The organism is Croceicoccus sp. Ery15 (genome assembly GCF_020985305.1).
Taxonomy (GTDB): domain Bacteria; phylum Pseudomonadota; class Alphaproteobacteria; order Sphingomonadales; family Sphingomonadaceae; genus Croceicoccus.
Map to the genome: position 1 here is coordinate 1,019,897 of NZ_CP087588.1, position 112,325 is coordinate 1,132,221.

Here is a 112,325-nt window from a genome sequence, read left to right on the forward strand (position 1 = left end):
CGCCTATGCCGCATCGCACGGTTCAATCACATAGGTGACAAGCGCGCAAGAAGCCGCTAGCGGCGTTTCGCGTAAGGACAGGTGGCCGAGTGGTTTAAGGCAGCGGTCTTGAAAACCGCCGTGGGTTCACGCTCACCGTGGGTTCGAATCCCACCCTGTCCGCCATCGGTGCCCGCCTCGGGCGGGTGGGATGGCGGATACTGGTGCGGTGGACGGAGCCTCCGGGTTCGGAGCCGCAGCGCAGCGTAGGCGTGCGAAGCACAATCCCACCCTGTCCGCCAGAACCCTCAGTAAAACGCCAGAAACAGACCGAATGCCGCGATGGCCGCACCGATATAGCGTGCGACGGGCATATGCGTCGTCGCACCCCAAATCGAGCCGATACACAACAGTGCGAATCCGATCAGTGAAAGCATGGTGCAATTATCGCTTCGAATTGGCCTGATGGCGAATTCGAAATGACTTGAAGAATCGCGTGTAGAGCAACCGGATTCGCCAGACCGGATCAGATCATATCTTCGGCCCTGACGATCCGGTCGAAGGTCCGCCCGTCAACCAGTTGCAGTTCGAGCGCTGCCTCCTTCAGGCTTTGCCCGGTTTCATGAGCGTGTTTGGCGATCTTGGCCGCATTATCGTAACCGACTTCGGGTGCCAGCGCGGTGACCAGCATCAGCGAGCGGCCCACCAGATCGGCTATACGCGCCCGATCAGGTTGCAGCCCTTCGACGCAGCGCTCGGCAAAGCTGGTCATGCTGACGGCCAGCAAATCGATAGAGCGCAAGATACCCGCGCCGATGAGCGGTTTGAACACGTTCAGTTCGAACGCGCCCTGCATGCCGCCCACGGTTACCGCCTGATGATTGCCGATGACTTGCGCGGCCACCATGGTCAGCATCTCGGCCTGTGTGGGATTGACCTTTCCCGGCATGATTGAGCTTCCAGGCTCGTTCGCGGGCAATTGCAGTTCGCCAAGGCCTGAACGGGGCCCCGAGCCCAGCCAGCGTATATCGTTTGCGATCTTGGTCAGCGATACGGCAATCGTCGACAGGCTGCCCGACATTTGCACCAGAGGATCGTTGGAAGAAAGCGCCTCGAAACTGTTGTCGGCGGGGCGAAACTCGCTGTCCGCAATGCGTGAGATTTCGCGCGCCATGTCTGCCGCAAAACCCGTGGGCGCATTCAGGCCGGTGCCGACCGCCGTGCCGCCCTGCGCCAGCGCGCGCAGATCGGGCAGCGCCTGTTCGATACGCGCGCGCCCTGCCCTGAGCTGGCGGACATAGGCGGAAAACTCCTGCCCCAGTGTCAACGGGGTCGCATCTTGCAAATGGGTCCGGCCGATCTTTACGATATCACTCCATTCCTGCGCCTTGGTATCGAGCGCATCGGTCAGCAGGCCCAGTGCGGGCAGCAACTCCCGTTCCGTCGCCAACACGGCTGCCACATGAAGCGCAGTGGGAAAGCTGTCATTCGACGACTGGCCTTTGTTGACGTGATCGTTGGGATGAACTGGCGCCTTCCCGCCGCGCTGGCCGGTCAGGATTTCGTTCGCACGGCCGGCGATCACCTCGTTCACATTCATATTGGTCTGCGTGCCGCTGCCCGTTTGCCAGATGACCAGGGGGAACTGATTGTCATGCTTGCCCGCGATCACTTCCTGTGCGGCTTGTTCGATGGCGTCAGACAGATCGTCGGGCAAGCCATGGGCGCGATTGACGCGCGCGGCCGCCAGCTTGACCATTGCAAGGGCATGGACGATGGCCAGCGGCATTTGTTCACGCGCGGGGAACGGAAAATTGTCGATGCTGCGCTGCGTCTGCGCGCCCCAATAGGCGCTGGCAGGCACCGCAATGGAGCCGATGCTGTCGCTTTCCTGGCGCGTCGAATCGCTGTTCACTATCCCTGCTCCTGCTGTGACCGGTGGTCCTCAGCCGAGATAGGGGCGAATCTTGCGTATGAAATGGCCCCCAAGGTTAAATGGAGGGGGTGCCAGCGAGAACTTTGCCGCGAGCCATGCGGTCCCCTTGTCGCCGTCGCGGCGACGGATGTAATCGATCGCGCGTTTCGCATCGGATAGCTGGAAACCGGTGACCAATGCGCTCGTGCCGTCGTTCAGAGCCTCTTCCGATTTGCGGATTGAGTCCTTGATGCTTCGCAGCGATTCCCGTGTGGGATTCTCGAAATACTCGTCAGTAAGCGCGCGGAACGCCTCTGCACAGCATTCGGAGCGAGTGAAGCCGTGCATGAAATGCGGCCCCCACTCCTTTGCAAAGCGCAGGATTTCGTCGCCGATCGCCTGTTTGAAGTCTACTTCGGCATCGTCCATATCCTGCAAAACCGGCACAGCTTCACCCTCAGCATCAAAGCGGAACCCTTTGCATGTGCCTTCGGGCGCCATGCCGAAGAGATGTTCTGCGACTGTCGAATGGTGCCAGAGAGACGGACGCAAGGTGATCCGCGGGTGCGCGACATTCAACTCTATCATGGCCTCCGCATGCCCTGCCTCGACAGCGCTTCTCCGCGTTTCGCTAAGATAGAGGTAAAGGCCCCGCATAGGGCTTTCAGGCAGAAGCGATTGCAGCGCAGACTGAATGTTCAGATGCCAACCGATATCGACGATCGCGGATGGCGGGCCGTCGATCAGCCCCTCTTGCTGGAAGTAGGCGCGCGCGGCTGCCCTCATTTGTTCCGCGGTGTCCGATACTTGTGATCCGCAACTGCTGTTCGCCAAAACAGTCACAAATTCGTCGATCCCCTCGTCATCGAGAGGTGCATTTTCGGGATAACGGTCTACGAAAGCTTTCAATTCCGGGCACAGCTTGGCGGGATCGAGTTGCAGATATCGCAAAAGCTTTCCGCAACTCAGTTCGCCCTTTTGATCGAAAATCCACTGCAAATCCGTCTGAACGTCCCGAATGGACGAAAAATAGAGCGAATAGCGCGACGCATAGAGATAGCGCGGTACAATGCGGGTAAAGCCGGCGTCGTGCAGGCTTTTGGCGGATAGCCAGGGAAGGAACCCGTCTCGCGCCATAAAGAACAGGCGCTCGGTCCCGCTTTCTTCCGCCCGTCTGATGGCCCAAATGGCCCATAACAGCGATGCCGGACCCAGAAAATCGGTGACCAGCCTGCTTGACCGCTGACCATGCCTGCTGCGGCCGCTGCGCACAGATCCGACCAATATGGAGCGCGGGAATTGCCGCAAACCCGGGATATTCTTCAAACGTTTTTCATAGTTTGAAAGGCGATGCCCCGTGTAACGCCTTGCCTTTAGTCCCAGCGAACGGGGCATGCGGAAATCTGAATGTCGATTATCGCCGGTCATGCGGAAACGGGCGGGTTCGCCGCCCAGTTCGTCGATGACATGCCGGAACAAATCTCCGCCATGTTTAGTTTTGCGATGTGTCGAGGAGACGAAAATCCGGTCATCCGCCTGCATGATTCCGTGCACAGTCAACACGGATTGCAGGAAGGATTCGGGCATATACATGTCGGAAATGAAGACGATCCGATCACCCTTCGCGCGACGGGCGGCGATGTCGCGGCAAATTTCGTCATTGGGGAACAATACGTCCCGCTCGGTCTCCAGCTCGATGCGGGCTGCTTCGTCGCGCTCCTCATCGATCAGCCAGGACATCTCGTCCCAGATTTCCGATAATGTCGTTTCCTGCCGGCCCTCGCGCGCGCGCACTTCGGCAAGATGGCGTGCCGATACAAAGGCATCCTCTCCCACCGATGCCAATTGCGCGGGAAAGCGTTCCCGCAGCTTGCCGTGGAGCAAGCGGAATACATCGGTTGGATCGAGTACGCGCCGAAACAGCACCGTGTCGAACACATCGTAGCATGCATAGCGCGCAGCTGTGGCCGATACGTCGCGCCCGCGTGGCGACGCCTTATCTTCTGGCTCCAACACCATATTCGGGACGACGCTTGTCACCAAAAATGCACTTTCGGTCTTTGCTGCTACTGATTCTGATCCAGCCAGGTGCCGGGATTTCGTTGGTCGAAAACTCCGGTGCCTTTGTCCTGAATTGAAACAGACATTAGCATAGCGGTTCGGGCTGCCAATTGGCCAAAAGAACCAGCTTTCATGAGCGAATGGGGGAAGCGGGGGCCTGACCGGAATTTCCCGAATGCGTGACTATCCCGCCCGAACGAGGTTCCGGGATGGTGACAAATGTACCGGAACAAGCGTAAGGTTGCATTTGTAACCGGATTTTCCCCCTCAGAAATCGGAGTCCCCCCATGCGCTTTGCGCCGTCCGCTTTTGTGGCAATTGCACCTCTATCTCTTGGCCTTGCCGCCTGTTCCACTGCCGATACACCGGCGGAAACGACCGTCTCTCCCATCCTCACGACCGAGGATGCGAAGGATACTTCCACCTATGCCCGGCCCGAAATTGCGCGGGTGACGCATGTCGCGCTCGACCTTGCGCTCGACTTCGATGCGAAGGACGTGTTCGGCACGGCCACACTCGACATCATGGCGGCGGACGGCGCGGATGAAATCGTGCTCGACAGCGACGGGTTGCGCATTTCGGGCATCACTGATGCCCATGGCGCAGCGCTCGACTTTACGATTGGCGAGCATGACGAAAAGCTGGGCGAACCTGTCACCGTCGCCATTGGCGACGCCCGCCGGATCACCGTCACCTATCGCGCAGCGCCCGATGCTGAAGCACTGCAATGGCTTAACCCCGAGCAGACTGCCGGGCGCAAGCAGCCTTTCCTGTTCAGCCAGGGGCAGGCGATCCTCAATCGCAGCTGGATCCCGACGCAGGACAGCCCCGGTATCCGCCAGACATGGGAAGCGCGCATCACTGCGCCCAAGCCTCTCACCGTGGTGATGTCAGGCCTGAAGGGCAGCGAACCAGAAGAGCTGGCAGACGGACGCCGGGTGTTCGGCTTTACAATGGACAAGCCGGTTCCGCCCTATCTGATCGCGCTGGCGGCAGGCGATATCGCCTTTCGCGAACTCGGTCCGCGCACGGGCGTCTGGGCCGAACCGGTCATGCTGGACCGCGCCGCGAACGAGCTGGTCGATACCGAGGCCATGGTGACCGCAGCCGAGAAGCTGTACGGCCCCTATCGCTGGGGCCGTTATGACATGATCGTGCTTCCCCCCGCCTTTCCCTATGGCGGAATGGAAAATCCGGTGATGACGTTCCTCACTCCCACTTTCATCGCTGGCGACCGCAGCCTGACCGGCCTTGTCGCGCACGAGCTGGCCCATAGCTGGTCGGGAAATCTGGTGACCAACTCCAACTGGCGCGACAGCTGGCTGAACGAAGGCGTCACATCCTATTTCGAAGGCCGCATTACCGAAGAAATATACGGTAAGGAACGTGCCGCGCAGGAAGCCGCGCTAAGCTTTGCGACGGTCGAGAATGTGCTGGCCGAAGTCGGCATGGACGATCCCGGCACGGCGCTGCACCAGCCCGACGGCGTGGAAAGCGCGGGCAGCGAAATCGTTTACGACAAGGGGGCGGCCTTCTTGCGAACTGTCGAACATATCGCGGGGCGCGACCGTTTCGATGTTTGGCTGCGCCAATGGTTCGACAATCACGCGTTCCAGCCCGCCACCTCGAAAATGATGCTGGAAGACATGGAAAGGAACCTAGTCGCGGGCGATGCCGAACTGGGCGAGCGGCTGAAGCTGCGCGAATGGATTTTCGAGCCGGGTCTGCCCGACAATGTGTTGCTCCCCGATGCGAATGCCTTTGTCGCGGTCGATAGGGCTGCGGCGGAATATGCCGCAACGCGCACGCCCGATGCCGCAGCATGGCAGGGCTGGAACACCGCGGAACGGCTGCGCTTCCTGTCGACGCTTCCGGCTACATTGCCTAAGGAGCAACTGGCCGCGCTCGACCGCGCATTCGGATTGTCGGACAGCGGCAATAATGAGGTGCTGTTCGCATGGCTTAAAACCGCCTTGTCGAACCGTTACGATCCTGCCGTTCCTGTGGCCGAGACTTTTCTTGCCAGTGTCGGCCGTACCAAGTTCGTCCGCCCGCTGTTCGCCGCGTTGATGGATCAGGACGAATGGGGCCAGTCAATCGCCCGGCGCATATATGGCAAGACCCGTTCGACTTACCATGCCGTCACACGCGGATCGGTGGACGCCGTGGTAATGCCAACGAACTGATCCGGACACGGAATTTCCGGTCGGGGACGCGCCCAACCCGTTCCTGACCGAGATCCGCCACCATTCATCGCATCGCGGTGCGATCTTAGGACGATCTTAATCCTCGCAGACATATCTGCCGCCCGTAAAAAAGGGGAACGGTTTTGATCGTCGCACGGCTTTATACCGATGATACGCTTCGCAGCTGGCGTTCGAAACCGCGCCGGACGCTGCGGCTGGACGTAAACGCCATCGCGGGTGAGGCTGGCGTGTCCGCGACCATCCGCAATTTGTCGGAAACCGGCCTGCTGCTCGAAACCGATCCGCCGCTGGCGGTGGGCGATATCTTCCAGATCGACTTGCCCCTGGTTGGCGAACAACCGGCAGAGGTTATGTGGATCGACGAGCGCCGCCATGGCTGCCGTTTTCTCGACCCTATTCCCAAATCCGCTGTCAGCGCGGCCGCACTATTGGCGCCCTTCGATGAAGAGCAGCAAGAACAGATCTATAAAGGCGGAGTGATCGACGAGTTTCTCGACAATACGCTGCCCAAGCCAGGTGACAAGATCTGGTATGCGGTCAATGTCGCCATATTTCTTTTGGTTCTTGCAGTCGTTGCCTTCGTCGCCGGCTTGGTGCTTTCGACGACCGGTTAAGGAAAATGGTGCGCGGCTAGAGTCCGAACACTTTTAAACCAGCATCGATCATGCCTTCCAGCCCCTTGCCTGCCTTTCCGGCCCGCATGGACAGGGGCGCTTCTTCGATCACCAGAATGCCGCTGCCCGCCTCCACCTTATCCTTCAGCAACGGTTCCAGCCCGAAGAGATAGGGCGCAAATGTTTCTGCCCGCGTCACGGAATAGGCCAGGTCGGCGCTGAAGCCGACCAGTTGCTCCTGCGCGAAAATGCGGCCTCGTTCGGCGCGCTCGACGCGAATGCCGCGTCCGCCTTTTACGATGAGCCGCCCCGGACCGTGGAAAGAGAAAAAGCGCAATTGCATCGTGAGCCATGCATTGACACTGAAAAGTCGCCAATGGCTGCGGATCGCGATGGGTTGCCCGACAGGCTGCACCACGCCGACCAATGCGCGCGGATGTAGCACACAGGCTGCGCCCGTTGGCAGGTCGATCGCCGCAAGTTCTGCAAATCCGTCACGGGTTGCTGATACAGTCGTCGCCTCGCCCGCGCCGCGGATGCGCGTTAGAAACGACAGTCCCGCAGCAAGGCTGGAAAAGGGATGCAGATAATCGAACAGCCAGCGTGTGGATTTCACTCCTGCGGCGGACGAGCTTTGCAGATAGCCTTGTCGCACCAGCAATTCTTCACCCGCGTCAAGCCGCACCGGAATAGAAACACGTGAGGGTTCGGGCAAAGGGATTGCCACCCCCGATCCGCCGAGCGCAGGCATACGGATCGAAGGGCGCATGGCGGCCAGCGGCGCGAGAACGAAATAAAGGACTATGCGGATCAGAAACGGCATCGCGATTATCGCCATCAGGGCAAGCGCTGCCTTGGTTGCGATATCGACGATCATGTCGCGCCTTGCGGGCGCGCGTACGGTTTCCAGCGCTTCGCGCGCCGCTCGCTCTTGTTCCTGCAGCCTGCGCTGCGCAGAAGCAATTTGCCGGTCTAGCGTTTCGGCCATGGCAAGTGCGGTCGTTCGACGCTTTCGCAATTCAACTGCTTGGGCGCAAATCCGATGTGCGTTGGTGGTCAGGACCTGTGCATCGTTTCGGCCAATCCGGTTACGCGCCCAACGCTCTTGCAGGGAGAGTCGGTTGAAATCTTGTACAGCTTCTCTGGCGACATCGCAGGATGCCTCGGCCTCGCGTACTGCCTGCTCAGCCGGAGCCTCGATCCCAGTTCCCCGTTCAAATGCGTCGAGTTCGATATGCCGCCGAAGGACGGCAATCTCCTGTTCGATAATCGTGCGTTCGATCCGCAGGCGCTGCCGTTCGACGACCCGCGCGGGCAGATACTGATCAAAGATGCCCGGCTTCTCGCGCATTTGTCTGTCGATTTCGTCGAGGCGATCCTCCCGCGCTTTCAGTTCCGAGCGACGGCGGTGTTCTGTCCAATTGCCAAACGACTTCAGATTTTTGTTCAGCCGCTCGCGTGATTGTTCGACAATTGCGTAGAATTTCTGGGTGATATCGTCGGCGTCCGAGCGAATATCGACATCAGCAGCAAGACAGTCATTCGTGCAACGCAGCCCAAAAGCACCCGACTGGAATATCGCGATCGCAATCGCCAGCAGCAAGAAGAGGATGATCTGCCTGCCTATCCATCCGGTCAGCGCTTTCACCCTCCCCCTCCCCCGCAGGCTGATTTTGGGTGCCCATATGAATGTGCTGCGATGCGGCAACAACGAAATCTAGGCCCCAGAAATCCAGTTCAATCAATAAGAAAATTACTGAATTGTGAACCTTAACAAAAGATCAGATGGCAGAGCAATATTGATAAGCCCTTGATTATAAACATTTTAAAGATGGCTTAATGCGAGTGCAAAACATAACGCGCGGTGTTATCTTCCGCCCCGGCCAAAATTCACCGTTCCGGCCGGAAAACTTCGCCACGACGAAGGGGGAAGATCATGAGGAATACAATTATCGGATTGACGCTTGCATCGACGGTCCTGTCGACGCCAGCGCTTGCTCGCGACGACACCTGGTACATTGGTGTCGATGGCGGTGCTATGCTTGTCGAGGATTCTGATGTTGACGTTGATGGCGTCGACGATCAGGCAACCTTCGACTGGGACTATGGTTACGACTTCGACGTCGTGGCCGGTTATGATTTCGGCGGCTTCCGCCTCGAAACCGAAGCGGCCTACAAGGGCGCCGGCGACGACGGCATCACGCTATTCGGCGAAAGCTATGACGACAGCGAAGTGAACCATGAGTTCAACACGCTGAGCTTCATGGTCAACGGCCTGATCGACTTTGGCGACGACGATGGCCTGCAGGGCTTCATCGGCGGCGGTGCCGGTGTCGCTCGCAGCGAGTTCGAAGAGCCTGTGCTGATCGACGATTCGGACACCGGCTTTGCCTGGCAGGCGATCGCGGGTATCCGCGCTCCGCTGTCGGACAACTGGGACGTCGGCCTGAAGTACCGTTTCTTCAACCACGACAATATCGACCTCGTGGCGCCGACCGGCGAAGCGATCGAGACGAGCATCCGTTCGCACTCGCTGCTGGGCTCGCTGACCTATAATTTCTGGTCGCCTGCTCCGCCCCCGCCGCCTCCGCCGCCGCCGCCGCCTCCCCCGCCGCCGCCGCCGCCGCCGGCTCCGGAAGTGGTGTGCAACACCGGCCCCTATATCGTGTTCTTCGACTGGGATTCGTCGGAAATCACGCCCGAAGCAGCCAGCATCCTGGACAGCGCCATCGCTTCCTATGCCGACTGCAACTCGGTGCCGATCATGGTGGCCGGTTACACCGATACGTCGGGCTCGAAGACCTACAACGTGGGCCTGTCGGAACGTCGTGCGGAATCGGTGCGCTCGTACCTCACGGCACGCAGCATCCCCGATACGGCGATCACCACCGAAGGCTTCGGCGAAGAGAACCCGCGCGTTCCCACCGCCGACGGTGTCCGCGAACTGCAGAACCGCCGGGTGGAAATCACCTACGGTCCGGGCTCGGGCATGTAAGCCAGAGATCGCAAGATCGACAAACGAAAGGGGCCGGTGTCTACCGGCCCCTTTTTTGTGTCGGGGAGCCTTGCGATCGTCCCGTAAACAATATCGGCATGCCGGTGATTGGAGGTGCACTGCGCCTCGGGCCAAGGCCCCTGTTCATTTGCGGGCTTTCCCTATGGGCAGATCGCGACAGGGCCCTATGAATAGGGCCACATTCTCGCTGGAGATACGGTTTGACACTAAAATCTGCCTTCACCCTCCCGATCAAAAATTTCCGCTTCGCCATGCTCGTCGTTATCGGCGTGATGTTTGCGTTGGCCCTCATGGAATCTTCGGCGCTGCACGCTTCGGATGGATCAAGTGGAGAAGCCGAAAACAAGGAAGTGATCGATCCGTTCAAGCGGGAGTCCCCGCGATCGATGCAGATCGGGCTGTTCAACGTGCTGGGGTCGAGCAATGCGCAGGATGTCGCCCCCTTCATCGAGGGAGCCGATGCGGGGGCGGAAGAATCGCTGCGGCGCATCAGGGCATTCGTCGCCGCGCTCGACCGGCGTGGATCGTTGACCCAGCGGATCAGCCTGTCGATCGAACCGGAAGGCAATCTGGCTGACGGGCTCGCTCCCGATCTTGAGGAAATCGGAACATTGGCTTTGGACGAGGGCGATGCGCCCATCCTTATCCGGCGAACCCAGCCGGACGAAGGACCCGCGATCTGGCAAGTGGCAGCCGAAACGGTCGATCAGGTCGCGCTTGAGGAATATGAAGAAGAGGCGGAAACGGTCGACGAAGAAGCGGTCGGCACAACCATGGTCTTGGGCGCGCCGTTATCGACCTGGCTTCTGATCACCGGCCTCGGCCTGTCTGCCTTTGCGGTCATCGTTCTGAGTTTCAAGATAATCTGCCGAAAGCTGGGGGTGGATGACCGGACGGGACATCGTCCGCTCGGCTCGATCCTGCTGGCGGCCTTTCCTCCTTTGACCCTGATGGGCGTTTATGCAGCGGTCGAGCGACTGGCCGAACCGTTAGGCGCCAGCCTGGTCGAACGGACCGCGATCGCGCGCTATTCGGGGCTGGCGATCGGCTTTGCCGCGATCTGGCTCGCCTGGCGGCTGGCCGGAGTGATCAACCGGTGGATGGTGCATTGGCTGCGCAGCGTGGACCAGCCTGCGTGGATCGGCCTTACCAATTTTGTAACGCGTCTGGTCCGTCTGGCGCTGATTGTGGTCGCCATCGGCACATTTCTGGCCACTTTCGCCATCGATGTGACCACGGGACTGGCGGCATTGGGCATCGGCGGTGTTGCACTGGCACTGGGCGCGCGCAAGGCGGTGGAGGATATTGTCGGCAGCGTGATGATCCTTGCCGACAAACCCGTGCGCATCGGCGACCGCTGCAAGGTCGACGGGGTCGAAGGCGAAGTGCTCGACATCGGGATGCGTTCGACGCGCATCCAGACCTATGACCGCACAATCACGACCATTCCGAACAATGTCCTCGCCAGCCAGAACATCGAGAATATGACATTGCGCGACCGATACCAGATCGACCAGCGGTTCCTGCTCGCTTACGATACGCCGCCGGAGCTGCTCGCTCAGGCGCTGCAGGAGACGCGCAACATTGTCGAAGCGCAGGAGGATTACATCCATTCGACCTGCCCCGTGCGGTTCGAGGGGTTCACGCCTGCGGGCTTCGAATTAAGGATAAAATGCTATCTGGCGGCGGAATCCTATTCGCTGGGGCATTTGCGCAAGGAGAAAGTGCTGATCGCCCTTTTGCAGCGCTTTGGCGAAATCGGGGTCAGCATCGTGCCGTCGGCACAGCGCATCGAATTGTCGGGTGGCACCCCGCGCTAGATCAGGTTCCCTCGCTAAATCCCATGGCTGCGGGTTTCTCCCGATGCGAGGCAGGGACAATCCTGATAAGATGCATCGGTGCAGGCGGTTAAACCGCGTCAGACCCGCCAAGCGGGCCATGGAACGGACCGCCGGATCGGCCCGGATCATCCGCGCCGACGGAGTACGGGGAGCGAAATATGTCGCATATGCAATCCACTCGCCATCTTGCCGCGATTGGCGGCGGCATACTCGTCCTGGCGGCGGCGCCGACAGGACACGCGCAAAGCCTCGACAATGACTACTGGATCAATGTTCAGGCCTATTATCCGAAGGTCGACACCAATGTTCGCGTGACGGCAGAAACCGCGAATGAGGTCGGGACCGATATCGATCTTGAAAAGGATCTGGACCTCGACAATCGGGATTTCCTGCCTGCCGTCTCGATCGGTTCACGGTTCGGCAAGGTCGTGGTGGGCTTCGATTTCTTCAAGCTGAAGCGGAATGGAGAGAAATCGCTGGAGCGCGAAATCGAATTCGATGACGTGACCTATCCGGTCAATGCCGGCGTGCGCAGCGGTTTCGACAGCGATGTCTATCGCCTGACGGTCGGCTATTCCTTTGTCCAGCAGCCCGATCTGGAAATCGGCGCGGCACTGGGCGTGCATGCCACCGACTTTACCGTATCGATCGAGGGTGAAGTGGGCGCGGGCGAATTGGATGCGCAATCCGAAGCCCGCCGCCGCAGCGTGCTGGCGCCGCTACCGACGGTCGGGCTCTATGGCACTTGGCGCGTGGCCGATCGTCTGGAGGCGAATGGCAGGATCGATTATCTTTCGCTCTCCATCGACGATTACGATGGCAAGCTGATCAATGCGCAGGCGGGATTGAACTATTCGATTACCGATAATGTCGCGTTAGGTGTCGCCTATCGCTATGTCGAATACCGTTTGGGTGTCGATAAGGACAATTGGAACGGGCGTATCCGTTATCGCCTGTCAGGCCCTGCCGTGATCGCGCAAGCCAGCTTTTAATCCGCAAGGCATCAGGCAGCGCTGGCCGCCTGATTCTTGCCGATCTTGCGCATGAACGGCACACAGACCACCATCGATACCAGCAACGACAGCAGGATCGCGGCCGGTGCAAGCTCGTTATCCGGGAAAACATGCGCTGCAATCGCCAGTGCAACACCGGGATGGCGGGTTGAGGTCGCCAGCCCCAGTGTCGCCCTGTCGCCCGCATCGGGCCCGCCAAGGAAATAGCCAGCGGCCAGTCCGACAGCGGCCATCACTGCCAGAGCGACCAGCGTGCCGTGCCCGATGACTTCCAGCATTCGCGGGAAGATCATGATCAGCAGTCCGATGGCCGATACGGCCAGCAAGATCACGCCTAGCTTGTTGGCGATATTGCTGACCCTGGGCAATAACCCCTCGCCCAGCAAGGGCGCGATGGCGACGCCAAGCACCAGCGGCAGAAGGATCGTCAGGATCAGCGGCATGGCGATGGCGCCAAATCCGACCTGCGCTTCTATTCCGAAAATCTGCGAAAACAGATAGACGCCCAGCGGCGCCACAAGGATCGAGACGATGGTCGCGCCGAACAGAAGGCCGGTGATGTAACAGGCCCTGCCGCCCGCCTTCAGCTGCTTGTTGGGCAGGATCGGCGGAATAGGGGACAGGGCAATCGTGACCAGCGCAATTTCGACCGCGGCGTTCAGATTGAAGAAATAGGCAATCGCGACCGCAACCGCCGGAACGATCACGAACATGGCGACCAATGCGCCAAGGCCCAGCCGCCAATGGGTGACCATATAGCCCAGATCGGCGACCCGCGCCCGAAGCGACAGGGCGAACAGCATAAGAATTACGCTGATCACCACCATCAGCTTGAGCGCGAGTGCCACGGTCATGAAATCTCTCCGGTCGTATTGGGGCGGATCAGCGCGGCGGGTTCACCACCACATATTGCACCGACGAGCCGTAATATTGCGGCTGATACCAGGTGTTCCCGCATTGCGAGTAGCTGATCCCGTTGACGATGACGGTGCTGCAATCGGGCGGAATGCTGGCAACGATGCTGCCGATGACAGCCGCGGTCATCGTTATGGCGGCTGCCGTCGCGACCGGATGCCAATCGTCGTCCCAATCGTCCCAATGGTCGTGGTGATGGTGATCGTCGTAATGGTTGTAATGATCATTGTGACTGTTGTTCACATTGATATTGACGTCATTGCCGCTGATATTGGTGTTACGGTTGTTGCTGCGATTACGATTGCTCGTATTCGTATTGCGGTTCCGGTCACCATTGTGGTTCACGCTTGGCTTCGACGTGCTGCGCGCTGGCGGCTTGGCGCGCGACGGAGCCTTGCGATTGCCCGCATTCGCCTGACGCGTACGCTGTTGTAGTGCAAATATCGATGCGGTTTCGGTCGCTCCAACGGTCACGATATGCGACGCATCGAAACTTTCGCCCGTTACCGAACGCTGTTCGATGGCACTGGCGGGGGCGAGCGCCATGCCGCCCGCCGCCAGCAATGCGATACAATTGGCCAGAATCATTGTTCTTCTCCGACAACGGCCTCGACATCCGCCATGGTGATGCGATGCGCTTCGGCGGGCGGGGCAAAGGCCAGCGATTCCGCCGGAACCGGCGTAGTCAGGTCCCAATGCAGGACCGACACATATTGCGGCATCGATGGATCGTCCTTGGACGTAATCACGATCTTGCACGGAAGCGGCTTGTCACCCTCTTCCAGCCAAAGCTGCCAGTCGACCATTTCCTGACGGAACGCATAATGGATGCATGTCCGGTCGCCGATCTTCTCGGGCAGGATCACCATGGCTTCCTGCACGCGTGAGCGCACCGTCTGGTCGGTTCCCCAAGTGAACAGATCGGCCAGCGGCACTTCGATATCATACTTGGTACGCGCGGTATCCAGCGTCTGTCCTATGGTCGGCGGCGCATCGAAGCTGGCGTAATAGCCAAGGCGCGGGGCATAGATGGTAAAGGCCTTGCCATCGTAATACATCTCGCGCGTGCGGGTATCGGCGGCCGACACGACCTTGAAAGCGTTGGGCCGGTGCACGGCCAGATCGATTGTGCCGCCGAACTGGATCTTCTGTCCGCCTTCCAGCACCACTTCGGTCGTCGCGTCGGATGTTACGCGGAACGAGACCAGCGTCTGCAGATAGGCCGCCATTTCGTCGAGGGCGGCGATGGCCACCGGATCGATGGGATCGACCTCTTCGGCAGCAGAGGCATCCTGCGCGGCGGCTTGATTGGCAGTTGCGGGGGCCATGGCGACCAGGCATGCGATGCCTGCGGCCAGGCCTATTTCCTTGAAGCTCGGGATTTTTGGCTCGATCGGCATTGAACACTCCCTTTATTGCACCGGTTCGGTCGGAACTTCGGCAAGGACTATCGGACTGCGCGGCGATGCCCCCCATCGGGGAAACTGCTGAGAGGCACCGCTGCCGACCCGCCTATCCGCGATTGAGTGCCCCTATTTCGGGAACAGCAGCGTGGCGACGAAGCGCGTCCCCCATTCGGCCCCGCCCGACGGGCTTTCGGCATAGTAACGCCCGCCGACCGCAAGGCTGACGGGCTGCTTGCCAAAGCGCACCACATGGCTGACGGTCGCGTTGATCGGCACGTTCCACGTCTTGCGTTCCCAATCGCGCGTGGCTTCGACATTCAGGCCGAAACTGGTCGTATCGGGCAGCGTCTTGGTGATGAACGGCTGGATAAAGGTGGCGCTGACATCCGATGCGGCATCCTTGCCTGCAAAGGACCAGATGTGGTTGGCAAGCAGGCCATAGGTCATCCCCCCGCCCTGCTTCAGCACGACAACCGTAGGGCCCGCGCCCCATTTCTCGGCCGAGAAGCTGGATTTGCCGGTGGGATACAGGAAAACCGGACCGACACCCCAGACCAGACCGTTCCTAGCCTCTTTGGGGGACAGGAAAAAGCTTTGCACCACATCGCCAAGGCCGGTGTCGCCGCCTGCGCCCTGCACCGTTTCGCTGGCGCTGATGACGGGCAGGATGGTGCGGGTGATCAGGTTCCAGTCCTCTCCGACCGAAACGGGGATGACGGGCTGGATGTTCAGCGTGAAACGGTCACCGTCGTCGGGGCCATAACAGCAATCGTAATTGGCCTGAAACGGGACCGAGATCAGATCGGCAACCGGATTGGCAAGCTGTTCGGCGAGATTGGGGCCGGCCGCTGCGGGAGCCTCTGCAATATCGGCGTCGCCTGCGACCACGGTGCCCTCTCCCACCGCCGTATCCTGTGCCCAAGCCGTAACCGGCATCATGGCCGCGACCACGCCGGGCAAGAGCATTTTCGTTAACGTCATCGACCTGACCCCTCATGATTTGCGACGCATTATCGCGCTGCACTGCAACGCCGCGCCATCGGGACTTTCCCTAGGGGTCGCGCCCCATGACCCGACGCTCCGTAATTTCCGCAGGGGTGATCGGGGGTTGGCCCTATTGCCGGACCCCGTATGCACGGCGCTAATGGCGCGTATGTGCAGTATGGAGTAGCTTTGCATGAGTGAGCCCACCCCGCCGGTACCCCGTTCGGTCAGCGATCCGGTTCCCGATCTTCCCGTGATTGCAGAGGATCAGAAGGGCGAAGCCTCGACGATTTATTCGCATTACCGCAGCGGCCTCTCGCGTCACCGGACGCAGATGTCGGACCACCGGACCGATTTGTCGGAAAACCGGACCGAGATGTCGATGCGCCGCACCGGCATGTCGATCCACCGGACCCGCATGTCGGCGGACCGGACCATGATGTCGGAAATCCGCACCGCCCTGTCGCTGATCGGCTTCGGCTTTACCTTGTACGAGGCATTTCGCAGCCTCGACAAAAGCGGCATGCTGGAAAACAGCCCCTCGCCCCGCAATTTCGGATTGATCCTGATCCTGCTGGGCGTCGCGATCCTGCTGGGCGGCATCTGGCGGCATGTCCAGTTCGCACAGGAACTGCGGCGGACACGCAAGACAATGATGGCCGAGGGGCTGGTACACGGCGAAAGCACCTATCCCATTTCAATCAGCCTGGTCGTTTCCATCGGGCTGATGCTGGTGGGCATGGCGGCCGCCGCCAATATCATCTTCGGGATCAGCCTATTCGGCTGATCCTTCCTCCGCGCCTTCCTTTTCCGGCTTCAATTCCTCGATATCGCGTTCGAGGAAGAAGCTGAGGAAGGTGCGGATCGCCGCAATGGCGGCCAGCTTGCCCACATCGTCCCATGTCGGCGCGATGGCCGTGCGGATGATGTCGGCCCCCAGCGCGAATTCCAGCGCAAGGATGATCCACTGGGCAAAGCGCATCCAGATCATCCGGCGCGTCTGATGACTGAATGTGGCAAAACCGCCCTTGATCAGGTTGAACACAGCCTCGAGCGCGCCATACATCACCAGCAAGGCGACGATCGCTTCAAGGATCAGGGCCGAGAACGACGCCAGTTCGGTAAGCATTTCTTCCATAAGCATTTCGATACCCCTTGCGCGAACTCTGCGCCATCATCCGGACGGCAAATGATAGATCGCGCATGCGACAGGCGAATCGGGATTTACCCCGATTGTCGGTGGCCGCTTCCCCGTTTCGCGATCAGAATGCTTCGCCAATACCAAGGTAAAACGCAGGTCCATCCTGTCCGAACGCCAGATCGGCGCGCAGATTGGCCTTGTTCCGGTCGGACATGCCATAGCGCATGCCGAAACCGGCGGAAGACAGCACATGGCTGTGTTTCCAGATGTCGCCGCTGCTGTCGGCTATGCCGCCGGCCCCGACAAAGGCCACGCCGCCCAGCCTGCCCGACAGATGCTGCCGCAGTTCCAGATGCAGCGCCCAGTTGGCCCCGTCGCGATATCGCCCGATTTCGTAGCCGCGCAGGTCGCCATGTTCGCCGAACAGGCACAAATCATAGAACGGCGCGTCGCCGCTGATTGCGCAGGCCGTCTTGCGCACGGCCAGCACCGATCCTTCGTCCAGGGTGAAGTAGGCGGTCGACAGGATTTCCAACTTGCGATGGCTGTAATCGCTGCCCAGCCCTTTCAGCCCGAACATCCAGTTGCCGGTGACATCCACCCCCTTGGCCGGCGCAAAGGGATCGTCGCGAGTCTGGAATGCAAAGGCCAGCCCTGCCGAAACGATATCGCTGTCTGAATTGCCGATCAGGGGCTGCGGCAAGGGGCTAGCCATATCGCGGGGCGAGTTCCGCGAATTGAGATAGCGCAGACGCGGTCCGGCATGGACATGCGACAGCAGGCCGTGGTCGAAAAAGCGCATCTGCGCATCTGCCGTCGCGCTGAAATCCTTGCTGCGCAGGGCCACAGGCTGGCGGCCGTCCCCCTCGTCCGCGCCGATACCGTAATAATCGATCCGCGCATCGGCATAGCCTGCTTTTGCGGTCAGGCGCAGCCGGTCGTCGCCCAGCGACATGCGATGCGACAGGCCGATGGCCCATGAATTGCTGCTGGTATAAACTGCTCCCAGATCGGTGACCCACGGGCGCGGCCCGGTTTCGGGGCCACTGTTCAAGGAAACGATTGCGCCGCCGCCCGTCCCGAACGCCGGATCGGAAAATGGCAGCGATGCGATGTCGACCCCGTTGTCAGCCTCGCCATCATGGGCAGGCAAAGGTTCCAGAAACTCGCCCTGTCGCTCGATCTCGTGCAGAAGCGGGGCCGATTGGGCATGGGCGCCAGCCCCGTAACTGGCGATCCCGATCGTGCATGCGTGGAACAATATGTCGGGACGCCAGCGCATCGACCGCCTTTCGCCAATTCTCATGCGCTAGCCTATGGACAGCTGGTAAGCAGACGATATCGGGGCTTTCCCTGAGAGCTTTGCGGAGCGCCATGGACCGGCCCGTCAGATGTTCATTCCGCCTTTTGCGGCGCGGGCGGGCTAATACCGATACGCACGTTGTCCTTGGGCTGGCATGGAGCCGACATGACGATGCGCGCCATTTTCGCTCTTTCCTGTGCCTGCCTTGCCCTGATGCCGCATATGGCGCGCGCACAGGCCGGACCATTGGACGGTGGTGACACCGGTGCATGCTCCGAAAACGCCAGCGAAACCGGCCCGCAAGCACCTTGCCCGCCCGCTGCGACGGAGGCTGTGGAACCGGAGGTTGTCGATGGGGACGATCTGCGTCCCAACAACCGCTTTTTTCCCATTGGCGGACGGCGCGCGATCGAACGTGGCTATCGCATTCCCGAACCTTGGGGCATCGGCGCGATGTATGTGAAAAACCATACGAATTTCAATTCGCAGGACTTGTCCGTCGCGGTCAGCAAGGGCACCGCCCCGCCCGAGGATGTGCCGCTGATCCCCCTCCCCTCTGTCACGACGCGGCGGATCGAATCCGATACGGAAATGGCGGGGTTCAAGGCCGATCTGTGGCTGTTCCCGCCCGTCAATGTGTTCATCGCCATCGGCAAGGTGAAAGGCGTCAACGAGATCGACGTCGATGTCGATCTGGACGAGCTGGTCCCCGCCCCTTTCTGCCGGCCGGCCAAGCCGTGCGGCACAATCAACCTGCCGTTCGAGGCAGAGGTCGATAATGCCACCATCACATTGGGCACCATCCTCGTCTATGGCAGCGAGGACTGGTTCATATCGGGCTCGGCAGCCAAGACATTGTCGGTCTCGTCCAAAGAGCGTTCGGATGTCGAATCGACCAATTTCGCCTTTCGCGGCGGTCCGCGATTTCAGGTGGGGGAGGACAGCTATGTCACCCCCTATATGGGCGCGAATTATTTCGACCTGCAAACGCGCGTGCGCGGCGTAGTGTCGACCGGACCTTTTTTCGAAGACGGCGATCCGGTCAATCTGCGCTATGACGTGGAGCTTGAAGCCAGCCACCCATGGGCCCTGCTTGTCGGCATGAATGTCGAACTGACCCGTCACATCAACCTGCAAGGCGAAGTTCAGGCGGGCGAGCGTTCCACCCGCGGGCTGACCACGGTATCATTGCGTTTCTAGGTGTTTACCCGCAGCATTGATTGCGGACATTACTGATGGAAGATGGCGTCCGTTGGGCCGAGAGTGCCCGCCGCGCCAGATTTGAATGACCGGCCCGATTTCCGGCAAATGCTCAGGAGCTTTCCCTATGGCCCAAACGGCCGCCAATTCCGCACCGCAACCGCAAGCGCTGACCGATGGAATGATCTATCTGGAAGGCGGAAGCTTTTGGATGGGCTCGGACGACCATTACCAAGAGGAAAAGCCTGCCCACAAGGTTAAGGTCGACCCGTTCTGGATCGATCCCACCCCAGTCACGACGCGCGATTTCGCTGCTTTTGTCGAGGCGACCGGACATATCACCACCGCCGAAGTCGCGCCCGATCCGGCCGATTATCCGGGGGCACTGCCCGAAATGCTCTACGCCGCATCGCTGGTCTTCCAACCTCCGGGCCGTCCGGTATCGCTGCACGATTTCTCGCAATGGTGGGATTACCGCGCCGATGCCAACTGGCGCCAGCCACTGGGTTCCGGCACATCGGTCGAGGGGCTGGAGGATCATCCGGTTACCCATGTCTCGTTCTTCGATGTGCAGGCCTATGCCCAATGGGCGGGCAAGGAATTGCCGACCGAGGCTGAATGGGAATTCGCAGCACGCGGCGGTCTGGACCGGACCGAGTATGCGTGGGGCGAGGAACTGATGCCGGGCGGCAAAGCCATGGCCAACACATGGCAGGGCGCGTTTCCGAACGAAAATACGCTGGACGATGGTTTTATGCGCACATCGCCGGTCCGTAACTATGACGCCAACGGTTATGGTATTTTCGACATGATCGGCAATGTGTGGGAATGGACGGGCGATTATTTCGCCGCGGGCCATTCGGTCACCAAGGGTAGTTCCTGCTGCGGTCCGCGCAATCCGCGAGGCGCTGCGCTGGAGGAAAGCTATGACCCGGCCATGCCCGAAGTGCGCATCGCACGGCGCGTTCTGAAAGGCGGATCGCATCTGTGCGCGCCCAATTACTGCCGCCGTTACCGCCCCGCCGCACGCCATGCCCAGCCGGAGGATACATCAACCAGCCATGTCGGTTTCCGCCTGATCGTGCGTGCGCCAACGGCAGAGTGAATCACATGCTGGTAACCGGTGGCATAAAATTCTTAACGCGCAACTCTATTTTGTTTGACAAAGCGACCCACATAGCGGAACCTATCGATCCATCCCCCTATATTATTTAATATTTCTGGAGGTCTGCCAGATTATCGACTGCGTTAACTAGTCTTAAAATAGACATGTTTGCGGCTTAGCAATGGAACACCTCGTTGTTCGGGAATTGGCAGAGTGTTCGGGTAAAAACTCCCGCCTCGCAGGAATTCCGAAGAGGGAAATGCATGAACGCTTCGGGGGAACACACATGCGTTCGAATAATACGGGCTTCGCAACCGGCAACGGCTTGCGATTCAGGACGAGCGGGAAAGTAGACGACGGAACGGCAGAGGATGCCCGTCTGCGCCTTTTGGAAGCGCGCGAAGACGAGCGTCGACAGATCGCCCGCGACTTGCACGATGTAACCGCCCAGCTTTTGCTGGAGTTGGAATTCGCGCTCAACACGATCGACAGCGATGACGAGCCGCTGAAGAACCGCGCACGGGTCAGTGCGCATGATGCGATTTCGCGGCTTCAGTCGCAGGTTCGCTGCGTCAGCTATTTGCTGCATCCCCCCGAACTGGCGCGCTATGGTCTCGAGCAGACCCTCGAAACGCTCGCCCTGAGGATGGGCGAGCGCTGCGGGATCGACATCCGCTTTCGATCGCGCGGCTATCGCACCGATATTCCCGACGAAACGCAGATGACCATGCTGCGGATCGCGCAGGAAGCATTGATGAACATCTTCAAACACAGCCAGTCGAAACGGGCGGAATTCCACCTGTATTGCAATCCGCAATGGATGTGCATGCGGATCCGCGATTTCGGCATCGGCTACCGCGCGCGCAATGCGATCGAGTGTGGCAAGGGCGTCGGCCTGAACAGTATGCGCGAACGGATGGAGGCTTTGGGCGGCACGCTCAATATTCGCGCGCTCGACGGGGGAACCGTTGTCACTGCCGTTACGCGGGTTGCGAAAACCAAGGCAAAAGAACTGCTTTCGCCCTCAAACACTCATGCAATGACGGAGCGTTTGATCAGGGTTCAATGATATGGTTGCGCACGGCGTAGCGGACGAGGTCGGCTGAACTTTTGAGGTCCAGTTTGTGCATCGCCGCTGCGCGGTGGGTTTCGACCGTCTTGATCGACAGGTCGAGAATGGCGGCGATTTCCTTGTTGAGCCGTCCCTCAGCGATCAGCTGAACAATCTCACGCTCGCGCGGGGTCAGCGCGGTGACGGTTGAATCCCGCGATGCCATTTCGATAAATCGGTCGAGCAGGGTCTGCGAGACATTGCCCGAGAAATAGGGGCGCTTTACCGCCAGTGCCTCTACTGCCGAGACGAGATGCTTGCTGGCATCCGATTTCAACAGATAGCCGCGCGCGCCCGCCATCAGGACTTCGGCCAGAATATCCTCACGATCATGCATGGTGAAGATCAGGATCTCCGTTCTCGGAAGCTCCTTTTTGATCGCGCGGGTCAGTTCCAGCCCGTTCATCATCGGCAGCGAATAATCCAGCACTGCGATATCGGGCTGTAACGAGCGGATCAGCTCCAGCGCGTCGCGACCGTTCGACGCTTCCCCAACGACACGCCAGTCCGGATGGACCGACAACGCCGAGCGCACGCCAAGCCGTATCGTTTCGTGATCGTCGGCCAGTACGATCCGTCTGATTGGACTGCTCATCACCGCATCCCCCAAGTCAGCCAGTCGAAGTTTGCGACAGAAAACATGCCCCCCATCATCCAATATGCGGCATGATCGGCACATCAGGGTTTACCCTGAGAGTTTCGATGGCCCGCCCCGATATATTGTTTCCGATCATGATCGCTGTCCAGCCGGTTAATCTTGGCGGTCCGCAATTGACCGTAAACCGCCGCATCTCAGGGCAAATCCCATAGTTTCTGGGCGCAATTCCCCATATCACCGGACTGTCACGCCTGACATTGGAGCCGGGGGTCGGAAGGATCGAAGCCACATACCAGAGCTTTCCGGCCCAAACCCGATCCATCGTCAACGCGGAACCGACAGGCCGGTCGCCATGGGCGTGAAGGCCCCCGCTTCCGGGCTAGGACGGGCGGGATCAGGAAGCGGGGGCAAACGAGACCGGACCGGCATCCGCCATATCCGATCGCGTTCAGCTTTGGCGCCCCAGCGCCGGACAGGCATCGTCCGACTGGGGTGCAATTACCATGGCGGGAAATCGGCGTTTCCCATCTGGACGATGCATCGTCCGACCGTGGCTGCATTGTACGATTCCCGGCCTGCCGCCCCAATCGGGGATTCCCCTTGGCTGAAGCGGAGCGCCCCCGAAGTCGCACGATGAAAACAGGCAGGGAAGTATAGGAAATCACCCTTGCCGCTTGCTGACTGTCAACGGCGGCGTAAAAGTCGTCCATTGGGCGGAGCAAAACCAGGCCACTTGATCCGGGTGTTGGCGAGCGCCGGGAGGGCGTAGCCCGAGCGGGGGTCGCCAACACCCGGATTGCCGTTTCTGTCAGGGGTTGGGACGTGCTTTGCGTGCCTGGCTCTGGGCCAGGCGATAGCTCTCGCCGTTCATCTCGAGGATGCTGACGTGGTGGGTGAGCCGGTCGAGGAGCGCGCCTGTCAGGCGCTCGGAACCGAACGTCTCGGTCCATTCGTCGAACGGCAGGTTGCTGGTGATCAGCGTCGAGCCGCGTTCGTAGCGCTGTGAGATCAGCTCGAACAGCAGTTCCGCGCCGGTTTTGGAGAGGGGCACGAACCCCAGCTCATCGATGATGAGAAGCTTATAGCCGGTCATCTGCTTGTGTAAGCGCAGTAGGCGGCGTTCGTCGCGTGCCTCCATCATCTCGCTGACCAGCGCGGAAGCAGTGATGAACCCGACCGTCAGGCCCTTCTGGCAGGCCGCCAGGCCAAGACCGATCGCGACATGGGTCTTGCCGGTCCCCGACGGGCCAAGGGCGATGACGTTCTCGCGACGGGTAATCCAGTCACAACGCGCCAGTTCGAGCACCTGCATCTTGTTGAGCTTCGGAATGGCGGCAAAGTCGAAGCTGTCGAGGCTCTTGGCGGCCGGGAACCGCGCGGCCTTGATCCGGCGCTCGACCATCCGGCGTTCCCGGTCGATCAGTTCCAGTTCGACAAGCCGAGCAAGGTAGCGGACATGATCTACGCCCTCTGCTGCGCATTGCCGGGCCAGCTTGTCATGCTCGCGCAGGAAGGTTGGCAGCTTGAGCGTCTTGAGGTGGCTGGCGAGCAGCAGTTCGGGAGCTTGGCTGCTCATGCCGCTGCTCCGCCGGTCAACAGCCGCATGTACGAGCGCGCCGATGTTGTCTCCACTCTGGCCCTGGGCAGGTAGGGATAGATCGCCATGTCCAGTCGGGGCGGGCGGCGCTCCACCCGGCATAACAGGAGATGCTTCACCGCATCGAAGCCGATCGCGCCCATATCAAGGGCCTGCTTCACCGCGCCATGCAGATCGGCCAGAGCGAAGCTCTCCAGCAGGCGCAGTACCTGCACATATTCGCGCCGGCCATGCTTGCCCATGCGCGTCTCCATCAGCCGGCGCAGCGTTGTAAATACCTCGGGCAGGTCCCAGCCCTGCAATGGTGCGGCCTGATCGAGGGCATTGATCTTCTGTTCGATCAGGGGAAGGTAATGGATCGGATCGAAGATCACATCCTCGCGCTCGTAGCTGCGCACATGGCGGGCAATGATCTCGCCCCGGCAACCGATCACCACCTCGTCGACATAGCCCCTGATCCACACCTCCTGGTGGCCGAAGCGCACCGGCACCGAGTAATCGTTGGTCCGGTAACGCACCAGCGCCTGCGATGAGACCTGGCCGCTGGTCTGGTCACAGGCCTCGAAGGGGGAAGCCGGCAGTTCCTGCATCGCCGCCAGATCGCGCCGCAGCCTCTCGCCAATCGTCTCACTCTCGCCCCGCAGCCGGTCGTTCTGCCGTTTGCGGCATTGCTCCTCGAGCCACAGGTTGAACGCCTCCCATGTCGGGAACCGGGGGATCGGCACCATGAAGTTGCGCCGGCAATAGCCGACAAGGCCTTCAACGCCGCCCTTATCGTTACCCTTGCCGGGGCGGCCGTAACGATCACGGATCAGGTAGTGCGACAGGAAGGCGCTGAACAGCCTCGCGCGCAGCCGCGTCCCGTCAGGCAGGATCTTCGAGACCAGGCAGCGGTCGTTGTCGTAGACGATCGACAGCGGCACCGCGCCGAAGAACGCAAAGGCGTGGACATGGCCGTCCATCCAGGCCTCGGCAACGGCAGCCGGATAGGCGCGTACGTAGCAGGCGTCGCTGTGCGGCAGATCGAGCACGAAGAAGTGCGCCTTCTGCTCCACCCCGCCGATCTCGACCAGAGCTTCTCCAAAATCTGCCTGCCCATGGCCGGGTGCGTGTGCCAGCGGCACGAACATCTCCCGGCTGCGCTGATCCCGATCCCGGATGTAATCCTTGATGATCGTGTAGCCTCCGGTGAAGCCATGCTCTTCGCGAAGGCGATCGAACACACGCTTCGCCGTATGGCGCTGCTTGCGCGGGACCGACCGGTCCCCATCCAGCCAGCCGTCGATGATCGGTATGAACGCTTCCAGCTTCGGTCGCCGCACCGGGGCGCTGCGACGGTAACCGGGCGGCTCGGAATACGACAGCATCTTGCGGACCGTGTCGCGCGATATGTTGAAATGCTTCGCTGCCGCCCGGGCGCTCATGCCGCCCGCGCAGGCAAGACGAACCTTCAGGTAAAGTTCCACGGTGTAAATCCCTCATCCCTCCTCGCCAGCATCGCGAAAAGGGAAAAAGTGGACGACTTTTACGCCGCCCGCAGCAGCACTTCGCCGCCGCTACCGTGGTCTAATTTTGCACCGCCGTTCTCATGCTGACACAAAGGTAATTTGAACGCTGCTACAGGGGAGGAAATCGACATGACTTCGACAGCGAAACGAACGCAGGCGGGAATTGTGTTTGCCATCTTGTGGGCCGGAATGACGACTGCCGCGTGTTCGCCGATAGCGGAAGCCGATGCCCGAACGGCTGATGATCCGGTTGCGCTGGGGCACGAGTTTGCAGTCACCCGGTGCGCATCGTGCCATGCCGTCGAATTGACCGGCCTTTCGCCCAATCCGCAATCACCGCGTTTCGAAGCGGTGGTGAACCGGCCAGGCGTCACGCAGGAAACGCTGGTTCCGTGGCTCGATAATTCGCATAATTTCCCGCAGGACATGAACTTCGAAATCGCGCCAGAGGATATCGACCACCTCGCCGCCTATATGATGACGCTGCAGCATGCCGATTTCCGCCCGATCCCGCAGTGATCGCCCCCGGTCTGGCTAAAAGCGGATGCCCATGGCCAGTCCGCCCAGCCAATAGCAGAACAGCGTGATCAGCAGCACGCCGACCAGGTTCAGCACGAAACCGCCGCGTGCCATCTCGGCGATCGAAACGCGGCCGGTGCTGAACACGATGGCATTGGGCGGAGTACCGACGGGCAGCATAAAGGCGCAGGTCGCCGCGAAAGCCGCCGGCACCAGCAATGACATCGGATCGGCATTCATACCCAGCGCCACCGCACCCAGAATGGGGATGAAGGTTGCCGCCGTTGCCGTATTGCTCGTCACTTCGGTCAGGAAAATGACCAGTGCGACAACCGCGGCAACCAGCAGCAAAGCGGGTAATGCGGCCAGTCCGGCGACCAGCGATCCCAGCCAGCCGTCCAGCCCCGTCGCCGCGACCCCCATCGCAAGGCTGAGCCCGCCGCCGAACAACAGCAACACGCCCCACGGCAGGCCTTCCTCCGCGTCCTTCCATGTCAGCACCATTTCCGAATTGCCCCGCGCGGGAAGGATGAACAGGGCCACTCCTGCTGCAATGGCAATCGCCGCGTCGTCCAGCGCGCTCATGCAGGCAGGCAGATCGACCAGCCCCGCCAGTATGCCCGGCGCAATCCACAGAAGTGCAGCGCAACAGAATACGCCCAGGACCATTTTCTCGCCCTGACTGACCGGGCCAAGGCTGGCATATTGATGGTCGATCATCGCCTTGCCGCCCGAGATTTCCCCAATGTCAAAGCGATAAAGCAGGCGCGTCATCAGGAACCAGCCGATCAGGATAAAGGCAAAGGCGGTCGGCACGCCGATCACCATCCAGTCGACGAATCCGATCCGGATGCCCAGTTCGGTCGCCGCGTAACCCGCTATAATCGCATTGGGCGGGCTGCCCAGTAATGTGCCCAGCCCGCCCATACTGGCCGACCATGCGATCGCCAGCATCATGCAAAGGCCGAAAAGGTGAATGCTGTCCGTGTCTTCAACGCTGTGGCCATTATCATCCGCGACCAGCGCGATAACCGATATGCCGATGGGCAACATCATCAGCGTGGTGGCGGTGTTCGATACCCACATCGACAGGAAACCGGTTGCCAGCATCATGCCAAGCACGATCTGGCGCGGGCGCGTGCCGACCAGACGCAAGGTAAGCAGCGCGACACGGCGGTGCAGGTTCCATTTTTCCAGCGCAATGGCGATCAGAAATCCGCCAAGGAAAAGAAAGACGATCGGACTGGCATAGGGGGCCGTAGCCTCGGCCACGGTCAGCGGAGTGAAAACGGGCAAAAGGACGATCGGTAAAAGCGCGGTCGCGGCCAGCGGAATGGCCTCTGTCATCCACCAAAGCGCCATCAATGTCGCAATAGCAGCCACAAAACGTGCATCTTCAGGCAAACCTTGCGCGCCCGAAAGGCCGATCCAGACGAGCAATGCGCACAGCGGACCCAATACGCGGACCGACCAGATAAACAGGTTCGTGCGCTCCTCCGCTGCCATGATCCGCCCCGCCTCGCCCTGTCCACTTCTTTCCTCCCCCCGGCGTTAGCGACATTCCCGGGCGCCCCGCAAGTGTGCTCGATTTCGCAGACGGGAACCTGTTCTTAACCCCAACTTGCTAGAATTGCGGAGCGAAACACTATGGGACCACAAGATGTCGCGCCGAGAGCACGAACGCCTCAACTCTGACCGGCCGGTCGAATGCCGTATCGATGGCCGTCATTTCATGGCGGTTCTTTACAATGTATCGATCTCGGGCTGCATGATCGAAGTGCCGCTGAACCGCGTCATCGATGGCGATCGCGTGCACCTGAAGGACGGGAATATCCGCATGTCGGGCGTCGTCGTCTGGCATGACGAACGCAATGCGGGCCTGCGTTTCGACCAGCCTTTGCACGAGGCGGTGGTACGCTTTCTCGGCTATGATCCTGCGAAGGGAGAGCCACTGATGCCGACCGACCGTTTCGGGCGCGCCTTGCCCCGCCTGCCGCGCAGCGATCGTTTCGTTTCGGACAATCGCTGATCGATCTGGCGCTGATCCACCCGCTAGGGCCTAGCGGCGTTGACGTTCCATCAGTTCCACCAGCTCGTTGAACTTGGCTTTTTGCTCTGTCGCGTCACCCGATGCGATAGCTTCGGCCACACAGCAGGCCGCGTGGTCCTTCAAAATCTCGCTCTCCGCCTTGGCAAGCGCGGAGCGGACGGCCTGAAGCTGCGTCAGTATATCGATGCAATAGCGATCCTCCTCGACCATGCGGGCAAGGCCTTGCACCTGACCGGCGATGCGGTTCAGCCGGTTGATCTTGCGCTTCTTTGCCTCGCCCATTGCACGCCCGCCAATTGCCTCTTGAGATACCCCTAAGGGGTATATAGATGAGGCGAGGAGGAGTAAAGCGTGAGCACATCGCCAACACCACCATCCCGCAAGGCAATCGCCAGCTTCGACCGGCGCACGGCGCTGCGCGGCGGTCTGACCGCCATCGGGGCCAGCACCCTCCCCTTGCCCGCATGGGGTGCGGGACAGGGCCTGCACAATGCGGCCAAAGGTTTCGGAACACTCTCGGGCGAGGTGATCGATCTTTCCATCGATCGCGCCCATTTCACAACGGGCGGACGCAGCGGCCATGCGGTGGCCGTGAATGGCACGATCCCCGGCCCGCTGATCCGGCTGCGCGAAGGGCAGGATGTGACGATCAATGTCGCCAACCGTCTGGACGAGGATAGCTCGATCCACTGGCACGGCATGCTCGTCCCCTTCCAGTTCGATGGTGTGCCCGGCGTCAGCTTCCCCGGCATCGGCCCGCGCGACAGCTTTACCTATCGCTTTCCAGTGCGGCAGGCGGGCACCTATTGGTGGCACAGCCATTCCGGATTGCAGGAACAGATTGGCCATTATGGCCCGCTTATCATCGACCCCGCGGCTGCGGATCCGCATGAATACGACCGCGAATTCGTATTGATCCTGTCCGAATTCACGCCGCATCACCCACATACGATCATGCGCAATCTGAAAGTGGGCGAGCATTATTACAACCGCCAGATGATGACGCTGAACGAAGGCGGCATGACTTTGGGGGATCGGTTGACATGGGGCCGCATGCGCATGAATCCGCGCGACATTTCGGATGTTACCGGCGCGGAATATGCCTATCTGATCAACGGCCACGGCCCGGCGGACGATCTGGAACTGCTTTTTCAGGCAGGAGAGCGCGTGCGCCTGCGCATCATCAACGGCAGCGCGATGACTTTCTTCAACATCCGGATCCCGGGCACCGAGATGACCGTCGTTCAGGCCGACGGGCAGGACGTCGCGCCCGTTGCAATTGACGAGTTCCAGATCGGCGTCGCGGAAACCTATGATGTGATCGTCAGTCCCAAGGCGGGCGCGCATGTCATCGTGGCAGAGGCGATCGACCGTTCGGGAATGGGCATCGCCAGCCTGACCAGCATGGCAGGCCACCGGACAGAGCCCCCTGCCCTGCGCGAACCGGTGACACTGACCATGGCTGACATGGGCATGATGGCGGAACACGCCGACATGGATCATTCGATGCGCGACAAATCTGCGGTCCCCGAAACGGTCAATGTCGGCGCGGGGGTCGATATGATCGCGCCCATGCCGATGGACCGGATGGATTTTCCCGGCCTCGGCCTCGACAAAACCGGTCACCGCGTGCTGCGCTATACCGATCTGAAAGCCTTGCGGCCCAATCCGGTCCGCCCGCCCGAGCGGCAGATGGAAATCCATCTGACCGGCAATATGGAACGCTATATGTGGTCCTTCGACGGGCAGAAGCTGAATGCCGTCAGCGACCATCCCATACGGTTCGCTTTCGACGAGCGGGTGCGCGTGAAGCTGGTCAACGATACGATGATGGCGCATCCGATCCATCTTCACGGCCATTTCTTCGAGCTGGTAAACGGCGCAGACGATGCGCATCAACCGCTGAAGCACACGCTTATCGTGCAACCGGGCGGCACGGCCACTTTCGACCTGACTGCGAACGAGCCGGGTGATTGGGCCTTTCACTGCCATTTACTGTATCACATGCATTCGGGAATGTTTCAGGTTGTCACCGTGCGTCCGCTGGATGGCGCGCGATGAAGCGCTTTCTTCTCCTGCTCGTTGCAGGCTTGCCCGCGCAAGCCATCGCGCAATCGCATGACATGCATGGCGATCATTCCGGTCACCAGATGTCGCCGGAATCCCAGCCTGATACCGTCGCGGAAGATCCGCCGGAGCATGATCACGCGCCGATGGACCATTCCCGGATAGACCATGCGGCGATGGGGCACGCCATGCGAGGCGACGCGGTGCAGTCCGAAACGCCAGCCCTGCCCAACCGCTACCCCGCCAGCAGCCTTTTCAGGGCCCGTGCGGGCCGCCGATACGATCTGGGGTTCAGATGCAATGCGCGACAGCCGCACCGAATTTTACCGCGAAAACGGCGGCATGCGCTTTGGCCAGTTTCTGGCAGAAAGGCTGGAAGCGCGTCTGGGCGATGAGGATGGCTATCTTTGGGATATTCAGGGCTTTTATGGCAGCGATCTCGACCGGCTGACAATTAAGTCGGAAGGCGAAAGCCCTTTCCAAGGCGACATAGAGGATGCCGAGATACAGGCTCTGTGGTCGCATGCCATCGGGCCGTGGTTCGATGTGCAGGCCGGTATAAAACAGGATCTGCAATCGGGCGGACGCACCCATGGTGTGCTTGGCGTGCAGGGACTTGCGCCCTATAATATCGAAACCGATGCCGCGCTCTTCCTGTCCGACAAGGGGGAACTGACGGCTCGGATCGAAGCTGAATACGACCAGAAGATCACGCAAGACCTGATCCTCCAGCCTCGGACGGAACTGGCGCTTTCTGCTCAGGACATTCCCGAACAGCAGCTTGGATCGGGAGTGACGGGGATAGAGGCGGGGCTGCGCTTGCGTTACCGGATCGCGCCTGAATTTGCGCCCTATATCGGGTATGATTTCAGTTGGAAATTCGGAGATACCAAGCGTTTCACCCATGCATCGGGAGGGGACGCGTCGACGGGCGCCTTGGTAATCGGCATCCGCACATGGTTCTAGGCGCCTAGTTCTCGCAAACGCGGCGCAGCATATCGAACAGCAATTCGCGCTCTTCCGGCGACAGGCCCTCCGCCATGCGGTTCTGCACATCGACGGCAATTGCCATGCATTGCCGCGTCAGTTCCCGCCCCTCATCGGTAAGGACCAGCGTGATGACCCGCTTGTCATCGCGCGAACGCGTGCGTTTCAACAAGCCGCGCTGCTCCAAGCGGTCAAGCGTATAGGTAATCGCCGCTCCGTTCTGGAACCGCAGCCGCGCCACTTCGCTGGGAGTAGAGGCGCGCCCGAAATAGATTGTCGTCATCACACCGAACTGGTGCGAGCTAAGTGCAAAGTCCGACAGGGCGGAATCGACTTCATCGGTGACTTTGTTGAAACTGCGGCGAAGGTTGAACGCAATCGACCGCTCGAAAAAATGCTCTTCGATCGGTCTATCTTCGGGCCTTTCGGCAGTTTTATCTTGTTGTTCCATGGCTTGGTGATCACGAAAACGAGTCACTCGTTTCAATTCTCTTCAAAATTTAAGAATTATTGGCGCGGGTTCAAGTCTGCGCACTTTGCCGATCATCGCACGAGATTTTCGTTCTGCGAAAATCCCATATGCGAGTGGCCTAACCCGAGTGTGCACCTCAACGCAACCGAAGAGGGGAATGAGACTTACGTTTCCCAAAAAAATGCTGAAATTTTCAATAGATAAGATCAAGTCAAAGAATCAAGAGTCCAATTTGCAGCATTTCCTGATCACGCCGTCATGCCCTGACAATTTGAAACCTCGAAGATGTTAGAAATCCCCCGGGAAAATACATCGTTCCAGAAGATTGGCACATTATAAAAAGCATACGCCTGCAGACACCGGGCTGTATAACCCGTTTGAGTGGGAAGTTCGCGTGGACCGAGCCTGATTATCACTTGCAGTATTCTCAAGTGACCGGGTACACATTGCGTTATGCGTAATTCGCACCGTTGCCATGGCAGAGCGTTTATCGGATCAGGCCCGGAAAATGACCCATCTATCTGACACCCAGTTTTACGCAATTCCGCGCGGCGGCCAGATAGTCCGGCAGTCGCACGTTTACGTGTGCATATTGCATTTCAATGTTGCAACCCACGTGCCACCATCGCCCTTGTGAGCCCCGATCCTGACGTTTCTTTAGACACAGGCCCGATAGCCGCCAGACCCTCCATGTCGGGGGAAATTTCAAGATTTGATGATGATTTTTCAGACTGATAGTTGCTGCAGTGCGATAAACGTTTGAAACCAACATGGATAAAACTGTATTAAGTCACTATAGCTTTAGCTGCTTTTATTGATTTGAGATGGCGCAAAGGGGGCAAGCGCGGTCTTGTTGCAAGGGCAGCATACTGATGCCGTTCGATTTTTCGATTGTCACGGAGGTCGCTTGACGTGGCTTTGAAACGCAAGAACTTCGCACCTCTCACCCTATCCCACCCTTCCATTGGGACGGTGAAATATATGCGGTTGCGCCATGGGTAATGCCGCCTTCGACTTTGCGACCGAAACACAATCGGCGCTGGTCGCAATCGTCATTCCGACCCTGAATGAAGAGGCATATATATGGGCAACGTTGGAATCGCTCGCCAATCAGTCGCTCGGATGCTGCAATGAAATCATCGTTGTCGACGGCGGCAGCAGTGACGCGACCTGTGATCTGGTCCGGTCATTTGCGCGTAAAGACGAAAGGGTCCGACTGATCCACAATGCCGATCGGTTGCAATCATCGGGCATCAACCTTGCTGTGGCAGAAATCGATCACGATACGCGCTATTTCATCAGAGCTGATGCGCATTCGTTATACCCCGAAGACTTCGTGGAAAATCTGCTCGGTGCGGCTGTTACATCAGGTGCACAAAGCGTGGTCACCCGGCTGAAAGCGGAAGGCCAGACCTGTTTTCAACGTGCAGTCGGCATGGTGTCGAACAGCGTCATCGGTACAGGTGGTGCCATTCATCGGGTCGGCGGCGATTCCCGCTTTGTCGATCATGGCCATCATGCTCTGTTCGACCGGCATTATTTCGCCACCATCGGCGGTTATGACGAAAGCTTTGCAACGAACGAAGATGCCGAGTTTGACGTGCGGCTGTGCGCGGCGGGTGGGAAAATCTGGTTCAGCAGCGATTCCACAATCACCTATTTACCCCGCGCTACGCCCAAGGCTTTGGCCACTCAGTATTTTGCCTATGGGGCAGGTCGGGCGCGCAATCTTATGAAGCATCGCAACGGGCTGCGGCTTCGCCAACTTCTGCCGCCCCTTACGGTTCTATCGGTGGGCTTGTGCATGGTGTTGTCACTATTCTCGCCGTGGTTTCTGGTCTTGCCGGTTCTTTACATGACTTGTGTCGTGGTCGCGACATTGCACATCTATCGCAAGCTACGCGCCCGTTGCGCGCTGGCCGGTGTGGTCGCAGCCCCTATCATGCATTTTTCATGGGGCGTCGGGTTTATCACGGCGTTCCTTTCCCCCCGACGGCAAGCTCGACGTAAAGCGCGTTCGCATTGAACGGACGTTTCGTTCAACAGCATCAGCAGGCCTCTTCCGGTCCCGGATCGCTGGCCGTCATCGTCGCCCGCAGCCTGTCGAGCGCCTGCGCTTTCAACTGGTGGACGCGCGGTATGCTGACCCCCAGCACGGCCGCGATCTCTGCCAGATTCAATTCCTCTACAAAGTAAAGCTGGGTGATCATCTGCAACCTTTCGGGCAAGGCGGCGATCGCGGCGGCCAGTAAGGCGCCCTGCTCCGCATCTTGCATGGCAGACAAGCCATCGGGGGTGTCACCGGCAAAGGCAGCGTTGCTGTCGGAGTAGCACCGGTCGATCGGATCAAACCGCAAAGGCTCGCTAAACGCGCGCAGCGACGATATTTCGCGCGGGTTCACTTCCATCGCCGCTGCCAGTTCGCCATCGCTGGGATTGCGTCCCAGTTGCTGTGCCAGCCGATGCGCCGCCGCTTCGATCTCGCGCCGTTTACGGGCGGCGGTTCGGGTCGTGGGTGCCTCTCGCCGGATCAGGTCGAACATCGCACCGCGCACGCGCATCTTGGCATAGGCGGCAAAGGCGTGCTCGCTCCCCTGCTCCCCCTCGCCCATTTCGGACCGCCCCCGATGACGCTGCGCACATTCAGCCAGCGCCATCAGCCCGACCTGGATCAGATCCTCGATCTCTATGCCGGGCCTTCCGCTGCCATGGGCATGCCATGCCAGCCTTTTGACCATGGGCATAAAGTCCCTGATCCGTTCCTCCGCGCTGCCGGAATAGGCATTGCGGGCGGTCTGCCGCGTCCTGCCAAATGCCGTCTGGTTATGCATCATGCCGCCATCTCCATATTGTCGGCTGCTGCAATCGGGGCGCTGGCACCGATCACCTCGATCACTTCGATGGGCTGGCTGGCAGGCAGTTCGCCAATCGAGATTACGATGACTTCAGGGGTCCGCTGGCGAACCAGCGATGCGATGGCGCGCCGCGATTGGGGCTGAACCACCAGCGCTGGTGGAATGGCCGCAGGCCCGCGCTCGTCCACGATCTGCTTCACGCGGCGGGCAATGGTAGTTGCCAGATCGGGCTCGATCACCGGCCAGCCTGTCACCGGATCGCGCAGCCCCTGCAGGATCGCGCTTTCCAGCCCGCCATCCAGTGTGACCACGGGCAGCGATCGGGTCGGCGGGCAGATCCGCCCCACAATGGTCGCGCCCAGATCGCTGCGCACGCGGTCGACTAATGCCTCGTGATCCTGGGTCACCTGCACCACACGCGAGAGACTTGCGAAGATCGGCACCGGATGGGTGATCGCGATGCCATCCTCCAGCAGGCTGCGCAGCACGCGGGTCACGGCGGCCAGAGACAGCGGCTGCGGATGGATGGTCTCGATCAGGCTGGCCGAATGGGCCTTGGTCGCCTCGATCAGGTCGCGCACCTCGTCCGGCCCCAGCAAATCATGCGCCCGCTCTCCCAGTAACTGGTTCAGATGGGTGGCGATGACCGTGCCCGGATCGACGACGAGAAAACCGGCTGCCGTGGCATGGTCGCGGTTGCCCTTGTCTATCCACAAGGCAGGGCAATTGAAGCTGGGGTCGCGGGTTTCATCCCCCTTCAGGTGATGATTGCGGCTGGCCTCTCCCGTATCGATGGCCAGCACACGGCCCGGCTGCACCGCCGCGCCGCCCAGCATTACCCCGCCCAACATGATGCGATAGTCATAGGGCGCCATGTCCAGCGCATCGCGCAGCCGGAATTGCGGGACAACGAAGCCGAAATTGCGCGACAATTGCTTGCGCACGCCAGTGATGCGGGCCAGCAATGGCGAGCCCTTTTTCTCATCCACCAAGGGGACGAGACCATAGCCAAACTCTATGCTGACGAGCGCCATGTCGGTCACCTGATCCAGATCGATGCGATGCGGATCGACGGGCGCTGATATGGCCGCGACCGTTGCAGGCCGTGCGGCGCGTTTCTTCAGCCTATGCGCCAGCCAGAACGCCCCTGTCGCTGCGGGCAGGAAGATCGACTGCGGCATGGCGGGGATCATCCCCACGGCAGCCAGCACCACGCCCACCGGCAGCCAGCTGCGCGGATCGGCAAATTGCCCGCCGATCTGCCCTGCCAGATCGCGCGCGTCGGATACGCGGGTGACGATCACCGCTGCCGCGATCGACAGCAGCAACGAGGGCACTTGCGCGACCAGAGCATCACCGATGGCGAGCTGCATATAGGTCTCGGCCGCTTCGGCCGCGGACAGGCCGTGGGTAATCATGCCAAGGCACAGCCCCGCAATGATGTTCACCGCCAGGATCAGCAGCGCCGCGATCGCATCGCCCTTCACGAATTTCGACGCACCATCCATCGAGCCGTAGAAGTCCGCCTCCGTTGCCACTTCGCGGCGCCGGGCCTTGGCTTCATCGGCGGTCAGAATGCCGGCAGCCAGATCGGCATCGATCGCCATTTGCTTGCCCGGCAAGGCATCGAGGGTGAAACGCGCCGACACTTCGGACACGCGCCCTGCACCCTTCGTCACCACTACCATGTTGATGATCATCAGGATCAGGAAAACGAAAATTCCGACCGCGAAATTGCCGCCGATCACAAATGCGCCGAACGCCTCGATCACATGGCCCGCCGCAGCACCCCCTTCATGGCCATGTACCAGTACCACGCGGGTGGAAGCGACATTCAGCGCCAGCCGAAGCAAGGTCGCGAACAGCAGGACCGAGGGAAAGGACGAGAAATCCAGCGGCTTTTGCGCGTTCATCGCGGCCATCAGGATCGCCACCGACAGCGCGATATTAAGAACAAAGGACACATCCAGCAGCATGGCCGGTACCGGCACGATCATCAGCAGCATCAGTGCGATGATCCCGGCCGGGAGTGCCATCGCGCTGAGATCTGCGGCTCGTTTCGCGGTTGGGACGGGCGTCACAGGCCGAACCTTTCAAACCGCGCATAGGCTGCCTTGACGGCGGGCGGAGTGGATTGGCCGGTGTCGCCGAAGATCGACTGCAGCCTGGCGGTCATGGATTGCCCGCCCGCGATCCGCGCGGCGACCGGCAGGGCCCCCGGAACAGGCAGGCCGGGCCCCGGCTGAGCGGGCCGGTGGGGCAATGGCGAAACGAACTCGCCCGCGCCATTCATGGCGCCCTGTACCTTCGCTTCGATCACGGCCATCACTTCGCCAAGGCTGCGCTCCGCGCCCGATGGGTGCCGGAATATGCCGCGATTGGCTGCGCTGGCGGCAGGCAGCAGCGCCGTAGCCGACGCATCGGGATCGCGGGACAGCGCGTTCAGAAAGCGCGCGGCATCGCCGCTGCCGAGGAAATGCGCGAGATAAAGCTCTGCCGCGTCGGGCTGGCGGCCCAGCGTGCGCGCCATTTCGATCCGGTTATCGCCAGCGAGCTCCCCCGCCATCAGGGCCGATGCGGCGGGATCGTAACGCAGGCCCATGATCCGTTCCGCCATCGCCTTGTCGGTGATGCGCCCGTCCGAAATGGCCGCACTGGCCCAGCCATAGCCGTGCTTTGCGCCGTGGCGTTCCAGCGTGCCCAGCCATGTTGCATTGGTAAACTGGAAAAGACCCGCCGCGCTGGAGGTAGCGGCCTTTGCATCGGGGTTCATCGAGGATTCGATGCGGGCCTGTGCCAGCAGGAATTCGAAATCCTCTCCGGTGCGCTGCGCGGCGCGGGCGATATCGGCGCGGATCGCTGTGCCGGTGCCGGAGACGGCTTCAATCGGGGGTCCACTCATTCGGGTCAATCCTGTCGGTGACTGTGACAGAACAACCCAAGCAATTACCGTGCCAGTTCAGGCCCCCAGCGCGGCATAGCGTTTCGCGCCATACAGGCGCGGCGAACCGCTCAGCATATCGATCCGCGCGGTGATATTGGCCGCGACAAGATTGCGCATCTGGCGGTTCACCTCGTTCGCGTCGCGGGCGGCGCGGCTCATCGCGCGGCATTCCTCGTCCAGCGAGGCGGCATCGGCATGATCCAGCCGGTCGCACACGCCCAGCTTCTCGCGCGCAGCCAGCGTAATCGCGTCGAGGTCGAGACCGGCAATCGCTTGCCGCTCACTCTCAAGCACGGCAAGCATCTGCCGCAACGCTTCCTTCAGTTTGACGGTCTCGCTCACTTTTCGGTCCTTAGCATGAAGCCGGCTGCGATCATGGCATCGGCGATTTTCTGCGGCACCAGAGGATAGGTGCCGTCTTCGATGGCCTTGCGGATTTCAGCGACGCGGTCGGCATCGACGGGCGGCGCGCCCGGATCCAGTGCGTCGGAAAGCGAAAGGCCGGAGGCGGCGGGCGCTTTTTGCGATGCCATGTCCGGCCCCGTACGAAGGGGCGTCGGGCGGATGTCGCCGGTAAAGACCGGGCGGATCGGTCCGATATCATGCGTTGCCATTTGCGCGTTTCCCTAACAGCGGTCCGAAAGGCAGGACGGATGCGGCAAGGGAAGTTTAAGGGCGGCGGCGGAAAATGGCCTTTCGGGCCGGAGATCAGGCGGAAGGCAGGCTGACCACGCCCGGCGCGGTTATCCGTGCGCGCATGATGTCGGCGCGGCGGCGGGCCTCGGTTACGGGGCGCACCTTGATCCAGTCGCCCACCGCGCCGCTTTCCAGCGCCTGTCCGGGGCGGGAGATGGTGAACCCCTGCCCTGCAACCGCAATCGAAACGGCATCGCCGCGTTGCACCGCGATTGCCTCGGCCCCGGCGTCCGCCGCGACCGCTGCCGCGCGTACCGGCATATAGAGCCGCCATCCGCCCGCATCGGGGCACTGCAAGATCAGCGTATCGCGGCCGTCGCTTCGCCAGCCGATATCGACCGGCGCGGCACAGGGGCGCAATTTCAACCTGCGGTCGATCGGATGCATCGCGCCGCCTTCCTCTCCGATCGCTGCGCCGGTAAACTGCGCGATCCGGTCATCGAGCGCGGCCAGATCCTGAACCGGCGCACCGGCGGCCATCAGCAGGACGATCAGGGCAGAAGCGTTGAACATGGGCGTGGCCTTTCGCAGCGTGTAACGATGTGCATCACGGCTGCGTTGCAAGATATGTGCCAAGCATTCCGGCTATCCGGCGAGGGTGACAAAGGTGACATCTGTCACCCAAGGTGTCACCCAGAGTTTTTCCCGGAAATGCGCGGGTTTTTGCGCCTTTGGGTGACATTGTCGGGTTGCGGGGAAATTCGACGTTTTGAAAGAGCCTTCGATAACGGGCGATAGGCCGGATCGGGCGTGTAGGACAGCAAAACCCCCACGGCGCGCCATCAATGGTCATAGGCCAGCACCGCGCCCTGTTCGCGGCTGTCGGGGATCAGCACGATGCGTGCATGGGCGCCCGCACCGGCGGCTTCGGCAGCAAGGCGGGCGGCTTGATCCATCGCGACGGCGGCATTGGCAGGATCGTATCCGATGGTGATTTGCAGGCTCGCCCCCGCGCCCGCGGGATTTTGCCGCAGCCATTCGCCCAAAGGCGGCGCATCGGGCAATGCGCGATAGAACGCCTGAGGGACCGGATCGGGCGCGGGCAAGTCTGCGGCGCGGTCTGCCGAGGCATATTGCGCGGTCACGATGAACATGATCAGGGCCAGATCGGCCAGCATGATCGCCCAGCCCGCCTGCCCCTTCATACCGCGATGACCCTTCATACCGCGATGCCCCATCACGCGGCGAAGACCCTGTCCGCTGCGCCTGCCCCGTCTGCCCCGTCCGCCCCGTCGGGCAGTGGATGAACCACAGCTCCCTCCAGCTGCGCGGCGGTCCAGCGCAATAATTCGTCGCGCGCCTGTTCCTCCGCCTCGCCCGAACGGCGGATCGCCTCGGCCAGCGGGGTAAGGACCAGATGGGCCAGCAGCACGCCATACAGCGTGGTCAGCACTGCCGCCGCCAGCGCCGCGTTCATCCCTGCGGCGGGATCGGACGGCAATTGCGACAAGGCCAGCAGCGTGCCCGCCAGCCCGAACGCCGGCGCGGTTTCCGCCGCCATGGCCAGCGTGGCGAAGGCACGGCGGTTATCGGCCAGACGCCGCGCGCGATAACGCGCCATCTGCTTGTGAAACAGCGGGATCGAACGCGCGTCGATCATGGCCTTGGCGGCAAGCTGGCTGGCGCGGTCGCGGAAATAATAGGGTTCGGTCCTGACCAGCCCGTCGATCCGCACATCCTGCACCATGCGCGCCAGATCGCTGCGCAGATCGTCGGCGTCGAATTCGCGGGAGGCAAGATGCCGGATCGTCGCCAGCGTAGCGCGGCATTCGCCCAGCCCCGCCCGCAGCAAGGTGGCCAGCGCCGTGCCGCCAACGACGATGGCGGCAGAAACGGGATCGATCAGCGCGGCGAAATCCATGGCTATTGCGGCTCCTTATGCGGGCCAGAACGGATGGCGCGGCGCGTTTTTCAGGGGGCGGCGCGCGTTTGCCGCCATACCGGCAACGCTTTGCCGCACCCTGTTGCCGCCTGCACGGCCAATCCTGCCGCCACATCCTGAAAAGCGCGAAGAACCGCGGTTTTCGCCCGGTTGGCACGGCATTTGCAAACCCATCAACCGACTATCGCACAGCAGGAAAGGGCCGATCATGTCGGGCGATCTGTTTGGAATTCACGGGGCGGCATTGCAATTGCGCTCGCAGCGCATGGGCGTGCTGGCGTCGAATATCGCGAATGCCGGAACCCCCGGTTACAAGGCACGCGACATCGATGTCGGCGCGGCCCTGGCGCGCGTCGCCGGCGGTACTAGCGTCGATCGGGCCGCTGACGGCGCGACCCTGTTCCGCGTGCCGGTAATCGCCTCGCTCGACGGCAATACGGTCGAGCTGCAGAACGAACAGATCGCATTTTCGGAAAACGCCGTCGGCTATGCCGCCACGCTCGACCTGATCCGCACGCGGGTCGAGACGGTGACCCGCGCGATCCGGGGCGAATGACGATGGCCGACCGTCCCCTGACCGCCTTTACCCTCGCCCAGCGCGGCATGTCGGCCCAGATGGTCCGCATGAACGCGGCGGCCTCGAACCTCGCCAATGCTGGTTCGGTCGCCGCGAGCGAGGGGGAAGCCTATCGCCCCTTGCGCGCCGTTTTCGCCGAGGATCTCGATCGCGCCACCGGCCAGTCCAGCGTGCGCGTCAGCGCCGTCGTGCGCGAGGATACCGCCCCCACCCGCCGCTATGACCCCGGCCATCCGCTGGCCGATGCCAATGGCGAAGTCTGGGTCGCCCCCGTCGATGAGAATGCCGAGATGGTCGAGATGCTGGAAGCATCGCGCCAGTACCAGAACATCGTCGAGGCACTTTCCACCACCAAGCAACTGATGCTCGACACGATGAGGCTGAAATGACGATTTCCTCTGTAACTTCCGCGACGACCGCAACCGCAAGTTCCTCGACCGGCGGCGGCTTCGCCTCGCTCGACCAAAGCGATTTCCTGAAGCTGATGACGGTGCAGATGCAGCATCAGGACCCGTTCGATCCGGTCGACAACAAGGAGATGCTGGCCCAGCTGGCCCAGTTTTCGCAGCTGTCCGCCAGTTCGGAAACGAACAGCGTGCTCGACCAGATTTCCGCCAAGCTCGACGCCATTGCGGCGCTCGCGGCCGGAAAGGAGTAACCCCCATGTCTTTCTATACTTCGCTCAGCGGCCTGAAGAATGCCCAGACGGGCCTGAACGTCACGGCCCATAATATCGCCAATGCCGAAACCAGCGGCTTCAAGAAATCGACGGCCAATTTCGCCGATCTGGTGGCCGGTTCGGCCAATGCCGATCCGCGCATGCTGATCGGGATCGGCTCGTCGGTGGATTCGATCACCCAGAACTTCGACGTGGGCCCGATCGAGCAGACGGGCGCTTCGCTCGATCTGGCGATCACGGGCGACGGGTTCTTTTCGACCGTGTCGCTGGCCGACGGCAAGACGCTTTATACCCGCAATGGCGGCTTTGGCATCGACGAGGCCGGCAATGTGCAGGACGGCGCGGGCAATGTGCTGCAGATATTCGCCCCCGGCGCCGATCCCGCGGTGGATGCACCGGTCGGGGCAATGGTCCCGCTGGTCAATGGGGCGGGCAGCGAGTTTGCGGGCATTACCGTCAATTCCGACGGGTCGATGATCGCATCCTATGCCGATGGCACCAGCACCGCGCTGGGCACGGTGGCGCTGGCCAATTTCACGACCCCGACGGGGCTGCGGCAGGAAGGGTCGTCGAACTGGTCCTCGACCGGCATTTCGGGTGTCGCCACTTACGGCGCGCCGAATACGGGGCGCAATGGCGGTATCATGTCGGGCGCGATCGAACGGTCGAATGTCGATCTGTCGGAAGAGCTGGTCAGCCTGATCACCGCGCAACGCTATTTCCAGGCCAATGCCAAGGCGATCGATACGGCGACGCAGATCAGCCAGACGATCATCAACCTTCGGACCTGATCATGGACCGGCTGATCTATTCCGCCGTGTCGGGCATGAACGCCAGCATGGTGCGCCAGCGCGCCATCGCCAGCAATATGGCCAATGCGCAGACCACCGGCTTCAAGGCCGAGATCTTCGATTCCCGTCCCGTGACGCTGGATGGCGGGCCGGTTGAAGTACGCGCCCAGAACCGGACAGAGGTTCGCGGCGCCCAAATGGCCGACGGATCGGTCAACGATACGGGCCGACCGCTGGATATCGCGATGCAGGGCGACATCCTGCTGGCGGTGCAGGCGCTGGACGGGACGGAAGCCTATACGCGGCGCGGCGATCTGTCGGTCTCGCCCACGGGCGTGCTGCAGACGGGCGACGGACTTCCGGTGATCGGCGATGCCGGGCCGGTGACCGTCCCCTTGGGCGGCGACATCGCGATTGCACCCGATGGCGCGATCCTGCTGACCGACCCCGCCGTGCCGGAGGCTGCGCCCGAACAGATTGGCCGCCTGAAACTGGCCAGTGCCACCGGCAGCGATCTGGTGAAAGGGCTGGACGGTCAGTTCCGCGTCAGAGGGGGCGGTATTCTGCCAGCCGATCTGGACGCCAAGGTCGTCACCGGCGCGCTGGAAGGATCGAATGTCGTTCCCTCCGAAGTGCTGGTCGACATGATCGAAGCCCAGCGCCTGTTCGATATCCGCACCAATGTCGTCTCTACCGCCCGCGATCTCGACGAGAGCGCGGCCCGCCTCATGCGGCTTAGCTAAAGGAGAATTTCCATGCCCAGCTCGGCACTTCACGTCGCCCGCACGGGGCTTGAGGCGCAGGATGCGCGCATGCGCGTCATCGCCAACAACCTCGCCAATGTCGCCACCACCGGCTTTAAACGCGACCGCGCCAATTTTTCGACCCTTGCCTATCAGGCCGCGCGGGTGGCGGGGCAGCAAAGCAGCAACCAGACCGAATATGCCGAGGGGCTGAACCTTGGCACCGGCGTTCAGGTCCAGTCGACCAGCCGGATCGTCACCCAAGGCACGCTGAACGCGACAGGCAATGCGCTCGACCTCGCTCTCGATGGCGACGGCCATTTCCAGGTGGAGATGCCAGGCGGCCAGATGGGCTATACGCGCGCGGGCAATTTCACCCGCTCGTCCGAAGGGCTGCTGGTCACTTCGCAGGGTTACCCCGTGCAGCCGCAGATCACTATTCCCGAAGGAATGACATCGCTGACCATCGGCGACGACGGCATCGTGTCGGCCATGGTGGCGGGCGATGGCGATCCGGTCGAACTGGGACAGCTGACCATCGCCAGCTTTGCCAATCCGGGCGGATTGCGCCCTGTCGCGGGCAATTATCTGGAAGAAACCGCGGGCAGCGGCCCCGCCCTTCTGGGCATCGCGGGCGAGGAAGGGCGCGGCCATGTGCAACAGGGCATGCTGGAAGGCAGCAATGTCAATGTCGTTCAGGAACTGGTCGACATGATCGAAACGCAGCGCGCTTACGAGATCAATTCCAAGATGATCTCCTCGGTCGACGAGATGCTGCAGAACGCGAACCAGACGCTGTGACCATGCGCCCGCTCGTTCTTGTCGCCCTTCTTGCCTGCGCATCGACCGCGCAGGCACAGGATGCCGGATACGAACCGGCCCCTGCTGCGCCAACCTATATGCCATCGGTGCCCCCTGCCCCGACCGGCGGAATATTCCAGCCGTCGTCGGGCTATACCGGCCTGTATGAAGGGACCCGCGCACATCGGGTTGGCGACCTTGTCACCATATTGCTGGTCGAGAGCACGGTCACGTCGAAATCGGTGCGTTCAAAGAACGACCGCAGCGGCAGCCTCTCCTTTGTCCCGCCGTTGACCGGTCCCTTCGCCTTTCTCGACCCGTCGGACCTTAAAGCTTCGGGCGCGGGGTCGTTTTCGGGAAGCGGAAGCGCGGGGCAGAACAGCTCGCTCGCCACGGCGCTGGCCGTGACCATCGTCGAAGTGCGGCCGAACGGAACCGCACTGGTGCAAGGGGAAAAGAACATGTTGCTCAGCCAGGGGGATGAATGGGTGCGTTTTCGCGGCATCATCCGCCTTGCCGATGTGGACGCGGAAAACACGGTGATGTCGAGCCGCGTGGCCGATGCCGCCATCGAATATTCAGGCAAGGGCGACCTTCAGCGGGCAAGCCGCCCGGGATGGCTGTCGCGCTTCTTCTCGATCATCAGCCCATTCTGACGGAGCCGGAACGATGCGCCGTTTTATCCTTATCCTTGCAGCCCTGTGCACGGCCGTGTTGCCCGCGACGGCCCATGCCGAACGGGTGCGCGACCTTGGCCAGTTTCAGGGCGTCAGGTCGAACCAGCTGACCGGATATGGCATCGTCGTCGGGCTTCCCGGCACGGGCGACGACAATCTGGAATATGTGACACTGGCGATGAAGGGCGTGTCGGGCCGCATGGGCCTGCAATTGCCCGCGGGGGTTCAGCCTTCGCTGAAGAACGCCGCCGCCGTTATCGTCACTGCCGATCTGCCTGCCTTTGCCAAACCCGGCCAGCGTATCGACGTGACCGTTTCGACAATGGGCAAGGCCAAGTCGCTGCGTGGCGGCGCGCTGATCCTGACCCCGCTTTATGGTGCGGACGGGCAGATTTACGCCATGGCGCAGGGCAATCTGGCCGTGGGCGGTCTGGGCGTATCCGCTGCCGACGGGTCGAAACTGACCGTCAACGTGCCGACTGTCGGGCGCATCGCCGATGGCGGCAGCGTGGAACGCGCGGTCGACACGGGTTTCGATAGCGGAGAGGTGCTGCGCTATAATCTGTTCAACGCCGATTTCCTGACGGCAAGCCGCGTGCGCGATGCGATCAACCGCATGCTGCCCGGTACGGCGAGCATAGAGGACGGGGTGACATTGGCGCTGCGCCTGCCCGCCGGGTCGGACCGCCGAGCCAGCCTGATGGCGGCGATCGAAATGCTGGAAATCGCGCCCGCCGAAACACCTGCCAAGGTGATCGTCAACTCGCGCACCGGCACGGTCGTAATCAACAGCGCGGTGCGCCTGTCGCCCGCCGCGATCAGCCACGGCACGCTGACGGTGCGCATCGACGAGAACCCGATGATCGTCCAGCCCGCCCCCTTCAGCCGCGGACAGACCGCGCAAGAGGAAAGCTCCGACATCTCCGTCACCGAAAGCGGCGGACAGGTCGCGCTGTTCCAGCCCGGTGCCTCGCTGTCGGAAATCGTCGATGCGCTGAACCTGCTGGGTGTGGGCGCATCCGATCTGGTCGCCATTCTGGAAGCGTTGAAACAGGCGGGCGCGCTGAAAGCCGAAATGGTGATCCTGTGAGCATGGCAATCGGCACCGCTGCCGACGCAGCTTCATCCGCGAAAGAGCGGTCGCAATTGGCCGGCGCCGCGCAGGATTTCGAGGCGATCTTCCTGCGCCAGATGTTGTCGGCCGCGCGCGACAGCGCGATCCGCAGCGATCTGTTCGGATCGAACGGATCGGACACATTCCGCCAGATGCGCGACGAGGCATTTGCCGACATCGCATCGCAGCAAGGCCTGCTGGGGCTGGCCGCCATGATCGAGGCGCAGGTGGCCAGTGCCGATCCCCAAACCCCGGATTCCAAGGAGTAGGCCGCAATGGCATCCGATCTCATCTCGATTGCGCAAAGCGGCGCGCGCACCGCGCGGCAGGCGCTGGATGTAACCGCCAGCAATATCGCCAATGCCTCCTCTCAGGGGTATGTCCGCCGCACCGTCCAGCTGAACGAGGTGGTGGCATCTGGCGAGCTGTCGGCAGTCGGCAATCTGTCCCTGTCGGGCGTGCGGCTGAATGCGGTGATCCGCAATGCCGATGCGTTCCGCCAGTCCGAAGTGCGCCGCACCGGATCGGACCTTGCCCGCGCCGATGCGGAACTGTCGGGCCTGTCCAATATCGAAAGCGCGCTGGAACAGAGCGGCCTGTATGACGCGCTGGTCGATTTCGAAGCCGCGCTGAACCAGCTGGCGAGCGATCCGGTCGACCGGTCGCTGCGCGCTGCCGCGCTGGAAGCGGCGCGCGGTATGGCATCGACGTTCAACCTTGCCAATGCGGCGCTGGCGGCAGCAGGTGACGGCGTGACATTCGAAGCCGGTGCCGATGTGGCGCAGGCCAATCTGCTGACCGGCGAGCTTGCCGTGCTGAACACCAAGCTGGCGCGCAGTGCCGCGGGTTCCTCGGATCAGGCGGCCTTGCTGGACCGGCGCGATTATCTGCTGGGCGAATTATCGGGCAAAATCGGCATCCATGCCGAAATCGCACCCGACCAGACGGTCACGATCCGCGCCGGCGATGCGAGCGGGCCGCTGATGCTGGATGGCAGCACAGCGACCTCGTTGTCGCTTACAAGCGCGGCGGACGGAACATTGTCGTTCGACCTTGGCGGCAGCGCGGTGGTGCCCGCCGCCGGATCGCTGGCAGGCCATGCTCAGGCGCTGGACGAACTGGCCGATGTACGGCTGCGGCTGGATACGCTGGCGATGGATGTCGTCACTGCCGCCAATATTGCGCAGTCTGCCGGTGCCGCGCTGGACGGCAGCGCCGCGCCCGCCATGTTCACCGGTACCGGTGCGGGCGATATGGCGCTGGTCATCTCCGACGGCTCGCTTATTGCCACCGCCCCCGCCGGATCGCCCGCGAACAGCAGCGACGGCAGCAATCTGGCCGCCCTGTCCGCGGCATTGACCGGCAGCGGCGTCGCATCGGGGCTGAACGGCCTGTTGTTCGACGTGTCCGCCATGGTGAACGGGAAGACCGTCACGCGCGACACGCTGGCCGCGATTGCGGACAACGCCAATATCGCCCTGCAGGCGCAGGCGGGCGTCGATCTGGACGAAGAGGCGGTCAACCTCGTCCGGTTCCAGCAGGCGTTTCAGGCATCGGGCCGCGTCATGCAGGTCGCCAGCGATATTTTCGACACCATCCTCGGCATCAGGTGAGGCACGCGATGAGCATTTACGGAACCGGCACAACGGCATTCTACGCCAAATCGCGCGTGGATATGACGGCGCTTCGCAAACAGGCCGAAAAAATGCAGGGCCAGCTGTCCACCGGCGAAAGGCTGGAGCGGGCATCCGACGATCCCGTCGCGGCCGCGCGGCTGCGCACATTGTCGCGCGCAGATCGGTTGGCAGAGGTTGACCAGTCGAACACCAACCGCGCGGCAGGCGATCTGGGACTGGCCGATGCGGCGCTGACGTCGATGGCCAATCTGGTCACGCGGGCGCGCGATCTGGCGATCCAGGCGGGGTCGGAAACGCTGAACGATACGCAGCGCGCCGCCATCGGAATCGAGATCGAGGAAATCCATACGCAGCTGGTCGCGCTGGCCAATGCGCGCGACACGGGCGGGCATGCGCTGTTCGGCGGGGCGGCGACCGGCGATGCCTATGAAATCGACGGCACCGGCTATGCGGCCTATCTGGGCACGGCGGCATCGGGCGAAATCGATCTGGGCGACGGTCAGACCGTGATCCGGTCGATCACCGGCCCGGCCATTTTCGGCATCGATGTCGATGGCACGCCTGCCAATCTCCTCAACATCGTCAAGGATCTGTCGCTGGCGCTGGCGGGCGGCGCGGCCGACACGGCGCAGGCCGCGCGCGACGCGCTGGGCGGATTGACGGCAGGCATCGACAATATCGCCACCAACCAGACCGTGCTGGGCGCGCGTCTGGTGTGGCTGGATTTCGTGGCCGAGCGCCAGACCGATCTGGGCGTCATGCGCGCCGCGGAGGAAGCCGATACCGGCGGGGTCGACATCGCCGACACCATGATCCGCCTGCAGGAAGCCATGACCGTTCTGGAAGCCAGCCAGGCCGGTTTCACACGCCTCTCGGGCATGAGCCTGTTCGACCACATCGGTTGAAGTTTTCAACGCAAGTCACGGAAAAACAGTCATGTTCTCAGCCATCGGTATCGTCATCCTGCTGGTTATGGTGTTTGGCGGCTTCGCCCTGACCGGCGGCGCATTGGGCCCCGTCATGCATGCCGTTCCGCACGAAATGCTGATCATCGGCGGCGCAGCGCTGGGCGCGGTGGTCGCCGGCAATTCGATGCACGAGCTGAAAGCAATCGGTGCCGCACTGGGCAAGGTGTTCAAGGGTCCGAAGCATTCCAGGCAGGACCACATGGACGCCATCGTGCTGAGCAGCCGTCTGATGAAGATGCTGAAGAACGAAGGGCCCGTCGCGGTCGAGGCGCATGTTCAGGACCCCTCTAATTCGGCCATTTTCAACGAGTTTCCTGCCATTCTTTCCAACAAGCCTTTAACCGACCTGCTCTGCGATGCGATCAGCCTGCAGGTCGTATCGTCGGGCACTCTGGAGCCGCATGCGGTGGAGGAGGTCATGGATAATGCCATGAAGACGCATTTCCACGGATTGCACGAACCGCAGCACGCCTTGCAGAACCTTGCCGATGCGCTGCCCGCGCTAGGTATCGTGGCGGCCGTGCTGGGCGTCGTGAAGACAATGGGCTCGATCGACGAACCGCCATCGGTGCTGGGGGGTATGATCGGTTCCGCTCTGGTCGGCACGTTTCTGGGCGTCCTGCTCGCCTATGGCATCGTCGGGCCGCTGGCGGGCCGGCTGAAGCAGATCAACGAGCAGGACGAGCAGATCTTCCACGCCGTCAAGCAGGTAATCATCGCCAGCCTGCACGGTTGGCCGCAGCCTTTGGTAGTGGAAAGCGCGCGGTCGGGTCTGGGCCATGGATTCCGGCCCGGCATGAACGAAATGCTCGACGCGATGCGGGGCAAGTAAGCCATGGCCAGCACCCCCGCCCCCTCCGACGCCGGTTTCGACGCCGGTTTCGACGCCGGTTTCAACGGGCGCAACAGCCGGCCCGTCATTGTCAAAAAGGTCACCATCGTCGCGGGCGGCCATCACGGCGGGGCGTGGAAAGTGGCCTATGCCGATTTCGTGACCGCCATGATGGCGTTCTTCCTGCTGCTCTGGCTGCTCAACGCCACGACCGAGGAGCAGAAGCAGGGGCTGGCCGATTATTTCGCCCCTACCCTTGTCCAGATGCGTGAAAACAGCGCGGGCAGCAACGGCTTGCTGGGCGGCCGGTCGCTGTCGAAAGTGACCAGCGAGGTGAATGGCAAGTCGGAAAAGGAGCAGCTTGCAATCACCCCTCCCCTTGGCGGCAGTGACAATCCGCGCCGGTCGGAAGAAACCCGCCGCGCCGTCGAAGCCATGCTGCAATCCACCCCACGCCTGCGCCGGCTTGCCGAGCAGGTACGCCTTGTCCGGACGGTCGAAGGCATTCGTCTGGATCTGGTCGACGATGCCGATTTCTCGATGTTCCATCTGGGCACCACGGTCCTGACCCCTGACGCGCGCACCTTGCTGGGCGCGATTGCCGAGGCTGCGGCGGCACAGAACACGCAACTGACCTTGCGCGGCCATACCGATGCCCTGCCATGGCGCGACGGAGTGCCGGGCAATAACTGGTCGCTGTCCGCCGGCCGCGCAGAAGCGACGCGGCTGGAACTGCTGCGCGGCGGCATCGCCAAAAACCGCTTTGCCCGTATCGAGGGGGTGGCAGACCGCGAACCGCTGATCGCGGACAATCCCGCCGATCCGCGCAACCGGCGCATTTCGATCACCGTGCTCGATTGAGCATGCATTCCAAATCATGATCGCAGCGCGCAAACAGGAACGCGCCAGTGTCGAAGGCGTATGCCGCTATCGCTTTGGTGGCGGAATCGCCGTGCCCGTGCGCATCTCGGATCTGACCGAAGGAGGCTGCAGGATCAGCTCGATCCCGCGCGCGCTGGCCATTGGCGACCATATTTCGATCAGCATCGACACGCTGGCGCCCCTGTTCGCGACGGTGAAATGGGTGGAAAGCGGGCGTGCAGCGGGGCTGAAATTCGACAACCCGCTCTACCCTTCCGTTTTCAGCTGGCTGCTGTCGAACATGAAGGCATGACATCTGCCTGTATTACACGCATTCTGTTGATCCGTTTGGATTGACCAAGTAATGATCCGCGCGAGTCCACGATAAGGATGCGCGCCATGCATCAGATTTACTTGACCCGGTATTGGGCCGTCCCCCTGATTCTATTGTCGCAAACAGCCTGCTGGGACGATTCCTCGGCCGAGACCACGACTGCGACATCGGCTGCTACATCGGCTGCAACTTCGGCCGGGGCGGCCAAGAAAGCCGAGACCATTTCCGACGAAGAGATTTTCACCGCAGCGGGTTTTACCCAAAGCAATGGTGCATGGTCCAAATGCGGCGATCCCGGTACGGTCAGCTATGAACCGGGCGATATCGTCGATCGCGGCGATTTCAACGGCGACGGCCTGCCCGATGCAGTGGTCGTCGAATATGGCACCTATTGCTTTGGCATGACGGGTTCGGGCTATACGCTGGTCAGCCGCAAGACCGACGGCGAATGGATCATAGTGGACGAGCGGCCTGGCATCCTCCGGTTTCTGAACACCAAGGGTAAGGACGGCTGGCCCGATATCGAGGTCGGCGGCCCGGGCTTCTGCTTTCCCGTGATCGGCTGGAACGGCACCAGCTATGAAACCGTGCGGTGGGAGTATGAGGGCAAGGCCTGTCAGAAACCGTACTGACCGCACCGTAAAAGCGAAAAGGTCCGGCGGTCGTGAAACCGCCGGACCCGAACGATCACCCACATCGGGGGGAATGATACGGGCGATAGCCCTTTGATCGACGCCGCTTAACGAAGCAGCGACAGGACGTTCTGCTGGCTCTGGTTCGCCTGGCTCAGCATGGCGGTCGACGCCTGGCTCAGGATCTGGGCCTTGGCGAGAGCGGTGGTTTCGGCCGAATAGTCGGTGTCTTCGATCCGCGAACGCGCGTCCGACAGATTGGTCGAATTGGTGGTGAGGTTGTTGACGACGCTTTCCAGACGGTTCTGGCCAGCACCCAGCGTGGCGCGCGTGGCCGAAATGTCGGTCAGTGCGGCATCGACATTGGTGATCGTCGTCGCGGCCAGCGCTGCGGTCGTCACGTCGAGTGCGGTTGCATCCATATCGGTGATATCCAGCGCCTTGCTGGTCAGCGTGACGACATCGGTTGCCGCTGCGCCCGTGGCGATCGAAAAGGTCACATCGGTCGCGCCGTCGGTGCTGAACAGGGCCACGCCGTTGAACGTCGTATTGCCGAGAATATCGCCGATCTGCGAAGTCAGCTCGGTCACTTCGGCCTGCATATAGGCGCGGTCGTCGGCATCGTTATAGGTGCCGCTCTTCGACTGGACGGCCAGTTCGCGAACGCGCTGCAGCATGTTGGTCACTTCGTTCAGCGCGCCTTCCGTCGTCTGCGCAAGGGCAATGCCGTCATTGGCATTGCGGATGCCCTGGCTCATGGCGCGCACGTCCGATGTCATCTTGGTCGCAATGGCAAGACCAGCCGCATCGTCCTTGGCGCCGTTGATGCGCTTGCCGGTCGACAGGCGTTCCATGGCGGTGCCCAGCTGGCGGTCGGCAGAAATCGAAGCAGCCGAAGCTTTCATCGCGGAAATATTGGTGTTGATTACGGTCATCGTTGAAACTCCTGGTCAAAGAATTTGGGTCAGAGATTTTGTGTAGTCGTGATTGAAACTCTGGGTTTCGCTTTCCCGGTCGGCCAAGCCCCCATTTGGCCCGGCTGCCACCATGAAAAGCGGACATCGCTTCAGGAGTTTAAGGGGCCTCGCAGCTTTTTCGGTCCGTTCCGGATCGAATGCTTAACGACTAGGTGATTGTCCCTATCCGCTTCGTGAAATTCGTTTCCTGTCTCCCCTTTAAAAGCGGTCACGAACGAAGCTGCATTAAGGGGGGAACCTGGTGTCCGCGGTTCAGTACACGGAAAAGTCGCGCGCCTTGCATGGCGCGCTTATGCAACGAATGTCGGCCATCTGCGGGATCACGCTGGGCGGCGCACCGGTTTTCGTCCGCGACGCGGAAGAGGATACCGCCCCGCCGCCAAAGGCGCGCGTGATCGAACTGGCGCGCGGCGATGCGCTGTTCATCGTGCGCAAGGGCGCACGCCATATCGCGGTCACCTATGTAGATGCCATGTCGGATGGCGCGCTGGCCGCCGCGCTATGCGCCCTGTCCGGCCCCGAAGATCCGATCGCGGGCGATCCGGAAAGCCTTGCGATCTTTGCCTTGGCACAGCGGATCGCGGCCAGCGACATACCCGTTCTGATCAATGGCCCGACCGGCACCGGCAAGGAAGTGCTGAGCCGTTTCGTCCATTCCCGCAGCGCTCGGGCGGACAAGCCGTTTATCGCGGTCAATTGCGCCGCCATGCCCGAAACCATGCTGGAAGCGATGCTGTTCGGTTACCAGAAGGGCGCATTCACCGGTGCCAATGCCGCAAGCGAGGGTTTTATCCGTGCAGCCGACGGCGGCAGCCTGCTGCTGGACGAGATCAGCGAGATGCCGCTGGCTTTGCAGGCGAAGCTGTTGCGCGCCTTGCAGGAACAGGAAGTCGTGCCCATCGGCGCGAGCGTTCCGGTCAAGGTCGATGTGCGCATCATCGCCGCGGCCAACCGCGACCTGCCGCTGGAAGTGGCCGAGGGGCGTTTCCGGCAGGACCTTTATTACCGGTTGAACGTGTTCCCGCTGGGTCTGGAAGCGCTGGAGCGCCGGCCGCAGGATATCGCCCTGCTGGCGCAGGCGATGCTGATGCGCCATTCCCCGGCGCTGGGCGCAGTGCCCTGCATCGCGGACTGCGCGATCGACGAGCTGAAGGGCCATAACTGGCCGGGCAATGTACGCGAGCTGGAAAACGTGATCCGCCGCGCCTTGCTGCTGTCCAGCGGCGCGATGTCGATCACCGCCGATCACATCATGTTCGACAAGGCTCCCTTGCTCGACAAGACCCGCGCGCGGATCGAGACGTGCGAGGAGCCGCGAGAAAGCGCCCGTGTCATTCCGCTGCTACGTTCATCGCGCGAAGAGGCATGCCTGTCCGATGTGAAGCAGGAATCCGAAACCCGCGCGATCCTGCAGGCGCTGGAAGATTGCGACGGCAATCGCCTGCGCACCGCCGACCGGCTGGGCATTTCCGAACGCACCCTGCGCTACCGCCTTGCCTCTATGCGGGAAGCGGGCGTCGAAATCGAACGCTATGCCAGCGGAGGTGCGCAATGTCGGCGCTGAACTCCTTGGGCACTGCCGGAACCGCTCCGGCCATGAACGTCCAGCAGATCATCGACCTGCGCAACCGCATTATCGAGCGGAACGACGCGCTGCAGACCATCCACGCGTCCGAAACCGCCCGCGCCGCAAACCCGGCGCAAGGTGCTGCGCAAAGTTTCGACGATACGCTGCAATCGATGCTGGGCGGCGTGAATGCGGCCCAGTCCCGCGCCCAGGATGTCAGCGCCGCATATCAGCGCGGCGAAGTCACCGATGTGGCGCAGGTGATGCTGGCCCGTCAGGAAGCCGGCGTCGCGTTCGAAGCCACACTGCAAGTCCGTAACAAGCTGTTGTCCGCCTATCAGGACATCATGCGGATGGGGGTTTGATCCATGGCCGATCTCGTTCCGACCATGCCGCAGGACGTGCCCCTGGGGTCGCGTGCCGTGGCGCTCACCGCTCCGCTGTTCGACCGGTCCGGCGGCCCCGTTCTGACCCGCCTGCGCAATTTCACCGCGCAGGAACCGGTGCAGCGCATGATCCCCGCCTTTGTCGCGGTCAGCGCATTGGGGCTGGCCGCGCTGGCATGGGCCCAATTGTCGCCCGCGCCGCAACGCATGCTCTATTCCGATCTGGGCGATGCGGACCGCGCCGAAGTGACCCAATTGCTGGATGCGCAGGGCATCGGCTGGCGCATCGACAATGCGACCGGCGTGCTGACCGTGGATGAAGAGGATTTCTATCGCGCCCGCATGCTGGCCGCGTCGAACACGTCTTTGGGAGCGCCCGACAGCAGTATCGAAATGCTGGACGCGCTGCCGCTGGGCGCGAGCAAGACGATGGAAGGCGAACGCCTTCGCGTCGCGCGCGAGCGGGAGTTGCAAATGACCATCGCCGAAATCGATGGCGTGGAAAGCGTGCGCGTCCATCTGGCCGAGGCCGAAAGATCGGCCTTCGTGCGCGAGGATACGCCCCCGTCGGCATCGGTGATGGTCCGGCTCGCGCGCGGGCGGCAGCTGGCGGATTCGCAAGTGCGCGCCATCGTCAATCTGGTCGCGGCATCGGTTCCCGGCATGTCGGTCGATGCGGTGCGCGTGGCCGACCAGCAAGGGCGGCTGTTGTCCGATCCGGTCCAGAAGACCGACGACCGGCTCGACCTGCAGGCCCGGATAGAGGACAAGCTGCGCAGCCAGATCGCCCATTTGCTGACCCCGATGTTCGGCGAGGGCAATTTCACCAGCGAGATCCAGGCCGAAATCGACATGGATCAGGTCACGCGCGCCAGCGAAAGCTATGACCGCAATGGCGCGCTGCGCAGCGAGAACCTTGTCAACAGCCAGTCCGTGGCCGCAGGCAATGCCGCGGGCATACCCGGCGCCCTGTCCAATACCCCTCCCCCCGCGGCCGAGGCGCAGGACCGCGCGCCCGAAGGCGGCGAAGTGACCCAGGGCGGCAGCGGCGCATCGGAAAGCAGTGCAAGCCGCAGCTGGGAACTGGGCCGCGAGGTTTCGGTGGCCAACAGCGCGCCGGGCGGCGTGAAACGCCTGTCTGTGGCAGTCGCGCTCAGCAAGGAAGCGCTGGGCAGCGCGAGCGCGCAGGAAATCGACAATATCAAGGCGCTGATCGGCTCTGCCGTCGGGGCCAATGCAGAGCGCGGCGATCAAGTAACCGTGATCGCCCGCAGTTTCGAGGCGGTGGAGGCCGATGGCGCCGCCTTTTACGAGACCGGATGGTTCGCGCGGCTGCTTCGCATCGGCGGAGCCATAGTGATCGCGCTTCTGGTCGTCCTGCTGGGCCTGCGCCCGTTCCTTAAAAGCCTGCGCGAGAGGAAGGAAACGCCTGTGCCCGCGTTGCAGGTCCGGCAGGACACATCAGGCAGCGCCGTGCCGGAGGGTGACGGCAAGCTGCTTGCCATCATGGATGCCGCCGCGCGCCGCGACGATCTGAACCGCAAGGTCGGACTTGCCCGCGAACTGATTGAGGAGAAGCCCGACGATGCACTGGCCGCCCTGCGCGAAATGTTGAGCGCAAAGCCCGGGAAGCGGGCCGATGCATTGCCGGAGGCGACATGATGACTGGGCAAGATGGCGACGCGGCCACGCGCGCCGCGCTGATGGTGATGATCCTTGAGGAAGAACAGGCCGCGAAACTGCTGGCCCGTCTGGAGCCGGAGGAATTGCAGGTTCTGGGCAACCGCATGTGCGCGCTGGAACAGGTGGAAGGGGGCGATCTGGATGACGCGCTGGTCAGCTTTATCGACCGGATCGGCAAAAGCTCGCTCTCGACCCACGACCAGATCGGCAAGGTCCGCAGCCTGATGACCCGCGCGGTCGGATCCGTAAAGGCCGATAATCTGATGCAGCGGATCAGGCCCGAACAGGCGCGCCCATCGCCATTGCAACTGATCCGCTGGCTGACGCCGGAATCGCTGGTGCCGCTGGTCCGCGACGAACATCCGCAGGCGATCGCCGTGCTGCTGGTGCAGCTGGAAGCGCAGATCGCGGCAAAGGTATTGCACCAGTTGCCCGACGATGTGCAGGGCGAAGTGGTGCGCCGCGTGGCAACGCTGGGCCCCGTGCGCAGCGACGCGCTGGCCATTCTGGAGGAAGTGCTGGAGCGCCGCATTTCCGAACATCACGGTCAGGCCGTGCTGAAGATCGGCGGACCGCGCGAGGCAGCGGAAATCACCAATAATTCGGATAAGGCGGCCGAACGGCGGATCATGCCGGTGATACAGGATTTCGATGCCGATCTGGCCCGCAAGGTCGAGGACGAGATGTTCACCTTCGACGATCTGCTGAAACTTGATCGCCAGAACATGGGCACGCTGCTGCGCGAGATCGAGAGCGAAGTGCTGGTCGTCGCGCTCAAGGCTTTGCAGGACGACGATCTGAAACTGTTCTTCGCTGCGATGTCCGAACGCGCCGCCGAAGGGCTGCGCGACGAAATGGACGAACGCGGGCGCGTCCGGCTTGCCGATGTCGATAATGCGCGGCGCGAGATGATCGCCATTGCGCGCCGCCTGTCGGATGCGGGAACCATCAGCTTTGGATCAGGCGACGATGAATTCGTTTGACGCCCCGCGTATCGCGCGGCTCGATCATCTGGCGGAAGGGGGCGGATTTCGCGCCGATCCACGCTATGGCGGCCTGCCCGCCCGCCCAGATCCGCGAGAACAGGACCGTGCCGACCGGCAGCGGGCCGCCAGCGATGCCTATGCCCGCGGCTATGAAGAGGGGCGTGCTGCTGCCATGGCAGAGGCAGAAGCGCATATGGCGGCAGAGGATGCTGCCCGGACAAAGCTGGGCGATGCGCTGGTCCGCATCGGGACCGAGGATGCGCGCTGTTTGTCCGAACGATTGCGCGATATTGCGCTCGCCGTGTGCTGCGAAATGCTGGCCCCGCTGACGCTGGACGAGGATGCGCTGAACCGCCGGATCGCCGCCTGTCTGGCCTTGCTGCGCGATGCCGGGGACCGCGTTCTGCATCTGAACCCCGACGATATCGCTTTGCTGGACGGCGATCTGCGCAAGGATTTGACGATTGCACCCGATGCGACCCTGCCGCGAGGCGAAATACGCATCGAAACCGCCGATGGCGGGGTTGAGGACGGTCCGGCGACATGGCGCGCTGCCATTGCCGAAGCGTTGAAGACATGTTGACGGCCGAGCGGCTTGCCCCGCAAATCCCCCTTCTGTCGTTGGGCCCCGCCCGTTTCGGGCTGGTCGCGGCCTGTGACAATGGCTTGCTGGAAGTAACCGGCCTGTCGCTGCCGATCGGCTGTATCTGCCGGATCGAGCAGGAGAGCGGGTCCGATATGGCTGCCGAAGTCATCGGTTTCCGCAATGGCCGCACGCTGATGATGATGCTGGGCGATAGCGCGCTGCTGTCCCCCGGATCGCGTGTTTATCCCGAAGGGCGCCCCGGCATGGTGCCCGTGGGCGAAGCGTTTCTGGGCCGTGCGGTCGATGGCAGGGGTCACCCTATCGACGGCGGGCCGCCGGTGCAGGTCGCGCAATTCTGGCCCGCGGGCGGCATGCGGAGCGGCGCGCTGGATCGCAGTCCCGTTACCAGACCGTTCGACTGCGGCATCCGCGCGATCAATGCGCTGGCCACGATGGGACAGGGCCAGCGCATTGGCATCATGGCCGGATCGGGCGTAGGCAAATCGGTGCTGATCGACATGATCGCGCAGGGCGCGGATGCCGATATCGTGATATTTGCCCTGATCGGCGAACGCGCGCGCGAGGTTTCGGGCTTTGTCGCGCGGCATATGTCGGGCGCAAAGCGCCAGCGCGCGATCACCATCGCCGTACCTGCCGACCATGCGCCCAATCTGCGCCTGCGCGCCGCGCAGCTGGCCGTGGCACAGGCCGAATATTTCCGCGCACAGGGCAAAAGCGTGTTGCTGATCATGGACAGTCTGACCCGCGTGGCCCACGCCGCGCGCGAGATCGGCCTGCTGCTGGGCGAACCGGGATCGGCTCGCGGCTATCCGCCATCGGCCTTGGCGATGATCAACCGGCTGGTCGAACGCGCGGGCAATAGCGCGCAGAGCGGCGGGGCCGTCACCGGCATCTATACCGTTCTGGCCGATGGCGACGATGAAAACGATCCCGTGGTCGACACTGCCCGCGCCATTCTGGACGGGCATATCGTGCTGTCGCGCGCCATTGCGCAGCGCGGGCAATATCCGGCGATCGATGTCGGTGCCTCTCTATCGCGCGTGATGAGCGATGTCGCGGGGCGCGAGCATCGAACCGATGCCACCGTGCTGCGCGCGCTTTGCGCTTCGTATGAGGCGAACCGCGATCTGGTGCTGATGGGTGCCTATCGCGCGGGAGCCGACGCACAGCTTGATCGCGCCATGGCGATGCAGCCCGCGATACAGGGCTTTCTGGCACAGGAAACGGACGAGCTCTGCCCGCTGGATAACAGCGTGGCGGCTTTGCATGCGCTGGTAGCGGGGCCGCCGTGAAACAGGACCGGCACGCGCTGCAACGCCTGCGCCGCCTGGAACGCGTGCGCGAAGTGGCGAAGCAGACCGCCGTGATGGAGTCTGCCGAGGCCGAGGGCACTTTGGGCCAGCTTGTGGCCCTGCGCGACCGGACCCGCGCAATTGCGGCATCCTATCGACCGCCGGTTGCCGAAACGGATGGCGGCGACCTGCGCCGCATGCGCGCCTTTGTCGAAGGTGTCGGCAGGCTGACCGGCCAGACCGAGCAGGACATTACCGCCGCGCAATCGCGCGCCGATGCGCTGCGCGGCGATCTGGCCGCTGCCCAGCGCCGCCTGTCGCTGGCGAGCGAGCGCACCATCCGTTGCCGCAAGGCGCTGAACGCGGAAAGACCGGCCGAAACACCGGCGCGGCGGAGCAACTGGCACGAAACTTGAAAGGTATCGGGAGAACTCTAGCCAAGCGGACCCGATGCCATGAATGCCCTGACCCTGTTCTCGCTGCCCGCCGCGAAAGGCACCGGCCTTACCGTCGAATCCATCATCAGTGGCGAGGGTACCGAGAGCGAGGAAAATGGCGGAAACGCGCCATTCGCGGCCCTGTTCGACATGCTTCTGGTTGCGCAGCCCGTTGCCGTTCCGGTGGCTGCGGGCGATGGAAATGCGGCAGTATCTGTTGCCGCGACCGGCAAGAACCTGCCGGTCTTGCCGGTCGCCGAGACGGCCTTGCCGGACATCGCCGCGCCGCTTGACCCTGTTACGGCTGATCCCGCGCAGCCGGTCCCGGACCTCCCATTTGCGGACTCGCCATTTGCGGACGCGCTTCCAGACGATCCGGCTCCGGCCAAATTCGTACCGCAGACCGGCCCCGCCCCCCGCATGCCGGAACCTGCGACCGTAGCCGCGCCCGTTGTTAAAAGTCTCCCCGCGTCTGCTGCCCAAATAGTCACCACCGTTCAGACCGTACTTGACGGAAGCGACACTACCCCTGCCCCGATCGGGACGCGCGAAACCCCACCCGCGACCGAACTGCCCGAAGCCAGTGAAGCGCCCGCCCCCTCACCCGCGAAAATCCTCGCAGCTCGCAGCGGTGGCGAGATGCAAGTGCAATTGACGATCAGCCAGCCCGTCGAGGCGAGGGCTGCCCATGCCAGCCCCGCCACCATCGAACGCACCGACCCGTTTCAGGGCGCGCAGCGCCTGGAAGAGCTGGTGCAGGCCATCGCCCATGCGCGCGAAACGGGCAGCAATCAGCCAGTTCGCGCTACCATTTCGCATGCCGAGTTCGGCGTTCTCGCCCTGCGCCTGTCGCGTGAGGATGGCGGCGTGACCGCACAGATCGCCAGCAGCGATGCCGGCTTTGCCCCTGCCGCGCATCATGCTCTGCGCACCGCCGCCGAAGCCGGCCTGCCGGGCCAAAACCGCGGTGAGGATCAGCCCCGGCATCAGGGCACCGCAGCCGAACAGCAGACCCAGTCGAACAGCCAGTCGAATAGCCATTCACAGGGCCAGCAAAACCGTGCCGCCACCCGCAGCGACGTGCGCACCGATACGGCATCCACCGCGCCCGAGGGTGAGACCGCCGAACCCACCGAACCCCGCGCGAGCGGCCTCTACGCCTGAGCGTCCGCGCCATTACCGCCATACCACCGAACGGACCCGACATGAGCAAGCAAGAGAAATCCGAAATGAGAAAGAAGGGCGGCAGCCGCCTGTTCATCGCCATGGGCGCGGTCGCGCTGCTTTCGGCGGGCGGCGGCGGGGCCTATGCCATGATGCGCGGTGGTTTGATGCCCGGGCATGAGGCAAAGGACAATACCCCGCGCCTGATCCGCAAGGGCGACAGCGACCCCTATCCCGCTGCCGAGGACACGCCCGCCGAAGTCTATGGCGATGGCGGCAGCGAGTATCGCACGGCCTATTACAGCTTTGCCGACAGCTTCACATCGAACCTCAAGGGTTCGGACGGTCTGGTTCAGCTGAGCCTTGCGGCTTCCACGCGCCGCGACGGGCGGGTGCTGATGTGGATGCAGCAGCACGAACTGGCCATACGTTCCTCCATCCTGACGGTTCTGGCCGACACGGGCGAGGACGAGCTGGGCACGATCGCGGGCAAGCAGGCGCTGCGCAAGCGGCTGACGGCAGCCATCAATGACGAACTTGTCGCCCATGAAGGCTTTGGCGGGGTCGATCAGGTCTATTTCCGCAGCTTTATCGTCCAGTGACCGCCATGGACCAAAGCTTCTCCATTGCCGCAGAACGGCTTGCCGCGCAGCATTGTGCGGAACTGACCGCCCCGCGCCGTACAGCGCCCGATCACGGCGCAGGCCTGTCCCGCTTTGCACGCCGCATGGCGCTGGTCCTTCCCGATCTGCTGGCGGGGTTAGGCGACGATATGCATTTCGCGATTACCGCCGCGGACCCGTGCTGCGGAGAGCCTGCAGAAATGCTGCAAGGCGATGGTCAGGGGTTCAGCCATGTCGTGCTGGGGTCGGGCAAAAGCGGTGATGATTTCGTGCTGTCGATCGAACGGCGCGCCGTGTTCGAAATGCTGGACCGCGCGTTCGGCGGCGACGGCCGGATCGCAGGCGATCTGCCCGATGTGCTGCCGCTGTCGGGCCAGTCGATCCTGATGCGTCTGGAACGCGGAATTGCCGATGTGGTGGCCGCACTTGCGCCGGCGCACGCCCTCCCCACGCTGCATATCGGTCGGCGCGAGGACGATATTTCAATGCTGCGCCCCTTTGTGCGCGAGGATGCGGTGCACCGCCTTGCCTTGTCGGTCCGCTGCGGCGATTCCGATCCGTGGACGCTGATGATCACCATGCGGGCCGCCATGGCCGAATTGCTGGCCGAGGCGAATGCCGGCAAGGCCAGACATGCGGCCATCGCCCCGCATGATGCCCCCTTTGCCGATATTCCGCTGCGCCTGCGCGCGACGCTGATCGACATGCGCCTTCCGCTCAGCCGCCTGGGCGGGTTGAAGCCGGGCGACATGATCCCCGTATCCGTGGCGCGCAGCGTGCCGCTGGCGCTGGGCGATACGATCGTCGCGCATGGCACAGTCGGCGAAATCGACGACCGCGTCGCGCTGCAGATCACCAGCGCCTTTTCCCGTTCCGCATCCTGAAAGGGTTTCCCGATGCATTCCGATCCGCTGAATTTCCTGAAAGATGTCGACGTCCGCCTTTCGGTCGAACTGGGCGCGGCGCTGATGCCGCTGCGCGATGTGATGGCTTTGCGCGAAGAAAGCGTCGTGCCTCTCGACCGCCTGACCGACGAGCTGGTCGATATCGCCGTCAATGGCCGCCGCATCGCGCGCGGAGAAGTGGTGGTGCAAGGCAACCGCTTTGCCCTGCGCATTATCGAGATGGAAGGGCACGAGCCTGCCGCCAGCACTGCCGAACCGGTGGAGGCCTGAGCGTCATGTTCGAATATCTGCTGAAACTGGCGATCATGCTGCCTGCCATCGGATTGCTGGCATGGGGCTGCCAGAAGCTGGCGAAAAAAATGCAGGACCGCGTGGGCGCGCCGGTTCAGGGCAAGTCGGCGCGTATCATCGAAACGACGATGCTATCGCCATCGCTCAAGCTTGCGGTCATCGAATTCCACGGGCGTGAAATTCTGGTCTCGGCATCCCGCACGGGCCTCACCCGTCTGGCAGAGGCCCCTGCCCGCGCCTCCGCCGAAGGTCTGGACCGTTGAGACGCGCCGCGATCTGGCTGGCTGGCGGCATTGCCGCCCTGCCCTTTCCCGCATGGGCGCAAGAGGCTGTTCCCGGAGCGCTCGACCGTGCTTTCGGAACGCTGGAGGCAGCCAATGGCGGATCGCTGAGCCTGTCGCTGCAATTGCTGCTGGTGATGGGGCTGCTGACGATCCTGCCCAGCCTGATCCTGATGATGACCAGCTTCACCCGCATCTTGATCGTGCTGGCCATTTTGCGGCAGGCGCTGGGGTTGCAGCAATCGCCGCCCAATCAGGTTCTGATCGGCCTGTCGCTGTTTCTGTCGCTGTTCGTGATGGCGCCCACGCTGGAGCAGGTGAACGCCCGCGCCATCGCACCCTATGCCGCAGACCGGATTCCCGCCGAAACCGCGATCGCCAATGCGGGTGAGGAATTCCACGCCTTTATGCTGCGCCAGACGCGAGAGCGCGACCTGATGATGTTTGCCGACATCGCCAATGCGCCCAAGTTCGAAAGCCCCGAAGCGGTGCCGTTCTCGATCCTGCTGCCTGCATTCGTCACCAGCGAGCTGAAAACCGCGTTCCAGATCGGTTTCATGCTGTTCCTGCCGTTTCTGGTTATCGACCTTGTCGTCTCGTCCGTGTTGATGAGCCTTGGCATGATGATGATGAGCCCGATGATCGTCTCGCTGCCGTTCAAGCTGTTGCTGTTCGTGCTGGTCGATGGCTGGGCCATGCTGATGGGCTCGCTTGCCCAAAGCTTTGCCTGAAGGGGAGACGGCGCATGGAAAGCGATGCCCTGCCCCTGCTGGCGCTGGCCGACCGGATGCTGTGGATCACCGCGCTGGTCGCCGCGCCCGTGCTGATCGCCTCGCTGGCGGTGGGCCTGCTGATCGGATTGATACAGGCGGCCACATCGGTCAATGAACAGACATTGACCTTCGTGCCCAAGCTGGCCGTAACCGCGCTGGTGCTGGTGTTGCTGGGCGGCGCGATGATGGGGCTGGTGGGCGAATTCGCGACGGAGATCTTCACCGAAATCGCGCGGATTTCGCAATGATCCAGACCGATTTCGGACTGGGCGGGATCGAGGCCGAGTTCTGGCGCTGGGTCTTTGTGATGACACGTACCGGCGCCGCGATGGCCGTCGCCCCGCTGTTCGGCGCCAGCAGCGTGCCTCCGCAGGTCCGCGTCATCGCGGGCGGCGCTGTGGCGATCTTTCTGTGCGCATGGTTCCCCGCCATCCGCGCGCCCGACGAATTGCTGTCGGTCGGCGGCATGGTCATCGTTGCGGGAGAGGTTCTGATCGGGCTTGCCATGGGCTTCATGTTGCAGATCGCCTTTGCCGCGCCCGTCATGGCGGCCGAAGTGATTTCGGGCACGATGGGCATGTCGATGGCCACGGCCGTCGATCCCGGCAGCGGCGCGCAATCGCCGGCGCTGGGGCAATATTTCACCGTGGTCATGACCCTGGTGTTTCTGGCCCTTGGCGCGCATCTGCACTGGATCCGCCTGTTGGTCGAAAGCTATGGGGCGTTTCCGCCGGGTTCGCCGTGGTTTTCCGCCGAGCGTTCGGGAATGCTGCTGGGCTTCGGCTCCACCATGTTCGTCAGCGCCATCGTGATCGCGCTGCCCGTCACTTTCGTGTTGCTTATGGCGCAAATCGTCACCGGCGTGCTCAGCCGGTCGGCGCCGTCGCTCAACCTGTTCGCGCTCGGCCTGCCGCTGGGCGTTCTGGCGGGTCTGGTGGCGCTGATCGCCAGCCTGCCGGTGTTGCACGAGCAGCTGGCCGATTTGTCGATGAATGCCGTGCTGGCCACCGAAGGGCTGATCGCACCATGAGCGGGGAGTCATCCGCGGGCGAAAAGACCTTTGCCCCAACCGACAAGCGCAAGCGCGATGCCGCGCAGAACGGCGATGTGCTGCGTTCGCGCGAACTGGCGACGGCCGCCGCCGTACTGGTGGGCGGCGCGTGGCTGATGTGGGCGGGCGGCTGGCTGCTGGAGAACCTGTCGACCGCATTGCGGCTGGGCCTGTCGTGGGATCGCGCCGAATTGCAGCATTTCGATCCCGCAGGCGCGATGACGGCGTTGATGGTCGCGCTGCTGCCGCCGGTTTGCGTGCTGGGTCTGGTTGTCGTCGCATCTTCCATCTTTTCCCAACTCGGCTTTGGCACCGGGGTCTGGGTGGGCAAGAACCTGTCGTTCAAGGGCTCGCGCCTGAATCCGCTGTCAGGGTTGAAGCGCATGTTCGGCCCCAACGGGCTGATCGAAATGGCCAAGGGGCTGGCCAAGGTCGCCCTGCTGATGGCGATCGCGTGGGCTTGGGGCAAAAGCCATTATCGCGGCTTTGCCTCGCTTGGACGCGGCGAATTGATGCAGCAACTGGGTTTTGCATGGGACGCGCTGATCGCGCTGGTATTCGCGCTGGGTGTGGGCCTGCTCGCCATCGCCCTGATCGATGTGCCGGTGCAATTGCTGCGCCGAAACAAGCGCCTGATGATGAGCCTTCAGGAAATCCGCGACGAGCACAAGGATGCCGAAGGATCGCCCGAGCAAAAGGGCGCGATCCGCGACCGGCAGCGAAAACTGGCCGCGGGTGCGCTGGCCCCCGCCATGCGCGAGGCGCAATTCGTGATCGCCAATCCCACCCATTTCTCGGTCGCGCTGTGCTATGATCCGGCCAAGGCGCATGCCCCCGTGCTGCTGGCCAAGGGGCGCGGCGACAAGGCGCTGGCGATGCGCGATCTGGCGGCGGAATATGGCGTGCCCGTGCTGGAATATCCGCTGCTGGCACGCGCCGTCTATTTCACCACGCAGGAACGGCAGGTGATCCGCCATGACCTGTATTCGGCAGTGGCAGCGCTGCTGGCATTCGTATTCGCGCTGAAACGGGGCGAAAGCCCGCGCGCACCGATGGTCGATGTGCCCGTATCGCTGCATTTCGATGCCGATGGCCGCGCATCGGCAAGGCACCCTTAAATTCGCGTCCCCGCAACCGTTTGAGGCAGCATGACCACGACCAGCGCCACATCCGCCACCAGCAGCCTGATCTCCGCGCTTGGCGCGGGCAGCGGGATCGACATGGCGCAGCTCGCCAGCGATCTGGCCGCCGCGCAATATGCGACCCGTATCGACCGGCTGGCAGCCAAATCCGAAACGCTGCAGGCGCAGATATCGGCTGCCTCCGACCTTAAAAGCATGATGCTCAGCCTTGCGACATCGTTGGGAGAGCGGGTGCGCGTGGGCGATCTGTCCACCCAGCCCAGCCTCGACAATGCATCGGTGGCCAAGGCCGTGTTGTCGGGCACGCAGCAGCCCAAAGGAACCTATTCGCTGGAAGTGGAACAGCTGGCACAAGGCCAAATGCTGGCCAGCACCGCGTTCGGATCGCGCAGCGATAGTGTCGGCGCAGGCACGATCACCATCCGGTTCGGCACGGTGGACGGAGCCAGTTTTACCGACAGCGCATCGAAGGCGCCGGTCGATATCGCCATATCGCCGGGGATGACCCTTGCCCAGACAGCGCAGGCGATCAACGCTTCGGGCGCGGGAGTAACGGCCTATGTTTCGGACACGGTCGATGGCGCGCGTCTGGTTATCAAGGGGCCGGAAGGGGCCGAAAGCGGCTTTGTCCTCGACGTGACAGAGGATGGGGCCAATCCTGGCCTGTCCGCACTCGCCTGGCAGCCGGGATCGGCGGGCGGCACGCTGCTGCAACAGGGGCAGGATGCGCGCGTCAGGATCGACGGGCTGGTGCAGACTTCGCCCGGCAACACGCTGACCGATGCCCTTCCCGGCGTCACGCTGACCCTGACGGGTGCGAATGCGGGCGCACCGACGACGGTGCGTTTCGCCGATCCGTCATCCGCGATTACCGAGGCGATGCAGGACCTGACATCCGCACTGAACGAGATTGCCGCCGTGCTGAATGCCGCAACCGATCCGCTGACCGGCGATCTGGCCCGCGACAGCGGCGCGCGGGCACTGCGCCAGTCCTTCTCTGCACTGGCAGGCAAGATCATCATGCCCGGCGCTGCCGAAGGGGGCATACGCAGCCTGTCGGATCTGGGATTGAAGATCACGCGCTATGGCACGTTCGAATTGGATAATGCCCGTCTGGCCGTCGCGATGGCACGCGATCCCGAAGGGGTGGCGGCGTTGTTCACCACCGGCGTCACCGGTGTTTACGCCACGTTTGATTCACTGTCGCGCAGTGTCAGCGCGGTAGGCAATCCGGGCAGCCTGGCGGGCTCTCTGTCGCGCTATAACGCCGAATTGCTGGAACTGGGCGAGGATCAGGCCGATCTGGCCGAGGATCAGGAAGCCACCCGCGCACGGCTTGCCGCCCGCTTTGCCGTTTCGGACAGCCGGATCACGCGTTACCAGTCCACGCTCAGCTTTCTTGAAAACCAGATCGCCGCATGGAACGCGGATAAGGGCTGATGCTGTCGGGCAGGGTCCATCCGGCAGAAGCGTACAGGCAAGTGGAATTCGATGCCCGCGTCCATGGCGCCAGCCCGCAAGAGCTTGCCTCGATCTGTTTCGAACAGCTGACAGGCGCGCTGGGCACGGCGATCCATGCGCAGGAAACAGGCGATCCGGTGCTACGCAGCCGTTCGCTCTCGCGCGCCGTGTCCAGCCTGCTGGCGCTGGAAATGGGGCTGTCGGGCGACGATCCGGTGGTGATGGCGATGCGCGACCTCTATGGCCGGGCGCGGTCGTCGATCCTGTCCTGCGCAGTTCAATTCGATGCCGACAGGCTGGACCATATCCGGCGCGACTTTATCGATATTCACGCCGCGCTGTCGGGCAGCAATTAACGAAAACCCCCTCCCGGCATGGCCGGAAAGGGGGCTCTCGCCTCATAGCAGATCTCTCAGCTTGCGACGTAAATATCGACGTTGACGCGGCGGTCCGGGGCGAAACATTCGCCCGCGGCCACCGGATCGGCCCCTTCTGTCAGCAACGCGGCGCAATCTTCGGGCGTGTTGGCGGCGGGATTGGGGAATTTCTCGCCCGCACCGAACACCTGCACCGCGCGGCCGTTCCAGTCGATCCCCTCGGCCATGGCCTTCTCCTTCAGATAATCGGCCACCGCCTGCGCGCGTTCCTGCGACAGGGTCAGGTTCAGCGCATCGTCGCCGCGCACATCGGCATGGCCCACGATCCGCGCGCCCGTCACGATCTGTCCCTTCGCCTCGCTGATGATCTTCTCGTCGATTTGCGCCTTCCCTTCGGGTGTCAGCACCGCGCTGTCGGTTTCGAACAGCGCATCGGTGACAAGTTCCGACGTCAGCACGCGCGATCCGGCAGGCGCACCGGCAGAAGCAGGCGCAGCAGCCTCTTTCGCGCTGCCAAGGCCCAGCAGAGAAAGCAGGCCGAGCAAAGCCGCACCGATCAGGCCAAGCCAGAAGGGCAATAGTGACGGCCGAGCGGTCGCACTGGCGGTCGCGGTGGTCAGTGTGGTCAGTGCGCCTGCATCTACAATAGGGCCAGCGACGGTGTAATGTTCCTTGAATGTGTGTCCCGTTCGCGCCGACAGCACGGCCACGGGCAGTCCCATCGCGGCGGCAAGACTGGCATTGTCGCCCATCAACAGGCGGCGGGCCTGATCGATCCAGCTGCCGACATTGCCGATGGTTACATCCTCACCCGCGGCAACAAGCTGGCTGGCCAGTTTCTCGGGCTCGGCATCGGCCAGCAGGGGCACCGAACCGATGCCCAGCGCGCCCAGACGTTCGGCAGTCGGCGCACCGATGCCTTTCACCTCGCTCAGGGCCAGCCGGCCTGCGCGAAGGTCGCCCTTGACCTTCACGAATTCGTTGAGCCAGCCATTCGCCAGCAATTTCGCCTGAAATGGCCAAGTATAGGGCCGCGCGATGGAAAACTCGCTGCCGCCCTTGCGCAGGATGTCGGCAATTTCGACCGGGTCCATCGCCGCGATCTGAGCGAAGCGGTGGATGCCGTTGTCGTGCAGCAGTGCCGCAATTTTCGGCCCGACACCCTCGATCGCCTCCAGCTGGTCGACCAGAGTTTCGCGCTCCTCTTTAATGCTGACCGTCTTGCCTTCGATGTCGGCCAAACCGATCGCGCTTTCCGTGTCGGTCCTGCCGCCGATCAACCAGGATATCAGCCCGCCAATCGCAAGCCCCACGAATAGCCAGAACAATATGGTCAATATGTCGATGCTGAACACGAGCCTCTCCATGGATTGGCAGAAAACCGCGCGACCAACGGCTGTCCGACATTGAAACTGCGCGGGAGTATCGGGCGCCGCTATCGGCCGGGCCATCAGGCTAAACCCTGTTAGTCCGCGAGATTGCCGGATTGATCGCACGAGACGACCCTGTGGCAAATTGGGGGCAATCACCCAGCGGCGAGTCGCGGATTGTCAGGAGTTACAAAGGTTAATGACGCTGCCGATCTGAAGCGATTCCCTCACCTCGACCTATACTATCGGGTTAGAGGGCAGACTATCCGGCCCGTTCGCAATGGATGGTCGCCATGTAGCCAGCATAGGGCCGAACCGTATGAATTATGCCGCTGCATCCGTTGCTTGCGACCGTCACCGGCAGTTACTGCCCGCTTGCTGGCGATAAAGAAAAAACCGGCTCCATCTACAAATTTCAGTGCATTTTCAGCAGGCTGAGACCAGCCACCGAATTGGAGTATTCCGGTTCCACCGATGCGCCATTGATGGAGACGCTGATAAGGGGTTTTAGTCGAAGGAACGGGGCGCGATAAAAACACTACGCTGGGGGCAGCATGGATACCGTGAAGAGCCGGGTCGTTCTGGCTATGCCGGTTTATAATGGCGAGAACTTTGTCGCAGAGGCGATCGAATCCATCCTTGGGCAGGATTACGCTGACTTCCGCCTGATCGTAACTGACAACGCATCGACCGACGGAACAGGCGATATCGTCCGCGACATTGCGAAACGTGACAAACGCATCGCCTATGTCCGAAATCCCGAAAACCTCGGCGCTTCGCGCAATTACAATCTCGGCTATGAGCTTTCGAGCAGCGAATATCTGAAGTGGTGCGCACATGACGATCTGTTGAGCGAGAATTATCTGGGCGAGTGCGTCGCAGCGCTGGATGCGGATGAGGGACTGGCGCTGGCTTTTGGCAAGACCATCAGCATCGACCCGAACGGGAAGCGGCTGCCACCCGTACCGTGGGACACGCCCGATATCGACAATCCCGACGCGGCAGCGCGCTTCCGACAGATCATCGACCTCTTCGGTCGCATGTGCTTTCCCATCTTTGGCCTCATGCGGCGTTCAGCGCTGGCAAAGACCGACCTGCACCCGTCCTACTACGGTTCGGATCAGGCATTGCTGGCGGAACTAGCATTGCGCGGCCGGTGGAAGCGGATCGAGCATGCCATTCTGTGGAACCGGGATCACAACCAGCGCTCGCTTGCGATAGAGGACAAGCTGGAACGCGCCATGTGGCAGGGCGGTTCGAAGAACCGGATGCTCGCCGCCGAGCATCTTCAGCTTTTGCACCATCTCTGGAAGATTGGCGGACAGCACAACGACGTCGCCTCGCCATGGGCGCTGCGCAAGGTGGTGCTGAAACGCGCTGTCGAGCCGATGCAAATGGGCCGCTATGTTCTGGAAGCAACCAGCTTCATCTCGCCCGGCATGGCACGCAGGATGCGGGGACTTGTAACCCGTACGCCAGAGCCGGAGGATACTTCACCAAGCGAAAAGAGCATGGGAGCGGTCTGATGAAAGTGGGAATCCTTGCCGGCGGGTTAGGCTCCCGCCTTTCCGAAGAGACCGACATCCGCCCCAAGCCGATGGTAGAAATCGGCGGCATGCCGATCTTGTGGCATATCATGCAGATTTATGCCCATTACGGCCTTTCCGAATTCTGCATCGCCTTGGGTTACAAGGGTGAATATATCAAACGCTGGTTCAAGGACCTGCATGACCAGTCCGGATCGATCAATGTATCAACACGTTCCGGCGCCGTCGCCAGCCACACATTGCCATCCATTCCCGACTGGTCGGTCGATCTGATCGAAACTGGGCAGCACGCTGGCACCGGCGGTCGCATCCGCCAACTGGCCCCCTATCTCGGCAATGAAACGGCGCTGATAACGTGGGGCGACGGGGTGGCCGATATCGATATTGCCGCCCTGCTCGATTTCCACCGTTCGCACGGTAAGCTGGCGACATTGACGGCGGTTCGCCCCCCTGCCCGCTATGGCCATCTTGAACTCGCGGGCGACCGGATCAGCAGCTTTACCGAAAAGCCGCAAATCGGCGAAGGCTGGATCAATGGTGCGTTCTTCGTGCTCGAGCCCGAAGTGATGGAATATATCGCCGACGACGAGATGATGTTCGAACAGGACCCCCTCGTCAATCTGGCTGCCGACGGTCAGCTGATGGCCTACCGCCATGAAGGTTACTGGCAATGCATGGATACCATGCGCGAAAAACAGATCCTCAACGATGCGTGGCAATCGGGCACAGCTCCGTGGAAGATATGGAAGGACGATAGCGATGAAAATCTTGGTGACAGGGCATCTCGGGTACATCGGATCGGTCCTCGTCCCAATGTTGTTACAGCGGGGACATGATTTAGCCGGACTGGATTCCGACCTTTTCGCGGCTTGCGATTTCGGTAGCGCGCCAGTGGAATTGCCCAAGATCGGCACTGACATTCGCGACTTTGCCCAAAGGGACGACGCAGTGGATGCATTGCGCGGGTTCGATGCGGTTATTCATCTGGCCGGGCTGTCGAACGACCCGCTGGGCGATTACCGACCCGAACTGACAGAAGCGATCAATTGCACGGCTTCAGTCGATCTGGCCCGCCTGGCCAAGCAGGCAGGTGTCGAGCGCTTTCTTTTCGCTTCTTCCTGCTCCAACTATGGAGCGTCAGGAAATGACTATATTGCCGAAGATGGCACGTTCAATCCTGTCACCCCCTATGGCGAATCCAAAGCTGCTGTCGAGCGTGCGGTCGGCCCCATGGCGGACGAGACATTCTCACCCACATTTCTGCGGGCGAGCACGGCCTATGGCCTATCGCCGCGAATACGATTTGATCTGGTGGTCAATAATCTGACGGCATGGGCGTTCACAACTGGCGAGGTCCATTTGAAAAGCGATGGGACCGCATGGCGGCCGATTGTTCATGTCGCCGATATCGCGGCTGCCTATGTGGCCGCCGTCGAAGCCCCGCGAGAGGCCATCCATAATGCGGCATTCAATGTCGGCATGACCGAAGAAAACTATCTGATCCGCGATATCGCCGAAATCGTTCACAAGATGGTGCCCGGATCGACCCTTGGCTTTGCCAAAGGTGCGGAAGCGGACAAGCGCAATTATCGTGTGAACTGCGACCTGATCCGCAAGGTTTTGCCTGAATATCAGCCGCAATGGACCTGCCGCAAAGGGGTTGAACAATTGCTGGCAGCCTATGCCGATTTTGGCTTGAAGCTCTCTGAATTCGAGGGTGAGCGTTTCAATCGTATCGCGCATATGAAACACCGGGTAGAGCAGGGAACGGTGGATGCCGATTTCCGGCCGCAGGTGCAGAAGGTGGCGGCATGAACGTCGCTGCGTCTGTTGAAGCGACAAACACGCCAGCGCTGATCGGGTCATGCCCCTCGTGCGGCAGTGCTGCCTTAACCGGCATTTATGCGCAGGACGATATTCCTGTCAGCTCTTGCCTGTTGTTCGACAATGCCCAAGCCGCACTTCAGGTCGATCGTGGTGATATCAGATTAAGCCATTGCGAAGATTGCGGTTTCATTTTCAACGCCGCGATCCGCCAGGGTGCGAGCGAATATTCGGAGCGGTACGAGGAAACACAGGGTTTTTCGCCCACTTTTTCCAGCTTTCATACTGCGCTGGCCAAGGAGCTGATCGAACGGCATGAGCTGAGAGGGAGAGAGGTGCTTGAAATCGGCTGCGGCAAGGGTGAGTTCCTGCTGCTGCTGTCGCAATTGGGCGAAAACCGATGCACAGGTATCGACCCTAGCGCCCATCCTCACCGGATAGCGGGAATAGAAGGGGCTGAGCGGGTTAAACTCGTCCCCGAATTCTTTGCCCCTGAACTGGCGCAGAAGCAATTCGATGCAATTATCTGCAAGATGACACTGGAACACATTGTCCCAACGCTCGATTTTCTACGCGTTGTACGTGCGGGAATTGTCGAAGGCAGCCGCCCGCTGGTGTTTTTCCAGATTCCCAATGCACTGCGCATTTTGTCCGACGCCGCCTATGAGGATATCTATTACGAGCATTGCTCTTATTTCACAGCAGGCTCGTTGGTGCGCTTGTTCGAAAATGCCGGTTTCGCGCCGCTGCGTGTGCTTCACCAATATGATGATCAGTATCTTACGATCGAGGCGACCGTCGGCAATGCGCCCCCGCTGGATATCGCGGACGATCGCGCCGAAGTAGCGCGGCTGGCCGGCAGCCTTGCAAAACGCGTGGCGGCCAAGCAGGCCGATTGGGCAGCGCGTATCGACGCGGCGGTGAAAACGGGCCGGAAGGTCGCCTTATGGGGCAGTGGATCGAAGGCAGTGTCCTTCCTCGCGGCCCTTCCCGACCCGGCCAAGATCGAAGCGGTCTTTGATATCAATCCAAACCGGCAGGGTCATTCAATGCCGGGAACCGGCCATCATATAGTTGGGCCAAAGGATCTGACCTCGATCTGCCCTGATCTGGTGATCGTCATGAATGCCGTCTATCGCGATGAGATTGCTCGCGAGCTGATAGATGCAGGGATCGAAGCGGAGATCGTGGCGCTCTAGTCCATGTTGAACCGGATATAGCAAATGGCGGAGCACCAGGTCCGCTGTGAATCGTGCTCCCCCTAGTATTCCCTGAACTGCGATTCTTTTAAGCGAAATCAAGCGATTTTGCCTCAGATCCAATATGCGGCATGACCGAAAGGCACACATTTCTGCCATGTCACGCATTAAGTTCCCTACACCGAGAAATAGTTGAAATTTCGTCACTTTCAGGAAGGCAACTTAAGCATTCAGGTAAGTCGTGGTTACGCCGAGAGCCCGGACCAGATCCCCCAACCTTCACTGCAACTAAACCGCGCCCAATTGTAACAAACTGTTGCTGCTGGGTTTTATTGTTGACCCAAAGTCTTTCAATCGCGAAAGACGCGCCTCAAATGCGAGTCACTAGCATTAGCAAGGGGGCGTTGTGACATATATTGATGGTTCGATTGGAGTTCGGTTAAGCGCGACTGCGGCTTTGGGAGTATTGGCTTTTGCCGCTCCCGCAACGGCGCAGACAAGCAACGAGGCGGTCAGGTCTGACGTCGAGACAAAGAATATCAAGACCGACGAGCACGATATCGTCGTCAGCGCGGCAGGCTTTGAACAAAAAATCGTCGAAGCACCTGCCAGCATCAGCGTCGTAACATCAGAGGTGCTAGCCGAACGGCCCTACATGACCTTGATCGACGCGGTACGCGATCTTGAGGGCGTGGATGTCGGCGAAACTTCGGACAAGACCGGTCAGCGCACCATCAGCATTCGCGGCATGGGGCCGCAATATACGCTGCTGCTCATCAACGGGAAGCGCCAGAACAACCACGGCGACATCTACCCCAACAATTTCGGCGGTAATGCCTTCAACCATATCCCGCCGCTCGACACCGTGCAGCGGATAGAGGTTATTCGCGGCCCTGCATCCACGCTGTATGGCGCCGATGCACTGGGCGGGGTGATCAATATCATCACGCGCCCGGTCAGCAGTCGTTGGTCGGGCTCTGCCACTGTCGGTCGCAGCTTTCAGGAAGACAGCCGGTTCGGCGACGATATCACCTTCGACGCAGCGATCAGCGGCCCGATCGTGGGCGATACGCTCGGTATTGCGCTGCGCGGCGCAATCTATGAACGCATGGCATCCAATCCGGAATTCGTGCCGGTCACCGATCCCGCCGGCGTAACCCATGTGCGCGCTCTGGGCTTTGGCGGCGGCGGGCGGACCGTGGATAACACGAATTACAATATCGGCGGTACACTCAGCTGGATGCCGTCGGACAATCACACCATCGAATTCGATTACGATCTGTCGCGCCAGATCTATGACAATACGCCGTTCACCGATCCTCAGACCGGCGAAGTCAGCTTCCCCCTTGGTACGCTGGATAGCATCGACACCATCTGGCAGGAACGTGGCGGAATGGTGGGGCCGCGCGTGGGGTACAAGGACGAGCAACGCTTCAATCGCGACAATTGGTCGATCACCCACAATGGCGAATGGTCTTTCGGACGCAGCTTTATCTCGCTCGCCTATATCGACACCGTAAATCGCGGGCGCACACGCCCGTTCTCGGTCGCGGAACGTCTGCTGTTGCAGGAAATGTATGACGGCACAGGCGATTATGCCGGATTGAGCGAAGATGAACGGCGCGCGATCGCAGAAGAGACCTTCCTCCCGCGCCCCGACCGCGACCTCAGCAGCAGCCAGTACACTGCAGACACGCGACTGGTCGTTCCGCTAACGGGCCTTGCGGGCAATCACGAACTCGTCGTCGGCGGCCAGTATATCGACGGCGAACTGTTCGACGCCGTGTTTGGGCTAGAAGAGAGCGAAGAAGGCGTTTCCGCCGTCCAGAAACAGCAGCAATGGTCGGTCTTTGCCGAAGACAACTGGTCCCCCGTCGATCTCTTCACCCTGACCGCAGGCATCCGCTATGACGAGCATGATATCTTCGGCGGGCAGGTTTCGCCACGGCTGTATGGCGTGTTCAACGCAACGAATACGCTGGTAATAAAGGGCGGCGTCAGTACGGGGTATAAAACGCCGCAGACGACCGATCTGTACGACGGCATTCGCGGCTTTGGCGGACAGGGGACATCGCCCTTCGTCGGCAATCCCGATCTGACACCGGAAACCAGCGTGAATTCGGAAATCGCGATCTATTGGGATCCGCTGCCCGGCACGGGGATCAATGTCACCTATTTTCATAACAAGTTCGACGACAAGATCGCCAGCGAGGCTGTGCAGCCCTGTGAAGTGACCGGCGGTGTTCGCCCTTGTGCCAATCTGGGCGATTATTACGGCGTGCTCGGCCTTGGCGGGACGGTCAACCAGCCCGTCAATATTGACGAGGCAAAGGTCGAAGGCGTCGAGGTCGCGGGCCGTTTGCGCTTTTTCGATGCGCTGAACCTCAGGGCCAATTACACCTATACGGACAGCGAGCAGCTGAGCGGATCGGATGAGGGTCTGCCTCTGACCAATACCGCTCGCCACATGGCCAATGCCACGCTGGACTGGTCGCCGACCGATCGGTTCAGCGCGCAATTGAATGCCGAACATCGTTCGCGCCGCTATCGCGGGGTCGATGCGGGAACGGGCGAACGGCTCTATTTCAAGAGCTATACTGTCCTGAACCTTGGCGGGCAGTTCATGCTGAACGAGAACCTGACCATCGGCGGGCGCGTCAATAATCTGCTGGATACGGATTTCACCAGCTATCACACGAGCTTCATCGATAATGGCGACGGCACATACGAGCCGGTGTTCGTCGACGACTATAACAACAAGGACAAGGCGCGGAGCTATTGGGTCAGCCTGAACGCGCGCTTCTGATGTTGCGAGTTGCGGATCGGGTCAATCCCTCTTGATACCGATCCGCAACTGCAACTATCACGCAATATGACTATCCGGGAATCATCGCAGCGCTCATGAAACCGCAATCCCTATCCAACGGCGCTGCTGATAGCGCGAGATCGCCGCGCGCGCCGAAGAAGAAGCGACGCATTCCGGCATTCTGGGTGCGGCAGTTCCACACATGGCACTGGATGAGCAGCGCGATCTGCCTGATCGGCATGATCCTGTTCGCGGTGACCGGCATCACGCTGAACCATGCCGGCGCGATCGAGGCGGAACCTCAGGTTGTTTCGGACGAGGTGATGCTGCCGCCCGAACTGCTGGCTGAACTGGCCGAAGCACCGACCGAGGGCGGCGCAGATGTCCCCGTGCCCGATGCGGTGGCTGCCTGGCTGGAGGATGAATTCGCTGTCAATGTTTCGGGCCGCGCCCACGAATGGAGTGCAAGCGAGCTATACATCCCGCTGCCGCGTCCGGGCGGCGATGGCTGGATCGCAATCGACCGTGACGGTGGCGATGTTCTGTACGAAAATACGGATCGTGGCTGGATCGCCTATCTTAATGACTTGCACAAAGGCCGCGATAGCGGAACCGCGTGGTCATGGTTCATCGACATATTCGCAGTCGCCTGCGTCATCTTTTCGGTAACCGGTCTGCTCTTGTTGCAGCTTCACGCCAAGAACCGTCCGACCACATGGCCGATCGTCGGGGCAGGATTCGTAGTCCCGTTCCTCTTGCTTGTTCTTTTCGTACATTGATTCAGGAGCCGCCGATGCGTGTTACCGTCGCTTTCGTCTTTGCCGCCACAGGTCTGGCCGTGCAGCCTGCCGCGGCGCAGGAGATGACCGTCAGTGTAGAGATCCCGCGTCTGCGGGTGGCCGAATATCATAATCCCTATGTCGCGGTCTGGATCGAGGACGAGAACGGGCGCGCGGTTCGCACGCTCGACGTCTGGTATGACATCGATCTAACAGGCGACGATCCCAAGAAATGGCTGCCCGATATGCGCACATGGTGGCGGCGAACAGGGCGCACGCTGGAGATGCCCGCCGACGGAATCAGCTCTCCGACCAAGGCTCCGGGCACGCATAAGCGGGTCTACAAGCAGGGTTCGCGCCCACTGGGGAACCTGCCTGCTGGTAGTTACAAGCTACAAGTCGAGGCCGCGCGTGAGGTTGGCGGGCGCGAGACTGTCAGCATTCCGTTTCAGTGGCCGCCCAAGCCGGGCAGCGGAGCAACCGTACGCGGCAAGGCCGAACTGGGCGCGGTTCGCCTCGATCTGAAACGCTGAGGCGCCGCAGTCGATTTTTCAGGATCAGGAAAAGGAAAAAATGATGTTCGCCAAATCGAGCCTGTATGCCATCGGCCTTGCGCTGGGCCTGTCCGCCATCATGCCGTCGCAGGCAGAAGCGCACCGCCGCTGGCTGCTCCCGTCCGCCACCGTGCTGGCGGGTGAAACCGAAACCGTCAGCGTGGACGCGGCGGCATCGAACGGGCTTTTCCTGTTCGACCATCGCGCCATGCCGCTGGACTCGCTCGTCGTCATCGGTCCCGATGGTCAGGCAGTCGCGCCCGAGATCATCGGTTCGGGCGCCTATCGCAGCGTGTTCGATCTGGCGCTTAAGCAGCAGGGCACGTATCGACTGGCGCTGGTATCCGACGGCATGATGGGGGTTTATGAGCTGAATGGTGAACGTCGCCGTTTCCGCGGCAGCCCCGAAAATCTGCCCGAAGGCGCGACCAATGTGCGAACCAGCCAGACCAGTTCGCGTACCGAGACTTTCGTCACGCTTGGCGCGCCCTCCCCCGTCGAACCGACCAACAAGGGGCTGGAAATGATCGCTCTAAGCCATCCGAACGACATCGTCGCCGGAGAGCCTGCGCAAATGCGCTTCCTGATCGACGGAGAGCCCGCATCCGGGATCGAGGTGGAGTTCGTCGAAGGCGGAACGCGATATCGCGACGATGCAGGGATTCGCATGTTGACGACCGATGCCGATGGGATCGTGTCGCTGGAAGCCGCCAATGCGGGAATGTACTACGTCGAGGCCAGCGTCACGCGCGAAGCTGCGGATGGTCAGCCCGACCGTCGCAGCTCCTATACGGCAGTGCTGGAGTTCCTGCCGCTTTGACCAAAGGCGCAAGGGCGGCGGACAAGCAGATCGGACAGATTCTGCTGCCGCCCAATTCCGACCGCTCGGCCGCACCTCCACCTGCGGGTAGCCGTGAAGTGCGGCTGGGCGGTGAAACCATGGGCACGGTATGGACGCTGGCGGCGTTCGTACCGTCGTCCATCACCGACGCGGTCGTGCGTGCCGCATTGGAAAAAATCTTCGCAAATATCATCGCCGGATTGAGCCAGTGGGAAGCAGGGTCCGCAATCTCGCGGTTCAATTGCGCACCGGCGGGTAGCTGGCAGCACATCAATAGGGATTTCGCCCGCGTGCTGGATTGCGCGCTGAATATTGCTCGTGCCAGCGGCGGAGCCTTTGACCCGACCATCGGCAAGGCCAGCGAGTTATGGGGTTTCGGCACGGCGCACGCTCCGCTGCGGCGTCCAGACGACCGGCAGGCGGCGACCACAAGGAATTACAGCTGGCGCGATGTGCAAACGCAGGAATTCTGTTCGCGGTTGCTTCAACCGGGCGGGATGGCGCTCGACTTTTCGGGCATTGCCAAAGGTCACGCAGTCGATGCGGGCATAGAGGCGTTAAACCGTCTTGGGATCGGCAGCGCCCTGCTGGAGATCGGCGGCGAATTGCGCGGATGCGGATTGCGGGCAGACATGATGCCATGGTGGGTCGATCTGGAGACCCCGCCTGAAAGCATCTGCCCCGCGACGCGGGTCGGACTTGCCAACTGGTCGGTGGCGACATCGGGCAGCTATGTCAGGCGTGTTCAGGCCGGCACAGAGTCATGGTCGCATACGCTTGCGGCCGACAGCGGCCTGCCCGTGGACAATGAAGTTCTGTCGGTTACTGTATTTCACACAGGTTGCATGCAGGCAGATGCATTGGCAACAGCGGTCCTTGCCCTGGGCGAAACGGAAGGCCTCGCCTTTGCGGATCGGTATGGCATTCCGGCCCGCACAGTTACGCGGATACGTGTGGGTGAAAGCGCTGCCTGGAAGCAGTGGTCGAAATAAAAGCAAGGCATGCCGAAAATAGATTGGATAATTCGCGAATCAGGGCTCTAAGACTGCGAAAAAGCTGCCGCTTCCAGCGAGAATGGCACGAACCGAAGTCGCTCTTTTCGATAGACCCGCTTATGGAGCGACTTGGCTGAATGCGACCGTGCCGGTCGTGCTTGCAACGTTGCCCGTCACCGGTTTGGCATTGTTCAAATCAGTGGCAATCATGCGGGCGATGCGCACGCACGGATCCGTCTCTGAAAAACATGCGTTGCCCGTTTCATCCCCGACAAACCCGTCAAAAGCGGCCATTGCACGCTTCACCTGCACAGCACGATAGTCGGGCCAGCTTTCAAATGCGTGTTGGATCGCAGTATCCAGATCATCGTCCAGCTCGATCACAGGGCCCATGTCCCACATCGCATAATCAGGATTATCCCGCCATGCGGCATCGTGGCCGTTGATGAACAGACACGGGCGTGGGCGCACCTGATATTCGTATATCTGGCTGCTGACATCGCCGACATAGAGGTCGGCCGCCATTGTATAGCTCATGTCCACCGACCGCTCCGATCCCAGATCGACAATCACTCGGTCGTTCACGGCGAGTGCCTGCCAATCCTGCTTTCGAGTATCATTCCAGTTCCGTGCCATGCGAATATGCGGCGCAATTACAAGGTTGTAACGATCCGATGCGCAGACCGCATCCGCTAGCCGGCGAGCCATACTATAGCCCGAGCCCATGCGGCGATGAAAATGCGGGTTGTAGAGAATGACAGGTCTGTCATCGGGAAATAGCGGCTTACGCTTCAACCCGGCCCGTATCGTCGCAGCCAGTTTAACAGGGCCGCCGACGACGCAATTTTCAGGCGTGCAGCAGCCCTCGGCGATCAGGCGTTCGCGGTCCTTGGCACCTGCTACAAAGACCTTGTCGAAATGGCGGAAACGGTCTTCGAATCCCACGGCACGATCACCAGCTCCATGTGGAATATGGAACAGTGGAGGACAGTAGCCCGGTAGTCGCTTCAGAATCGTGCTGGTCCGCTCTGCACACAGGATGGCATCGCAATCGCGTATCCGGCTTGCAGCCAGCAACAGCTTCGCGATTTTGTGAGCGGCAGGCGGCAGCATAGCCCGCAGAGTGCTTGGCATCTTCATGATCACGATCTCGGGCTGCGGCATGGCCAGCCTGTCGGCCAATGCTGCGATACCGTCTGCATCGTCAGAGCTTGGGGCGAAGATCCGTACCTTGCACTGCCTCGATTGCTCCAGTTCGAACGCGACTGGCAGAAAGTGGAGGTATTGATGGGAACCGCCGATCGCCGGCACATGGACAGTCGCAGTCACAAGGCTACGCACCGATCAGGAAAGGCTGAAGTCATGCCTCGCCATCTTGCAGCACCACATAAGTGGGACATGGACGATACATTTGATTTCACCCATGTTTGGCACACAAGCGTGTCTCGACCATCGTGAGCGCGAGTTCTATCGTGTCGATTTGCGATGAACGCCGAAAGGCAAACAAGGCGAAGGATCGGAGTGAGCGGCTGGATGCAAATATTGTTGATCGAGGATGACGATGCGCTGGCCGCGCATATCGCAGGCGCGCTTCGCCAGGCGGGGCACGTTGTTACGCGCTGCCGCGATGGACGGCAGGGTCTGATGCAGGTCAGCTCTGAGAGCTATGACGTCATCGTCCTCGACCGGATGCTACCGCAAGTGGACGGGATGAAAATCCTTGCCGCGTTGCGTGCCACCGACGACGAAACACCGGTTTTGATGGTCAGCGCGCTAGGCGATGTCGATGAACGGGTCAAAGGCCTGCGGGCGGGTAGCGACGATTATTTGCCCAAGCCCTTTGCGATGTCGGAATTACTGGCACGGGTGGATGTGCTTGCTCGCCGGAAGACGCCGGTTGTCGATAGTGGTTTCCTGAACCATGCGGATGTCGAAATCGACACATTGGCCCGCATCGTACGTCGCGGCGGCCGACGCATAGAACTGACCACGCGCGAGTTTGGCATATTGGTCGAACTGGTCCGCAATGTAGGGCGTGTCGTTACCCGTTCGATGTTGCTGGAACGCGTCTGGGACTACAGTTTCGATCCCCAGACCAATATCATCGATCAGCATATCAGCAACTTGCGCCAAAAGCTTGAAATTGAAGGACGCGCCTCACCGATTCGGACGGTGCGCGGTGCGGGATATATGATCGGCCCCTGATGAAGAGCATGGTTAAATCTCTCTCGTTCCGGTTGGCGGTCACCTATGCGGCCCTGTTTTGCGGTTCGCTGGCCGTGCTGTTCATCGCCTATTTTTGGCTAGCCGTGTCCCGTCCTTTGGGTGCGGTACGCACTCAGGTAAACGCCGAACTGGCTGAGTTTGAAGCGGTTTATGCTAAAGATGGCATAGATGCACTCGCCGAGCGGCTCGATACACGCGCTAAAGCCTCGTCGGCGCTTGATCGAGCCTTTCACGCTCTGATCGCAGCGGATGGTGCAGTGATCACGACCAATTTGCCAAGTTGGCCCAGCACAGTGCAGCGCGGGTTCTATTCGATCGAAGCCGATGTCTATCTGGAAGGAGGTGAGATCGATTTCAGCTCCCTTTCGCGGGAGCGTCTGTTTCCCGACGGCACGCGATTGATTGTAGGGCGCGATGTCGATGAAGTAGAGGACCGCGAGGAAGTGGTGCTCGCCACCTTTCCAATTCTGATCGTGTTGGTGTTGCTGCTGGCCGTGGCGGGAGGGTATCTGATGACCCGCGCGATTGGACATCGCATCGATAGTATCTCGGCGGCAGCACGAAAGGTAATGGCCGGACGGTTGGGAGAACGCGTGCCTCTTCATGGCGGCGGCGACGATTTCGACCGGCTGAGCCATACCTTGAATCTGATGCTTGAGCGGAACGAGGCGCTGTTTGATTCCGTCAGGCGTGTATCTGATAATATCGCCCACGAACTCAGAACTCCGCTGTCGCGCGTTCGCGCTACATTGGACGAAGCACAGCTAGATAGGGGCGGCGCATTGGCAACAGCGCGTGAGGAACTGGCCCGGTTACAAGCGATTATCGATGCAACTTTGCGTATCGCGCGGATTGAAGGCGGGCGTCATGATTCCGGCTTTGCCACGGTCGATCTCGCCGAAATAGTATCTGATGCAGTCGAGCTATACGAACCGGCAGCTGCGCTGCGGCATCTGAAAATCTCCGTCGAGGGACCAGCTACTCTGTCGCTTTCGGCAGACCGCGATCTGCTGTTTCAGGCAATTAGCAACCTGCTCGACAATGCGGTCAAGTATAGCGTTGGCAGCAGCGAGATTCGTATGGCACTTTTTGAAGATGAAGATCGTGCGCGTCTGGAAATCGCCAATGAAGGCTTGCCATTGGAAGCAGCCGAGGCTGAACAGGTGACCGAGCGGTTTTTCCGCGGGGCTGCTGCAAGCGATCTGCCCGGCCATGGACTTGGCCTCACTCTCGTCGCCGCCATTGTCCAAAGACACGACGGCGCCTTTCAGATTCACGCCACCGGACCGAACACCAGAGTTGGGATTTCACTTCGCCGACAGCACTCTGCTGATGCGGCGAATTTGCCCCCTACAGACCTCAAGAATAGTAAAACGGGTAACTTTGACGCGATCTGCTCACTTTCCTAGCGTGATCAATCTGACTCTTGCGCCTAATTCAATTGTGTGGCCGCAGTAACTGGCCTTCTTTATTAGCAGGGGAAGCTGACGGACTGCTTGTAGAGGTTCGAAGCTAGAGATTTAAAATCCACGATCGGTCGGCCCCGGAACTCAGGGATTGATCGAACTCCTCACCATGGCTCACAACTGATGGATGCAGCTGCAGGATGGCGCTCCGATATCGCCACCATCGCGCGCAGCGAGAACATCAACGATTCCTGGGTGCCGCGGATCGTGCGCCTCAACTTCCTCGCACCGCAATTGACCCAAGCAATCCTCGCGGGAACGCAACCCGCATCGGTCAACGCCATGTCGCTACGCAGCGCAGAGCTGCCGATCGACTGGGATGAACAACACGCGATGTTCAGGCTCTGACCAATAGCATCAACGGGCAGACCGTTACGACGCTTCGGCGCCGTCGTTTATTGGTCGTTCGCCCATCCGGGAGCCTGCGCCATACTGAGTTCCGTACTGCGAAATCGGGCCTCGGAGAAAAATCGGGCATTCTGGCAGGAACGGCCGAGAACCGCCGTCTCCGCGCACCGGAACGCACCCCGAAGTGGCCGCAATTGGCGGCCTCAGCGAGTGATATTATCCTTTTATTATCAATGCGTTAAGTGCATGGCGGAGCGGGAGGGATTCGAACCCTCGATACGGGGTTACCGTATACACACTTTCCAGGCGTGCGCCTTCGACCACTCGGCCACCGCTCCGCTTGCCTGCCCCATTGGGGAAACGCGCCCTAACCCCCGCGATGCAATTGTGCAAGGCACCAGATGCGCAAAGATGCGAATGTGCCGGAATTCCTGCCTAGATCGCCGCGACAGAGGGGCCAATCCGCGCGAAAAAGCCGCACATCGCCTGCTCTGCACCCTGGCTAAGCCGAATGATCGCACGGCGACGGTCAGCCGGATCGGGCAGGCGTTCGAACAGCCCCGCATCGGTCATCTGGCCGATCCAGCGCAGCGCCGTCGTCGCCGGAACGCCCGACGCGATGCACAGGCTGGAAACGCAAACGTCGCGCCCCTCGGCCCGCGCCGCAGTCAGGTCGAGCAACATGTCCCATGCAGGATCCGCGAATAACTCGCCTTCAAAGAAATTCGCACGCAATTGCCGCTGCCGGATAATTTCGCGCAGCAAGGCGGCAGGCGGCAGATCGTTCTGTGCAAACGCCCCCTTCCCGCTGACCGGCAATTCGCCCGTCGGCTTGTCCGCGACGGGGCGCGCCATATAGGCGAAAGACGGTGAACGCAGCTGTTCCGCCGGAGCCGCCTCAACCGGCACTCCACCAAGCTTGCGCGCCAGCGAGTGAACCTGTTCCGTAAGGCGGACGAGAGCGAGGTGATCCTCGCGCGCCAGTTCATGCACCGAACGCCCCGGCAGTCGTGCCAGCGCATAGCCGATCGCCAGCGCATATTCGGCAGGCGACGGATCGATAAGGAATTGCACATCCCCGCAATCCATCGCGCCGAAAACGGCATCGATACCGCCAACCGTCGTGGAGACGACAAGCTGTGTCCCACTATGCGCGGCCCGGGCATCAAGCCGCGCAAGTGCCGCCAGGAATTCGGCACCGGGAACGGGAATATCGATGACGACGATGTCGCCCAAAACAAAGGCATCGTCGGACAACAACCGGTCAAGCGGCTCCGCCTGACGGATCATCAGCCCCGCCTCTAAAATCTGGTCGACCAGACCGGCGCGGATGCGTGCCCTGTCCGACAGAACCGAAACCGGCACCGATGCCCTGTCGGCATCGTCGCGCATGTCTTCTGCATCGTCGAATACGAAAGGCTTCGCGATCTGCATGATTCGGTTGCTCCCCTGTAACAGGGAACAACTAAGGAACATTACGGAAACATGTCAAGATGTTCCGTGGATGTTCTGCCATCAGTCCATAAAGGGATCGCGCACCAATATCGTATCCTCCCGTTCCGGACTGGTCGAAACCAGTGCTACGGGCGTTTCGATAAGCTCTTGAACTCGCTGAATATATTTAACCGCCTGGGCGGGCAGATCGGCCCAGCTGCGCGCACCTGCGGTGGTACCGCTCCAGCCTTCGAATTCTTCGTAGATCGGCTCGACCCGCGCCTGTTCCTGCGCGTGGGAGGGCAGATAATCGAGGATCTTGCCGTCGAGGCGATAGCCGGTGCAAATCCGCACCGTGTCGAAACCGTCAAGCACGTCGAGTTTCGTCAGCGCAATGCCGGTCACGCCCGAAATCGCGCAAGCCTGCCGCACCAGCACCGCATCGAACCAGCCGCAACGGCGCTTGCGCCCCGTCACCGTGCCGAATTCATGCCCGCGCTCGCCCAGCTTCTGGCCGGTCGCATCGTCAAGCTCGGTCGGGAACGGCCCCGAACCGACGCGGGTGGTATAGGCTTTGACGATGCCCAAAACGAAGCCGCTGGCCGCGGGCCCCAGACCCGACCCGCTGGCAGCCGTCCCGCTGACCGTGTTCGAACTGGTCACAAACGGATAGGTCCCGTGATCGACGTCAAGCAGCACGCCCTGCGCGCCCTCGAACAGGATCTTGGCGCCCGCCTTGCGCACCTTGTTCAGCCGTTTCCAAACCGGCTGCGCGAATTGCAGCACATAGGGCGCAATCTCGCGCAGATCGGCGAGCAGTTTCTCGCGGTCCACCGGCTCTTCCCCGAAACCGGCGCGAAGGGCGTTGTGATGCGCGCACAGCCGGTCGATCTGGGGGTCGAGCGAATCCAGATGCGCCAGATCGCAAACACGGATCGCGCGGCGACCGACCTTGTCCTCATACGCAGGGCCGATGCCGCGGCCCGTGGTGCCGATCTTGCCTGCACCGGCCGCCGTCTCTCGCAAACCGTCGAGATCGCGATGCAAGGGCAGGATCAACGGGCAATTATCGGCAATCGCGAAATTCTCGGGATTGATGGTCACGCCTTGCGCGGTCAGCTTCTCCACCTCGGCCTTCAGCGCCCAGGGGTCCAGCACCACGCCATTGCCGATGATCGACAAAGTGCCCGTAACAATACCCGAAGGCAGCAGCGACAGCTTATACGTTACGTCTCCGACCACCAGCGTATGGCCCGCATTGTGCCCGCCCTGAAAGCGGACCACCGCATCGGCGCGGCTTGCCAGCCAGTCCACGATCTTGCCTTTGCCTTCGTCGCCCCATTGCGCGCCGATTACCGTCACATTGGCCAAAGTATTGCCTTTCCAGACCAGGTCAGAAACTCCGTAGCGGCGCTTAGGGGGTGGCGCTGCGCTCGGCAAGGGGATCGGCACCCTAACCCGTCGTATTCACCAAACCGGTCCTAAAGGGTTAGCGGGAGTGGCCTAAGCTTCTGATCTGAATTAGGAACTGGGTGTCTAAGCCGAACCTGCCGCAGGGCAGAAAATGCCACAGGTCACCCCCGCATGAACAACGATATCGCAAGCGCATTTGGATTCCCAGCAGTCGGCCGCAAGAAAGTCACAGCCGCTTTCGACGGCGGCCGGCTTACCTCGGATGGCGGCGTGTTGCTGCTGGCACAGGCCGAACGAGCGATGGGGATCTGCCAGCGGCTTGCAGCCTGCATTTCCGATCCGCGTGACCCGGGCAGAGTGGTGCATCACCTCGACGATATCCTGCGCGCCCGCATCTTTGCGATCAGCTGTGGCTATGAGGACGCCGATGATCTCGACGCTCTGCGCGACGATCCGGGCTTCCGCCTGGCGCTGGGCAAGCTGCCGGGATCGGGCGTGGGGCTTGCGAGCCAACCGACCATGAGCCGGTGGGAAAATGCGCCGACTACGCGCGAGTTGGCCAGGATGATGGCCGCGATGATCGACATCTACTGCGCCAGCTATCCCGCCGCGCCGGCGGCGGTGACGCTGGATATCGATGACACCTGTGATGTCGTGCACGGCTATCAGCAACTCTCGTTCTGGAACGGTCATCACGGGGAGCGCTGCTTCCTGCCGATTCATGTCTACGACACCGCCACCGGTCGGCCGGTGGCAATGCTGCTGCGCGCCGGCAAGACACCGTCGGGCGCCGAGGCTGCCGGACACATTCGGCGCCTGGTGCGCCATCTTCGGCGGCACTGGCCCGATACCCACATCACCATCCGCGGCGACGGGCACTATGGGCGGCCCGAGGTCATGACGTTGTGCGAGGCGACCGGCGTCGATTACGTATTTGGTCTGCCGACCAACGCCGTGCTGCGTGCCGATCCCGAAATCGTCACCGTCGCCGATGCTTGTGCCGTCAGGCGGGCTCAACGCCAATGCCCGGTCCTGCGCAACTATGCCGAGACCCGCTACGGCGCCAAAAGCTGGAAATGCCAGCGCCGCGTCGTCGCCCGGATTGAGGCCAGCACGCTGGGCATGGACATCCGCTATGTCGTCACCTCGCTGACCGAAGGCTCGGCCGAGCACATCTACGACACGCTGTACTGCGCCCGCGGTCAGGCCGAGAACCTGATCAAGCGCCACAAGAGCCAGCTCGCCAGCGATCGCACCTCGTGCCGCTCGGCGGGCGCCAACCAGATGCGCCTCATCCTGCACACCGCCGCATACTGGCTCCTGTGGCGAATCCAGCAGGAAATCCCAAGAGCCACCGCACTCGCCACCGCCGAGTTCGCCACGCTGCGCCTGCGCCTGCTCAAGGTCGCTGCCCGCGTCATCGAAACCGCCACGCGTATCCGCGTCGCCTTCGCTTCGGCTTGCCCGGATGCCGGTGTGTTCAAGGCCATCACCACCAGTCTGCGACCAGCGCCCACATAGCAAGAGCGGCGGTGCCGCCGAACCCCTGAGCCCCAGTCCATCAACCTCGAAAAGCCCATTGCTCCTGCCGCGGTGAAAAACGCCGGTGGAGGCGTGCGCCTTGATCAATCAGGCACCGCCACATCGCCGTCCGAACAACACGAAGCGGTAGCCTCATGAATAGGACGGGCTAAATACCGGCCTGTTCGGGTGAGAGAAAGCTTTCGTGCATTATTGAACCGCCTATGAGGTCGATTTTCTCCCTTTCCGCCATCGCTTGCGCCGGCTGTCTGGCAGTCGCGCCGCTGGCCGCGGCCCAGGTATCCGCCCCTGCCCCGTCGCCAGCATCTGTCCCCACTGCCCGGACCGTGCCCGCAGCGCAGGAATTGTCCTTCGGATCGCACCCCTTGCAGCGGCTCGATTTCTATCGCTCCCCCTCGCCCGGTCCGCGCCCGCTGATCCTGTTCGTCCATGGCGGCGCATGGATCGGCGGAGACAAATCCGATTCCACCGGAGAGGCCAAGATCCGCCATTACACACAGGCCGGATACCAGCTCGCCAGCGTAAACTACCGGCTGCTGCCCGAGGTCGACATCGAACACCAGGCCGACGATGTGGCGGCATCGCTCGCCAGCCTGCTGGAACAGGCACGCGATCTGAACATCGATACGCGGCGTCTGGTGCTGATGGGGCACAGCGCGGGCGCGCATCTGGCGGCATTGGTGGCGACCGATCCGCGCTACCTGAAACGCTATGGCCTGACGCCGGGCGATATCGGGGGCGTCGCGCTGCTGGACGGGGCCGCCTATGACGTGCCCAGCCAGATCATGGACGCGGGGCCTTTACTGGGCTTTGCCTATCAGATCGCGTTCGGTTCGGGGCCAGCGCGCCAGTCGTCGCTTTCGCCCGCCAGCCATACGGCCACGGGCAATGCGCGCGACTTCCTGTTGCTGCATGTCGAGCGGCCCGATGCCGAGCGGCAGGCATTTACCTTTGCCGATGCGCTGGAGAGCGGCGGAACGCGCGCAAGGGTGGCGGGCGTCAAAGGGCGCGGCATGGAAGGGCACAACCGCATCAATGCGATGCTGGGCCGCAGCGATTCCGATGCGACGCCGATCGTCGACGAATGGCTGGCAGGGCTGTTCGGCAGCCGCGCCTACTGAACCGCTTCGGGTCCGCCCGCGCCCAGAACATGGGTGCAACCCAGCGCCTTTGCATCGTCCCTTTCGGTCAGCGCTGCCCGCGTGCGCCAGCCTTCACTGCGCAGCGCAGCAGCGGCCTCGCGATCATGGCCAAGCGGCAGGAACACGATCCGGCTGGCCACTGGCAGTGCGTTGGCATCGACCAGCGGATCGGGATAGAGCGAGAAGCCTGTCGCCACCTCGTCATGCGGGGGCTGGCCGGGTTTACCCTCACCGGTCACGCGATAGGTGCCGCCACGCCCCAGCGCGCCGCGCAGCCCGTCGGCATAGATCGTGAAACCGAACCAGCTTTGATATTCAAATCCGTGGCGTTCGGTCGGGTCCAGCGTCAGGCGCGCGGCATCGCCGACAAGCGCCGCAATTTCGCGCAGCGCCGCGATGCGCGTGCCCAGCGCGCCGCCATCGATGATGGCGCGGTCGAATTCTTCCAGCTTGGCAATGGCCGTATCGAACGGGCCGGTCGCATAAAGCAGCGGTAGAAATGCCTCGCCGCCCACGGCGGTCAGCGCGCCCGCGTCCTTCGCATCCAGCTCGTGCCGGACCGCATCGGTCGTCTCGGCATCCATCGGATGGGCGCGCTCGGCCAGCGTGTCGACCAGATCGGGCAAGGTGAAGTCGACCGAAATGCCGGTCGCCCCGGCCGCCCGCAGCGCTTCGATGGCAAGCAGCACAGCCTCGGCAGCGGCGGCGACATTATCGGCACCGACGATTTCGGCGCCGATCTGTAATTGTTCGCGCTCAGGCTCCAGCCCATTGCCCTTGATGCGCAGCACCTGTCCTGCATAGGACAGGCGCAGCGGGCGCGGCACATCGCCCATGCCGGTGGCGGCAATGCGCCCCACCTGCACCGTCATATCGGCCCGCACGGCCAGAGTGCGCAACGACACCGGATCGGTAAAGCGCACCATGCGGTTCTTGCGTACACCCGCCATGCGTGCAGCGAGCGAGCGTTCGAATTCGACCAGCGGCGGCTGAACCGGATCATAGCCATGGGCCGCCATTGCATCCACCATCGCGCGGGTCACGCGCATCGCTTCGGCCGCGCGCGGCGGCAGGCGGTCGGCCAGCCCCTCGGGCAGCAGATCGGGATCGGGCGCGCCGCTGCGCGGCGGGCGAATGGCGGTCGGCTTGGTCATCGCTGGCGCGTGTAGGGTGGCGGGCGAAGAGAGGCAAGCGTTCCCGCCTGCCCCTCATTGCCTCGTCAGATCAGAACGACAGCGCCTTGACGGTCTTTACGCCAGGCGTTTCGCAGATCTGCTTCATCACATCCTGCGAAATCGGCTGGTCGACCGACAGCAGCAGTACGGCTTCCCCGCCCGCTTCGCGGCGGCCAAGGTGGAACGTGCCGATATTGATGCCGCTCTTGCCCAGCAGCGAACCGATGCTGCCGATAAAGCCCGGCGCATCCTCGTTCACCACGTAAAGCATGTCGCCGGTCAGATCGGCCTCGATGCCGATACCGAAAATATCGACCAGGCGCGGCTGGGTCTTGCCGAAGAGCGTGCCCGCAACGGTGCGTTCGCCCGCTTCGGTATCGACCTTGATCCGCACCAAAGTCTGGTAATCGCCCTCACGCTCGCGGCGAATTTCGCGGACATCAAGGCCGCGCTCCTTGGCGAGGAACGGCGCGTTGACCATGTTCACGCTCTGCGAATAGCGCTTCATCAGGCCAGCCAGCACCGCGCCGGTGATCGGCTTGATATTGAGCTGCGCAGCCGCGCCCTCAACCTCGATCCCGATGCGGGTCAGATTGCCATGCGCCAGCTGCCCGACCAGCGAGCCGAGCTTTTCGGCCAGTGCCATATAGGGCTTGAGCTTGGGCGCTTCTTCCGCCGACAGCGACGGCATGTTGAGTGCGTTGGTCACGCCGCCATTGACGAGATAATCGGCCATCTGTTCGGCCACTTGCAACGCTACATTGACCTGCGCCTCGGTGGTCGATGCCCCAAGATGCGGAGTGCAGATAAAGTTCGGCGTACCGAACAGCGGGCTTTCCTTGGCCGGTTCCTTGGCGAACACGTCCAGCGCCGCGCCCGCGATATGGCCATTGTCGAGCAGATCTTTCAGAGCCGCCTCGTCGATCAGCCCGCCGCGGGCGCAGTTCACGATGCGCACACCTTTCTTGGTGCGTTCAAGACGTTCGCGATTGAGGATATTGCGTGTTTCATCGGTCAGCGGAGTGTGGAGCGTGATGAAATCGGCACGTTCGATCAGGGCTTCCAGATCGACCTTTTCCACGCCCAGCTCGACCGCGCGTTCCTCGGTCAGGAACGGATCATAGGCGACGACCTTCATTTTAAGGCCCAGCGCGCGGCTGGCGACGATCGCGCCGATATTGCCCGCACCGATCAGGCCGAGCGTTTTGCCGGTGACTTCGACGCCCATGAAATCGTTCTTGGGCCATTCACCGTTCTGCGTACGTGCATTGGCGGCGGGAATCTGGCGGGCCAGCGCCATGATCATCGCGATCGCATGTTCGGCTGTGGTGATCGAATTGCCGAACGGCGTGTTCATCACCACGACGCCCTTGGCGCTGGCGGCGGGAATATCGACATTGTCGACCCCGATCCCGGCCCGGCCGATAACCTTCAGATTGGTCGCAGCCTCAAGAATTTCGGCAGTGACCTTGGTGGACGAGCGGATCGCAAGCCCGTCATACTCGCCGATGCGGGCCATCAGCTGTTCGGGTGTTTCGCCGGTGATGACATCGACATCGCAGCCGCGCGCTTCGAAAATGCGGGCGGCATTGGGGTCCATCTTATCGGAAATAAGGACTTTCGGCTTGGCCATGGTAAGCCTTTCTATCTTTTGAAATCAGGAAGATGCGGGCGGGACTTCGCATCCCGCCGCACGCAAATCAGGCGGTCAGCAGCCCATAGGCCCAGTCGAGCCAAGGGCCGAGCGCCTCGATATCCGCCGTGTCGACGGTCGAACCGCACCAGATGCGAAGGCCGGGAGGCGCATCGCGATAGCCAGCCACGTCAAAGGCCGCGCCTTCGTCTTCCAGCAGCTTGGCGAATTTCTTGATGAAGTCCGCATCGGCACCCTGCACCGTCAGGCACACGCTGGTATTGGAACGGATCGCGGGGTTTTCGACCAGATGGCCCAGCCACGGACGCGCTTCGACAATGGCGTTCAGCGCCGCCGCATTGGCGTCCGCACGCGCCTTCATCGCGGCGCTGCCGCCGATTTCCTTCGCCCATTCCAGCGACAGGATCGCATCTTCCACCGCCAGCATCGACGGGGTGTTGATGGTCTCACCCTTGAACACGCCCTCGACCAGCTTGCCGCCTTTCGTCAGGCGGAACACCTTGGGCAGCGGCCACGCGGGGGTATAGCTTTCCAGCCGTTCAACCGCACGGGGACCAAGGATCAGCACGCCATGGCCGCCCTCTCCGCCCAGAACCTTCTGCCACGAGAAGGTGGCGACATCGATCTTGGACCAGTCGATGGTCTGCGCGAAAACGGCGCTGGTGGAATCGGCGAAAGACAGCCCTTCGCGATCCGCGGGGATCCAGTCCGCATTCGGCACGCGCGCACCGCTGGTGGTGCCGTTCCAGGTGAACAGCACATCGTTCGACCAGTCGACCGCCTGAAGATCGGGGATCTGGCCGTAATCGGCCTTCATCACGGTGGGATCGAGCTTCAGCTGCTTGACCGCATCGGTCACCCAGCCCTCGCCAAAGCTTTCCCACGCGAGCGTGGTGACAGGGCGTGCACCCAGCATCGTCCACATCGCCATTTCGAACGCGCCGGTATCCGAACCGGGCACGATGCCGATGCGGTGCGTTTCGGGCAGCTCGAGCAATTCGCGCATAAGATCGATGCAATAGGCCAGACGCGCCTTGCCGATCTTGGAGCGATGCGAGCGTCCAAGCGAAGCGGGATTCAGTTTTTCGGGAGCCCAAACCGGGGGTTTGGCACAGGGACCGGACGAGAAAAAGGGACGCGCCGGTAGCGTCGGTTTTGTATCAGTCATTTAAGACTCTCCTTACAGAGAGCACGCGCGGCGTTGGGACCGCGTGGCCCGCTGGCCGCCCTAAAGATACACGCCGCCGTGTCAAGCGAATGACGCATAGGCCCGGCAGGGTGTGGTTCATCTGCGGTGAAGGCTAAACCGCTAAAACCCTTGGAAAAGCGCCATTGCACGCTTGGCCGGAACATTGTGGAAAGCCTAAGGTTCGCAGCGATGAATATGGATACCCCCTCTGCATTGCGCCCTTTCCGCCGCCCCTCCGCACGGCGACTCGGGGCGGCATTGGCGCTGGGCGTGGCTGCCATTCTGGGCGGCTGCGCGCCCGAGGCGACGCGCGATATTCCCAAGACGACCTCGCGACCCGTCGTGCAACCGATTCCGCGAAGCCAGCCTTCGGCCGAGGAGCGCATTTGCCGCACGCGACTGGCAGAGCTGGGCGCCGATTTCGTGCCCCTGCCCGATCTGGCGGCGGGATCGTGCAGTTCGACCAATGCCGTCACGCTATACCATCTGGCCAGCGACAACACGCGCGTCACGGTCACCAACCTGCCCCGCATCTCCTGCTCGCTGTCGCAAGACCTTTCGAACTGGACACGCTTCGGGGTCAGCCGGGCGGCGCAGCAGATTTTGGGCAGTCCCGTGGTCAAGCTTGAGACATTCGGAAGCTATAATTGCCGCAATGTCGCGGGATCGAGCCGCCGTTCGGCGCATTCGACTGCCAGCGCTGTCGATATCTCGGGCTTTGTGCTGGCCGACGGGCGGCGCATCACGGTGGAAAGCGGGTGGCAAGGCAGCAGCGCCGAACGGCAGTTCCTGCGCACCATTCACGACAGCGCGTGCAAGCGGTTCGGGACGGTTCTGGGCCCCGATTACAACCGCGCGCACGAGGATCATTTGCATTTGGAACTGGACGGTGGCGGTTACTGTCGTTGATCCTGTGTGCGATAGGGTCCAAGCGTGGCAATCATCGCCACAACGGCCATCAACGCAACGCCCGAAACCGCCAGCGCCGATTGATAGCCGCCGGTCCAGTCCACGGACCATCCGAACGCCATAGGCCCAAAGCTGGCGCCAAGGCAAAACAGCCCCAGCACCATGCCATATGTCGCACCATAGTTGCGCGGTTGCGCATAACGGCTTGTGAAATAGGCCAGCATGTCCACCTCTGCCCCGGCGGCAAGGCCAAGGAGCAATGCCGCAGGAAGAACGGGCCCGCCCCACAACAGCAGGCCGCAACTGATAACGGGCGACAGCAGAAAAACAGCCGCAACGAATGGAGCGTGAAACCGGTCGAACAAATAGCCGACGACGACCCGTGCGGCGATCACCGCCGCGCCGATACCTGCGGCCATTTGCGCGGCCACGGCGGCATCCATACCCTTGTCGATCAACATCGGAACCAGATGGACAATAAGCGCTGCGACCAGAAATCCCAGCATGACGGCCGCGATGGCGATGACCACCGTCTGCCGGTTGCGTTCGAAACGTCCACGCTGCGCCTTTTGCCCCGTCGACCCCTGACGTGCCTCTTTCCCGATGAGGAGGCTAGCGGGAATGCCGATCACGGCGGTGGCGACTGCAATCGCATAGACAGCACTGCGCCAGCCGTCGTCCGCAAAAACAGGGCCAAGCAAGACCGGTGCCAGCATTGCCGCCACACCGGTTCCCACCAGCATCAGCCCCATGGCAAGGCCCCGCCCTTTATCAAAGCGCGCCGAAACTATCCGCGCCCATATCGCGGGCGTGGTTCCGCATCCCGCCAATGATAGCATCAGCCACAACCCATACCACGCCGCGATTGACGGGCCCACATGCGCCAACGCGAGCCACGCCAGCGGTGTCACAACGAAGCTGGCAATAGCAATGGGGCGCGTTCCGATCCGGTCGGCCAGCAATCCAACGATCGGGGCTGACAGGAATATACCCAATTGCTGAAACGTCGCTGCGCCCGAAACCTCGCCCCGGCTCCATCCGAATTCGGCCTGCAAGGGCTGAACGAAAAGGCCCAGTGTGTAAAAGCCGACACCCATCATCCCCACGCTGATGGCCATTGCGGACGCCAGTATGGACAGCCAGCCATTGGCGAATTCATTGCGAGCAGTCGAAACGGTCGGATGCATATGCTTTAAAGGGCAGCAATCCATAACAATTGCAAGCGGCACGAACCGACGTGTCCCCCGTGACCGAACGCCGGTCATAGCCAAAGGCCGTTGATTTCAATGCCACGGTGCCCTAACCGACCCTCGTCATTCGGGGAGTAGCCTCTCGCAAACCCAAAGGGAAAGCGGGCCCGGCATCGACATACTCGGCCGAGAGGTCGCGGTGTCGGGACAAGTCCTTCAAGAGCGTCCACCGCTCTGTCCAAGGCGCTTCTGGCGAGACCGCATGACATGCGAACCCGGTTCTGCCGGGCGGGGTTCGTGTGTCATCGGTTTTTGCAGAATACGCCCGGCATCTGGATTGGAACTTGCCCGATGGAAGCCTTTCTTACCTCCACCGCCGTCGTCGCGATTGCCGAGATCGGCGACAAGACCATGCTGCTTGCCATCGTGCTGGCTGCGCGGTTTCGCAGACCCTGGCCGGTGGTCTGGGGCATATTATTCGCCACCATCGCCAATCATTTCCTTGCTGCACTGCTGGGCGCCACCATGGCCAATGTGCTCGACGGAATATGGTTCCGCTATGCCGTGGCAGCCGGTTTCGTCGCCATGGGGCTTTGGACGCTGATCCCCGACAGGCTGGACGAGGATGAGGAACCCAAGGGCCGCGGCGGCGCCTTTCTGACGACGCTGGTGGCGTTTTTCCTTGTCGAGATCGGGGACAAGACCCAGATCGCGACCATCGCACTGGGCGCGCGTTTCGATGCGACACTGGCGGTAACGGCGGGCACCACGCTAGGCATGATGATCGCCAATGTCCCCGCCGTATTCGCGGGTGATGCGCTGACAAAGCGCGTGTCGCTGAAAGCGATCCGCATCGTTGCTGCCGCACTTTTCGTAATCATCGGGCTGATGCTAGCTGCGCAGACCGCAGGTTGGGTCGGATAGCTGCCGATCGGGGTGGCGACGCGGTCGGGCATCAACAGCGCCGCCACCCACCAGGAGAGCTTAATGAAGCCAGTCGCCAAGGCTCGCTTCCAGACGCAGCCGGACGGCTTCTGCCGCGTGGCGCGCGCCCAACTTGTCCATCATATTGCCGCGATGGATTTCCACCGTGCGCGGAGAAATATCGAGGTCGCGGGCGATCACCTTGTTCGAGCAGCCTTCCGCCAGACGGTCCAGCACTTCCCTCTCGCGGTTCGACAACATGGCGATGCGCATTCTTGCCTCGATCGCGCGGCGGCGGTGTCGGGCCTGCGTTTCCGCCTCATCCGCGACACGCCGCAGGATCGACGACAGCGCCATCGGGTCCAGCGGCTGATCGAGATAGTCGAACGCGCCCGAACGCATCGCGCTGACCACGCGCTCCATCTGCGGATCGCGGGCGGTTGCAATAACGGGTAGCCACGCGCCGCGCATCGAAATTGCGTTCATCAGATCGCCCACGCCGCACGCATTCGGATCGTCATGCGCCAGCACGATCCCGTGCGAGGGCAGATGTGCGGTCAGTTCGTCGACACTCTCATAGACCTCGGCGTGATGACCCAGTTCAAAGATGGTGCGGGCAAAGCTGGCCCGGTTGCGAGGGTCCGCGTCGACAATGTGAATGATGATGCGATGTTCCATGGCCACGACCATGTCGGTCAGGCCGGCACCCGCCACTAAGGTCGATTCCGTAATGGACCTATCGAATTCATTTGCCTTTCAATGGCGGAGAGTGCCGTCGATTTTCCATCCGGAATGGATGCAATCACCGCATCGCCATATGGCCTGTTACGCACAAAAGGGGCAAGCAGGGCAGGAAACCGTCAATCTGTTGCGACGTAATCAGCCGACCGAATCGGGCTCATCTTCGAAGCTATAATCAGGCAGAGAGTGAAATGCGGTTCGCAAGGCTTCGCTCCAGCTTGATGAAATTTCCTGAAAATACGGGTCGCTCGCCATGATCCGCTTTTCGTGCAGCGGTTCGAATCGGTCGCGTTCCAGCACAAGCACGTCGAGGGGCATGCCGACCGACAGATTGGCCGCCAGCGTCGAATCCATCGACACCATCAGCAGTTTGACCCCGTCCTCGAAGCTCATCGTCCGGTCATAGCCGCGGATGATGATGGGGCGCCCGTATTTGGTCTCGCCGATCTGGAAGAACGGCGTGTCGGCGCTCGCCTCGATGAAGTTGCCTTCGGGATAGATCAGGAACAGGCGCGGTTCCATGCCCGCAATCTGGCCCGCGACGATCATGCTGGCAGTAAAGCGCGGTCCGCCGGACTGGCCGTCGCTGGAAATCTGTCGCTCCTCGATCGTGGCGCGCAGCAATTCCCCGACCTGATTGGCAACCTGAAACATGGTAGTGCATTTCAGGATCGACGGTTCGCGGTCCTCGGGCGCCTTGTTGCGTTCCTCCAGCTTGCTGACCACGGCCTGCGTGGTCGCCAGATTACCCGCCGTCATGATCGCGATGATCCGGTCGTTGTCCGACCAGTGGAACATCTTGCGAAACACCGAGATGTTATCGACGCCCGAATTCGTCCGCGTATCGCTCATCATGACGATACCCTTGTCGAGCATCATGCCGACGCAATAGGTCACGCCCGTCCCCCACCTTTCATTAACTTCCCGCCCTTCATCAAACCCGCATCGCTGGCAACGGGAAGACCGGCACCATAGGCGTAAATCGTACTATTCACAGCAGGCGGCGTATCAATCCTGTGGGCCGGGCGCGTTCGGATCGTTCGACTGACCCTGTTGCGACTGAATTTGTTGCGACTGGCTTTGCGATTGCCCGTGCCCGTTCAGGCCTTTCCCGTTCAGGCTCTGGCTCTGTTTTTGCTGCCCCGGTTGCTGGGTTTGGCTCTGCTGCTGGGTTTGGCCCTGCTGCCGCCGGACCGTCAGATCGACATCCAGACCCGCATTGCTGCAGCCGATGGAAATGCCCTTGACCGGCGCGGCCTCGGAATAATCCTGACCGCTGGCGACGCGGATATAGCGTTCGTCGGGACTGATCTGGTTCGAAACGTCGAAGCCGACCCAGCCCAGACCGTCGATATGCGCCTCGGCCCATGCGTGGCCCGCCTTCTGCTCGTCGCTATGCTCCATTAGCAGATAGCCCGACACATAGCGCGCCGGAATGCCCAGATGCCGCGCGCAGCCGATAAAGATATGCGCATGGTCCTGACACACGCCCTCACCCGCATGCAGCGCATCTTCGGCCCGTGTGTCCGTGTCGGTCTTGTCCTTTTCGTATTTCACCGCGTCGAGGACAGCCGCCGACAATGCGTGAAGCATCGGCAGCGTCTCGCTCTCCCGCTGGAATTTTTCGGCCAGAGCACGCATCTTCGCGCCCGGCCGGGTCAAAGGTGTATGCCCCGAAAAATGCCAGCACGGCAGATGGCCCGCATGGCGCCCGATAATGCCGTGATTATCCGCCGTATCGATCGTGCCTTCGCAATCGATGATCACTTCGGTCACGCCCGGTTCGATGGCGATCAGCGTGGTAGTGTTCATATTGTGGTCGTCGAACTGCAACTGCTCGTGCGCGCCTTCATAGCGCATCGTCCAGTCCACAACCTGCTGTCCGCTGGTGGATTTCGGCGTCAGGTGCAGCCGCTGCAAGGCGTGCACGACAGGTTCGTCGAAGAGATAGCGGGTGCGGTGATGGACGTTAAGGCGCATGGGACGTCTGTACTCTCCCTCAATCCGAGAAGCGGTAGTCGGTTTCGACGGCGTGCGCGATCTCGTTATTGTCGGAAATGAAATCCGACAGGAATTCGTGCAGCCCCTGATCGAAGATGGATTCGATATCGGCATCATGCAAGCGGATGTCCGCCTTGCGCATCAGCTCATGCGCATGCAGTTCCTCGCCATATTGCAGAGCCAGGTTGCCAAGGTTCGAGCGGATCTTGGAATAGCAGAACGCCAGCGAGCGCGGGAAGCGTCCGTCGAGGATCAGGAAATCGGCGATCCCCTTGGCATCCATCTGGCCCGAATTCAGCCAGCGATAGGCACGTTCCGCGCCCAGCGAACGCAGGATCGTTTCCCACTGAACATTGTCGAGGCTGGACCCGACATAGGAAAGCGAGGGCAGCAGCACGTAATATTTGACGTCGAGAATGCGGGCCGTGTTGTCGGCGCGCTCGATAAAGCTGCCGATGCGCGCGAAATTATAGATGTCGTTGCGCAGCATCGACCCGTCCATCGCGCCGCGCACCAGCGTCGCCTCGCGCTTGACCGCCGCGATGGCATCCCCAAGATTGCTTTGGGTCACGGGCCGCGATAGCAGATCGTTGATCTGCAGATAGCTTTCGTTCACCGCCAGCCATAATTCGGCGGTAATGACGTTGCGCACCGCGCGCGCATTGGTCCGCACCTGCCCGATCAGCGACCGGATCGAATTGGGATTGTCCTTGTCGCGCAGGATATAGTTCCACACCTGCATGCCGGTGAAGGTGCCGTTCTTTTCCAGATAGGATTCGGTCATTCCCGCGGTTTCGAGGACAGAGCTCCATTCCTGTTCCGCCGTGATGGAATCGCTGGTCAGCGCCATGCGGAAGCCGGTGTCGAGCAGGCGGGCGCAATTCTCCGCCCGTTCGAGATAGCGGAACATCCAGAATACGCCGTTTGCGCTGCGCCCTAGCATTATTCCTCCAGCACCCAGCTGTCCTTGGTGCCGCCGCCCTGGCTGGAATTCACCACCAGCGACCCCTGTTTCAATGCCACACGCGTCAGCCCGCCGGGCGTTATGTCGATGCCATTGGGGCTCATCAACACAAAAGGCCGCAGATCGACATGGCGCGGGCTCAACCCCTTTTTGGCAAGGATCGGCACGGTGGAAAGCGACAGGGTCGGCTGCGCGATATAGTTTTGCGGGTTCGCCTTCAGCTTCTGGACGAATTTCGCAATCTCGCGCCTGGACGCGGTCGGGCCGATCAGCATGCCATAGCCGCCCGAACCGTGCACTTCCTTCACCACCAGATCGGCAATGTTATCCAGCACATATTTCAGCGCATCGGGCTCCATGCAGCGCCATGTTTCCACATTGGGCAGCAGCGGTTTCTCGCCGGTATAGAACTCCACGATATCGGGCATGAAGCTGTAGAGCGCCTTGTCATCCGAAATGCCGGTGCCGGGCGCGTTGGCAATGGTGATGCCGCCCGAACGATAGACATCCATGATCCCCGGAACGCCCAGCAGGCTTTCGGGATTGAACGTCAGCGGGTCGAGGTAATCGTCGTCGATCCTGCGATAGATCACGTCCAGCGGCTTGTACCCGCGGGTCGTGCGCATCTGGACACGCCCGTCGATGACGCGCAGATCGCTCGCCTCCACCAGTTCCGCGCCCATCTGGTCGGCCAGAAAGCTGTGCTCGTAATAGGCGGAATTGAATATTCCCGGCGTCAGCACCGCAATGGCGGGCTTGCCCTTTCCGTCAAAGGCAGGCGGCGCACATGCGGCAAGGCTGCGCGCCAGCCTCCGAGGATAGTTCGATACCGGCGCGACTTTTACCCGCGTGAACAGTTCGGGGAACATCGCCATCATCGTTTCGCGGTTTTCCAGCATATAGGAAACACCGCTGGGCGTGCGGGCATTGTCTTCCAGCACGTGGAAATCGTTCGGACCGGTGCGAACCAGATCGATGCCGGTGATGTGGGTATAGATCCCGCCCGGCGGAGTAAATCCGCACATGTTGGGCAAAAACGCGGCATTACCGCGCAGCAGCCATTCGGGCACGCGGCCCGACCGCACGATTTCCTGCCGGTGATAGAGATCGTGGAGAAAGGCGTTGAGCGCCCTCACCCGCTGTTCGATTCCCCGCGACAGGCGGCGCCATTCCTGCGCGGTGATGATGCGCGGCACCGGATCGAACGGGATCAGCCGTTCCTCGGCCTCATCCTGACCGTATACGTTGAAGGTGATACCGGTGCGGCGGAAGAACGCCTCTGCCTCGCGGTGTTTCTTGCGCAGGGCTTGCGCGTCCTGCTCGTCGAACCAGTCCGAATAGCCGGCATAAGCGGCCCGTATCGAGCCGTCCTCGCCATGCATTTCGTCAAAGGAAGGTTCCTGGTCCCTGCTCATGCGCTATCGCTCATGAGTCGGGGTTGTCACCGGTTTTTTGCTGCGTTGCAAGATGCGTAAAACTTTCGGGTGATTTTGCCAGCACCCATGACACCGCCTCAATCGAAGCAGGATGCCAGGCAAAGCCCATATGGGTGCACCGGACATGCAAAGAGAAATCGCGCTCTTCGCGCTTGCCGCAGGCGCAGTGACGATGCACCACCCCGTCCTGCGCGCTCCACATAGCAACCGTCGGCACGGGGGGCTTGGCCGCGAATTCGCCCTTTACCGGCGGTTCGTCGACCGGATGACCCGCGATGGCATGATACAGCCGCCAGCCGTTATTGCCATGCATGTCCCCCGAAAACGGCGAGCCGAGCGTGATCACCATCTCGACATGATCGGGCAGCCTCTTGGCCGCTTCGCGCGCGAAAACGCCGCCAAGACTCCACCCTACCAGCGTGATCTTCCGATGCTCGGCGCGGGAAACGCGCCGGATGCGCGACAACAGGCGTTCGAACCGGTCCTCGCTTGCGCCAAGGTTCCAGCCAAGACCCCAATCGGTAACCGAATGCCCTGCCTCTTCCAGTGCCTTGTGCATGGGGGCCATGCGCCACGGATGCGAACCGAAACCGGGTAGCAGCATTACCGCACGCGGTTCTTCGGGGATCGTCACATCCATCTTGCCATGCGCTATGCGGAACGCGGCGGGTGCGGCCAGCGATGCCAGCTCTTTCAGCAAAAGGCGCGAGGACGGCGTCGATACACCTTCCGGTTGCGGGCGCAACGCCAGCGCATGGCGGCGCTGCCATTCGCGATAAAGAACGCCGAATCCCTTGCCCGGCCTCGGCGCATCGGCAGGCGCGGGATTCGTCCGCTCGACCTGCGGACGAGATGTCTTGATTTTCCCTTTACGAACAACAGTGTCAGCCCATCCCTGCTGCGGCAGGCGGGTCAGGCGGGCATTGCTGAGGGGGATGCCGGTATGGATGTGATCGGGTTTCATGTAACCTTGTTGTAACATTTTTTACCACATTCAACCAATGCGAAAACGGCCCCGCAGTTTCCCGCAGGGCCGTTTTGCGTTGGTGCCAAAAGCGGGTTCAGGCGGCGCAGTCGCCCGTGCGGGTCTGCTTCATCCGCATGGTCATCGTCATTTCCTGCCCCTGCGCCGTCATCTTGGCATCGGCCACAACGTCGGAGCCGGTTTTGCCGACGGTGCCGTTCATCGTCATCTCCATCGTTCCCCCGTCGAGCGCGCAAAGGGCCTTGGCGTCAAGCTTGCCGCCATCGACGCTCAGCCGGTTAAAGTCGCATTGGCCGTCTTGCGCGACTTGACCCAACTGCTCCTTGAAACCCTTGGCGGCATCCTCTGCCGTCAGGCAAAAACTGTCGGCATAGGCGCTTTCCATCATGCCCTTCATCTGGTCCAGCATGTTGTCGGGCGCGCCAGGCAGATCAAAGCGGGTCACTTCTACCTCAAGCTTGTATTGCCCCGGCTCGGGTTGATCGAGCTTGCCGAATTCCTCTGCCGCCTCGTCAAGATTCATCGGTCTTGCGGCTTCGGGCTCTTCCGGCTCGGTTGAACAGGCAGCAAGCGCCATGGCGGCAATCGCGATCAGGCCTGTATATTTCCATTGATTTCGCACTGAAACTGCTCCCCCTCCTTATTCAGGAGAAGATGCATTGCAGATGGGATGTGGCTTGGCAATTGCGCCGCCAGCCTATTGCACCCATATCCCGTTCCATGACCGAACTCGTCATCCGCCGCGGGCTGGAAGAGCCCGATACGTCCGAAAGTTTCACCCCGCACCGCCCCGCCCGGCCGGAAAAATCGCTGTCCGGAAAACGGTTCGAACTGGTGAGCGACTATGAACCCGCCGGCGACCAGCCGACTGCCATCGCAGAGCTGGTGCAATCGGCGCAGGAGGACGAGAAGACGCAGGTGCTGCTGGGCGTGACCGGCAGCGGCAAGACTTTTACCATGGCCAGCGTGATCGAACGGCTGCAACGGCCCGCCCTGATCCTTGCGCCCAACAAGATCCTTGCCGCCCAGCTTTATGGCGAGTTCAAGAGCTTCTTTCCAAACAACGCGGTCGAATATTTCGTATCCTATTACGATTATTACCAACCCGAAGCCTATGTCCCGCGCTCCGACACCTATATCGAGAAGGAGTCGAGCGTAAACGAGGCGATCGACCGGATGCGCCATTCGGCCACCCGCGCCCTGCTGGAACGTGACGATGTGATCATCGTCGCCTCTGTCTCGTGCCTCTATGGCATCGGATCGGTCGAGACCTATTCGGCAATGATCTTCGACCTGAAAAAGGGCGAGACGCAGGACCAGCGCGAAATCATCCGCAAGCTGGTTGCCCTGCAATACAAGCGCAACGATGCTGCCTTTGCGCGCGGCAATTTCCGCGTGCGCGGCGATAATCTGGAAATCTTCCCCTCGCACTATGAAGACATGGCATGGCGCGTGTCGTTCTTTGGCGACGAGATCGAGGAGATCAGCGAGTTCGATCCGCTGACAGGCAAGAAAGGCGCAAGCCTCGACAAGGTGCGAATTTACGCCAATTCGCACTATGTCACCCCCGGCCCGACGATGAAGCAAGCGACCGAGGCGATCAAATTCGAACTGGCCGAACGGCTGAAAGAGTTGGAGGCAGAGGGCAAGCTGCTGGAGCATCAGCGGCTGGAACAACGCACCAATTTCGATCTTGAGATGATCAATGCCACCGGTTCCTGTGCGGGGATCGAAAATTACTCGCGATTTCTGACAGGCCGCCTGCCGGGCGAGCCTCCGCCGACGCTGTTCGAATATCTGCCCGACAATGCGCTGCTGTTCGTGGACGAAAGCCACCAGACTGTGCCGCAGATCGGCGCAATGGCGCGCGGTGACCACCGCCGGAAACTGACGCTGGCCGAGTATGGCTTTCGCCTGCCCAGTTGTATCGACAATCGGCCGCTGCGATTTAACGAGTGGGATGCGATGCGCCCGCAAACATTTTGCGTATCGGCCACGCCGGGTGGCTGGGAAATGGAAGAAACGGGCGGCGTTTTCGCCGAACAGGTCATTCGCCCGACCGGCCTGATCGACCCGCCGGTCGATATCCGCCCCGTGGAGGATCAGGTTCAGGATTGCATCAACGAATGCAAGGAAACCGCGAAAAAGGGGTATCGCACGCTGGTCACCACGCTGACCAAGCGCATGGCCGAGGATCTGACCGAATTCATGCACGAAGCGGGCGTCAGGGTCCGTTATATGCACTCCGACGTGGAGACGCTGGAGCGTATCGAACTGATCCGCGATTTACGGCTGGGTGTCTATGACGTGCTGGTCGGCATCAACCTGCTGCGCGAAGGGCTGGATATTCCCGAATGCGGGCTGGTCTGCATTCTCGACGCCGACAAGGAAGGGTTCCTGCGCAGCGAAACATCGCTGATCCAGACCATCGGGCGCGCGGCGCGCAATGTGGACGGGCGCGTGATTCTTTACGCAGACCGCATTACCGGCAGCATGGAGCGCGCCATGGCGGAAACCGACCGCCGCCGTGAAAAGCAGCGCGAGTTCAATGCAGAGCACGGCATCACGCCCGCCACGATCAAGCGGCGGATCGCCGATATCGTTGCCGATACCGCCTCGCAGGACGGGGTGACGGTCGATACCGGCGATGATGAGCGCAACAATCTGTTTGGCCATAATCTGCGCGCCTATATCGAGGAGTTGGAAGGCCGAATGCGTGCAGCCGCCGCCGATCTCGAGTTCGAGGAAGCTGGTCGCCTGCGCGATGAAATCCGCAGGCTGGAGGGCGAGGAGCTAGGTCTGCCCGACGACCAGAAGCGCGCGCCCGTCGTGGGGCGCAGCAATGAAGGCAAGCCGGGCACCCGCAAGACGCGGTTCGGCAAGACGCAAAGGAAGTGGAAAAAGTAACGCCCGCAACCGGTTTTTGCGGCAAATCGGGGGGATAACGCGGTGACCCAAATTGCGTTACCCCCGCGATCGCCGCATGTATGCCGCCATGATCATCCGCAATCGCATCCGGCGCGCCCTTGCCATCGCGCTTATCGGTTCCGCCCTTTCTGCCAGCCTTGCCGCCCCTGCAATCGCCCTTGCCGCCCCTGCGGACGAAGCAGAGGCAAAGCCTGTCACCAGCTATCAGGCGAACTCGGCATCGAAGAAGCTGAGCGGCACATTTGGCGGCAAGCGCATCACCTATACCGCCACGGTTCAGGAGCAGGTGCTGAAAGGCGACGACGGAACGCCCAAGGCCGCGATCGTTACCATGTCCTATATCGCCGAACCGCGCGACACATCGCGGCCCGTCACCTTCCTGTACAATGGGGGGCCGGGTTCGGGCTCTGTCTGGTTGCAGATGGGTGCATTCGGCCCCAAACGCGTCGCGATCCCATCGGAAGCGCAGGACGATGGCGGGCCGCCCTATCCCATTCTCGACAATCCGGATTCGCTGCTGGATGTGACCGATATCGTGTTCATCGATCCGGTCGGCACGGGTTTCAGCCACGCCATCGGCGATACCGACCCGAACGATTACTGGGGCGTCACTGCCGATGCCAAGTCGGTCGCGGCGGTCATTCGCAAATGGCTGGGCGACAACGGCCGCTGGAACAGCCCCAAGTTCCTTGGCGGCGAAAGCTATGGCACCACCCGCAGCGCCGCCGTGGTGCGCGAGCTTGAGGGCGGGTATAACGATGTCGGTCTGAACGGCGTGATCCTTATCTCGACCATCCTCGATTTCGCGGCCGGCGCGGATACCGAGGGGAACGAGCTTTCCTATATCACCAACCTGCCCACCATGACCGCGACCGCGCATTATCACGGCAAGGTGCAAGGCACCTCGGTCGAGGCGCTGGTCGAGGAAGCGCGCCAGTTCGCCATCGGCCCCTATGCCGCTGCCTTGCTGAAAGGGCAGGCCCTGCCCGATGCCGAACGTGCCAGCGTGCGCGCGGAATTGGCCCGCCTGACGGGCCTGTCCGAAGCCTATCTCGACCATGCGGACCTGCGCGTAACGCCGGGCCGGTACTATAAGGAATTGCTGCGCGATCGCGGGCTGACCGTCGGACGGCTCGACAGCCGCTATACGGGCGTCGATTACGACAGCGCAGGCGAATATCCCGACAACGACCCCAGCTTCTATGGCATCGATGCGGGCTATGCCGCCGCGATCAACAGCTGGCTACGCGACGACATCGGGTACGAGACCGAGCGCCAGTATGTCACCATCGGCGGCGTGGGCGACTGGGACTGGAAGTTGCAGGGCGGGCGCGACACCAATGCCTATCTGTCGGTCGCCCCTTTTCTGGGCAAGGCACTGCGCGAAAATTCGGACATGCGCATCTTTGTCGGCCAGGGCTGGTACGATTTCGCCACGCCTTTCTTCGCCGCCGAATATTCGCTGTCGCGCACCGGTTTCGACCCCGCGCGTATCAAGTTTCAATATTACGATTCAGGACATATGATGTATATCCGCGATCAGGACCGCGCCAAGCTTTCCCGTGATGTCAGGGCGTTCATCAATGCGCGATAAGGCTGGCTGGATCGGCGCGAGCCTGCTGCTCGCCGCCCTGGCGCTGACGGGGTGTTCGGGCGATGACGAGCAGGCTGCGGCCGCCGCGCCCATACGTTTGCAACTGACCGGAACGGCCCATGCCGCATCGGGCCATGCCATGCCCGGCAAGATCGATCCGCAAGACGGTCGCTGGCAGCGCAAGGGCCAGACCGCGCTTTACGGCGAACCCGGCCAACCTGCCCTGCTGAAAATCGCGTGCCGGAAGGGCATGGTAGAGGCAGTGCGCAATGTCCCGTCCGACAAGGGGGCGAAAGCGATGCTCTCCTTCGTCGGCTATCGCGGCGTTTTGAGGCTGCCGGTCGACAATAATGGCGCGCGCTGGGCGGGGGCGCTTCCCGCCGATGACAGGAACTGGATCGCGCTGACCGGCGGGCCGTTCTATGCCACGGTCGCGGGCGGCGGAAAGGTCATCTTTCCCGCATCGTCCATTCTGGGCGATCTGGTGGAGGGCTGCAGGCCGCAAGCCCCCCAAACGCCGGTAGCCGTATAAAAACTGCCGCCTAAAGCTTGCCGAATTTTTCTTCGTAACCGGCGGTATCCCCGCTGGCGAGGTAACGCGCCTGCGTCCGCCAGTCGTCACGTTCGATCCGGCCGGAAAAGCGCCCCATCTTCGCGTCGATTTCCTGAACGTCGGCATCGCTCCACGCCGCGATCTGGTCATAACGCGAAATACCCATGGACGAGAGCAGTTCGGCCAGTTTCGGCCCCACGCCCTTGATCCGCGTCATATCGTCGGTCGCGCCGTTATCGTGCAGCTTGATCGCGGCGGCCACGGCCTGCGCATCCTCGGCAGTGTCGGGCATCCGGTCTTGCGGTGCCGCCTTGGCTGCCTCGGCTGCCTCATGCTCTTCTTCGGCCATCAGCGCGGCGGCGGCGACGGCCACCCCTGCACCGCCCAGCGTTTCGGGCACGGCGGGCGGCTCGTGCTCGTGCAGCGGCTTGCCCGCGCTGGCGGGCGGTGCATCGATAAAGGCCTGATTGCGCTGCGCGGGCGCGACGCCCTCGTCCAGCACATCGGGTCGAAAACTGCGATCACGCGTTTTCTTGGGCCTTGCGATCAACCAGACGGCGATCAGTACGGCCACGATCACGACCAGCAGGAACGCCAGCCAGTTCGACTGGATCATCTCAACCATTTAGCTTTCCTCGCTCTTCCCTATATCGCCGCCCACCGGTTGCCCCCGATAGATCCGGCCTTTCGACACCTGCCTCTTGGCACGCTCTTGCGTCAATCGCGCCAGACGGGCGCGGCGTTGCAGCCAGCTCATCATCAGCGCAAGCACCGCGCCATAGACGATGAGCATAAAGACCATCAGTTCAACCCAAAGCGGCATAGACTGGCTCTAACCCTTTTCTCGTTCAACCGGCATCGGGAATATCGATGGGCGTCGGCTTTAACGGTGCGACTTCGATCACCGAAAACTCGATGCGGCGGTTGGCGGGGTCCTCGGGCTCCAGCCCCTCGATCGGCTGTGCCGACCCCACGCCTGCGGCACGCAGCGAATCGCGGGGCAACCCGCGCTGCACCAAAGCGCTGCGAACCGCCGCGGCACGCTCGCGCGACAGGCGCAGATTGACCGATGCATCGCCCACCGCGTCCGAATGGCCGGTGATCGCGATAATGCTGCCCCTGCACGGTTTCAGCGCGCCCGCAACCTCGTCCAGCAAAACCTCGCTCGCCGGATCGATCTCGGCGCTGCTCTGGCTGAAACGGATCACGCGCACGGCCAGCAATGTCTCAACATCGCGCTGGCAGTGATAGGGACCGGCCTCGATCACAGGTTCAGGCACGGCGGAGCTGCGCGATCGGCGGTCCCAATGCGCACCTCCGACGCCGGGCAGATTGGCCACGGCACGCGCCACGCGGGCGCGGACATCGTCGGGCAAATCCTCTCCGCCACGCAGTACCGGATGGCGCGTGGGCCAGCCATTGGTGGTGGTGAAATCGGCGATGATGCCCGTGCCGCCATGGGCCGCGATCGCCTTTTGCGCCCGCGCCTCCAGCCGCCCGATCATATTCTCGCCGGTCTGCGCATTGGCGATCAGCGCGATGCATGCGGTTATGATCGCACCGGTCAGAATGCGCAGCCAGGTCGGTATGGCAAGAATAAGCCTCATGCCCCTTCCCTAGCGAAGCATTCCGGTCGGTGAAAGCATGTCACCCTTCCGCGCTCGCCCCGGCCTTGTTGCCCGATTTGAACAATACCCGATCTTCTGGTCCAAAGCCGCGTTTCCATATGACATAGCCATAAGTTGCAAGGATCGCGGGCGCGCCGATGGCAAGCTCGATCCACTCCGGCGTCAGCGTGAACAGATAGCCGACCACCACAGCCGGCGCGATGGCCCAGATCAGCGGCCAGCGGAAATTATTGATCGACTGGCCCAGCATGCGGCCCAGCATTCTGGACTTGGTGATCGATGCGAATGCTAGTGCCAGCCCCAAGGCCAGCGCGACCGAAGCCGCCTGAAACGGCTCTGCCAGGTCGAAATGCTGCGCCAGCATGATCAGCGCTACGGTCAGCACGCCCTGCAGCGCCAGTGTCATGACCGAAACCGCCAGATTGCGGATGCGCGCCAGATAGATCAGCGCCGCTTCGGATACGACTGCCGTCGCCGCCACGACTTCGGCCCCCAGCAGAAAGGCCAGCGCGCCCGTGCCGCCGACGAACCCCGGCCCGACAAGACCCATCACTGCCTCACCCGGAATGCCCAGCGCCAGCGCGACGCCGGTTTGCGCGGCAATGATCCAGAACCCCGCCTGACAGACCTGACGCGCGATGGCGGCATAATCCTTATCGTTCAGCTTGCGCACGATGACGGGGCCAAGGATCGGCTCGAAACTAGTCTTCAGCTTTTGCGGCAGGCTGGCGACCTGCACCGCGACATAATACACGCCGACGGTCGCCGGGCTGACGAATATGCCAAGGATTGCGATATCCAACCGCCGCGTGCCCCATTCGATCGCATCGGCCAGTGCCAGCGGCAGGTTCTCGCGCGCGATTTGCAGCAAGCGGATTGTCTGCGGTTTCCACCCGTGCGGAATGCCATACATGCGCAGCATAGGGATAAAGGCCGTCACCGCCGCCGCCACGACCGACAAAAGATAGCTGATCGCCAGCCCGCCCTCTGCCAGCGCGGGCACGAACAGCAGCGCACCTGCCGCGATGGACAGCACCCATGGTTCGACCACGGCGCGGCTTCGCACGGTGGCCGCGATATTGAACCGGAACGCCAACGCCGCCAGCATCACTTCGGTGACCGACAGAAACACCAGCGCAAAGGGCAACAGCAAATCCCACCGACTGTTCATGCCATTGGGAAACATCGGATCGGGAAAGATGAACAGTATCCCCGCCAACAGCGAGGAGAATAGCAGCGACAGCAGCAGCCCGTCTGCGATGACGGCGGATTCCTCGCGGTCACTTTGCCCCAGCTCTTTCGCAAGGCCGCGCTTCAGCCCCAAAGTCGCGAGTTGTCCGCCAATCTCGATAATGATCAGTGCAGAGGCAAAGCGCCCCAGCTGGTCCGCGCCGTAAAACCGGCCCGCGATAAACAGAAACGGCAAGCGGGCGACAAGGCGCAGCAGAAAGCCGAAGAAATTGGTGCGCCCGCCCTTGGCCAGCGTGGCCAGATCGTTCGATGCGCCATCTTTGTCCTGTTCGCCCTGCGGACCCTGCGCCGTATCGGGCGCGCCGTTCTGGCCGGTCACGGCGTTTCCATCTCGGGCCGCAGCGGACGCGCCAGAATGCCGCGCACCATGTCATTCGCGGTCGTTTCGCCCGCCAGCAGGGCGCAAACCGCCTGCGTTATGGGCATGGCGATGCCCAGATCATCGGCCAGCGCGTTGAGAACAGGGGCGGTAAATGCCCCTTCGGCAACGGTACGGCGATTGGCCATCAATTCGGCAGCGGGCGTCCCTGCGGCCAAAGCGCGGCCCAGCGAGAAATTGCGGCTGGAGGTCGACGAACAGGTCAGCACCAGATCGCCCAGCCCGCACAGGCCCGACAGGGTTTCCGCCTGCGCCCCGCGCGCAAGGCCAAAGCGCAACATCTCGGCATAACCGCGCGCGATGGTGGCCGCCCGCGCGTTCTGGCCCAGTGCCAGCCCGTCGACCACACCGCATGCGATGGCGAGTACGTTTTTTACCGCGCCCCCGATCTCGGCACCGGTCATGTCGTCAGAGTAATAGGGCCGGAAGCTCGGCCTGGCGATCTGTGCCGACAGGCGCTGCCATTGCGCATCGCCGCCAGTGCACGCCAGCGTGACTGCGGTGGGCAATCCGGCTGCCACTTCATGCGCAAAAGTGGGGCCCGACAGTACCGCAAGCTGCGCATCGGGCGCCGCATCATGCGCAACATCGGCCATCAAACGGCCCGATCCGGCTTCGATCCCCTTGGCGCACAGCACGGCGTCGCCTGCAAATTCCGCCAGCGCACCGCCCATGACCGAACCCAGATGCTGTGCAGGCGTTACGATCAGCAAGGTGTCGAAACCGGCCATCGCCTCCAGATCGCTGCTCGCCACAATAGAGGGGCTGAGCGGCGCATCGGGCAGATAGAGCGCGTTGCGGCGGGCGCTGTTGATGCCCTGCACCACCTCTTCCTCGCGCGCCCATAATGTCACCGGCGCGCCATCGGCGGCCAGCATCTGCGCCAGTGCCGTGCCCCATGCGCCGGCGCCGATCACGCCGATCCGCGCTGCGTCGTTCATGCCTTCACTCCCGCTCCCCGTACAGCCTCTGCATCGGGATCGAGCGGCCAGCGCGGACGTGCGGCGACCGACAGCGGATCTCCGCCCGGTTCCGCCAGCCCGGCGTTCAGCCGCTCTTGCCCGGCCCATGCGATCATCGCCGCATTATCGGTGCAAAGTTTCATCGGCGGGGCGGCGAAATCAAGCCCGCGCCTGCCCGCCAGATCTTCCAGCGCGCCGCGCAGCGACGCATTCGCCGCAACCCCGCCCGCCACGACCAGTGCAGTCATGCCGTCGGCCTGCTCCAGCGCGCGGGTCGTCCGGTCGATCACGCAGTCCATGGCTGCCTGCTGAAAGCTCGCCGCCAGATCGGCAGGATCGTAAAGACCGCTTTCATGCGCCCGCAGAACTGCGCTTTTCAGTCCCGCGAAAGAGAAATGCGGTTCCGCCGATCCCTTCAGCGGACGGGGCAAAGGCACTGCCTTTGGATCGCCATCCCGCGCCAGACGCTCTACCGCGGGGCCACCCGGAAAGCCCAGGCCCAGTATCTTGGCAGTCTTGTCGAAAGCCTCGCCCAGCGCATCGTCGATGGTCGTGGCAAGGCGGCGATAGTCACCCACGCCGCGCACTTCCAATATCTGGCAATGGCCGCCCGATGCCAGCAGCAGCAGATAGGGAAACGCCAGCCCCGCATCGGCCAGACGCGGGCTTAGCGCGTGCCCTTCCAGATGGTTGATGGCCAGCAGCGGCTTGTCCCCCGCCAAAGCAAGCGCCTTCGCCGTGACGAGCCCCACCATGACCCCGCCGATCAGGCCGGGGCCGGCAGTGGCCGCGATCGCATCCACATCACCCAGCGCCATCCCGCCTTCGTCCAGCACGCGTTCGACCATCGGGGCCAGCACTTCGACATGGGCGCGGGCCGCGATTTCGGGCACGACCCCGCCAAAGGGAGCGTGATGCGCGTCCTGCGATGCGATGGCCTGCGCGATGATCGTGCGATCGCCAGCAACCAGCGCCACGGCGGTTTCGTCGCAACTCGATTCGATACCCAATACGACACGGCGACGCGTTGCATCGCTGTCCTGTCCGGGGTGAACCGGTGCGGTCGGGTGGGGCCAATCGGGGGATGGGCTGCTCATGGCAACTTCCCCTGAACGCTTTGCCCCGCTAGCACAAGCCGCTGCATGACAAGTCCCGCCAAACCCTCGCCGCCCGCCGTCCCCTGCCCTCAACGCATACTCAGGCTGGGCACAAGACGTTCGCCACTCGCCATGGCACAAGCGTATGAGGCGCGCGACCGGCTGATCGCCGCGCATGGCTGGTCGCCCGATGCGGTCGAAATCGTGCCCGTTCTGGCCAGCGGGGACCGGATACAGGACCGCCCGCTGGCCGAAATCGGCGGCAAGGCGCTGTGGACCAAGGAACTGGACGCGGCTCTGGCCGAAGGGGCAATCGATTTCGCCGTCCACTCGATGAAGGATGTCGAGACGATCCGCCCCGATGCGCTGACCATCGCGGCTCTGCTGCCGCGCGCCGATGTGCGCGATGTGCTGATCGGCGCGTCCTCCGTTGCCGCCATCCCGCAGGGCGCAACGCTCGGCACTAGTGCGCCGCGCCGTGCCGCGCAAATGCTGAACCTGCGGCCCGATCTGACGATTACCGGCTTTCGCGGCAATGTCGCGACGCGGCTTGCCAAGCTTCAGGCAGGCGATGCCGATGTGACATTGCTGGCCGCCGCGGGGCTGGACCGGCTGGAACAGACCGGCGTGGGGCACCGGCTGGA

The 112,325-nt window shown here is 61.8% G+C and carries 115 protein-coding genes, 2 tRNA genes and 1 riboswitch (1 of these 118 cut by a window edge); of the genes, 69 read left to right on the forward strand and 48 right to left on the reverse strand.

What is annotated here, in order from left to right; all coding sequences use genetic code 11:
- The first annotated feature begins 75 nt into the window (after positions 1–75).
- Positions 76–165 (forward strand) — tRNA-Ser (locus tag LOZ77_RS05045).
- Positions 166–287: 122 nt separating this feature from the next.
- Here LOZ77_RS05045 and LOZ77_RS17820 read toward each other — a convergent pair.
- From LOZ77_RS17820 to LOZ77_RS05055, 3 genes are all read right to left on the reverse strand, one after another.
- The gene (locus tag LOZ77_RS17820) at positions 288–416 is read right to left on the reverse strand and encodes a hypothetical protein (RefSeq protein WP_255671198.1); all 129 of its coding nucleotides are present in this window, start codon (positions 414–416) and stop codon (positions 288–290) included.
- An 89-nt stretch (positions 417–505) separates the two neighbouring features.
- A complete protein-coding gene (gene fumC / locus LOZ77_RS05050) occupies positions 506–1,894 on the reverse strand; it encodes a class II fumarate hydratase (RefSeq protein WP_230281098.1) in 1,389 nt (462 codons plus the stop codon).
- A 30-nt stretch (positions 1,895–1,924) separates the two neighbouring features.
- Positions 1,925–3,934 carry a hypothetical protein gene (locus LOZ77_RS05055; RefSeq protein WP_230281099.1) on the reverse strand — a complete coding sequence of 670 codons (2,010 nt, stop codon included), beginning with the start codon at positions 3,932–3,934 and terminating at the stop codon, positions 1,925–1,927.
- 332 nt (positions 3,935–4,266) lie between these two features.
- Between LOZ77_RS05055 and LOZ77_RS05060 the strand changes: the two genes are divergently transcribed.
- The gene (locus tag LOZ77_RS05060; protein ID WP_230281100.1) at positions 4,267–6,141 is read left to right on the forward strand and encodes a M1 family metallopeptidase; all 1,875 of its coding nucleotides are present in this window, start codon (positions 4,267–4,269) and stop codon (positions 6,139–6,141) included.
- Positions 6,142–6,284: 143 nt separating this feature from the next.
- Complete coding sequence (locus LOZ77_RS05065; RefSeq protein ID WP_230281101.1) at positions 6,285–6,776, forward strand: PilZ domain-containing protein; 492 nt, start codon at positions 6,285–6,287, stop codon at positions 6,774–6,776.
- Positions 6,777–6,792: 16 nt separating this feature from the next.
- Here the strand turns inward: LOZ77_RS05065 and LOZ77_RS05070 are convergent, their stop codons facing one another.
- The gene (locus LOZ77_RS05070; RefSeq protein WP_230281102.1) at positions 6,793–7,764 is read right to left on the reverse strand and encodes an AIM24 family protein; all 972 of its coding nucleotides are present in this window, start codon (positions 7,762–7,764) and stop codon (positions 6,793–6,795) included.
- Between the two features lie 141 nt (positions 7,765–7,905).
- Here LOZ77_RS05070 and LOZ77_RS05075 point away from each other — a divergent pair, with 141 nt between their 5' ends.
- From LOZ77_RS05075 to LOZ77_RS05090, 4 genes are all read left to right on the forward strand, one after another.
- On the forward strand, positions 7,906–8,238 hold the full coding sequence (locus LOZ77_RS05075; RefSeq protein WP_230281103.1) for a hypothetical protein: 333 nt from the start codon (positions 7,906–7,908) through the stop codon (positions 8,236–8,238).
- Between the two features lie 474 nt (positions 8,239–8,712).
- Positions 8,713–9,771 carry an OmpA family protein gene (locus LOZ77_RS05080; protein ID WP_230281104.1) on the forward strand — a complete coding sequence of 353 codons (1,059 nt, stop codon included), beginning with the start codon at positions 8,713–8,715 and terminating at the stop codon, positions 9,769–9,771.
- A gap of 311 nt (positions 9,772–10,082) precedes the next feature.
- Entirely contained in the window at positions 10,083–11,612 is a 1,530-nt protein-coding gene (locus LOZ77_RS05085; protein WP_230281105.1) for a mechanosensitive ion channel family protein, read from the forward strand.
- 179 nt (positions 11,613–11,791) lie between these two features.
- Positions 11,792–12,625: an autotransporter domain-containing protein gene (locus tag LOZ77_RS05090; RefSeq protein ID WP_230281106.1), complete on the forward strand. Its 834-nt coding sequence runs from the start codon at positions 11,792–11,794 to the stop codon at positions 12,623–12,625.
- Between the two features lie 11 nt (positions 12,626–12,636).
- On the opposite strand, the gene LOZ77_RS05095 is transcribed toward LOZ77_RS05090, so the two are convergent.
- The 4 genes from LOZ77_RS05095 to LOZ77_RS05110 all read right to left on the reverse strand — a co-directional run bounded on the left by LOZ77_RS05095 (position 12,637) and on the right by LOZ77_RS05110 (position 15,948).
- The gene (locus tag LOZ77_RS05095) at positions 12,637–13,500 is read right to left on the reverse strand and encodes a hypothetical protein (protein WP_230281107.1); all 864 of its coding nucleotides are present in this window, start codon (positions 13,498–13,500) and stop codon (positions 12,637–12,639) included.
- Positions 13,501–13,528: 28 nt separating this feature from the next.
- Positions 13,529–14,149, reverse strand: a complete 621-nt coding sequence (locus LOZ77_RS05100; protein ID WP_230281108.1) for a hypothetical protein — start codon at positions 14,147–14,149, stop codon at positions 13,529–13,531.
- Positions 14,146–14,961 (reverse strand): DUF2092 domain-containing protein, encoded by an 816-nt coding sequence (locus LOZ77_RS05105; protein WP_230281109.1) that lies wholly within the window; start codon positions 14,959–14,961, stop codon positions 14,146–14,148. The genes LOZ77_RS05100 and LOZ77_RS05105 overlap by 4 nt, the downstream gene beginning before the upstream one ends.
- Positions 14,962–15,093: 132 nt before the next feature.
- Complete coding sequence (locus LOZ77_RS05110) at positions 15,094–15,948, reverse strand: hypothetical protein (protein ID WP_230281110.1); 855 nt, start codon at positions 15,946–15,948, stop codon at positions 15,094–15,096.
- 196 nt (positions 15,949–16,144) lie between these two features.
- Here LOZ77_RS05110 and LOZ77_RS05115 point away from each other — a divergent pair, with 196 nt between their 5' ends.
- Positions 16,145–16,738: a YidH family protein gene (locus tag LOZ77_RS05115; protein WP_230281111.1), complete on the forward strand. Its 594-nt coding sequence runs from the start codon at positions 16,145–16,147 to the stop codon at positions 16,736–16,738.
- On the opposite strand, the gene LOZ77_RS05120 is transcribed toward LOZ77_RS05115, so the two are convergent.
- Complete coding sequence (locus tag LOZ77_RS05120; RefSeq protein WP_230281112.1) at positions 16,727–17,095, reverse strand: DUF1622 domain-containing protein; 369 nt, start codon at positions 17,093–17,095, stop codon at positions 16,727–16,729. The genes LOZ77_RS05115 and LOZ77_RS05120 overlap by 12 nt on opposite strands.
- A 118-nt stretch (positions 17,096–17,213) precedes the next feature.
- Positions 17,214–18,374 carry a BamA/TamA family outer membrane protein gene (locus LOZ77_RS05125; RefSeq protein WP_230281113.1) on the reverse strand — a complete coding sequence of 387 codons (1,161 nt, stop codon included), beginning with the start codon at positions 18,372–18,374 and terminating at the stop codon, positions 17,214–17,216.
- A 186-nt stretch (positions 18,375–18,560) separates the two neighbouring features.
- Between LOZ77_RS05125 and LOZ77_RS05130 the strand changes: the two genes are divergently transcribed.
- From LOZ77_RS05130 to LOZ77_RS05140, 3 genes are all read left to right on the forward strand, one after another.
- Complete coding sequence (locus LOZ77_RS05130) at positions 18,561–19,595, forward strand: porin family protein (RefSeq protein WP_230281114.1); 1,035 nt, start codon at positions 18,561–18,563, stop codon at positions 19,593–19,595.
- A gap of 127 nt (positions 19,596–19,722) precedes the next feature.
- Entirely contained in the window at positions 19,723–20,700 is a 978-nt protein-coding gene (locus LOZ77_RS05135) for a formylglycine-generating enzyme family protein (RefSeq protein WP_230281115.1), read from the forward strand.
- A 286-nt stretch (positions 20,701–20,986) separates the two neighbouring features.
- The gene (locus LOZ77_RS05140) at positions 20,987–21,769 is read left to right on the forward strand and encodes a sensor histidine kinase (protein WP_230281116.1); all 783 of its coding nucleotides are present in this window, start codon (positions 20,987–20,989) and stop codon (positions 21,767–21,769) included.
- Here the strand turns inward: LOZ77_RS05140 and LOZ77_RS05145 are convergent.
- The 3 genes from LOZ77_RS05145 to istA all read right to left on the reverse strand — a co-directional run bounded on the left by LOZ77_RS05145 (position 21,756) and on the right by istA (position 25,472).
- Positions 21,756–22,406 carry a response regulator transcription factor gene (locus LOZ77_RS05145; protein ID WP_230281117.1) on the reverse strand — a complete coding sequence of 217 codons (651 nt, stop codon included), beginning with the start codon at positions 22,404–22,406 and terminating at the stop codon, positions 21,756–21,758. The two genes, LOZ77_RS05140 and LOZ77_RS05145, sit on opposite strands and share 14 nt — an antisense overlap.
- Positions 22,407–23,217: 811 nt before the next feature.
- Positions 23,218–23,985: an IS21-like element helper ATPase IstB gene (gene istB / locus LOZ77_RS05150; RefSeq protein WP_048578302.1), complete on the reverse strand. Its 768-nt coding sequence runs from the start codon at positions 23,983–23,985 to the stop codon at positions 23,218–23,220.
- Entirely contained in the window at positions 23,982–25,472 is a 1,491-nt protein-coding gene (gene istA, locus LOZ77_RS05155) for an IS21 family transposase (RefSeq protein ID WP_081261070.1), read from the reverse strand. Before istA ends, istB begins: the two co-directional genes overlap by 4 nt.
- A gap of 231 nt (positions 25,473–25,703) precedes the next feature.
- Here istA and LOZ77_RS05160 point away from each other — a divergent pair, with 231 nt between their 5' ends.
- Positions 25,704–26,033 carry a cytochrome c gene (locus tag LOZ77_RS05160; protein ID WP_230281118.1) on the forward strand — a complete coding sequence of 110 codons (330 nt, stop codon included), beginning with the start codon at positions 25,704–25,706 and terminating at the stop codon, positions 26,031–26,033.
- A 15-nt stretch (positions 26,034–26,048) separates the two neighbouring features.
- Here LOZ77_RS05160 and LOZ77_RS05165 read toward each other — a convergent pair whose 3' ends face one another.
- Positions 26,049–27,539, reverse strand: a complete 1,491-nt coding sequence (locus tag LOZ77_RS05165; protein WP_230281119.1) for a DASS family sodium-coupled anion symporter — start codon at positions 27,537–27,539, stop codon at positions 26,049–26,051.
- Between the two features lie 154 nt (positions 27,540–27,693).
- Here LOZ77_RS05165 and LOZ77_RS05170 point away from each other — a divergent pair, with 154 nt between their 5' ends.
- The gene (locus LOZ77_RS05170) at positions 27,694–28,062 is read left to right on the forward strand and encodes a PilZ domain-containing protein (protein ID WP_230281120.1); all 369 of its coding nucleotides are present in this window, start codon (positions 27,694–27,696) and stop codon (positions 28,060–28,062) included.
- A 30-nt stretch (positions 28,063–28,092) separates the two neighbouring features.
- On the opposite strand, the gene LOZ77_RS05175 is transcribed toward LOZ77_RS05170, so the two are convergent.
- On the reverse strand, positions 28,093–28,365 hold the full coding sequence (locus LOZ77_RS05175; RefSeq protein WP_230281121.1) for a metal-sensitive transcriptional regulator: 273 nt from the start codon (positions 28,363–28,365) through the stop codon (positions 28,093–28,095).
- A 105-nt stretch (positions 28,366–28,470) separates the two neighbouring features.
- On the opposite strand from LOZ77_RS05175, the gene LOZ77_RS05180 reads away from it, so the two are divergent.
- On the forward strand, positions 28,471–30,144 hold the full coding sequence (locus LOZ77_RS05180) for a multicopper oxidase domain-containing protein (RefSeq protein WP_370638067.1): 1,674 nt from the start codon (positions 28,471–28,473) through the stop codon (positions 30,142–30,144).
- On the opposite strand, the gene LOZ77_RS05185 is transcribed toward LOZ77_RS05180, so the two are convergent.
- Positions 30,105–30,467 (reverse strand): hypothetical protein, encoded by a 363-nt coding sequence (locus tag LOZ77_RS05185; RefSeq protein ID WP_230281122.1) that lies wholly within the window; start codon positions 30,465–30,467, stop codon positions 30,105–30,107. The genes LOZ77_RS05180 and LOZ77_RS05185 overlap by 40 nt on opposite strands.
- Between LOZ77_RS05185 and LOZ77_RS05190 the strand changes: the two genes are divergently transcribed.
- On the forward strand, positions 30,451–31,116 hold the full coding sequence (locus LOZ77_RS05190; protein ID WP_230281123.1) for a copper resistance protein B: 666 nt from the start codon (positions 30,451–30,453) through the stop codon (positions 31,114–31,116). The two genes, LOZ77_RS05185 and LOZ77_RS05190, sit on opposite strands and share 17 nt — an antisense overlap.
- Positions 31,117–31,120: 4 nt before the next feature.
- Here the strand turns inward: LOZ77_RS05190 and LOZ77_RS05195 are convergent, their stop codons facing one another.
- Positions 31,121–31,588 (reverse strand): MarR family winged helix-turn-helix transcriptional regulator, encoded by a 468-nt coding sequence (locus LOZ77_RS05195; RefSeq protein ID WP_230281124.1) that lies wholly within the window; start codon positions 31,586–31,588, stop codon positions 31,121–31,123.
- A 1,015-nt stretch (positions 31,589–32,603) separates the two neighbouring features.
- On the opposite strand from LOZ77_RS05195, the gene LOZ77_RS05200 reads away from it, so the two are divergent.
- Entirely contained in the window at positions 32,604–33,635 is a 1,032-nt protein-coding gene (locus LOZ77_RS05200) for a glycosyltransferase family 2 protein (RefSeq protein ID WP_230281125.1), read from the forward strand.
- A 22-nt stretch (positions 33,636–33,657) separates the two neighbouring features.
- Here the strand turns inward: LOZ77_RS05200 and LOZ77_RS05205 are convergent, their stop codons facing one another.
- The 8 genes from LOZ77_RS05205 to LOZ77_RS05240 all read right to left on the reverse strand — a co-directional run bounded on the left by LOZ77_RS05205 (position 33,658) and on the right by LOZ77_RS05240 (position 39,965).
- On the reverse strand, positions 33,658–34,443 hold the full coding sequence (locus LOZ77_RS05205; RefSeq protein WP_230281126.1) for a sigma-70 family RNA polymerase sigma factor: 786 nt from the start codon (positions 34,441–34,443) through the stop codon (positions 33,658–33,660).
- Entirely contained in the window at positions 34,440–36,500 is a 2,061-nt protein-coding gene (locus LOZ77_RS05210) for a flagellar biosynthesis protein FlhA (RefSeq protein ID WP_230281127.1), read from the reverse strand. Before LOZ77_RS05210 ends, LOZ77_RS05205 begins: the two co-directional genes overlap by 4 nt.
- Before the next feature lie 41 nt (positions 36,501–36,541).
- Positions 36,542–37,366, reverse strand: a complete 825-nt coding sequence (locus LOZ77_RS05215; protein WP_230281128.1) for a transglycosylase SLT domain-containing protein — start codon at positions 37,364–37,366, stop codon at positions 36,542–36,544.
- Positions 37,367–37,423: 57 nt separating this feature from the next.
- Entirely contained in the window at positions 37,424–37,750 is a 327-nt protein-coding gene (locus LOZ77_RS05220; protein WP_230281129.1) for a flagellar protein FlgN, read from the reverse strand.
- The gene (gene flgM / locus LOZ77_RS05225) at positions 37,747–38,022 is read right to left on the reverse strand and encodes a flagellar biosynthesis anti-sigma factor FlgM (RefSeq protein ID WP_230281130.1); all 276 of its coding nucleotides are present in this window, start codon (positions 38,020–38,022) and stop codon (positions 37,747–37,749) included. Before flgM ends, LOZ77_RS05220 begins: the two co-directional genes overlap by 4 nt.
- Positions 38,023–38,116: 94 nt before the next feature.
- The gene (locus tag LOZ77_RS05230; protein WP_230281131.1) at positions 38,117–38,617 is read right to left on the reverse strand and encodes a flagella basal body P-ring formation protein FlgA; all 501 of its coding nucleotides are present in this window, start codon (positions 38,615–38,617) and stop codon (positions 38,117–38,119) included.
- A gap of 269 nt (positions 38,618–38,886) precedes the next feature.
- A complete protein-coding gene (locus tag LOZ77_RS05235) occupies positions 38,887–39,267 on the reverse strand; it encodes a hypothetical protein (protein ID WP_230281132.1) in 381 nt (126 codons plus the stop codon).
- Positions 39,268–39,281: 14 nt separating this feature from the next.
- On the reverse strand, positions 39,282–39,965 hold the full coding sequence (locus LOZ77_RS05240; RefSeq protein WP_230281133.1) for a MotA/TolQ/ExbB proton channel family protein: 684 nt from the start codon (positions 39,963–39,965) through the stop codon (positions 39,282–39,284).
- Between the two features lie 229 nt (positions 39,966–40,194).
- Here LOZ77_RS05240 and flgB point away from each other — a divergent pair, with 229 nt between their 5' ends.
- The 15 genes from flgB (at position 40,195) to LOZ77_RS05315 (ending at position 50,632) form a co-directional block, all read left to right on the forward strand.
- Positions 40,195–40,542 (forward strand): flagellar basal body rod protein FlgB, encoded by a 348-nt coding sequence (flgB, locus tag LOZ77_RS05245; RefSeq protein ID WP_230281134.1) that lies wholly within the window; start codon positions 40,195–40,197, stop codon positions 40,540–40,542.
- Positions 40,543–40,544: 2 nt separating this feature from the next.
- Positions 40,545–40,952: a flagellar basal body rod protein FlgC gene (flgC, locus tag LOZ77_RS05250; protein WP_230281135.1), complete on the forward strand. Its 408-nt coding sequence runs from the start codon at positions 40,545–40,547 to the stop codon at positions 40,950–40,952.
- Complete coding sequence (locus tag LOZ77_RS05255; RefSeq protein WP_230281136.1) at positions 40,949–41,221, forward strand: flagellar hook assembly protein FlgD; 273 nt, start codon at positions 40,949–40,951, stop codon at positions 41,219–41,221. Before flgC ends, LOZ77_RS05255 begins: the two co-directional genes overlap by 4 nt.
- A 5-nt stretch (positions 41,222–41,226) precedes the next feature.
- The gene (locus LOZ77_RS05260) at positions 41,227–42,033 is read left to right on the forward strand and encodes a flagellar hook-basal body protein (protein WP_230281137.1); all 807 of its coding nucleotides are present in this window, start codon (positions 41,227–41,229) and stop codon (positions 42,031–42,033) included.
- Positions 42,034–42,035: 2 nt separating this feature from the next.
- A complete protein-coding gene (locus tag LOZ77_RS05265; RefSeq protein WP_230281138.1) occupies positions 42,036–42,776 on the forward strand; it encodes a flagellar basal body rod protein FlgF in 741 nt (246 codons plus the stop codon).
- A 12-nt stretch (positions 42,777–42,788) separates the two neighbouring features.
- Positions 42,789–43,577, forward strand: coding sequence for a flagellar basal-body rod protein FlgG (gene flgG / locus LOZ77_RS05270; protein WP_230281139.1), 789 nt, complete (start codon positions 42,789–42,791; stop codon positions 43,575–43,577).
- Positions 43,578–43,579: 2 nt separating this feature from the next.
- Positions 43,580–44,233 (forward strand): flagellar basal body L-ring protein FlgH, encoded by a 654-nt coding sequence (locus tag LOZ77_RS05275; protein WP_230281140.1) that lies wholly within the window; start codon positions 43,580–43,582, stop codon positions 44,231–44,233.
- 13 nt (positions 44,234–44,246) lie between these two features.
- Positions 44,247–45,344 carry a flagellar basal body P-ring protein FlgI gene (locus LOZ77_RS05280; RefSeq protein WP_230281141.1) on the forward strand — a complete coding sequence of 366 codons (1,098 nt, stop codon included), beginning with the start codon at positions 44,247–44,249 and terminating at the stop codon, positions 45,342–45,344.
- A gap of 2 nt (positions 45,345–45,346) precedes the next feature.
- Complete coding sequence (locus tag LOZ77_RS05285) at positions 45,347–45,637, forward strand: rod-binding protein (RefSeq protein ID WP_230281142.1); 291 nt, start codon at positions 45,347–45,349, stop codon at positions 45,635–45,637.
- Positions 45,638–45,643: 6 nt separating this feature from the next.
- Positions 45,644–46,981 carry a flagellar hook-associated protein FlgK gene (gene flgK / locus LOZ77_RS05290; protein WP_230281143.1) on the forward strand — a complete coding sequence of 446 codons (1,338 nt, stop codon included), beginning with the start codon at positions 45,644–45,646 and terminating at the stop codon, positions 46,979–46,981.
- Between the two features lie 8 nt (positions 46,982–46,989).
- A complete protein-coding gene (locus LOZ77_RS05295; protein ID WP_230281144.1) occupies positions 46,990–47,910 on the forward strand; it encodes a flagellar biosynthesis protein FlgL in 921 nt (306 codons plus the stop codon).
- 31 nt (positions 47,911–47,941) lie between these two features.
- On the forward strand, positions 47,942–48,805 hold the full coding sequence (gene motA / locus LOZ77_RS05300; RefSeq protein WP_230281145.1) for a flagellar motor stator protein MotA: 864 nt from the start codon (positions 47,942–47,944) through the stop codon (positions 48,803–48,805).
- Positions 48,806–48,808: 3 nt separating this feature from the next.
- A complete protein-coding gene (locus LOZ77_RS05305; protein ID WP_230281146.1) occupies positions 48,809–49,666 on the forward strand; it encodes a flagellar motor protein MotB in 858 nt (285 codons plus the stop codon).
- 16 nt (positions 49,667–49,682) lie between these two features.
- Positions 49,683–49,979, forward strand: a complete 297-nt coding sequence (locus tag LOZ77_RS05310) for a PilZ domain-containing protein (RefSeq protein WP_230281147.1) — start codon at positions 49,683–49,685, stop codon at positions 49,977–49,979.
- 86 nt (positions 49,980–50,065) lie between these two features.
- Positions 50,066–50,632 (forward strand): hypothetical protein, encoded by a 567-nt coding sequence (locus LOZ77_RS05315; protein ID WP_230281148.1) that lies wholly within the window; start codon positions 50,066–50,068, stop codon positions 50,630–50,632.
- A gap of 107 nt (positions 50,633–50,739) precedes the next feature.
- Here LOZ77_RS05315 and LOZ77_RS05320 read toward each other — a convergent pair whose 3' ends face one another.
- Positions 50,740–51,567: a flagellin gene (locus LOZ77_RS05320; protein ID WP_230281149.1), complete on the reverse strand. Its 828-nt coding sequence runs from the start codon at positions 51,565–51,567 to the stop codon at positions 50,740–50,742.
- A 334-nt stretch (positions 51,568–51,901) separates the two neighbouring features.
- Between LOZ77_RS05320 and LOZ77_RS05325 the strand changes: the two genes are divergently transcribed.
- Genes LOZ77_RS05325 through fliS form a run of 18 tightly spaced genes read left to right on the forward strand, consistent with a single transcriptional unit; the run spans position 51,902 to position 66,614 of the window.
- The gene (locus LOZ77_RS05325) at positions 51,902–53,173 is read left to right on the forward strand and encodes a sigma-54 interaction domain-containing protein (protein WP_370638068.1); all 1,272 of its coding nucleotides are present in this window, start codon (positions 51,902–51,904) and stop codon (positions 53,171–53,173) included.
- Positions 53,161–53,541: a flagellar hook-basal body complex protein FliE gene (gene fliE, locus LOZ77_RS05330; protein WP_230281151.1), complete on the forward strand. Its 381-nt coding sequence runs from the start codon at positions 53,161–53,163 to the stop codon at positions 53,539–53,541. The genes LOZ77_RS05325 and fliE overlap by 13 nt, the downstream gene beginning before the upstream one ends.
- 3 nt (positions 53,542–53,544) lie before the next feature.
- Positions 53,545–55,224, forward strand: coding sequence for a flagellar basal-body MS-ring/collar protein FliF (gene fliF, locus LOZ77_RS05335; RefSeq protein WP_230281152.1), 1,680 nt, complete (start codon positions 53,545–53,547; stop codon positions 55,222–55,224).
- Positions 55,221–56,228 carry a flagellar motor switch protein FliG gene (gene fliG, locus LOZ77_RS05340; protein ID WP_230281153.1) on the forward strand — a complete coding sequence of 336 codons (1,008 nt, stop codon included), beginning with the start codon at positions 55,221–55,223 and terminating at the stop codon, positions 56,226–56,228. Before fliF ends, fliG begins: the two co-directional genes overlap by 4 nt.
- A complete protein-coding gene (locus LOZ77_RS05345) occupies positions 56,215–56,814 on the forward strand; it encodes a FliH/SctL family protein (RefSeq protein WP_230281154.1) in 600 nt (199 codons plus the stop codon). Before fliG ends, LOZ77_RS05345 begins: the two co-directional genes overlap by 14 nt.
- Entirely contained in the window at positions 56,808–58,130 is a 1,323-nt protein-coding gene (locus LOZ77_RS05350) for a FliI/YscN family ATPase (RefSeq protein WP_230281155.1), read from the forward strand. Before LOZ77_RS05345 ends, LOZ77_RS05350 begins: the two co-directional genes overlap by 7 nt.
- Positions 58,127–58,546 (forward strand): hypothetical protein, encoded by a 420-nt coding sequence (locus LOZ77_RS05355; RefSeq protein WP_230281156.1) that lies wholly within the window; start codon positions 58,127–58,129, stop codon positions 58,544–58,546. The genes LOZ77_RS05350 and LOZ77_RS05355 overlap by 4 nt, the downstream gene beginning before the upstream one ends.
- A 39-nt stretch (positions 58,547–58,585) precedes the next feature.
- On the forward strand, positions 58,586–59,731 hold the full coding sequence (locus LOZ77_RS05360; RefSeq protein WP_230281157.1) for a hypothetical protein: 1,146 nt from the start codon (positions 58,586–58,588) through the stop codon (positions 59,729–59,731).
- A 41-nt stretch (positions 59,732–59,772) separates the two neighbouring features.
- Positions 59,773–60,333, forward strand: coding sequence for a flagellar basal body-associated protein FliL (gene fliL, locus LOZ77_RS05365; RefSeq protein WP_230281158.1), 561 nt, complete (start codon positions 59,773–59,775; stop codon positions 60,331–60,333).
- Between the two features lie 5 nt (positions 60,334–60,338).
- Positions 60,339–61,238 (forward strand): FliM/FliN family flagellar motor C-terminal domain-containing protein, encoded by a 900-nt coding sequence (locus LOZ77_RS05370; protein WP_230281159.1) that lies wholly within the window; start codon positions 60,339–60,341, stop codon positions 61,236–61,238.
- 12 nt (positions 61,239–61,250) lie between these two features.
- Entirely contained in the window at positions 61,251–61,529 is a 279-nt protein-coding gene (gene fliN, locus LOZ77_RS05375; RefSeq protein ID WP_230281160.1) for a flagellar motor switch protein FliN, read from the forward strand.
- A gap of 5 nt (positions 61,530–61,534) precedes the next feature.
- Positions 61,535–61,813, forward strand: coding sequence for a flagellar biosynthetic protein FliO (locus tag LOZ77_RS05380; protein ID WP_230281161.1), 279 nt, complete (start codon positions 61,535–61,537; stop codon positions 61,811–61,813).
- Positions 61,810–62,562 carry a flagellar type III secretion system pore protein FliP gene (gene fliP, locus LOZ77_RS05385; protein WP_370638046.1) on the forward strand — a complete coding sequence of 251 codons (753 nt, stop codon included), beginning with the start codon at positions 61,810–61,812 and terminating at the stop codon, positions 62,560–62,562. Before LOZ77_RS05380 ends, fliP begins: the two co-directional genes overlap by 4 nt.
- A 14-nt stretch (positions 62,563–62,576) precedes the next feature.
- Positions 62,577–62,852, forward strand: a complete 276-nt coding sequence (locus LOZ77_RS05390; RefSeq protein ID WP_230281162.1) for a flagellar biosynthetic protein FliQ — start codon at positions 62,577–62,579, stop codon at positions 62,850–62,852.
- A complete protein-coding gene (fliR, locus tag LOZ77_RS05395) occupies positions 62,849–63,634 on the forward strand; it encodes a flagellar biosynthetic protein FliR (protein ID WP_230281163.1) in 786 nt (261 codons plus the stop codon). The genes LOZ77_RS05390 and fliR overlap by 4 nt, the downstream gene beginning before the upstream one ends.
- Complete coding sequence (locus tag LOZ77_RS05400; protein WP_230281164.1) at positions 63,631–64,773, forward strand: flagellar biosynthesis protein FlhB; 1,143 nt, start codon at positions 63,631–63,633, stop codon at positions 64,771–64,773. Before fliR ends, LOZ77_RS05400 begins: the two co-directional genes overlap by 4 nt.
- Before the next feature lie 30 nt (positions 64,774–64,803).
- Entirely contained in the window at positions 64,804–66,237 is a 1,434-nt protein-coding gene (gene fliD, locus LOZ77_RS05405; RefSeq protein WP_230281165.1) for a flagellar filament capping protein FliD, read from the forward strand.
- Positions 66,237–66,614, forward strand: a complete 378-nt coding sequence (fliS, locus tag LOZ77_RS05410; protein ID WP_230281166.1) for a flagellar export chaperone FliS — start codon at positions 66,237–66,239, stop codon at positions 66,612–66,614. The genes fliD and fliS overlap by 1 nt, the downstream gene beginning before the upstream one ends.
- 56 nt (positions 66,615–66,670) lie before the next feature.
- On the opposite strand, the gene LOZ77_RS05415 is transcribed toward fliS, so the two are convergent.
- Entirely contained in the window at positions 66,671–67,990 is a 1,320-nt protein-coding gene (locus tag LOZ77_RS05415; protein ID WP_230281167.1) for an OmpA family protein, read from the reverse strand.
- Between the two features lie 569 nt (positions 67,991–68,559).
- Between LOZ77_RS05415 and LOZ77_RS05420 the strand changes: the two genes are divergently transcribed.
- From LOZ77_RS05420 to LOZ77_RS05460, 9 genes are all read left to right on the forward strand, one after another.
- Positions 68,560–69,531 (forward strand): glycosyltransferase family 2 protein, encoded by a 972-nt coding sequence (locus LOZ77_RS05420; protein ID WP_230281168.1) that lies wholly within the window; start codon positions 68,560–68,562, stop codon positions 69,529–69,531.
- Positions 69,531–70,388, forward strand: a complete 858-nt coding sequence (gene rfbF / locus LOZ77_RS05425; RefSeq protein WP_230281169.1) for a glucose-1-phosphate cytidylyltransferase — start codon at positions 69,531–69,533, stop codon at positions 70,386–70,388. Before LOZ77_RS05420 ends, rfbF begins: the two co-directional genes overlap by 1 nt.
- On the forward strand, positions 70,366–71,367 hold the full coding sequence (locus LOZ77_RS05430) for an NAD(P)-dependent oxidoreductase (RefSeq protein WP_230281776.1): 1,002 nt from the start codon (positions 70,366–70,368) through the stop codon (positions 71,365–71,367). Before rfbF ends, LOZ77_RS05430 begins: the two co-directional genes overlap by 23 nt.
- Complete coding sequence (locus tag LOZ77_RS05435; RefSeq protein WP_230281170.1) at positions 71,364–72,575, forward strand: class I SAM-dependent methyltransferase; 1,212 nt, start codon at positions 71,364–71,366, stop codon at positions 72,573–72,575. The genes LOZ77_RS05430 and LOZ77_RS05435 overlap by 4 nt, the downstream gene beginning before the upstream one ends.
- A gap of 466 nt (positions 72,576–73,041) precedes the next feature.
- Entirely contained in the window at positions 73,042–75,381 is a 2,340-nt protein-coding gene (locus LOZ77_RS05440) for a TonB-dependent receptor domain-containing protein (protein ID WP_230281171.1), read from the forward strand.
- 95 nt (positions 75,382–75,476) lie between these two features.
- Positions 75,477–76,160 (forward strand): PepSY-associated TM helix domain-containing protein, encoded by a 684-nt coding sequence (locus LOZ77_RS05445; RefSeq protein WP_230281172.1) that lies wholly within the window; start codon positions 75,477–75,479, stop codon positions 76,158–76,160.
- Positions 76,161–76,174: 14 nt separating this feature from the next.
- Entirely contained in the window at positions 76,175–76,693 is a 519-nt protein-coding gene (locus tag LOZ77_RS05450) for a DUF2271 domain-containing protein (RefSeq protein WP_230281173.1), read from the forward strand.
- 40 nt (positions 76,694–76,733) lie between these two features.
- Positions 76,734–77,534, forward strand: coding sequence for a DUF4198 domain-containing protein (locus LOZ77_RS05455; RefSeq protein ID WP_230281174.1), 801 nt, complete (start codon positions 76,734–76,736; stop codon positions 77,532–77,534).
- Entirely contained in the window at positions 77,531–78,547 is a 1,017-nt protein-coding gene (locus LOZ77_RS05460; protein ID WP_230281175.1) for an FAD:protein FMN transferase, read from the forward strand. Before LOZ77_RS05455 ends, LOZ77_RS05460 begins: the two co-directional genes overlap by 4 nt.
- A gap of 120 nt (positions 78,548–78,667) precedes the next feature.
- Here the strand turns inward: LOZ77_RS05460 and LOZ77_RS05465 are convergent, their stop codons facing one another.
- Positions 78,668–79,879 (reverse strand): glycosyl transferase, encoded by a 1,212-nt coding sequence (locus tag LOZ77_RS05465; RefSeq protein ID WP_230281176.1) that lies wholly within the window; start codon positions 79,877–79,879, stop codon positions 78,668–78,670.
- A gap of 192 nt (positions 79,880–80,071) precedes the next feature.
- On the opposite strand from LOZ77_RS05465, the gene LOZ77_RS05470 reads away from it, so the two are divergent.
- The 3 genes from LOZ77_RS05470 to LOZ77_RS05480 all read left to right on the forward strand — a co-directional run bounded on the left by LOZ77_RS05470 (position 80,072) and on the right by LOZ77_RS05480 (position 82,590).
- Positions 80,072–80,755, forward strand: a complete 684-nt coding sequence (locus LOZ77_RS05470; RefSeq protein WP_370638047.1) for a response regulator transcription factor — start codon at positions 80,072–80,074, stop codon at positions 80,753–80,755.
- The gene (locus LOZ77_RS05475) at positions 80,755–82,185 is read left to right on the forward strand and encodes a HAMP domain-containing sensor histidine kinase (RefSeq protein ID WP_230281177.1); all 1,431 of its coding nucleotides are present in this window, start codon (positions 80,755–80,757) and stop codon (positions 82,183–82,185) included. Before LOZ77_RS05470 ends, LOZ77_RS05475 begins: the two co-directional genes overlap by 1 nt.
- Positions 82,186–82,365: 180 nt before the next feature.
- A complete protein-coding gene (locus LOZ77_RS05480) occupies positions 82,366–82,590 on the forward strand; it encodes a hypothetical protein (protein WP_230281178.1) in 225 nt (74 codons plus the stop codon).
- 247 nt (positions 82,591–82,837) lie between these two features.
- Here the strand turns inward: LOZ77_RS05480 and LOZ77_RS05485 are convergent.
- The 3 genes from LOZ77_RS05485 to LOZ77_RS05495 all read right to left on the reverse strand — a co-directional run bounded on the left by LOZ77_RS05485 (position 82,838) and on the right by LOZ77_RS05495 (position 85,395).
- Positions 82,838–82,928: transfer RNA gene (locus tag LOZ77_RS05485), tRNA-Ser, on the reverse strand.
- A gap of 97 nt (positions 82,929–83,025) precedes the next feature.
- Positions 83,026–84,024 (reverse strand): MarR family transcriptional regulator, encoded by a 999-nt coding sequence (locus tag LOZ77_RS05490; protein ID WP_230281179.1) that lies wholly within the window; start codon positions 84,022–84,024, stop codon positions 83,026–83,028.
- Positions 84,025–84,105: 81 nt separating this feature from the next.
- Positions 84,106–85,395 (reverse strand): adenylosuccinate synthase, encoded by a 1,290-nt coding sequence (locus LOZ77_RS05495; protein ID WP_230281180.1) that lies wholly within the window; start codon positions 85,393–85,395, stop codon positions 84,106–84,108.
- Positions 85,396–85,608: 213 nt separating this feature from the next.
- On the opposite strand from LOZ77_RS05495, the gene LOZ77_RS05500 reads away from it, so the two are divergent.
- Positions 85,609–86,958: an IS1380 family transposase gene (locus tag LOZ77_RS05500; protein ID WP_230280112.1), complete on the forward strand. Its 1,350-nt coding sequence runs from the start codon at positions 85,609–85,611 to the stop codon at positions 86,956–86,958.
- A 347-nt stretch (positions 86,959–87,305) separates the two neighbouring features.
- Positions 87,306–88,100 carry an alpha/beta hydrolase gene (locus LOZ77_RS05505; RefSeq protein ID WP_230281181.1) on the forward strand — a complete coding sequence of 265 codons (795 nt, stop codon included), beginning with the start codon at positions 87,306–87,308 and terminating at the stop codon, positions 88,098–88,100.
- Here LOZ77_RS05505 and LOZ77_RS05510 read toward each other — a convergent pair.
- From LOZ77_RS05510 to LOZ77_RS05520, 3 genes are all read right to left on the reverse strand, one after another.
- On the reverse strand, positions 88,094–89,275 hold the full coding sequence (locus tag LOZ77_RS05510; RefSeq protein ID WP_230281182.1) for an ATP phosphoribosyltransferase regulatory subunit: 1,182 nt from the start codon (positions 89,273–89,275) through the stop codon (positions 88,094–88,096). The genes LOZ77_RS05505 and LOZ77_RS05510 overlap by 7 nt on opposite strands.
- Before the next feature lie 70 nt (positions 89,276–89,345).
- Positions 89,346–90,929 (reverse strand): phosphoglycerate dehydrogenase, encoded by a 1,584-nt coding sequence (gene serA, locus LOZ77_RS05515; protein WP_230281183.1) that lies wholly within the window; start codon positions 90,927–90,929, stop codon positions 89,346–89,348.
- 67 nt (positions 90,930–90,996) lie between these two features.
- On the reverse strand, positions 90,997–92,118 hold the full coding sequence (locus LOZ77_RS05520; RefSeq protein ID WP_230281184.1) for a phosphoserine transaminase: 1,122 nt from the start codon (positions 92,116–92,118) through the stop codon (positions 90,997–90,999).
- Between the two features lie 210 nt (positions 92,119–92,328).
- On the opposite strand from LOZ77_RS05520, the gene LOZ77_RS05525 reads away from it, so the two are divergent.
- A complete protein-coding gene (locus LOZ77_RS05525) occupies positions 92,329–93,048 on the forward strand; it encodes an extensin family protein (RefSeq protein WP_230281185.1) in 720 nt (239 codons plus the stop codon).
- Here the strand turns inward: LOZ77_RS05525 and LOZ77_RS05530 are convergent.
- Positions 93,036–94,235, reverse strand: coding sequence for an MFS transporter (locus LOZ77_RS05530; protein ID WP_230281186.1), 1,200 nt, complete (start codon positions 94,233–94,235; stop codon positions 93,036–93,038). The two genes, LOZ77_RS05525 and LOZ77_RS05530, sit on opposite strands and share 13 nt — an antisense overlap.
- A 119-nt stretch (positions 94,236–94,354) precedes the next feature.
- A riboswitch (yybP-ykoY riboswitch) is annotated at positions 94,355–94,539 on the forward strand.
- Positions 94,540–94,589: 50 nt separating this feature from the next.
- Between LOZ77_RS05530 and LOZ77_RS05535 the strand changes: the two genes are divergently transcribed.
- The gene (locus LOZ77_RS05535) at positions 94,590–95,162 is read left to right on the forward strand and encodes a TMEM165/GDT1 family protein (protein ID WP_230281187.1); all 573 of its coding nucleotides are present in this window, start codon (positions 94,590–94,592) and stop codon (positions 95,160–95,162) included.
- Between the two features lie 60 nt (positions 95,163–95,222).
- On the opposite strand, the gene LOZ77_RS05540 is transcribed toward LOZ77_RS05535, so the two are convergent.
- The 7 genes from LOZ77_RS05540 to LOZ77_RS05570 form a co-directional block, all read right to left on the reverse strand.
- A complete protein-coding gene (locus tag LOZ77_RS05540) occupies positions 95,223–95,876 on the reverse strand; it encodes a response regulator transcription factor (protein WP_370638048.1) in 654 nt (217 codons plus the stop codon).
- Positions 95,877–96,041: 165 nt separating this feature from the next.
- The gene (locus tag LOZ77_RS05545; RefSeq protein ID WP_230281188.1) at positions 96,042–96,800 is read right to left on the reverse strand and encodes a proteasome-type protease; all 759 of its coding nucleotides are present in this window, start codon (positions 96,798–96,800) and stop codon (positions 96,042–96,044) included.
- 111 nt (positions 96,801–96,911) lie between these two features.
- Positions 96,912–97,883, reverse strand: coding sequence for a transglutaminase family protein (locus LOZ77_RS05550; protein ID WP_230281189.1), 972 nt, complete (start codon positions 97,881–97,883; stop codon positions 96,912–96,914).
- A 19-nt stretch (positions 97,884–97,902) separates the two neighbouring features.
- On the reverse strand, positions 97,903–98,847 hold the full coding sequence (locus LOZ77_RS05555; protein WP_230281190.1) for an alpha-E domain-containing protein: 945 nt from the start codon (positions 98,845–98,847) through the stop codon (positions 97,903–97,905).
- The gene (locus LOZ77_RS05560) at positions 98,847–100,283 is read right to left on the reverse strand and encodes a circularly permuted type 2 ATP-grasp protein (RefSeq protein ID WP_230281191.1); all 1,437 of its coding nucleotides are present in this window, start codon (positions 100,281–100,283) and stop codon (positions 98,847–98,849) included. Before LOZ77_RS05560 ends, LOZ77_RS05555 begins: the two co-directional genes overlap by 1 nt.
- A gap of 10 nt (positions 100,284–100,293) precedes the next feature.
- Complete coding sequence (locus LOZ77_RS05565) at positions 100,294–101,268, reverse strand: triacylglycerol lipase (RefSeq protein WP_230281192.1); 975 nt, start codon at positions 101,266–101,268, stop codon at positions 100,294–100,296.
- 97 nt (positions 101,269–101,365) lie between these two features.
- Positions 101,366–101,911: a DUF3617 domain-containing protein gene (locus LOZ77_RS05570; RefSeq protein ID WP_230281193.1), complete on the reverse strand. Its 546-nt coding sequence runs from the start codon at positions 101,909–101,911 to the stop codon at positions 101,366–101,368.
- Between the two features lie 98 nt (positions 101,912–102,009).
- Between LOZ77_RS05570 and uvrB the strand changes: the two genes are divergently transcribed.
- From uvrB to LOZ77_RS05585, 3 genes are all read left to right on the forward strand, one after another.
- Entirely contained in the window at positions 102,010–104,196 is a 2,187-nt protein-coding gene (gene uvrB / locus LOZ77_RS05575; RefSeq protein ID WP_230281194.1) for an excinuclease ABC subunit UvrB, read from the forward strand.
- Positions 104,197–104,284: 88 nt separating this feature from the next.
- Positions 104,285–105,811: a S10 family peptidase gene (locus LOZ77_RS05580; RefSeq protein WP_230281779.1), complete on the forward strand. Its 1,527-nt coding sequence runs from the start codon at positions 104,285–104,287 to the stop codon at positions 105,809–105,811.
- Entirely contained in the window at positions 105,801–106,343 is a 543-nt protein-coding gene (locus LOZ77_RS05585; protein ID WP_230281195.1) for a hypothetical protein, read from the forward strand. The genes LOZ77_RS05580 and LOZ77_RS05585 overlap by 11 nt, the downstream gene beginning before the upstream one ends.
- 10 nt (positions 106,344–106,353) lie before the next feature.
- On the opposite strand, the gene LOZ77_RS05590 is transcribed toward LOZ77_RS05585, so the two are convergent.
- The 6 genes from LOZ77_RS05590 to tsaD are packed head-to-tail and all read right to left on the reverse strand — an operon-like array spanning position 106,354 to position 111,681.
- Positions 106,354–106,989 (reverse strand): hypothetical protein, encoded by a 636-nt coding sequence (locus tag LOZ77_RS05590; protein WP_230281196.1) that lies wholly within the window; start codon positions 106,987–106,989, stop codon positions 106,354–106,356.
- Entirely contained in the window at positions 106,990–107,187 is a 198-nt protein-coding gene (locus LOZ77_RS05595; RefSeq protein ID WP_230281197.1) for a hypothetical protein, read from the reverse strand.
- Positions 107,188–107,212: 25 nt separating this feature from the next.
- On the reverse strand, positions 107,213–107,971 hold the full coding sequence (locus LOZ77_RS05600) for an OmpA family protein (protein WP_230281198.1): 759 nt from the start codon (positions 107,969–107,971) through the stop codon (positions 107,213–107,215).
- Between the two features lie 40 nt (positions 107,972–108,011).
- A complete protein-coding gene (locus tag LOZ77_RS05605; RefSeq protein ID WP_230281199.1) occupies positions 108,012–109,562 on the reverse strand; it encodes a lipopolysaccharide biosynthesis protein in 1,551 nt (516 codons plus the stop codon).
- The gene (locus LOZ77_RS05610) at positions 109,559–110,563 is read right to left on the reverse strand and encodes an NAD(P)H-dependent glycerol-3-phosphate dehydrogenase (protein ID WP_230281200.1); all 1,005 of its coding nucleotides are present in this window, start codon (positions 110,561–110,563) and stop codon (positions 109,559–109,561) included. Before LOZ77_RS05610 ends, LOZ77_RS05605 begins: the two co-directional genes overlap by 4 nt.
- Positions 110,560–111,681: a tRNA (adenosine(37)-N6)-threonylcarbamoyltransferase complex transferase subunit TsaD gene (gene tsaD, locus LOZ77_RS05615; protein WP_230281201.1), complete on the reverse strand. Its 1,122-nt coding sequence runs from the start codon at positions 111,679–111,681 to the stop codon at positions 110,560–110,562. The genes LOZ77_RS05610 and tsaD overlap by 4 nt, the downstream gene beginning before the upstream one ends.
- Positions 111,682–111,726: 45 nt before the next feature.
- Between tsaD and hemC the strand changes: the two genes are divergently transcribed.
- Positions 111,727–112,325: the 5' portion of a hydroxymethylbilane synthase gene (gene hemC / locus LOZ77_RS05620; protein WP_255671205.1), read on the forward strand. 364 nt of this gene lie beyond the right edge of the window; only the first 599 of its 963 coding nucleotides appear in the window; its start codon is at positions 111,727–111,729; its stop codon lies beyond the right edge, outside the window.

What these genes read in the sequence shown, in the direction of transcription:
- LOZ77_RS17820 (WP_255671198.1), bottom strand. Translation starts at nt 416, where the DNA reads ATGCTTTCACTGATCGGATTCGCACTGTTGTGTATCGGCTCGATTTGG.
- LOZ77_RS05070 (WP_230281102.1), bottom strand. Translation starts at nt 7,764, where the DNA reads ATGGCCGAAACGCTAGACCGGCAAATTGCTTCTGCGCAGCGCAGGCTG.
- LOZ77_RS05080 (WP_230281104.1), top strand. Translation starts at nt 8,713, where the DNA reads ATGAGGAATACAATTATCGGATTGACGCTTGCATCGACGGTCCTGTCG.
- LOZ77_RS05085 (WP_230281105.1), top strand. Translation starts at nt 10,083, where the DNA reads ATGGAATCTTCGGCGCTGCACGCTTCGGATGGATCAAGTGGAGAAGCC.
- LOZ77_RS05090 (WP_230281106.1), top strand. Translation starts at nt 11,792, where the DNA reads ATGTCGCATATGCAATCCACTCGCCATCTTGCCGCGATTGGCGGCGGC.
- LOZ77_RS05095 (WP_230281107.1), bottom strand. Translation starts at nt 13,500, where the DNA reads ATGACCGTGGCACTCGCGCTCAAGCTGATGGTGGTGATCAGCGTAATT.
- LOZ77_RS05100 (WP_230281108.1), bottom strand. Translation starts at nt 14,149, where the DNA reads ATGATTCTGGCCAATTGTATCGCATTGCTGGCGGCGGGCGGCATGGCG.
- LOZ77_RS05105 (WP_230281109.1), bottom strand. Translation starts at nt 14,961, where the DNA reads ATGCCGATCGAGCCAAAAATCCCGAGCTTCAAGGAAATAGGCCTGGCC.
- LOZ77_RS05110 (WP_230281110.1), bottom strand. Translation starts at nt 15,948, where the DNA reads ATGACGTTAACGAAAATGCTCTTGCCCGGCGTGGTCGCGGCCATGATG.
- LOZ77_RS05115 (WP_230281111.1), top strand. Translation starts at nt 16,145, where the DNA reads ATGAGTGAGCCCACCCCGCCGGTACCCCGTTCGGTCAGCGATCCGGTT.
- LOZ77_RS05120 (WP_230281112.1), bottom strand. Translation starts at nt 17,095, where the DNA reads ATGCTTATGGAAGAAATGCTTACCGAACTGGCGTCGTTCTCGGCCCTG.
- LOZ77_RS05125 (WP_230281113.1), bottom strand. Translation starts at nt 18,374, where the DNA reads ATGCGCTGGCGTCCCGACATATTGTTCCACGCATGCACGATCGGGATC.
- LOZ77_RS05130 (WP_230281114.1), top strand. Translation starts at nt 18,561, where the DNA reads ATGACGATGCGCGCCATTTTCGCTCTTTCCTGTGCCTGCCTTGCCCTG.
- LOZ77_RS05135 (WP_230281115.1), top strand. Translation starts at nt 19,723, where the DNA reads ATGGCCCAAACGGCCGCCAATTCCGCACCGCAACCGCAAGCGCTGACC.
- LOZ77_RS05140 (WP_230281116.1), top strand. Translation starts at nt 20,987, where the DNA reads ATGCGTTCGAATAATACGGGCTTCGCAACCGGCAACGGCTTGCGATTC.
- LOZ77_RS05145 (WP_230281117.1), bottom strand. Translation starts at nt 22,406, where the DNA reads ATGAGCAGTCCAATCAGACGGATCGTACTGGCCGACGATCACGAAACG.
- istB (WP_048578302.1), bottom strand. Translation starts at nt 23,985, where the DNA reads ATGAGCAGCCAAGCTCCCGAACTGCTGCTCGCCAGCCACCTCAAGACG.
- LOZ77_RS05160 (WP_230281118.1), top strand. Translation starts at nt 25,704, where the DNA reads ATGACGACTGCCGCGTGTTCGCCGATAGCGGAAGCCGATGCCCGAACG.
- LOZ77_RS05165 (WP_230281119.1), bottom strand. Translation starts at nt 27,539, where the DNA reads ATGGCAGCGGAGGAGCGCACGAACCTGTTTATCTGGTCGGTCCGCGTA.
- LOZ77_RS05170 (WP_230281120.1), top strand. Translation starts at nt 27,694, where the DNA reads ATGTCGCGCCGAGAGCACGAACGCCTCAACTCTGACCGGCCGGTCGAA.
- LOZ77_RS05175 (WP_230281121.1), bottom strand. Translation starts at nt 28,365, where the DNA reads ATGGGCGAGGCAAAGAAGCGCAAGATCAACCGGCTGAACCGCATCGCC.
- LOZ77_RS05190 (WP_230281123.1), top strand. Translation starts at nt 30,451, where the DNA reads ATGCGCGACAGCCGCACCGAATTTTACCGCGAAAACGGCGGCATGCGC.
- LOZ77_RS05195 (WP_230281124.1), bottom strand. Translation starts at nt 31,588, where the DNA reads ATGGAACAACAAGATAAAACTGCCGAAAGGCCCGAAGATAGACCGATC.
- LOZ77_RS05200 (WP_230281125.1), top strand. Translation starts at nt 32,604, where the DNA reads ATGGGTAATGCCGCCTTCGACTTTGCGACCGAAACACAATCGGCGCTG.
- LOZ77_RS05205 (WP_230281126.1), bottom strand. Translation starts at nt 34,443, where the DNA reads ATGATGCATAACCAGACGGCATTTGGCAGGACGCGGCAGACCGCCCGC.
- LOZ77_RS05210 (WP_230281127.1), bottom strand. Translation starts at nt 36,500, where the DNA reads ATGGCACTCCCGGCCGGGATCATCGCACTGATGCTGCTGATGATCGTG.
- LOZ77_RS05215 (WP_230281128.1), bottom strand. Translation starts at nt 37,366, where the DNA reads ATGAGTGGACCCCCGATTGAAGCCGTCTCCGGCACCGGCACAGCGATC.
- flgM (WP_230281130.1), bottom strand. Translation starts at nt 38,022, where the DNA reads ATGGCAACGCATGATATCGGACCGATCCGCCCGGTCTTTACCGGCGAC.
- LOZ77_RS05230 (WP_230281131.1), bottom strand. Translation starts at nt 38,617, where the DNA reads ATGTTCAACGCTTCTGCCCTGATCGTCCTGCTGATGGCCGCCGGTGCG.
- LOZ77_RS05235 (WP_230281132.1), bottom strand. Translation starts at nt 39,267, where the DNA reads ATGAAGGGTCATCGCGGTATGAAGGGGCAGGCGGGCTGGGCGATCATG.
- LOZ77_RS05240 (WP_230281133.1), bottom strand. Translation starts at nt 39,965, where the DNA reads ATGGATTTCGCCGCGCTGATCGATCCCGTTTCTGCCGCCATCGTCGTT.
- flgB (WP_230281134.1), top strand. Translation starts at nt 40,195, where the DNA reads ATGTCGGGCGATCTGTTTGGAATTCACGGGGCGGCATTGCAATTGCGC.
- flgC (WP_230281135.1), top strand. Translation starts at nt 40,545, where the DNA reads ATGGCCGACCGTCCCCTGACCGCCTTTACCCTCGCCCAGCGCGGCATG.
- LOZ77_RS05255 (WP_230281136.1), top strand. Translation starts at nt 40,949, where the DNA reads ATGACGATTTCCTCTGTAACTTCCGCGACGACCGCAACCGCAAGTTCC.
- LOZ77_RS05260 (WP_230281137.1), top strand. Translation starts at nt 41,227, where the DNA reads ATGTCTTTCTATACTTCGCTCAGCGGCCTGAAGAATGCCCAGACGGGC.
- LOZ77_RS05265 (WP_230281138.1), top strand. Translation starts at nt 42,036, where the DNA reads ATGGACCGGCTGATCTATTCCGCCGTGTCGGGCATGAACGCCAGCATG.
- flgG (WP_230281139.1), top strand. Translation starts at nt 42,789, where the DNA reads ATGCCCAGCTCGGCACTTCACGTCGCCCGCACGGGGCTTGAGGCGCAG.
- LOZ77_RS05275 (WP_230281140.1), top strand. Translation starts at nt 43,580, where the DNA reads ATGCGCCCGCTCGTTCTTGTCGCCCTTCTTGCCTGCGCATCGACCGCG.
- LOZ77_RS05280 (WP_230281141.1), top strand. Translation starts at nt 44,247, where the DNA reads ATGCGCCGTTTTATCCTTATCCTTGCAGCCCTGTGCACGGCCGTGTTG.
- LOZ77_RS05285 (WP_230281142.1), top strand. Translation starts at nt 45,347, where the DNA reads ATGGCAATCGGCACCGCTGCCGACGCAGCTTCATCCGCGAAAGAGCGG.
- flgK (WP_230281143.1), top strand. Translation starts at nt 45,644, where the DNA reads ATGGCATCCGATCTCATCTCGATTGCGCAAAGCGGCGCGCGCACCGCG.
- LOZ77_RS05295 (WP_230281144.1), top strand. Translation starts at nt 46,990, where the DNA reads ATGAGCATTTACGGAACCGGCACAACGGCATTCTACGCCAAATCGCGC.
- motA (WP_230281145.1), top strand. Translation starts at nt 47,942, where the DNA reads ATGTTCTCAGCCATCGGTATCGTCATCCTGCTGGTTATGGTGTTTGGC.
- LOZ77_RS05305 (WP_230281146.1), top strand. Translation starts at nt 48,809, where the DNA reads ATGGCCAGCACCCCCGCCCCCTCCGACGCCGGTTTCGACGCCGGTTTC.
- LOZ77_RS05310 (WP_230281147.1), top strand. Translation starts at nt 49,683, where the DNA reads ATGATCGCAGCGCGCAAACAGGAACGCGCCAGTGTCGAAGGCGTATGC.
- LOZ77_RS05315 (WP_230281148.1), top strand. Translation starts at nt 50,066, where the DNA reads ATGCATCAGATTTACTTGACCCGGTATTGGGCCGTCCCCCTGATTCTA.
- LOZ77_RS05320 (WP_230281149.1), bottom strand. Translation starts at nt 51,567, where the DNA reads ATGACCGTAATCAACACCAATATTTCCGCGATGAAAGCTTCGGCTGCT.
- LOZ77_RS05325 (WP_370638068.1), top strand. Translation starts at nt 51,902, where the DNA reads ATGCAACGAATGTCGGCCATCTGCGGGATCACGCTGGGCGGCGCACCG.
- fliE (WP_230281151.1), top strand. Translation starts at nt 53,161, where the DNA reads ATGTCGGCGCTGAACTCCTTGGGCACTGCCGGAACCGCTCCGGCCATG.
- fliF (WP_230281152.1), top strand. Translation starts at nt 53,545, where the DNA reads ATGGCCGATCTCGTTCCGACCATGCCGCAGGACGTGCCCCTGGGGTCG.
- fliG (WP_230281153.1), top strand. Translation starts at nt 55,221, where the DNA reads ATGATGACTGGGCAAGATGGCGACGCGGCCACGCGCGCCGCGCTGATG.
- LOZ77_RS05345 (WP_230281154.1), top strand. Translation starts at nt 56,215, where the DNA reads ATGAATTCGTTTGACGCCCCGCGTATCGCGCGGCTCGATCATCTGGCG.
- LOZ77_RS05350 (WP_230281155.1), top strand. Translation starts at nt 56,808, where the DNA reads ATGTTGACGGCCGAGCGGCTTGCCCCGCAAATCCCCCTTCTGTCGTTG.
- LOZ77_RS05360 (WP_230281157.1), top strand. Translation starts at nt 58,586, where the DNA reads ATGAATGCCCTGACCCTGTTCTCGCTGCCCGCCGCGAAAGGCACCGGC.
- fliL (WP_230281158.1), top strand. Translation starts at nt 59,773, where the DNA reads ATGAGCAAGCAAGAGAAATCCGAAATGAGAAAGAAGGGCGGCAGCCGC.
- LOZ77_RS05370 (WP_230281159.1), top strand. Translation starts at nt 60,339, where the DNA reads ATGGACCAAAGCTTCTCCATTGCCGCAGAACGGCTTGCCGCGCAGCAT.
- fliN (WP_230281160.1), top strand. Translation starts at nt 61,251, where the DNA reads ATGCATTCCGATCCGCTGAATTTCCTGAAAGATGTCGACGTCCGCCTT.
- LOZ77_RS05380 (WP_230281161.1), top strand. Translation starts at nt 61,535, where the DNA reads ATGTTCGAATATCTGCTGAAACTGGCGATCATGCTGCCTGCCATCGGA.
- LOZ77_RS05390 (WP_230281162.1), top strand. Translation starts at nt 62,577, where the DNA reads ATGGAAAGCGATGCCCTGCCCCTGCTGGCGCTGGCCGACCGGATGCTG.
- fliR (WP_230281163.1), top strand. Translation starts at nt 62,849, where the DNA reads ATGATCCAGACCGATTTCGGACTGGGCGGGATCGAGGCCGAGTTCTGG.
- LOZ77_RS05400 (WP_230281164.1), top strand. Translation starts at nt 63,631, where the DNA reads ATGAGCGGGGAGTCATCCGCGGGCGAAAAGACCTTTGCCCCAACCGAC.
- fliD (WP_230281165.1), top strand. Translation starts at nt 64,804, where the DNA reads ATGACCACGACCAGCGCCACATCCGCCACCAGCAGCCTGATCTCCGCG.
- fliS (WP_230281166.1), top strand. Translation starts at nt 66,237, where the DNA reads ATGCTGTCGGGCAGGGTCCATCCGGCAGAAGCGTACAGGCAAGTGGAA.
- LOZ77_RS05420 (WP_230281168.1), top strand. Translation starts at nt 68,560, where the DNA reads ATGGATACCGTGAAGAGCCGGGTCGTTCTGGCTATGCCGGTTTATAAT.
- rfbF (WP_230281169.1), top strand. Translation starts at nt 69,531, where the DNA reads ATGAAAGTGGGAATCCTTGCCGGCGGGTTAGGCTCCCGCCTTTCCGAA.
- LOZ77_RS05430 (WP_230281776.1), top strand. Translation starts at nt 70,366, where the DNA reads ATGTTGTTACAGCGGGGACATGATTTAGCCGGACTGGATTCCGACCTT.
- LOZ77_RS05435 (WP_230281170.1), top strand. Translation starts at nt 71,364, where the DNA reads ATGAACGTCGCTGCGTCTGTTGAAGCGACAAACACGCCAGCGCTGATC.
- LOZ77_RS05445 (WP_230281172.1), top strand. Translation starts at nt 75,477, where the DNA reads ATGAAACCGCAATCCCTATCCAACGGCGCTGCTGATAGCGCGAGATCG.
- LOZ77_RS05450 (WP_230281173.1), top strand. Translation starts at nt 76,175, where the DNA reads ATGCGTGTTACCGTCGCTTTCGTCTTTGCCGCCACAGGTCTGGCCGTG.
- LOZ77_RS05455 (WP_230281174.1), top strand. Translation starts at nt 76,734, where the DNA reads ATGATGTTCGCCAAATCGAGCCTGTATGCCATCGGCCTTGCGCTGGGC.
- LOZ77_RS05475 (WP_230281177.1), top strand. Translation starts at nt 80,755, where the DNA reads ATGAAGAGCATGGTTAAATCTCTCTCGTTCCGGTTGGCGGTCACCTAT.
- LOZ77_RS05480 (WP_230281178.1), top strand. Translation starts at nt 82,366, where the DNA reads ATGGATGCAGCTGCAGGATGGCGCTCCGATATCGCCACCATCGCGCGC.
- LOZ77_RS05490 (WP_230281179.1), bottom strand. Translation starts at nt 84,024, where the DNA reads ATGCAGATCGCGAAGCCTTTCGTATTCGACGATGCAGAAGACATGCGC.
- LOZ77_RS05500 (WP_230280112.1), top strand. Translation starts at nt 85,609, where the DNA reads ATGAACAACGATATCGCAAGCGCATTTGGATTCCCAGCAGTCGGCCGC.
- LOZ77_RS05510 (WP_230281182.1), bottom strand. Translation starts at nt 89,275, where the DNA reads ATGACCAAGCCGACCGCCATTCGCCCGCCGCGCAGCGGCGCGCCCGAT.
- serA (WP_230281183.1), bottom strand. Translation starts at nt 90,929, where the DNA reads ATGGCCAAGCCGAAAGTCCTTATTTCCGATAAGATGGACCCCAATGCC.
- LOZ77_RS05520 (WP_230281184.1), bottom strand. Translation starts at nt 92,118, where the DNA reads ATGACTGATACAAAACCGACGCTACCGGCGCGTCCCTTTTTCTCGTCC.
- LOZ77_RS05525 (WP_230281185.1), top strand. Translation starts at nt 92,329, where the DNA reads ATGAATATGGATACCCCCTCTGCATTGCGCCCTTTCCGCCGCCCCTCC.
- LOZ77_RS05530 (WP_230281186.1), bottom strand. Translation starts at nt 94,235, where the DNA reads ATGCATCCGACCGTTTCGACTGCTCGCAATGAATTCGCCAATGGCTGG.
- LOZ77_RS05535 (WP_230281187.1), top strand. Translation starts at nt 94,590, where the DNA reads ATGGAAGCCTTTCTTACCTCCACCGCCGTCGTCGCGATTGCCGAGATC.
- LOZ77_RS05550 (WP_230281189.1), bottom strand. Translation starts at nt 97,883, where the DNA reads ATGCGCCTTAACGTCCATCACCGCACCCGCTATCTCTTCGACGAACCT.
- LOZ77_RS05555 (WP_230281190.1), bottom strand. Translation starts at nt 98,847, where the DNA reads ATGCTAGGGCGCAGCGCAAACGGCGTATTCTGGATGTTCCGCTATCTC.
- LOZ77_RS05560 (WP_230281191.1), bottom strand. Translation starts at nt 100,283, where the DNA reads ATGAGCAGGGACCAGGAACCTTCCTTTGACGAAATGCATGGCGAGGAC.
- LOZ77_RS05565 (WP_230281192.1), bottom strand. Translation starts at nt 101,268, where the DNA reads ATGAAACCCGATCACATCCATACCGGCATCCCCCTCAGCAATGCCCGC.
- uvrB (WP_230281194.1), top strand. Translation starts at nt 102,010, where the DNA reads ATGACCGAACTCGTCATCCGCCGCGGGCTGGAAGAGCCCGATACGTCC.
- LOZ77_RS05580 (WP_230281779.1), top strand. Translation starts at nt 104,285, where the DNA reads ATGATCATCCGCAATCGCATCCGGCGCGCCCTTGCCATCGCGCTTATC.
- LOZ77_RS05585 (WP_230281195.1), top strand. Translation starts at nt 105,801, where the DNA reads ATGCGCGATAAGGCTGGCTGGATCGGCGCGAGCCTGCTGCTCGCCGCC.
- LOZ77_RS05590 (WP_230281196.1), bottom strand. Translation starts at nt 106,989, where the DNA reads ATGGTTGAGATGATCCAGTCGAACTGGCTGGCGTTCCTGCTGGTCGTG.
- LOZ77_RS05595 (WP_230281197.1), bottom strand. Translation starts at nt 107,187, where the DNA reads ATGCCGCTTTGGGTTGAACTGATGGTCTTTATGCTCATCGTCTATGGC.
- LOZ77_RS05600 (WP_230281198.1), bottom strand. Translation starts at nt 107,971, where the DNA reads ATGAGGCTTATTCTTGCCATACCGACCTGGCTGCGCATTCTGACCGGT.
- LOZ77_RS05610 (WP_230281200.1), bottom strand. Translation starts at nt 110,563, where the DNA reads ATGAACGACGCAGCGCGGATCGGCGTGATCGGCGCCGGCGCATGGGGC.
- tsaD (WP_230281201.1), bottom strand. Translation starts at nt 111,681, where the DNA reads ATGAGCAGCCCATCCCCCGATTGGCCCCACCCGACCGCACCGGTTCAC.